At 59.7% G+C, this 114,580-nt stretch carries 104 protein-coding genes and 2 tRNA genes (2 of these 106 only partly in view); 56 read left to right on the top strand and 50 right to left on the bottom strand.

Annotation, left to right across the window (positions count from 1 at the left end):
* A protein-coding gene (locus ACP7B0_RS18735; protein ID WP_426143058.1) for a histidine kinase crosses the window boundary here: on the bottom strand, window positions 1–22 show its 5' portion. The gene continues 1,520 nt to the left of window position 1, outside the view; the window shows 22 of its 1,542 coding nt (coding positions 1–22); its start codon is at window positions 20–22; its stop codon lies off the left edge, out of view.
* Window positions 23–152: 130 nt separating this feature from the next.
* On the opposite strand from ACP7B0_RS18735, the gene serB reads away from it, so the two are divergent.
* Window positions 153–1,367: a phosphoserine phosphatase SerB gene (gene serB, locus ACP7B0_RS18730; protein ID WP_426143057.1), complete on the top strand. Its 1,215-nt coding sequence runs from the start codon at window positions 153–155 to the stop codon at window positions 1,365–1,367.
* A 147-nt stretch (window positions 1,368–1,514) separates the two neighbouring features.
* Here serB and ACP7B0_RS18725 read toward each other — a convergent pair whose 3' ends face one another.
* From ACP7B0_RS18725 to ACP7B0_RS18710, 4 genes are all read right to left on the bottom strand, one after another.
* Window positions 1,515–3,302, bottom strand: a complete 1,788-nt coding sequence (locus tag ACP7B0_RS18725) for a molecular chaperone (RefSeq protein WP_426143056.1) — start codon at window positions 3,300–3,302, stop codon at window positions 1,515–1,517.
* Window positions 3,303–3,541: 239 nt separating this feature from the next.
* Complete coding sequence (gene asd / locus ACP7B0_RS18720; RefSeq protein ID WP_426143101.1) at window positions 3,542–4,411, bottom strand: archaetidylserine decarboxylase; 870 nt, start codon at window positions 4,409–4,411, stop codon at window positions 3,542–3,544.
* Between the two features lie 51 nt (window positions 4,412–4,462).
* Complete coding sequence (gene rhdA / locus ACP7B0_RS18715; RefSeq protein ID WP_426143055.1) at window positions 4,463–5,278, bottom strand: thiosulfate sulfurtransferase; 816 nt, start codon at window positions 5,276–5,278, stop codon at window positions 4,463–4,465.
* A 45-nt stretch (window positions 5,279–5,323) separates the two neighbouring features.
* The gene (locus ACP7B0_RS18710; protein WP_426143054.1) at window positions 5,324–6,859 is read right to left on the bottom strand and encodes an HDOD domain-containing protein; all 1,536 of its coding nucleotides are present in this window, start codon (window positions 6,857–6,859) and stop codon (window positions 5,324–5,326) included.
* Window positions 6,860–7,070: 211 nt separating this feature from the next.
* On the opposite strand from ACP7B0_RS18710, the gene motA reads away from it, so the two are divergent.
* Window positions 7,071–7,922: a flagellar motor stator protein MotA gene (motA, locus tag ACP7B0_RS18705; RefSeq protein ID WP_426143053.1), complete on the top strand. Its 852-nt coding sequence runs from the start codon at window positions 7,071–7,073 to the stop codon at window positions 7,920–7,922.
* A 3-nt stretch (window positions 7,923–7,925) separates the two neighbouring features.
* The gene (motB, locus tag ACP7B0_RS18700) at window positions 7,926–9,026 is read left to right on the top strand and encodes a flagellar motor protein MotB (protein WP_426143052.1); all 1,101 of its coding nucleotides are present in this window, start codon (window positions 7,926–7,928) and stop codon (window positions 9,024–9,026) included.
* A gap of 66 nt (window positions 9,027–9,092) precedes the next feature.
* Here the strand turns inward: motB and rsgA are convergent, their stop codons facing one another.
* Window positions 9,093–10,124, bottom strand: coding sequence for a small ribosomal subunit biogenesis GTPase RsgA (gene rsgA, locus ACP7B0_RS18695; RefSeq protein ID WP_426143051.1), 1,032 nt, complete (start codon window positions 10,122–10,124; stop codon window positions 9,093–9,095).
* 98 nt (window positions 10,125–10,222) lie between these two features.
* On the opposite strand from rsgA, the gene orn reads away from it, so the two are divergent.
* Together orn and ACP7B0_RS18685 are read left to right on the top strand one after the other, a co-directional pair.
* Window positions 10,223–10,759, top strand: a complete 537-nt coding sequence (gene orn / locus ACP7B0_RS18690; protein ID WP_426143050.1) for an oligoribonuclease — start codon at window positions 10,223–10,225, stop codon at window positions 10,757–10,759.
* Between the two features lie 182 nt (window positions 10,760–10,941).
* Window positions 10,942–11,553: a trimeric intracellular cation channel family protein gene (locus ACP7B0_RS18685; protein ID WP_426143049.1), complete on the top strand. Its 612-nt coding sequence runs from the start codon at window positions 10,942–10,944 to the stop codon at window positions 11,551–11,553.
* 118 nt (window positions 11,554–11,671) lie between these two features.
* On the opposite strand, the gene queG is transcribed toward ACP7B0_RS18685, so the two are convergent.
* Window positions 11,672–12,751: a tRNA epoxyqueuosine(34) reductase QueG gene (gene queG / locus ACP7B0_RS18680; protein ID WP_426143048.1), complete on the bottom strand. Its 1,080-nt coding sequence runs from the start codon at window positions 12,749–12,751 to the stop codon at window positions 11,672–11,674.
* A 62-nt stretch (window positions 12,752–12,813) separates the two neighbouring features.
* On the opposite strand from queG, the gene ACP7B0_RS18675 reads away from it, so the two are divergent.
* From ACP7B0_RS18675 to ACP7B0_RS18620, 12 genes are all read left to right on the top strand, one after another.
* Window positions 12,814–14,310: an NAD(P)H-hydrate dehydratase gene (locus ACP7B0_RS18675; RefSeq protein ID WP_426143047.1), complete on the top strand. Its 1,497-nt coding sequence runs from the start codon at window positions 12,814–12,816 to the stop codon at window positions 14,308–14,310.
* Window positions 14,298–14,768: a tRNA (adenosine(37)-N6)-threonylcarbamoyltransferase complex ATPase subunit type 1 TsaE gene (gene tsaE / locus ACP7B0_RS18670; protein ID WP_426143046.1), complete on the top strand. Its 471-nt coding sequence runs from the start codon at window positions 14,298–14,300 to the stop codon at window positions 14,766–14,768. Before ACP7B0_RS18675 ends, tsaE begins: the two co-directional genes overlap by 13 nt.
* 12 nt (window positions 14,769–14,780) lie before the next feature.
* Window positions 14,781–16,199 carry an N-acetylmuramoyl-L-alanine amidase gene (locus tag ACP7B0_RS18665; protein ID WP_426143045.1) on the top strand — a complete coding sequence of 473 codons (1,419 nt, stop codon included), beginning with the start codon at window positions 14,781–14,783 and terminating at the stop codon, window positions 16,197–16,199.
* A gap of 56 nt (window positions 16,200–16,255) precedes the next feature.
* Window positions 16,256–18,151, top strand: coding sequence for a DNA mismatch repair endonuclease MutL (mutL, locus tag ACP7B0_RS18660; protein ID WP_426143100.1), 1,896 nt, complete (start codon window positions 16,256–16,258; stop codon window positions 18,149–18,151).
* Window positions 18,152–19,123, top strand: coding sequence for a tRNA (adenosine(37)-N6)-dimethylallyltransferase MiaA (gene miaA / locus ACP7B0_RS18655; RefSeq protein ID WP_426143044.1), 972 nt, complete (start codon window positions 18,152–18,154; stop codon window positions 19,121–19,123).
* 88 nt (window positions 19,124–19,211) lie between these two features.
* Window positions 19,212–19,472, top strand: a complete 261-nt coding sequence (hfq, locus tag ACP7B0_RS18650) for an RNA chaperone Hfq (protein ID WP_065833886.1) — start codon at window positions 19,212–19,214, stop codon at window positions 19,470–19,472.
* 12 nt (window positions 19,473–19,484) lie between these two features.
* A complete protein-coding gene (gene hflX, locus ACP7B0_RS18645; RefSeq protein ID WP_426143043.1) occupies window positions 19,485–20,786 on the top strand; it encodes a ribosome rescue GTPase HflX in 1,302 nt (433 codons plus the stop codon).
* A gap of 96 nt (window positions 20,787–20,882) precedes the next feature.
* Window positions 20,883–22,052: an FtsH protease activity modulator HflK gene (gene hflK, locus ACP7B0_RS18640; RefSeq protein ID WP_426143042.1), complete on the top strand. Its 1,170-nt coding sequence runs from the start codon at window positions 20,883–20,885 to the stop codon at window positions 22,050–22,052.
* The gene (gene hflC / locus ACP7B0_RS18635; protein WP_426143040.1) at window positions 22,052–22,921 is read left to right on the top strand and encodes a protease modulator HflC; all 870 of its coding nucleotides are present in this window, start codon (window positions 22,052–22,054) and stop codon (window positions 22,919–22,921) included. The genes hflK and hflC overlap by 1 nt, the downstream gene beginning before the upstream one ends.
* A 329-nt stretch (window positions 22,922–23,250) precedes the next feature.
* Entirely contained in the window at window positions 23,251–24,438 is a 1,188-nt protein-coding gene (locus tag ACP7B0_RS18630; protein ID WP_426143039.1) for an ATP phosphoribosyltransferase regulatory subunit, read from the top strand.
* 54 nt (window positions 24,439–24,492) lie between these two features.
* The gene (locus tag ACP7B0_RS18625; RefSeq protein ID WP_426143037.1) at window positions 24,493–25,785 is read left to right on the top strand and encodes an adenylosuccinate synthase; all 1,293 of its coding nucleotides are present in this window, start codon (window positions 24,493–24,495) and stop codon (window positions 25,783–25,785) included.
* 150 nt (window positions 25,786–25,935) lie between these two features.
* Window positions 25,936–27,870 (top strand): methyl-accepting chemotaxis protein, encoded by a 1,935-nt coding sequence (locus ACP7B0_RS18620; RefSeq protein WP_426143035.1) that lies wholly within the window; start codon window positions 25,936–25,938, stop codon window positions 27,868–27,870.
* A gap of 219 nt (window positions 27,871–28,089) precedes the next feature.
* On the opposite strand, the gene ACP7B0_RS18615 is transcribed toward ACP7B0_RS18620, so the two are convergent.
* A tRNA-Leu gene (locus tag ACP7B0_RS18615) sits at window positions 28,090–28,176 on the bottom strand.
* 201 nt (window positions 28,177–28,377) lie between these two features.
* Window positions 28,378–28,464, bottom strand: a tRNA-Leu gene (locus tag ACP7B0_RS18610).
* Between the two features lie 220 nt (window positions 28,465–28,684).
* Between ACP7B0_RS18610 and rnr the strand changes: the two genes are divergently transcribed.
* The 13 genes from rnr to ACP7B0_RS18545 all read left to right on the top strand — a co-directional run bounded on the left by rnr (window position 28,685) and on the right by ACP7B0_RS18545 (window position 48,101).
* Window positions 28,685–31,321 (top strand): ribonuclease R, encoded by a 2,637-nt coding sequence (gene rnr / locus ACP7B0_RS18605; protein ID WP_426143034.1) that lies wholly within the window; start codon window positions 28,685–28,687, stop codon window positions 31,319–31,321.
* Window positions 31,318–32,076, top strand: coding sequence for a 23S rRNA (guanosine(2251)-2'-O)-methyltransferase RlmB (gene rlmB / locus ACP7B0_RS18600; protein ID WP_426143033.1), 759 nt, complete (start codon window positions 31,318–31,320; stop codon window positions 32,074–32,076). The genes rnr and rlmB overlap by 4 nt, the downstream gene beginning before the upstream one ends.
* Window positions 32,077–32,363: 287 nt before the next feature.
* Window positions 32,364–32,789: a 30S ribosomal protein S6 gene (rpsF, locus tag ACP7B0_RS18595; protein WP_122851041.1), complete on the top strand. Its 426-nt coding sequence runs from the start codon at window positions 32,364–32,366 to the stop codon at window positions 32,787–32,789.
* A 28-nt stretch (window positions 32,790–32,817) separates the two neighbouring features.
* Window positions 32,818–33,048, top strand: coding sequence for a 30S ribosomal protein S18 (rpsR, locus tag ACP7B0_RS18590; RefSeq protein ID WP_002551829.1), 231 nt, complete (start codon window positions 32,818–32,820; stop codon window positions 33,046–33,048).
* A 37-nt stretch (window positions 33,049–33,085) separates the two neighbouring features.
* Window positions 33,086–33,982 (top strand): hypothetical protein, encoded by an 897-nt coding sequence (locus ACP7B0_RS18585; RefSeq protein ID WP_426143032.1) that lies wholly within the window; start codon window positions 33,086–33,088, stop codon window positions 33,980–33,982.
* Between the two features lie 19 nt (window positions 33,983–34,001).
* Complete coding sequence (gene rplI / locus ACP7B0_RS18580; protein ID WP_259110731.1) at window positions 34,002–34,448, top strand: 50S ribosomal protein L9; 447 nt, start codon at window positions 34,002–34,004, stop codon at window positions 34,446–34,448.
* Between the two features lie 123 nt (window positions 34,449–34,571).
* Complete coding sequence (dnaB, locus tag ACP7B0_RS18575) at window positions 34,572–35,966, top strand: replicative DNA helicase (RefSeq protein WP_426143031.1); 1,395 nt, start codon at window positions 34,572–34,574, stop codon at window positions 35,964–35,966.
* 259 nt (window positions 35,967–36,225) lie between these two features.
* Window positions 36,226–38,526 carry a YgiQ family radical SAM protein gene (locus ACP7B0_RS18570; RefSeq protein WP_426143030.1) on the top strand — a complete coding sequence of 767 codons (2,301 nt, stop codon included), beginning with the start codon at window positions 36,226–36,228 and terminating at the stop codon, window positions 38,524–38,526.
* A 262-nt stretch (window positions 38,527–38,788) separates the two neighbouring features.
* Window positions 38,789–40,321 carry a hypothetical protein gene (locus tag ACP7B0_RS18565; protein ID WP_426143029.1) on the top strand — a complete coding sequence of 511 codons (1,533 nt, stop codon included), beginning with the start codon at window positions 38,789–38,791 and terminating at the stop codon, window positions 40,319–40,321.
* 210 nt (window positions 40,322–40,531) lie between these two features.
* Window positions 40,532–40,975 carry a hypothetical protein gene (locus ACP7B0_RS18560; protein WP_426143028.1) on the top strand — a complete coding sequence of 148 codons (444 nt, stop codon included), beginning with the start codon at window positions 40,532–40,534 and terminating at the stop codon, window positions 40,973–40,975.
* 347 nt (window positions 40,976–41,322) lie between these two features.
* Window positions 41,323–44,613, top strand: a complete 3,291-nt coding sequence (locus ACP7B0_RS18555) for a DUF2126 domain-containing protein (RefSeq protein WP_426143027.1) — start codon at window positions 41,323–41,325, stop codon at window positions 44,611–44,613.
* A gap of 99 nt (window positions 44,614–44,712) precedes the next feature.
* The gene (locus ACP7B0_RS18550) at window positions 44,713–47,208 is read left to right on the top strand and encodes a circularly permuted type 2 ATP-grasp protein (RefSeq protein WP_426143025.1); all 2,496 of its coding nucleotides are present in this window, start codon (window positions 44,713–44,715) and stop codon (window positions 47,206–47,208) included.
* Window positions 47,208–48,101, top strand: a complete 894-nt coding sequence (locus ACP7B0_RS18545; protein ID WP_426143024.1) for a transglutaminase family protein — start codon at window positions 47,208–47,210, stop codon at window positions 48,099–48,101. Before ACP7B0_RS18550 ends, ACP7B0_RS18545 begins: the two co-directional genes overlap by 1 nt.
* 91 nt (window positions 48,102–48,192) lie before the next feature.
* On the opposite strand, the gene ACP7B0_RS18540 is transcribed toward ACP7B0_RS18545, so the two are convergent.
* A complete protein-coding gene (locus tag ACP7B0_RS18540) occupies window positions 48,193–48,387 on the bottom strand; it encodes a hypothetical protein (RefSeq protein ID WP_426143022.1) in 195 nt (64 codons plus the stop codon).
* 420 nt (window positions 48,388–48,807) lie between these two features.
* On the opposite strand from ACP7B0_RS18540, the gene azu reads away from it, so the two are divergent.
* Window positions 48,808–49,254, top strand: a complete 447-nt coding sequence (gene azu, locus ACP7B0_RS18535; RefSeq protein WP_426143021.1) for an azurin — start codon at window positions 48,808–48,810, stop codon at window positions 49,252–49,254.
* 379 nt (window positions 49,255–49,633) lie between these two features.
* On the opposite strand, the gene ACP7B0_RS18530 is transcribed toward azu, so the two are convergent.
* From ACP7B0_RS18530 to ACP7B0_RS18515, 4 genes are all read right to left on the bottom strand, one after another.
* Window positions 49,634–50,656 carry a DUF1338 domain-containing protein gene (locus ACP7B0_RS18530; RefSeq protein ID WP_426143020.1) on the bottom strand — a complete coding sequence of 341 codons (1,023 nt, stop codon included), beginning with the start codon at window positions 50,654–50,656 and terminating at the stop codon, window positions 49,634–49,636.
* Between the two features lie 185 nt (window positions 50,657–50,841).
* Window positions 50,842–51,669, bottom strand: a complete 828-nt coding sequence (gene nadE, locus ACP7B0_RS18525) for an ammonia-dependent NAD(+) synthetase (RefSeq protein ID WP_426143018.1) — start codon at window positions 51,667–51,669, stop codon at window positions 50,842–50,844.
* Window positions 51,670–51,711: 42 nt separating this feature from the next.
* Window positions 51,712–52,911 carry a nicotinate phosphoribosyltransferase gene (pncB, locus tag ACP7B0_RS18520; protein WP_426143017.1) on the bottom strand — a complete coding sequence of 400 codons (1,200 nt, stop codon included), beginning with the start codon at window positions 52,909–52,911 and terminating at the stop codon, window positions 51,712–51,714.
* Between the two features lie 203 nt (window positions 52,912–53,114).
* Complete coding sequence (locus tag ACP7B0_RS18515) at window positions 53,115–54,005, bottom strand: LysR family transcriptional regulator (RefSeq protein ID WP_426143015.1); 891 nt, start codon at window positions 54,003–54,005, stop codon at window positions 53,115–53,117.
* A 150-nt stretch (window positions 54,006–54,155) separates the two neighbouring features.
* On the opposite strand from ACP7B0_RS18515, the gene ACP7B0_RS18510 reads away from it, so the two are divergent.
* From ACP7B0_RS18510 to ACP7B0_RS18475, 8 genes are all read left to right on the top strand, one after another.
* Window positions 54,156–55,646: an aldehyde dehydrogenase family protein gene (locus ACP7B0_RS18510; RefSeq protein ID WP_426143014.1), complete on the top strand. Its 1,491-nt coding sequence runs from the start codon at window positions 54,156–54,158 to the stop codon at window positions 55,644–55,646.
* Window positions 55,647–55,799: 153 nt separating this feature from the next.
* Window positions 55,800–57,083, top strand: coding sequence for an NAD(P)/FAD-dependent oxidoreductase (locus ACP7B0_RS18505; RefSeq protein ID WP_426143013.1), 1,284 nt, complete (start codon window positions 55,800–55,802; stop codon window positions 57,081–57,083).
* A 357-nt stretch (window positions 57,084–57,440) separates the two neighbouring features.
* Entirely contained in the window at window positions 57,441–58,574 is a 1,134-nt protein-coding gene (locus ACP7B0_RS18500) for an ABC transporter substrate-binding protein (protein WP_426143011.1), read from the top strand.
* A gap of 173 nt (window positions 58,575–58,747) precedes the next feature.
* Complete coding sequence (locus ACP7B0_RS18495) at window positions 58,748–59,662, top strand: ABC transporter permease subunit (protein WP_426143010.1); 915 nt, start codon at window positions 58,748–58,750, stop codon at window positions 59,660–59,662.
* A 2-nt stretch (window positions 59,663–59,664) separates the two neighbouring features.
* Entirely contained in the window at window positions 59,665–60,981 is a 1,317-nt protein-coding gene (gene livM, locus ACP7B0_RS18490; protein ID WP_426143008.1) for a high-affinity branched-chain amino acid ABC transporter permease LivM, read from the top strand.
* Window positions 60,978–61,853, top strand: a complete 876-nt coding sequence (locus ACP7B0_RS18485; protein WP_426143006.1) for an ABC transporter ATP-binding protein — start codon at window positions 60,978–60,980, stop codon at window positions 61,851–61,853. The genes livM and ACP7B0_RS18485 overlap by 4 nt, the downstream gene beginning before the upstream one ends.
* The gene (locus tag ACP7B0_RS18480; RefSeq protein ID WP_426143005.1) at window positions 61,850–62,566 is read left to right on the top strand and encodes an ABC transporter ATP-binding protein; all 717 of its coding nucleotides are present in this window, start codon (window positions 61,850–61,852) and stop codon (window positions 62,564–62,566) included. Before ACP7B0_RS18485 ends, ACP7B0_RS18480 begins: the two co-directional genes overlap by 4 nt.
* 895 nt (window positions 62,567–63,461) lie before the next feature.
* Window positions 63,462–64,226 (top strand): SDR family oxidoreductase, encoded by a 765-nt coding sequence (locus ACP7B0_RS18475; protein ID WP_426143004.1) that lies wholly within the window; start codon window positions 63,462–63,464, stop codon window positions 64,224–64,226.
* 81 nt (window positions 64,227–64,307) lie between these two features.
* Here ACP7B0_RS18475 and ACP7B0_RS18470 read toward each other — a convergent pair whose 3' ends face one another.
* The 7 genes from ACP7B0_RS18470 to ACP7B0_RS18440 form a co-directional block, all read right to left on the bottom strand.
* Window positions 64,308–65,444 carry an AGE family epimerase/isomerase gene (locus tag ACP7B0_RS18470; protein ID WP_426143003.1) on the bottom strand — a complete coding sequence of 379 codons (1,137 nt, stop codon included), beginning with the start codon at window positions 65,442–65,444 and terminating at the stop codon, window positions 64,308–64,310.
* A 424-nt stretch (window positions 65,445–65,868) separates the two neighbouring features.
* Window positions 65,869–66,441: a HupE/UreJ family protein gene (locus tag ACP7B0_RS18465; protein WP_426143002.1), complete on the bottom strand. Its 573-nt coding sequence runs from the start codon at window positions 66,439–66,441 to the stop codon at window positions 65,869–65,871.
* Between the two features lie 26 nt (window positions 66,442–66,467).
* Window positions 66,468–67,085: an urease accessory protein UreG gene (ureG, locus tag ACP7B0_RS18460; protein WP_426143000.1), complete on the bottom strand. Its 618-nt coding sequence runs from the start codon at window positions 67,083–67,085 to the stop codon at window positions 66,468–66,470.
* A gap of 48 nt (window positions 67,086–67,133) precedes the next feature.
* Window positions 67,134–67,808 (bottom strand): urease accessory protein UreF, encoded by a 675-nt coding sequence (locus ACP7B0_RS18455; protein ID WP_426142999.1) that lies wholly within the window; start codon window positions 67,806–67,808, stop codon window positions 67,134–67,136.
* A complete protein-coding gene (ureE, locus tag ACP7B0_RS18450) occupies window positions 67,805–68,305 on the bottom strand; it encodes an urease accessory protein UreE (RefSeq protein ID WP_426142998.1) in 501 nt (166 codons plus the stop codon). The genes ACP7B0_RS18455 and ureE overlap by 4 nt, the downstream gene beginning before the upstream one ends.
* Before the next feature lie 198 nt (window positions 68,306–68,503).
* Window positions 68,504–69,136 carry a TetR family transcriptional regulator gene (locus tag ACP7B0_RS18445; protein ID WP_426143098.1) on the bottom strand — a complete coding sequence of 211 codons (633 nt, stop codon included), beginning with the start codon at window positions 69,134–69,136 and terminating at the stop codon, window positions 68,504–68,506.
* A gap of 101 nt (window positions 69,137–69,237) precedes the next feature.
* Complete coding sequence (locus ACP7B0_RS18440; RefSeq protein WP_426142997.1) at window positions 69,238–69,459, bottom strand: hypothetical protein; 222 nt, start codon at window positions 69,457–69,459, stop codon at window positions 69,238–69,240.
* A 229-nt stretch (window positions 69,460–69,688) separates the two neighbouring features.
* On the opposite strand from ACP7B0_RS18440, the gene ACP7B0_RS18435 reads away from it, so the two are divergent.
* Window positions 69,689–71,758 carry an AsmA family protein gene (locus ACP7B0_RS18435; protein ID WP_426142996.1) on the top strand — a complete coding sequence of 690 codons (2,070 nt, stop codon included), beginning with the start codon at window positions 69,689–69,691 and terminating at the stop codon, window positions 71,756–71,758.
* 133 nt (window positions 71,759–71,891) lie between these two features.
* On the top strand, window positions 71,892–72,029 hold the full coding sequence (locus ACP7B0_RS18430) for a hypothetical protein (RefSeq protein WP_426142995.1): 138 nt from the start codon (window positions 71,892–71,894) through the stop codon (window positions 72,027–72,029).
* A 76-nt stretch (window positions 72,030–72,105) separates the two neighbouring features.
* Here the strand turns inward: ACP7B0_RS18430 and osmE are convergent, their stop codons facing one another.
* Window positions 72,106–72,444, bottom strand: a complete 339-nt coding sequence (gene osmE / locus ACP7B0_RS18425) for an osmotically-inducible lipoprotein OsmE (RefSeq protein ID WP_426142994.1) — start codon at window positions 72,442–72,444, stop codon at window positions 72,106–72,108.
* Window positions 72,445–72,649: 205 nt separating this feature from the next.
* Here osmE and ACP7B0_RS18420 point away from each other — a divergent pair, with 205 nt between their 5' ends.
* From ACP7B0_RS18420 to ACP7B0_RS18405, 4 genes are all read left to right on the top strand, one after another.
* Window positions 72,650–73,540, top strand: coding sequence for an esterase/lipase family protein (locus ACP7B0_RS18420; protein WP_426142992.1), 891 nt, complete (start codon window positions 72,650–72,652; stop codon window positions 73,538–73,540).
* A gap of 61 nt (window positions 73,541–73,601) precedes the next feature.
* A complete protein-coding gene (locus tag ACP7B0_RS18415) occupies window positions 73,602–73,847 on the top strand; it encodes a hypothetical protein (protein ID WP_426142991.1) in 246 nt (81 codons plus the stop codon).
* 111 nt (window positions 73,848–73,958) lie between these two features.
* On the top strand, window positions 73,959–74,243 hold the full coding sequence (locus ACP7B0_RS18410) for a PsiF family protein (protein WP_426142989.1): 285 nt from the start codon (window positions 73,959–73,961) through the stop codon (window positions 74,241–74,243).
* A 176-nt stretch (window positions 74,244–74,419) separates the two neighbouring features.
* Window positions 74,420–75,430 (top strand): AI-2E family transporter, encoded by a 1,011-nt coding sequence (locus ACP7B0_RS18405; RefSeq protein ID WP_426142988.1) that lies wholly within the window; start codon window positions 74,420–74,422, stop codon window positions 75,428–75,430.
* 119 nt (window positions 75,431–75,549) lie between these two features.
* Here the strand turns inward: ACP7B0_RS18405 and ACP7B0_RS18400 are convergent, their stop codons facing one another.
* On the bottom strand, window positions 75,550–76,815 hold the full coding sequence (locus ACP7B0_RS18400; protein ID WP_426142987.1) for an Hsp70 family protein: 1,266 nt from the start codon (window positions 76,813–76,815) through the stop codon (window positions 75,550–75,552).
* A gap of 301 nt (window positions 76,816–77,116) precedes the next feature.
* On the opposite strand from ACP7B0_RS18400, the gene cbpA reads away from it, so the two are divergent.
* Together cbpA and ACP7B0_RS18390 are read left to right on the top strand one after the other, a co-directional pair.
* The gene (gene cbpA, locus ACP7B0_RS18395) at window positions 77,117–78,073 is read left to right on the top strand and encodes a curved DNA-binding protein (RefSeq protein ID WP_426142986.1); all 957 of its coding nucleotides are present in this window, start codon (window positions 77,117–77,119) and stop codon (window positions 78,071–78,073) included.
* A 2-nt stretch (window positions 78,074–78,075) separates the two neighbouring features.
* A complete protein-coding gene (locus ACP7B0_RS18390) occupies window positions 78,076–78,381 on the top strand; it encodes a chaperone modulator CbpM (RefSeq protein WP_426142985.1) in 306 nt (101 codons plus the stop codon).
* A gap of 30 nt (window positions 78,382–78,411) precedes the next feature.
* Here ACP7B0_RS18390 and ACP7B0_RS18385 read toward each other — a convergent pair whose 3' ends face one another.
* Window positions 78,412–79,545 carry a sensor histidine kinase gene (locus tag ACP7B0_RS18385; RefSeq protein ID WP_426142983.1) on the bottom strand — a complete coding sequence of 378 codons (1,134 nt, stop codon included), beginning with the start codon at window positions 79,543–79,545 and terminating at the stop codon, window positions 78,412–78,414.
* A 185-nt stretch (window positions 79,546–79,730) separates the two neighbouring features.
* On the opposite strand from ACP7B0_RS18385, the gene ACP7B0_RS18380 reads away from it, so the two are divergent.
* Complete coding sequence (locus ACP7B0_RS18380; RefSeq protein ID WP_426142981.1) at window positions 79,731–79,982, top strand: hypothetical protein; 252 nt, start codon at window positions 79,731–79,733, stop codon at window positions 79,980–79,982.
* 56 nt (window positions 79,983–80,038) lie between these two features.
* Here the strand turns inward: ACP7B0_RS18380 and ureC are convergent, their stop codons facing one another.
* The 18 genes from ureC to cbiE all read right to left on the bottom strand — a co-directional run bounded on the left by ureC (window position 80,039) and on the right by cbiE (window position 96,833).
* Window positions 80,039–81,739 carry an urease subunit alpha gene (gene ureC, locus ACP7B0_RS18375; protein WP_426142979.1) on the bottom strand — a complete coding sequence of 567 codons (1,701 nt, stop codon included), beginning with the start codon at window positions 81,737–81,739 and terminating at the stop codon, window positions 80,039–80,041.
* Between the two features lie 167 nt (window positions 81,740–81,906).
* Window positions 81,907–82,212 carry an urease subunit beta gene (locus ACP7B0_RS18370; protein ID WP_426142976.1) on the bottom strand — a complete coding sequence of 102 codons (306 nt, stop codon included), beginning with the start codon at window positions 82,210–82,212 and terminating at the stop codon, window positions 81,907–81,909.
* Window positions 82,209–82,742, bottom strand: a complete 534-nt coding sequence (locus ACP7B0_RS18365; RefSeq protein WP_426142974.1) for a GNAT family N-acetyltransferase — start codon at window positions 82,740–82,742, stop codon at window positions 82,209–82,211. The genes ACP7B0_RS18370 and ACP7B0_RS18365 overlap by 4 nt, the downstream gene beginning before the upstream one ends.
* Before the next feature lie 10 nt (window positions 82,743–82,752).
* Entirely contained in the window at window positions 82,753–83,298 is a 546-nt protein-coding gene (locus ACP7B0_RS18360; RefSeq protein WP_426142972.1) for a GNAT family N-acetyltransferase, read from the bottom strand.
* A gap of 26 nt (window positions 83,299–83,324) precedes the next feature.
* Window positions 83,325–83,627, bottom strand: a complete 303-nt coding sequence (locus ACP7B0_RS18355) for an urease subunit gamma (RefSeq protein ID WP_027902525.1) — start codon at window positions 83,625–83,627, stop codon at window positions 83,325–83,327.
* Between the two features lie 147 nt (window positions 83,628–83,774).
* Window positions 83,775–84,614 (bottom strand): urease accessory protein UreD, encoded by an 840-nt coding sequence (locus ACP7B0_RS18350; protein WP_426142969.1) that lies wholly within the window; start codon window positions 84,612–84,614, stop codon window positions 83,775–83,777.
* 48 nt (window positions 84,615–84,662) lie between these two features.
* A complete protein-coding gene (urtE, locus tag ACP7B0_RS18345; protein ID WP_426142967.1) occupies window positions 84,663–85,361 on the bottom strand; it encodes an urea ABC transporter ATP-binding subunit UrtE in 699 nt (232 codons plus the stop codon).
* A 142-nt stretch (window positions 85,362–85,503) separates the two neighbouring features.
* Entirely contained in the window at window positions 85,504–86,364 is an 861-nt protein-coding gene (urtD, locus tag ACP7B0_RS18340) for an urea ABC transporter ATP-binding protein UrtD (protein WP_426142965.1), read from the bottom strand.
* On the bottom strand, window positions 86,361–87,440 hold the full coding sequence (gene urtC, locus ACP7B0_RS18335; RefSeq protein ID WP_426142962.1) for an urea ABC transporter permease subunit UrtC: 1,080 nt from the start codon (window positions 87,438–87,440) through the stop codon (window positions 86,361–86,363). Before urtC ends, urtD begins: the two co-directional genes overlap by 4 nt.
* Window positions 87,440–89,029, bottom strand: a complete 1,590-nt coding sequence (gene urtB, locus ACP7B0_RS18330) for an urea ABC transporter permease subunit UrtB (RefSeq protein WP_426142960.1) — start codon at window positions 89,027–89,029, stop codon at window positions 87,440–87,442. Before urtB ends, urtC begins: the two co-directional genes overlap by 1 nt.
* A 192-nt stretch (window positions 89,030–89,221) precedes the next feature.
* Window positions 89,222–90,487 (bottom strand): urea ABC transporter substrate-binding protein, encoded by a 1,266-nt coding sequence (urtA, locus tag ACP7B0_RS18325; RefSeq protein WP_426142958.1) that lies wholly within the window; start codon window positions 90,485–90,487, stop codon window positions 89,222–89,224.
* A 359-nt stretch (window positions 90,488–90,846) separates the two neighbouring features.
* Entirely contained in the window at window positions 90,847–92,247 is a 1,401-nt protein-coding gene (locus ACP7B0_RS18320; protein WP_426142956.1) for a PepSY-associated TM helix domain-containing protein, read from the bottom strand.
* Between the two features lie 85 nt (window positions 92,248–92,332).
* Window positions 92,333–92,701 carry a DUF2946 domain-containing protein gene (locus ACP7B0_RS18315; RefSeq protein ID WP_426143097.1) on the bottom strand — a complete coding sequence of 123 codons (369 nt, stop codon included), beginning with the start codon at window positions 92,699–92,701 and terminating at the stop codon, window positions 92,333–92,335.
* A gap of 78 nt (window positions 92,702–92,779) precedes the next feature.
* Complete coding sequence (locus ACP7B0_RS18310) at window positions 92,780–93,250, bottom strand: copper chaperone PCu(A)C (protein ID WP_426143096.1); 471 nt, start codon at window positions 93,248–93,250, stop codon at window positions 92,780–92,782.
* 44 nt (window positions 93,251–93,294) lie between these two features.
* Window positions 93,295–93,681, bottom strand: a complete 387-nt coding sequence (locus ACP7B0_RS18305) for a DUF2946 domain-containing protein (protein WP_426142954.1) — start codon at window positions 93,679–93,681, stop codon at window positions 93,295–93,297.
* A gap of 127 nt (window positions 93,682–93,808) precedes the next feature.
* Window positions 93,809–94,537 carry a cobalt-precorrin-6A reductase gene (locus ACP7B0_RS18300; protein ID WP_426142952.1) on the bottom strand — a complete coding sequence of 243 codons (729 nt, stop codon included), beginning with the start codon at window positions 94,535–94,537 and terminating at the stop codon, window positions 93,809–93,811.
* Window positions 94,534–95,631, bottom strand: coding sequence for a cobalt-precorrin-5B (C(1))-methyltransferase (locus ACP7B0_RS18295; protein WP_426142950.1), 1,098 nt, complete (start codon window positions 95,629–95,631; stop codon window positions 94,534–94,536). Before ACP7B0_RS18295 ends, ACP7B0_RS18300 begins: the two co-directional genes overlap by 4 nt.
* Window positions 95,631–96,833 (bottom strand): precorrin-6y C5,15-methyltransferase (decarboxylating) subunit CbiE, encoded by a 1,203-nt coding sequence (gene cbiE / locus ACP7B0_RS18290; protein ID WP_426142948.1) that lies wholly within the window; start codon window positions 96,831–96,833, stop codon window positions 95,631–95,633. The genes ACP7B0_RS18295 and cbiE overlap by 1 nt, the downstream gene beginning before the upstream one ends.
* A gap of 129 nt (window positions 96,834–96,962) precedes the next feature.
* Between cbiE and cobG the strand changes: the two genes are divergently transcribed.
* The 8 genes from cobG (at window position 96,963) to ACP7B0_RS18250 (ending at window position 104,754) form a co-directional block, all read left to right on the top strand.
* A complete protein-coding gene (gene cobG, locus ACP7B0_RS18285) occupies window positions 96,963–98,315 on the top strand; it encodes a precorrin-3B synthase (RefSeq protein ID WP_426143095.1) in 1,353 nt (450 codons plus the stop codon).
* Window positions 98,308–98,934: a precorrin-8X methylmutase gene (locus ACP7B0_RS18280; RefSeq protein ID WP_426142946.1), complete on the top strand. Its 627-nt coding sequence runs from the start codon at window positions 98,308–98,310 to the stop codon at window positions 98,932–98,934. Before cobG ends, ACP7B0_RS18280 begins: the two co-directional genes overlap by 8 nt.
* Window positions 98,931–99,665: a precorrin-2 C(20)-methyltransferase gene (locus tag ACP7B0_RS18275; protein WP_426142944.1), complete on the top strand. Its 735-nt coding sequence runs from the start codon at window positions 98,931–98,933 to the stop codon at window positions 99,663–99,665. Before ACP7B0_RS18280 ends, ACP7B0_RS18275 begins: the two co-directional genes overlap by 4 nt.
* Window positions 99,665–101,368 carry a precorrin-3B C(17)-methyltransferase gene (gene cobJ / locus ACP7B0_RS18270; protein ID WP_426142942.1) on the top strand — a complete coding sequence of 568 codons (1,704 nt, stop codon included), beginning with the start codon at window positions 99,665–99,667 and terminating at the stop codon, window positions 101,366–101,368. Before ACP7B0_RS18275 ends, cobJ begins: the two co-directional genes overlap by 1 nt.
* 177 nt (window positions 101,369–101,545) lie before the next feature.
* A complete protein-coding gene (locus ACP7B0_RS18265; RefSeq protein ID WP_426142941.1) occupies window positions 101,546–102,208 on the top strand; it encodes a hypothetical protein in 663 nt (220 codons plus the stop codon).
* Window positions 102,209–102,565: 357 nt separating this feature from the next.
* Window positions 102,566–103,354, top strand: coding sequence for a hypothetical protein (locus ACP7B0_RS18260; protein WP_426142940.1), 789 nt, complete (start codon window positions 102,566–102,568; stop codon window positions 103,352–103,354).
* A gap of 75 nt (window positions 103,355–103,429) precedes the next feature.
* Window positions 103,430–104,092, top strand: coding sequence for a hypothetical protein (locus ACP7B0_RS18255; RefSeq protein WP_426142938.1), 663 nt, complete (start codon window positions 103,430–103,432; stop codon window positions 104,090–104,092).
* Window positions 104,089–104,754 carry a hypothetical protein gene (locus ACP7B0_RS18250; protein WP_426142937.1) on the top strand — a complete coding sequence of 222 codons (666 nt, stop codon included), beginning with the start codon at window positions 104,089–104,091 and terminating at the stop codon, window positions 104,752–104,754. Before ACP7B0_RS18255 ends, ACP7B0_RS18250 begins: the two co-directional genes overlap by 4 nt.
* A gap of 16 nt (window positions 104,755–104,770) precedes the next feature.
* Here ACP7B0_RS18250 and ACP7B0_RS18245 read toward each other — a convergent pair whose 3' ends face one another.
* The 8 genes from ACP7B0_RS18245 to prmA all read right to left on the bottom strand — a co-directional run.
* Window positions 104,771–105,367: a MarC family protein gene (locus ACP7B0_RS18245; protein ID WP_426142935.1), complete on the bottom strand. Its 597-nt coding sequence runs from the start codon at window positions 105,365–105,367 to the stop codon at window positions 104,771–104,773.
* Window positions 105,368–105,441: 74 nt separating this feature from the next.
* Window positions 105,442–108,231: a response regulator gene (locus tag ACP7B0_RS18240; RefSeq protein ID WP_426142933.1), complete on the bottom strand. Its 2,790-nt coding sequence runs from the start codon at window positions 108,229–108,231 to the stop codon at window positions 105,442–105,444.
* Window positions 108,232–108,376: 145 nt separating this feature from the next.
* Window positions 108,377–109,672: a phosphoribosylamine--glycine ligase gene (purD, locus tag ACP7B0_RS18235; RefSeq protein ID WP_426142931.1), complete on the bottom strand. Its 1,296-nt coding sequence runs from the start codon at window positions 109,670–109,672 to the stop codon at window positions 108,377–108,379.
* Window positions 109,673–109,835: 163 nt separating this feature from the next.
* Window positions 109,836–111,443: a bifunctional phosphoribosylaminoimidazolecarboxamide formyltransferase/IMP cyclohydrolase gene (gene purH / locus ACP7B0_RS18230; RefSeq protein ID WP_426142929.1), complete on the bottom strand. Its 1,608-nt coding sequence runs from the start codon at window positions 111,441–111,443 to the stop codon at window positions 109,836–109,838.
* Window positions 111,444–111,519: 76 nt separating this feature from the next.
* Window positions 111,520–111,840 (bottom strand): DNA-binding transcriptional regulator Fis, encoded by a 321-nt coding sequence (gene fis, locus ACP7B0_RS18225; protein ID WP_426142927.1) that lies wholly within the window; start codon window positions 111,838–111,840, stop codon window positions 111,520–111,522.
* Complete coding sequence (dusB, locus tag ACP7B0_RS18220; protein WP_426142925.1) at window positions 111,837–112,853, bottom strand: tRNA dihydrouridine synthase DusB; 1,017 nt, start codon at window positions 112,851–112,853, stop codon at window positions 111,837–111,839. The genes fis and dusB overlap by 4 nt, the downstream gene beginning before the upstream one ends.
* A gap of 318 nt (window positions 112,854–113,171) precedes the next feature.
* A complete protein-coding gene (locus tag ACP7B0_RS18215; RefSeq protein WP_426142924.1) occupies window positions 113,172–114,506 on the bottom strand; it encodes a DUF3426 domain-containing protein in 1,335 nt (444 codons plus the stop codon).
* A 24-nt stretch (window positions 114,507–114,530) separates the two neighbouring features.
* Window positions 114,531–114,580 carry the final stretch of a 50S ribosomal protein L11 methyltransferase gene (gene prmA / locus ACP7B0_RS18210; RefSeq protein ID WP_426142922.1) on the bottom strand. The gene runs 829 nt beyond the window's last position, so the window shows 50 of its 879 coding nt (coding positions 830–879); its start codon lies beyond the right edge, outside the window — the gene reads right to left on this strand; the stop codon is at window positions 114,531–114,533.

Raw genomic sequence — 114,580 nt, 5'->3', positions numbered from 1 at the left:
TAACAGGCGTGGGCCGGTTCACAGAGCACGGCTCTTTCGGTGAAGTTGCCGCGCAGTATAACGACCGACCCAACAGCGGCAAAGCGTTGCCTGTGCCCGATGGTCACTGAAAGTGGTTAGAATGCGGTTTTTTTCCACTGCTGGGGTGCGCCTTGCGCGAAATCGTCCTGATTAACATCACAGGTGAAGACCGTCCGGGTCTCACGGCTGCCATCACCGGCGTGCTCGCCCAAGGCGGGGTGAACATTCTCGATATCGGTCAGGCGGTGATCCACGACACGCTGTCGTTCGGCATCCTGGTCGAGATTCCCGGCACCGGGCAAGGTTCTTCGGTGCTCAAGGACATCCTGTTCACGGCTTACAAGCTTGATCAGCAGGTACGCTTCACGGCCGTGTCCGAAGAGGATTACCAGCACTGGGTCGACGGGCAGGGCAAGGCGCGGCATATCGTGACGCTGCTGACCCGTAAGGTCACCGCCGAGCAATTGCAGCGCGTCAGCGCCATCACCGCCAAATACGGATTGAACATCGACCAGATCGATCGCCTCTCCGGTCGCATGCCTCTGGACACCCCGGCCGACAAGGGCAAGGGCTGCATCGAGTTTTCGGTGCGTGGCGAGCCGGCCGATCCGAAGGCGATGCAGGCTGAGTTCCTCAGCGTTGCCCAGGATCTGAATGTTGATATCGCCTTCCAGCAGGATTCCCTGTTCCGACGCAATCGGCGTCTGGCGGTGTTCGATATGGATTCGACCCTGATCGAAGCCGAAGTCATCGACGAACTGGCCAAGGCCCACGGCGTGGGTGAGCAGGTGTCGGAAATCACTGAGCGCGCCATGCGTGGCGAACTGGATTTCCGCGCCAGCTTCAAGGAACGTCTGGCCCTGCTCAAAGGGCTGGATGTCAGTGTACTGGATGAGATCGGCGCGTCGTTGCGTCTGACCGAGGGGGCTGAAACCCTGTTCGCGGAACTCAAGCGCCTGGGCTACAAGACGGCCATTCTGTCCGGCGGCTTCACCTACTTCGCCCGGCAACTGCAAGCGAAGCTGGGCATCGACTACGTGTTCGCCAACGAGCTGGAAGTGGTTGACGGCAAATGCACCGGCAATGCCATAGAGCCCATTGTCGATGCGCAGCGCAAGGCCGACCTGCTGCGTGAGCTGGCGATCAAGGAAGGCTTGAGCCTGGAGCAGACGATTGCCGTGGGCGACGGTGCCAATGATTTGCCGATGCTGGCCATTGCTGGCCTCGGGGTGGCGTTCCGCGCCAAGCCGTTGGTCAAGCAGTCAGCCAAACAGGCGATTTCAACGCTGGGCCTGGACGGGATTCTGTACCTGCTGGGTTTCCGGGATCGGGATGGGCGTAACTGAAACCTTTTAGAGGCGAGCGCTAATCTCATTGGCGCGGGCGGGCAGCGTTCCGGCTTGCCCGCGAATCAGTCGCCTCGGTGGTTCAGTTCCACGGCGTTATCGTTTTTCGCGGGCAAGCCTCGCTCCTACAGGTTTTTGCTCGCGGGCCTACAGCGACGACCACAACGAATCGAATTCCTGGTCCGGTTTGGGCTTGTCGTCTTCGGTCTGCGTCGGTGCCTCGAAGGTCTCGTATTCGAACTGGTTGTAGCTGCCGCTGCTGGCGCGTCGGTTATTGAGGATGCCGCCACGTTCCTTGCCTGCAATATTGATCATGACGCTGTGCCCTTCCTGAAAAGGCAGGCGCGGCGCCAGGATCGTCGCGGGCTGTTCGACGGCGCGTACTTCCGGCAGCAGTAACGAACGCATATAAGGGCTGTTCTGGCCGGGTCGGGTCACCTGCAAGCCGCAGGGCTGCGCGAAGGGCGCGATCAGTTCTATCCCCATTTGCGTACCACCGCTGCGCACCTGCCTCACCCAGCGCACGACCGCGATGCTCCAGCCCTGGCAAGCGTCGTCCTGAATACCCACCAATTCGCCGGCCTGTAATTGCGGCGGGACCTCTTTGGGCCACGCCAGGCAGTAGCCGCCAGGGCTGTGATTGACGATTTGCAGGTCGTAGGTCGGGAACGTCTGCTGCGAATTGGACGCTGCTTCGCCGCCCTCGGCTTCGCTTTGCTGATATTGGATTTCTTCGAAAGGCAGCAGCACCGACGAGGTGTTGCCGCGCTGAGTGTCAAAAGCGCTGGCCCATGGATCGTCAGATTTATCGTTGGCCAGTTCCAGCTTGAATTCCGCCGCTTTGCTTACGACAGGCAGCTGCAACATTTCGCTGAACGAGCGCTGGCCGCCCAGGTAATAGTGCAGCGCACTCATGCCGATGCACAGATTGAGTGTTCCCTGGCCCGGCGTGCGCTGGAACGTGCGCTCAGCCACATCACCCCACGCAGCCGCCAGATGCTGCATCAGATCGGTGGTGAAGCCATGGGGAACCAGCAGGGGCAGCTTCGAGCGCTGTTCGGCAGGCGTTTCCAGGTAGCGGGTGATCATGGCCGCCAGCGCCTGGGTGTGTACGCCCACCAGTTGCGCAAGCTGTTGTTCGGTGAACAGCGAGGTGTAGAGCGGCGGCCGGTCCTGATCGGGAGCCAGTGCGAACAAGCTGTTCTCGTCAGACGGAACCTGCAGGCGGACCAGCGAGCTCCAGGCATCCAGGACCTCGGCGAGGCGTCCGATATTGAGCTGGCGCATCTGGTTGCAGCGCGAACAACCCATCAACAGGGCGACGATGTAGGTTTGCTCGACGCTTAACGTTTTAACGTTGATGCCCAGGTCATCGCTCACGGGGATCAGATGCAACTGATGCTCGCGGGCAATCTGATAGATCCTGTGCATCTCCAGCCACAGACCTTCCTGAACCGGGCAGTACAACTGGCTGGCGCGAATCAGTGGGCCATTAAGGCAATGCAGTGCCCGTTGCAGCGCAGTGCTCAGCAGCGGGATGCGATCCTTGGTCAGCCGCGTCGCCACGCGCTGGATGATCAGCTTGTAACCGACGGCGAGATGGTTTTGCAGGGCCTGGCAGAGGTTGGCGACCTTGCGCGGACGCTCGTCGAGGACAATCGCCTGATTGAGGAAGTGCCGCTCCAGGTGCTTGCAGACGAAAAACACCTCGGGCCGCAGCAATTCGAGCATCTGCAGGCGGTTTTCGCTGGGGGTCAGTAATTGATTGAGTTCGCTCAGCCCCTGATAAAGCTGGCGCGCCATCTCGCCCAGATTGGCTTTGGGGAGGGTGGCGATCCAGCGCTTCAGATCGCGAGGGGTTGCTTCACAGAACGTCAGGCTCGACTGCGTCGGCGTGGGAACACGCAACAACACCGGGAGGCTCGAAATACTCATGTGACAGGCAAACTCCAACTGCTTACTGGCCCGAACGGCGGCATTTGACTCACGCAGAAATAACACTTGCTGACGAACGTTGTGCTGTTTGCATCAATAAAGGCGAAGTTTTCTGCAGCGCCGCAACAACGACTTTACCCGCATCGGTCCCCTCCAGTCCCGGCCCGCGCCCTACGAATGTGAAAAAAAGCAGAGCCGCTTCCCTTCGCCACCGTTCAGTACGGGCCGCGCTTTCATGCTCAGGCCTGGACAGGTGATGCCAGCATTTCACCCATTTTGACGGGTGATCCCGCAGCGAGTTCCTCGGCCCATTTGACCTGGTGGGGACCAAACAGAACGATAGCCGTGGACCCCAGTTTGAAGCGGCCCATTTCTGCGCCTTTTTCCAGGTGGATCGGCGCGCGAGCGGCTTCATCGTAGCGCACCGTCTTCAGCTCGCGCTTGGGCGGTGTGACCAGCCCGGCCCATACGGTTTCGATCGACGCGACGATCATTGCGCCAACCAGCACCAGCGCCATCGGTCCGCGCTCGGTGTCGAACAGGCAGACAACGCGCTCATTGCGGGCAAACAGTTCAGGGACGTTCTCGGCGGTGGTCTGGTTGACCGAGAAGATCCTGCCCGGCACGTAAACCATTTCGCGCAATGTGCCAGCCAACGGCATGTGGACCCGGTGATAATCCTTGGGCGACAGGTAAACGGTCGCGAACTCGCCACCCATGAAGGGCGCGGACAGGCGGGCATCGCCACCCAGCAGTTCAAGCACGCTGAAGCTGTGGCCCTTGGCCTGGAAGATCCGGCCGTGATCAATCGGCCCCAGCTGGCTGATCGCACCGTCGGCCGGGCAAAGAATCGCGTCCGGTGTGGCGTCCAGCGGGCGGGCGTCGGGCTTCAATGCGCGAGTGAAGAACGCGTTGAAGTGCTCGTAAGCCGTGAGATCTTCCACCTGCGCCTGAGACATGTCGACCTGATAGCGGCGGGCAAACCACGCCGTAAACGCATTCTTGAACCAGCGCACGCGACATTCGGCGACGCAGCCAGCCAGGCGGGACAGCAAGTGGTGGGGCAATAAATACTGGCTGAAAATAAACAGACGCTTTTTCATTGAAATTCCTAAAACGATAAATGTGTGCTGAGCGTCATCGTGAAGACTGTCTCGCTGTCAGCGTTCCACCGGGGTGTCCGGGTGGTTGCCCCATTCGCCCCATGAGCCGGCATAGCCTTTGACTCGCGGATAACCCAGCGCCTTGGCCACCAGATAGGTGAAGCCGGAGCGGTGGTGGGTCTGGCAGTGGGTGATGACTTCTTTGTCGGCGGTGATACCCAGGCTGTCGAGGATGTCGGCAATGTCCTCGCGGATGCGCAGATTGCGTGCGGGGTCCATGCCTGCGGTCCACTCGAAATTGATGGCACCGGGGATATGGCCAGCCTTGGCTGCCAGGACTTTTTCACCCGAGTACTCCGTGGACCCGCGAGCATCCCAGATGGCCAGATCGGCCGCGCCGAGCCGGCTTTGCAGGTATTCGCGGGTAGCGGTCGGTTCGTCGTGCAGGGTCAGGGGAACGGGTTGGCCAGCAGAAGGCGGGACGTCGGTTGAAAGCCGCAAGCCATCAGCCTGCCAGGCGAGAAGGCCACCGTTGAGGTAGTGATAGCGAGTGTGGCCGATTACATCCAGTAACCAAATAAACCGGCCGGCCCAGCCACCGCCTTCGTCGTCATAGACCACGTAGACCGCATCCGGGTTATGGCCCAACTCGCCGAACAGCGCCTGGAGTTGCGCGTGTTCCGGCAACAGGCCCGGAGCCGGAGGCTGGCCCAGTTGCGTGCGCTTGGGGTCGACAAAGCGTGCGCCGGGGAGGTGTCCGGCGTCGTACCGGGCACTGCTGGTCAGGTCGACGAGGATCAGCTCGGGCGCGTCGAGGCGTGCCAGCAGGTCGCTGGGCTCGATGACCAGGGGCAGGCTAGAGAAGACAGACATGTGCAGCCTCCAGTGTCGAAAAAGAGGCGAATTGTAGCCCAGCTGTCAGGCTTTGCGACTACTAAAGCTGGTCATCGCCCGCTCGATGCATTGGCAGGTTTTTCCAAAGGCTTGGACGGATATCTCCGAAAGCGGCCCGCCGCCCTGATCCGCGAAGACCAGCATCACGACTTTGCCGTTACTGCTCAGGGAGCGAATCAGCCAGTGCTGGCCGTTGAACAGGCCTTTTATGCTGCCCGGCAGCAAGGCAGAAAACTGATCAATGTTGGCCGGAGTCATGCGCAATTGCGTCGGTTGCGCGAGCAGGCGTTGCAGCACCGTGCTTTCTTTTATATAGAGCACGGTCCCGGCGGCTTCCTTCTGGAGGCCGCCGATCTGATGAACCCGCAGCATGGTGGCGGTCTTGTCCGTCATCATCAGCATGACACGCTGCATCCCGCAGGACAGCAAGGCGTCACGGGCCGCCGTGGTCAGGTGCATGGCGTTATTGAACGGGCTGGGCTCGATCAGCAGCTCGGCACATTGTTTGCGCCACACCTGCAGGGCCTCGGTGGACGGTGGCGCGGCAGGCAGTGTGCCGCGATGGACGCGTCGGGCATCCCACGGCCAGAGTAACGCTTCGGCCGGATGCCATATTTCCGGTGCGGCGTGGTGGCGGGCGCTGGTGACGGCGTTCTGGTGTACCTGCTGTTGAACGCTGGACAGGGGTTGCTGCAAGTACAAGCTGGTCAGGAGTTCCCAGCGCAGGCAATGCGGGCTGTCCCAGGCGTGTTGAGCCGACAGCGCCAGGCCGTTGCCCAGCAGCACCGTATTGGCCGGTTGATTCAGCCAGCGATGCAAATGCACGTCTGCGTCCATGAGTTGCTGCTGAAGCAGCGGGTCATCGTTTTTACGCGCAATGCGCATGGCTTTGACCAACTGGCGTCGATCCTTGATCAACAGCCGATAACCCAGCGTGACCCACAACGGCAGATTCCACAGTTCAGCCAGGGCGGTGCACAACTCCAGCAAACTGACACCGAACAGCTGCTTTTCAACCTCGCGGGAAGACTCGCCCTGATGAATGACGCGCATTTCCCACTCATCGAGCAGCTTGGGATGAGCGAGCGCCATCGGCCATAACGGTGACAAAAACAGCAGGCTGCCCAAATGAATGTCATGCCATAGACGCGCCAGGCGCCCGGCGAATAGACCGTTGGCCTGTTGGGTGGCGTGCAGGCTGACCAACAGCAACTGGCGAAAGGCTGTCGGGATTTCAGCGGCTTCCAGCGTGGGCAGGCGGTTGAGCAGCACTTCCGTGCGCGCCAGGCCGAGACGGCTGATCGCCACTTCAAGACTTTCGGCGGGCTCGGTGAGTCGGGAGGTCGGGTGGTTGGCTTCGCGCATGACACTGAGTACCAGCGTCGGGCTGTCCTGAATCATATCGGCGATGTCGCGCAACGAGCGACGACTGTCGTTGAGCGCCGCCCGGACTTGCTTATGGTTGGCCGCAGGCACTGGCAGTACGACGCCATCAAGCTGCTTGACCCAGGCGTCGAGGGTCTTGGGAACGGGGAGCGGTGTCGAAATTTCTGGAGGCATGTATCAGGCCTGTACGACTGGATATTTTAGGCAGTATGGACTGCGATATTTAAGGATTGGACAATTGCGCTGTAGACCACCGTTCACGGCCCGACTGGCTTTTCGTCATGGTGGGCTATAGTCTGGCTCACATAGGCCGATAAGTAGAAGAAGAGTTTCAAGAACTTGCGCTCCATGCCCCTGAATCCGACTTGGTAAGTAGTTTCTACCTATGGCTAAAATTATCGGCATCATTGTCGTTTTCGCGAGCGTGCTCAGCGGATACGTGCTGTCCCACGGCCAGATTGCCGCACTGATCCAACCTTTCGAGGTCCTGATCATCGGCGGTGCTGCTTTTGGTGCATTCCTGCAGGCCAACCCTGGCTACATGACCATGCACGTGATCAAGAAGTCGCTGAAGATGTTCGGCACGCGCTTCACTCACGCCTACTACCTTGAAGTCCTGGGCCTGGTGTACGAGATCCTCAACAAGAGCCGTCGCGAAGGGATGATGGCGATTGAGGGGGATATCGAGGACGCCGCGGCCAGCCCGATCTTCGCCAAATACCCTGGCATACTCAAAGATGAACGCATGACGGCGTACATCTGTGATTATCTGCGCATCATGTCGTCCGGCAACATGGCTCCCCACGAGCTGGAAGGCTTGTTCGACATGGAACTGCAAAGCATCAAGGAAGAGCTGGGCCATCCTTCTCACGCCATTACGGGTATTGCCGACGGTATGCCCGGTTTCGGTATCGTCGCGGCGGTACTGGGCATCGTGGTCACCATGGCTTCGTTGGGCGACGGCGACAACGCTGCCATCGGCAAACACGTAGGTGCGGCACTGGTGGGTACATTCTTCGGTATTCTCGCCGCGTACGGTTTCTTCGGCCCTTTGGCGACGTCCCTGGCCCATGATGCCAAGGAAGAACTGAACGTCTACGAAGCCATCAAGGCGTCCCTCGTGGCTTCCGCCTCCGGCATGCCACCGTCGCTGGCCGTCGAGTTCGGGCGCAAGGTGCTGTACCCGGCGCACCGGCCCAGCTTCAGTGAGCTGGAGCAAGCGGTTCGCGGTCGCTAAGCCATGGAAAACAATCAGCCGATAATCATCAAGCGCGTCAAGCGCTATGAAGGCGGACACCACGGTGGGGCATGGAAAATCGCCTTCGCCGACTTCGCCACCGCGATGATGGCGTTCTTTCTGGTATTGTGGTTGATGACGACCGCGACGCCGGAGCAGCTTCTGGCCGTTGCGGGTTACTTCAAGGACCCGGTCGGGTTCTCTGAAAGTGGTTCGCCCTACGTGATTGATCTGGGCGGTTCGCCGGAGATGTCGCCGGACCGCACGCTTAACCCCGAGGTCAAATCCACGCCAACCCCTGACACAGTGCCGATTGAATCCGACACGGCTGAAGCCAAGGACGATGCGCTGGAGCAGGAGCGTCTGGAGTTGCTGCTGCAAGAGTTGCAGAACAAGGTCAACGAAAATCCGCAATTGCAGAAATTCAAGGATCAGATCCATTTCGAGATCACGCAGGACGGCTTGCGCATCCAGATCACGGATGCCGAGAATCGGCCCATGTTCGATCTGGGCAGTGCGCGCCTGAAGCCTTATTTCGAAGACATCCTGCTGGCCATGGCGGACACCATCAAGGCGGTACCCAACAGGATCAGCATCAGCGGTCACACCGACGCGAAGCCTTTTGCGGGCAGTGGCGACTTCGGCAACTGGGAGCTTTCGGCGAATCGGGCCAACGCGGCGCGTCGTGCGCTGACGGCGGGTGGGTACCCTGAGAACCAGGTTGCCCGGGTTGTCGGTTATGCGTCATCGGCCTTGTACGACCGCGATAATCCGCAAAACCCGATCAATCGCCGCATCGACATCATCGTGATGACTAAAAAGGCCCAACAGCGTCTTGAAGGCAGCGATGGTTCAGGAGGGGGGAATCCTCCAGCGGCTCCCGATAGCAAAGCTCGACCTGCTGCTGCGCCTGCTGCTCCAACTCCAACTCCAACTCCAACTCCAACTCCAACTCCAACTCCAACTCCAGCTGCGGTGCCGGGTGCGTCAGCCGTGCCACCGCCTACGCCCGCTCCCCAGACTTACGTCCAGCCTCGTGAGCTGCGGCAGAAGCTGAACATTTTTGAAAATGGCACGCTGAAGCTGGACGAGACGACTAACTAGCGAATGCAAGGGGCAAGCGGTGCGCCGCTTGCTCCTATTCCACGCATTGACGCGGGTATCACCGAATCAGTAGCTGCTTTCAGGCAGGCTGGCGATGATCGAGCGATAGCTGTTCATGCGCTGCTGCTGTACGCGGCCTTCTTCCAGGGCGATAAGCAGGGCGCAGCCCGGCTCGCGGTCGTGCTTGCAGTCGCGAAAGCGGCACGTGCCAATCAATTGATTGAACTCGATAAAGCCCGCTTCGACATCGGCGCGACTTACGTGGCCCAGGCCAAACTCGCGAATCCCCGGGGAGTCGATCAAGTCGCCGCCACGCGGGAAGTGGAACAGACGCGCGGTGGTGGTGGTGTGCGTGCCCTGGCCGGACAGCTCGGACAATGGCCCGACGCGGGTGTCGACTTCCGGCAGCAGGCTGTTGACCAGGGAAGACTTGCCCACGCCCGACTGGCCGACAAACACGCTGATGTGCCCGTCCAGTTGGGTTTGCAGCTGTTGCATGCCATCGCCTTGATGCGCCGACACTTCCAGCACCGGGTAACCCAGCGTGCGGTAAACCTCCAGCAGCGCATTCAGCGCGGGCGCGTTCTGCTCGTCGATGAGGTCGAATTTGTTCAGCAGCAACAGCGGACGAATACCCGCGTGCTCGGCTGCGACCAGATAACGGTCGATCAGGTTGGCATGGGGTTCGGGCATGGGCGCAAACACAATCACGATCAAATCGACGTTGGCCGCCACAGGCTTGAGCTGCCCGCGGCTGTCTGGACGGCACAGCTCGGTGGTGCGGGGGAGCTGGGCAACGATAACGCCAATGCCCTGATTGCCGGCACGCCAGACGACGCGGTCGCCGGTCACCAGTGCAGGCAGGTTGGCGCGCAAATGACAGCGGAAGACTTGTCCGCTCAGATCGCCTTCCTGCGCTTCGACTTCAACCTGAATGCCGAAGTGCGCGATCACCAGACCGGTCTGCTCGGGGCCTAAATCGCCGCCCTCAAGGGTTTCCAGGGTCAGTGACTCACGTTTGGCGACGCGTGCAGCGCGCTCGCCCTGAATTTTTTCGATGCGCCAGTTCTGACGACGATTGAGTTGGCGTTTGGCCATGGGTGTTCCGAGTAGATAAAGCAGCTGAAAGATAAAGGCGTTGGAGTCTAGCATGCCGCTGTGAGCTAAACTGCGCGCCTATGCTGAGGAGCCGACATATGCAGAACAAGCAAAACCTGATCTGGATCGATCTGGAAATGACCGGTCTGGACCCGGACACCGACGTCATCATTGAAATGGCCACCATCATCACGGACAGCCAGCTCAATACCCTGGCTGAAGGCCCGGTCATCGCTGTGCACCAGAGTGACGAAACCCTCGCCAGAATGGACGAATGGAACACCCGTCAGCATGGTGGTTCAGGCCTGACCCAGCGGGTCCGCGAGAGCGTCATCAGCATGGCTGAAGCCGAAGCCCAAACGCTGGAATTCATCAAGCTGTGGGTGCCGGAACGCAGCTCGCCCATCTGTGGCAACAGCATTTGCCAGGATCGCCGCTTCCTTTATCGCCACATGCCGACACTGGAAAGCTACTTCCACTACCGCAATCTCGACGTTTCAACGCTAAAGGAGCTGGCCGCGCGCTGGTCGCCTGAGTTGAAGTTCAGCAAAGGCAGCACGCACCTGGCCCTGGACGATATTCGTGAGTCCATCGCCGAGCTGCGTTTCTATCGTGAGCATTTCATCAAGGCTTGAGAGTCTACTCCTTGACTGGATCGTGGGGCCGGCGTTAGCCGGAAAGGGTCGGTACATCCGCTGCATCTTCGTCGGCAGAGATGCGCCTTCCCGGCCAAAGCCGGTCCCACAGAGCGCGGCGCTGAGCGCCGGCTTTGCCCTCTTTTGGTACACTGCGCGGCTTCTTCGCAGGGACCGCCGCCATGTTGCTGATGCTCTATCTGATTGCTATTACCGCCGAGGCCATGACCGGCGCCCTGTCGGCTGGCCGGCGTGGCATGGACTGGTTCGGTGTGGTGCTGATCGCTTGCGTGACGGCGCTGGGTGGCGGTTCAGTGCGTGACGTGTTGCTCGGTCACTACCCGTTGACGTGGGTCAAGCACCCTGAATACCTGGTCCTGACCAGTGTCGCAGCCCTGCTGACCATTTTTATCGCGCCCTTGATGCGACACCTGCGCTCACTGTTTCTGGTGCTCGATGCGCTGGGGCTGGTGGCCTTCACCCTGATCGGCTGCATGACGGCGCTGGAGGTCGGCACCGGTATGCTTGTGGCGTCGGTGTGCGGCGTGATTACAGGGGTGTTTGGCGGAATCCTGCGGGACATCTTCTGTAACGACATCCCCTTGGTATTCCGTCGTGAGCTCTACGCCAGCGTGTCCTTTCTGGCTGCCTGGTGCTTTCTGTTGTGCCAGCATTTTCAGCTTCCGTCCGAGCAAAGCGTGCTGATTACCTTGTTTGGCGGCTTGCTTTTGCGGCTACTGGCGATTCGCTTCAACTGGAACATGCCGAAGTTTGTCTATAAAGATGGGCACTAGCGCGTAAGTGCTCTGTTGTAAGGGGCGGAATCGCAGGTAAATCCCGCTGCTTACATCCAATCCGAAAGGCGCCGCCAGCAATAACGACGCCTTCGCGGGCATGCCTCGCTCCAACAGATCAGCAGCCGTGCTGCTTTAGCGCCCACTCCACATGTTCTTTCACCAGCTCCGACGGGTATTCCCGGCGGGCTTCGAGCGCCTGTACTACCGGAATCGTCGATGGCGCGTTACCCAAGCCTACGGCCAGGTTGCGCAGCCAGCGCTCATAGCCGGCCCGACGCAGGGGCGAGCCTTCGGTGTTGCGCAGAAAGGTCTCCTCATCCCACATGAACAGCTCGGCCAGCCCGGCATTGTCCAGGTTGTGGCGCGGCTGAAAGTCGCTCTGGTCCGTAGGCCGGGCAAAGCGGTTCCACGGACACACGATCTGGCAGTCATCGCAGCCAAACACCCGATTGCCAATCAGTGGCCTCAGCTCGTGTGGGATCGCCGTTTTCAGCTCGATGGTCAGGTACGAGATGCAGCGCCGCGCATCCAGTACGTAAGGCCCCACAAACGCGGCGGTGGGGCAAATGTCCAGGCACGCCGTGCAGCGCCCGCAGTGTTCGGTGGCGTGGGGCGGGTCAACCGGCAGCGGCAAGTCGACGAACAACTCGCTCAAAAAGAAAAAACTGCCGGCCTTGCGATTGAGGATCAGCGTGTTCTTGCCGATCCAGCCCAGTCCGGCCTGCTCGGCGATGGCTTTCTCCAGAACGGGGGCGCTGTCGACGAAGGCGCGATAACCGAATGGCCCGATGTCCTGCTGAATACGCTCGGCCAGTTGCTGCACGCGTTTGCGGATCAGCTTGTGATAGTCGCGGCCCAGGGCATAACGCGACACGTAGGCTTTTGCAGGTTCTGCCAGGCGCTGGGCCATTTCGCTGTCACCGGGTAGATAATCCATGCGCAACGAAACCACGCGCAATGTTCCCGGCACCAGTTCGTCCGGGTGCGAACGTTTGCTGCCATGAGCTGCCATATAGTCCATCTCGCCGTGGTATCCCGCGTCGAGCCAGCGTTGCAGGTGCTGCTCATGCTCGCCCAGGTCCAGTCCGGAGATGCCGACTTGCTGGAAACCCAGCTCGCGGCCCCACGCCTTGATCGACTGGGCGAGTGTGGCCAGGTTGGCAGTATTGAGTGGATCAACAGTAATAGCAGGCATGCGCAGAGAGAAACCGGGCGGAGGTGCGTATAATTCTGCCAGACATCGGAGCCCAGAGACGTATGGTCGACACTAAACCGCAAATACCCGACGCACTGTATGACGCTGCACAGGTCCGTGACCTTGATGCCCGGCTGATCAGCGCGGGCACGTCCGGCATGGAATTGATGCAGCGCGCCGCCCACGCCACCTGGCGTGCGGTGCGCCGTCGCTGGCCCGATGCGGGCGTGCTGACCGTCGTGGCCGGGCGCGGTAATAACGCCGGGGATGGCTATCTGGTTGCTGTCTTGGCGCTCAAGGCCGGTTGGCAGGTTCAGGTGTTGGCGGTAGGTGACACCGAGGCGCTGACGGGCGATGCGGCCAGCGCTCATGCTGAAGGTGTTTCGGTGGGTGTCGCCATCGAGCGCTGGTCAGGTCAGCCACTGACCGGTGTCGTGCTGGATGCGCTGCTCGGCACCGGGTTGAGTGGTGACGTGCGCCAACCCTATCTGGAAGCCATCGAGGCCATGAATGCCTGCAATGCCCCGGTGGCCGCCGTTGATATTCCGTCCGGGCTCAGCGCCGATACCGGGCGAATCCTTGGCATTGCCGTGCGTGCTGATCTGACCGTGACGTTTATCGGCCTGAAACTCGGGCTTTTCACGGGCGACGCTGCGGATGTGGTGGGCGCACTGGTGTTTGATGATCTGCAAGCCGACCCAGCCATCGTCGCGCAAACCAGCGTCAGCGCAATACGGCTAAACAGCTTTAACTTGCCGCACCTGTCGCCACGCCCGCGCATCGCGCACAAGGGGCAGTACGGCCGGGTACTGGTGATCGGCGGGGACCACGGTTTTGGCGGTGCTGCTCTGTTGTCAGCCGAAAGCGCCCTGCGCAGCGGCGCGGGCATGGTCACTCTGGCGACCCGCGCCGAGCATGTGCCCGCTGCCTTGAGCCGCTTCCCTGAAGTGATGAGTGCCGGCATAACGTCAGCCAATCAACTGCGTGCCCTGATCGAGCCCGCCAGCGTGCTGGTGGTCGGCCCCGGCCTGGGCAAAGCCAGTTGGGGGCGCAGTCTGCTTTCGGCCGCCGCGAGCGCCGAGCTGCCGCAAGTCTGGGATGCCGATGCCCTCAATCTGTTGGCTGATGGACTGGCAGTCTTGCCCCCAGACAGCGTAATCACGCCGCACCCCGGTGAAGCGGCGCGTTTGCTGGGTATCAAAACGAGCGATGTGCAGGCGGATCGTCCCGCGGCGGCTCGCGCGCTGGCGAAAAAATTCTCGGCTGTCTGCGTCCTCAAAGGCAGCGGCAGCCTCATTGCGGATGCCGATGGCAGGCTTTCCCTGTGCGATCACGGGCATCCGGCCATGGCCACGGGCGGGCTGGGTGACGTATTGGCTGGCCTGATCGGTGCCCTGATGGCGCAACACATGAAACCGTTCGACGCCGCCTGCCTGGGCGTATGGCTGCATGCCTGCGCTGGCGAACACGTCGGCAAAAGCGGCCGTGGGCTGGCGGCCAGTGATGTTATTCCAGCCATTCGTCTGTTATTGGAGGAGCAACAACCGTGTCTGCACTAACGCTCAATGTGGCAGGCGAAGCGGCCATGACCGAACTTGGCGGGGCCATTGCCAGGGTTACGCAAGGTGCGGGGCTGATCTTTCTGGAGGGTGATCTCGGGGCCGGGAAAACCACCCTGTCACGGGGCATCATCCGTGGGCTCGGGCATGTGGGCGCAGTAAAGAGTCCTACCTTTACTCTGGTGGAGCCCTACGAGATCGGTTCAATACGTGCTTTTCACTTCGACCTCTATCGACTGGTCGATCCTGAGGAGCTGGAGTACCTGGGAATCCGTGATTACTTCGAAGATGATGCCCTTTGTCTGATCGAATGGCCCCAACTCGGTGCAGGCTTTTTGCCAAAGCCTGACCTGACCATTACCATTACCTCGCATGCGGAAGGTCGATCGTTGACTTTGAGCCCTGGTGGCTCGCGTGGCGAGACCTGGTGTGCCGCTTTGGCTTTGGAATTCAAATAGATGGGGTTAGGTATGCGCATGCGCGCGCTGGTTACTGTAGTGGGTCTGCTGTTGACGGCCTTGGCTGTCAATGCACTGGCCGAGACACAAGTACGAAGTGTGCGCTTATGGCGTGCACCGGATAACACACGGCTGGTTTTTGATCTTTCCGGGCCTGTCCAGCACAGCGTTTTTACCCTGACATCCCCTGATCGTCTGGTGATCGACATCAATGGCGCGACCCTCGGCGGGCCGCTCAATGTGCCGATGGCGAACACGCCGATCACCAGCATGCGTTCTGCCCAGCGGACCCCTACGGATTTGCGGGTGGTCATTGATCTCAAGAAAGCAGTGACGCCCAAGAGCTTTACCCTTGCGCCCAACCAGCAATATGGCAATCGTCTGGTGGTCGATCTGTTTGATGAAGCGGTGGATGCCAATCCGACCCCATCGATTGCTACCACGGCGGCCAACACGGCGCCCGCTGTACCGGTCAGCCCTGCAAAGCCTGAAATCAAGCTGACTCCGGTGCCCAACGGCAAGCGTGACATCGTCATCGTCATCGACGCCGGTCATGGCGGTGAAGACCCCGGTGCATCGGGTGGCAGGGGGCAGCAGGAGAAAAACGTCGTTCTGTCCATCGCCAAAGAGCTGCAACGCCAGATCAATGGCGAAAAAGGCTACCGTGCGGAGCTGACCCGTACAGGTGACTACTTTATTCCGTTGCGCAAACGGACCGAGATTGCCCGCGCCAAAGGCGCTGACTTGTTCGTGTCGATTCACGCGGATGCCGCGCCGTCCAAGGCTGCGTTTGGTGCGTCGGTATTCGCGCTTTCCGAGCGAGGTGCAACCTCTGAAACCGCTCGCTGGCTGGCCGACAGTGAAAACCGCTCCGACTTGATCGGGGGCGCTGGTGCCGTGAGCCTGGACGACAAGGACCGTATGCTGGCGGGCGTGCTGCTCGACCTGTCCATGACCGCGTCGCTGTCATCGAGCCTGAACGTGGGGCAAAAAGTCCTGACGAATATCGGTCGGGTCACTTCCCTGCACAAGGCGCGGGTCGAACAAGCGGGCTTCATGGTGCTTAAATCACCGGATATTCCGTCGATTCTGGTGGAAACCGGCTTTATTTCCAACGACGCCGAAGCGGCCAAGCTTTCAGGCTCGCCGCATCAACAGGCACTGGCCCGTTCCATCAGTTCCGGGGTCAAGCAGTTCTTCCAGCAGAACCCGCCGCAAGGCACGTACATCGCCTGGCTGCGTGATAACGGCAAGTTGGCTCAAGGGCCGCGTAATCACGTCGTCCGTGCAGGCGAAACCATGGCAATGCTGGCGGCCCGCTATGACATGAGCCCGGCGGCGCTGCGCAGTGCCAATAACTTGAGTTCCGATGCGCTGCGGATCGGCCAGAATCTGAAAATTCCGAACGCAGAGGTCGCCACTCAGCCATGACCGACCTTCTCGTCGATAGCATTGACGCGCATGTCAGCACCGAAACCGGCAGCGCCTTGCCCAATGCGGCACGCATCGAGCTGCTCAGCCCGCGTCTGGCCAACCAGATCGCGGCGGGCGAGGTGGTCGAGCGACCGGCGTCGGTCATCAAGGAACTGCTGGAAAACAGCCTGGACTCCGGCGCCAAACGCATTGATGTTGACGTCGAGCAGGCCGGAATCAAGTTGCTGCGCGTGCGTGACGACGGTAGCGGCATTTCTTCCGATGATCTGCCGTTGGCCCTGGCGCGACACGCCACCAGCAAGATTCGGGACCTGGAAGACCTTGAGCGCGTCATGAGCCTTGGCTTTCGCGGCGAAGCGTTGGCGTCCATCAGTTCGGTCGCCCGTCTGACGCTGACCTCCCGGACGCGCGACGCCGATCAAGCCTGGCAGGTTGAAACCGAAGGCCGCGACATGGCGTCCCGGGTTCAGCCTGCGGCCCATCCAGTGGGCACCTCGGTTGAAGTCCGGGATTTATTTTTCAACACCCCGGCGCGCCGCAAGTTTCTCAAAGCCGAGAAAACCGAATTCGATCACCTGCAGGAAGTCATCAAGCGCATGGCGCTGGCCCGCTTTGACGTGGCTTTTCACCTGCGGCACAACGGCAAGACGATCCTCAGCCTGCATGAAGCCAATGACGACAACGCACGTGCCCGTCGCGTAGCCGCGATCTGCGGTCCGGGTTTTCTGGAGCAGGCGCTGCCCATCGAGATCGAGCGCAACGGTTTGCATCTGTGGGGCTGGGTCGGCTTGCCGACCTTCTCTCGCAGTCAGGCCGATTTGCAGTATTTCTACGTGAATGGCCGTGCAGTGCGCGACAAACTGGTCGCCCATGCGGTGCGTCAGGCCTATCGCGATGTGTTGTTCAATGGCCGTCATCCCACATTCGTGCTGTTTTTTGAAGTCGATCCGGCGGTCGTGGACGTCAACGTGCATCCGACCAAACATGAAGTCCGTTTCCGTGACGGGCGTATGGTTCACGACTTCCTGTATGGCACGTTGCACCGTGCGTTGGGCGATGTGCGGCCCGAGGATCAACTGGCCGGTTCCGTCCCGGTGACAGCGGTGGAGCGTCCGTCGGGGCCTGAGGCCGGCGAGTTCGGGCCGCAGGGCGAAATGCGCCTGGCCAGTAACCTGCTGGAACAGCCGCAAGCCGAGCCTTATGCGCGGCCTGCCGGCTCCGGCGCTGGCGCGGGTTATCAGTATCAATACACGCCAAGGCCAACCGCGACCCTGCCCGCAGCGGAAGCGCAAAGTGCCTATCGTGAGTTTTTCGCGCCGCTGCCGGGCGCTGCCACCGTGTCGTTGCCGGACACCCAGGGCGATATTCCGCCGCTGGGTTACGCCCTGGCGCAGCTCAAGGGGATTTATATCCTGGCCGAGAATGCCCTCGGGCTGGTGCTGGTGGACATGCATGCCGCTCACGAACGCATCATGTACGAACGCCTGAAAATCGCCATGGCCAGCGAAGGCCTGAGCGGGCAACCGTTGCTGGTCCCGGAATCCATCGCCGTCAGCCAGCGCGAAGCGGATTGTGCCGAAGAGCACATCGAGACCTTTCAGCGTCTGGGCTTTGAATTGCAGCGCCTTGGGCCGGAAACCCTGGCGATCCGGCAAATCCCGGCCCTGCTCAAGCAAGCTGAGGCCAATCGACTGGTCAGCGACGTATTGGCGGACTTGATGGAATACGGCACCAGTGACCGTGTTCAGGCCCACATGAATGAGCTGCTGGGCACCATGGCCTGTCATGGAGCCATTCGCGCCAATCGACGTCTGGCGATCCCCGAAATGAACGGCTTGCTGCGGGACATGGAAAACACCGAGCGCAGCGGCCAATGCAACCATGGCCGACCGACCTGGACCCAAATGGGGCTGGACGATCTGGACAAACTTTTCTTGCGCGGTCGTTGAATGAGCGCATTGCCTCCCGCCATCTTTCTGATGGGCCCCACTGCTGCGGGCAAGACCGATCTGGCGATCGAGCTCACCAAGGCCCTGCCTTGCGAGCTGATCAGCGTCGATTCGGCGCTGGTTTACCGCGGCATGGACATCGGCACGGCCAAGCCTTCCAAAGCGCTGCTGGCCGAATTTCCCCACCGTCTGGTGGATATTCTCGATCCGGCGCAAAGCTATTCAGCGGCGGACTTCCGCACGGATGCGCTGGCTGCCATGGCTGAAATCACTGCCCGAGGGAATATTCCCCTGCTGGTGGGTGGCACGATGTTGTATTTCAAGGCTCTATTGGACGGGCTGGCTGACATGCCGGCGGCCGATGCCGGGGTTCGTGCGCAACTTGAAGCCCAGGCGGCGGCCCATGGCTGGCAGGCATTGCATGATGAATTGGCCCTCGTGGACCCGGTGTCGGCAGCCCGTATCCATCCCAATGATCCTCAGCGATTGATACGTGCGCTGGAAGTTTATCGGGTCAGTGGTTCGAGCATGACCGCGCACCGTGAGCAACAAACTGCGCAAAGTACTGATGCTGCGGCTTCGGGGCGCCAGCAATTGCCCTATACTGTCGCAAATCTGGCCATTGCACCGACAGATCGCAAGGTGCTGCACGATCGGATTGCGTTACGTTTTTCACAGATGCTGGACCAGGGGTTTCTGGATGAAGTACTGGCATTACGCTCAAGAGGCGACCTGCATGCCGGGTTGCCGTCGATCAGAGCCGTTGGTTATCGCCAGGTCTGGGATCATCTGGATGGAAAGCTGACATGGTCTGAAATGCAGGAGCGGGGCATCATTGCCACGCGTCAACTGGCCAAGCGGCAGTTCACCTGGTTACGCAGTTGGGAAGATTTACACTGGTTGGACAGCCTGGCTTGCGACAATCTGCCGCGTGCCTTGAAATACCTGGGGTCGGTCTCCATATTGAGCTGAGTCCTTGCAATAGCCGTCTATCCTTGGGGGGTGGCGGTTCAAGCCCATTGAATTCGAATTATTATTGATCCTTAAAGGAGTGCGGCACATGTCAAAAGGGCATTCGCTACAAGACCCTTACCTGAACACTTTACGTAAAGAAAAGGTTGGGGTTTCGATCTATCTGGTAAACGGTATCAAGCTGCAAGGCACGATCGAGTCTTTCGACCAGTTCGTTATTTTGCTGAAAAACACTGTCAGCCAAATGGTTTACAAGCACGCCATCTCTACCGTCGTACCGGTTCGTCCAATTCGTTTGCCTAGCGCTGCCGAGTCCGAGCAGGGCGACGCTGAGCCAGGTAACGCCTGATAGGAGTCTGCTTTGTTCTTTGAGCGCCACAGTGGTGGTGAGCGGGCAATCCTCGTTCATTTGGATAATCAAGACCCTGAGGCGCGCGAAGACCCGCAGGAGTTTCAGGAGCTGGCCATATCGGCTGGCGCCGATACCGTCGCGTTCGTAAACGTGCCGCGTCATCGGCCATCGGCCAAATATCTGATTGGCAGCGGCAAGGTCGAGGAGCTTCGCGACCAGGTCAAAGCCGAAAAAATAGATATCGTCATCTTCAATCACATCCTTACGCCCAGTCAGGAGCGCAACCTCGAAAAAGTCTTCGAGTGTCGCGTGCTTGATCGCACGGGATTGATTCTGGACATCTTCGCCCAGCGCGCACGGACTCATGAAGGCAAATTGCAGGTCGAGCTGGCACAGCTCGAGCACATGAGTACGCGTCTGGTTCGAGGCTGGACTCACCTTGAGCGGCAGGGCGGCGGCATCGGTATGCGCGGCCCGGGTGAAACCCAGCTGGAAACCGACCGGCGATTGCTGCGGGTTCGTCTGCGGCAAATCAAAAGTCGTCTGGAAAAGGTTCGCAGCCAGCGTGAACAGGCTCGTCGCGGGCGTAAGCGCGCCGACATCCCTTCGGTGTCACTGGTGGGCTATACCAACGCCGGGAAGTCCACGCTGTTCAATGCGGTCACCGATTCCGACGTTTTCGCCGCTGATCAGCTGTTTGCGACCCTTGACCCAACCCTGCGTCGTCTGCAACTCGACGACCTGGGGCCCATCGTGCTGGCCGATACCGTGGGATTCATTCGCCACTTGCCACACAAGCTGGTCGAGGCGTTTCGTGCCACTCTTGAAGAATCAAGCAACTCTGACCTGCTGTTGCACGTCATCGATTCCCATGAGCCTGAGCGCATGGCGCAGATTGAGCAGGTGATGGCGGTGCTGGGCGAGATCGGGGCCGAGGACTTGCCGATACTCGAGGTGTATAACAAACTCGATCTGCTCGAAGGGGTAGAGCCCCAGATACAGCGCGATGCCGATGGCAAGCCGCAACGTGTCTGGTTATCCGCCCGTGATGGTCGAGGGCTGGACCTGCTCAAGCAGGCCGTAGCCGAACTGCTGGGTGACGATTTGTTTGTCGGTACCTTGCGCTTGCCTCAGCGTTTTGCTCGACTGCGGGCGCAATTCTTTGAATTGGGCGCGGTACAGAGTGAAGAGCATGACGATGAGGGCGGCAGTTTGTTAGCCGTACGTTTACCGCGAGTTGAATTCAATCGTCTGGTGAGTCGCGAAGGACTGCAGCCGCTGGAATTCATCGAGCAACACACTTTGCAATAAAAGCGTGGGAAAGCCGTTGTACGGGTTTCCCGGGCATTCTGTAGCATTGGTCGGCGCGCCGCGGGCGCGTCTTTGCTTTATCAGATGGAGAGCGCTATGGCTTGGAATGAGCCGGGTGGCAACTCGAATAATCAGGATCCTTGGGGTGGTAAACGCAAGAATGGCGACCGCAAGGGGCCACCGGATCTCGACGAGGCCTTCCGTAAGCTGCAGGAAAGCCTGAATGGGTTGTTCGGTGGTAAGAAACGTAGTGGTGGCGGTGGTGAGGGTGGCGGCAGTTCGGGCAAGGGCGGGGGCTGGGGCTTACTTGGCATCGGCCTGGTCGTGCTGGTCGCGGTCTGGCTCTACAGCGCGATCTATGTGGTGGATGAGCAGGAACAAGCCGTGGTGCTTCGTTTTGGCCAGTACTACGAAACCGTAGGGCCGGGTCTGAACATCTATTTCCCGCCGTTCGATCGCAAGTACATGGAAAACGTGACACGTGAACGTGCCTACTCCAAGCAAGGCCAGATGCTGACCGAAGACGAGAACATCGTCGAAGTGCCGCTGACGGTCCAATACAAGATCTCCAATCTGCGAGACTTTGTGTTGAACGTCGATCAGCCTGAGATCAGCCTGCAACACGCCACAGAAAGCGCCTTGCGTCATGTCGTGGGTTCCACGGCGATGGATCAGGTGCTCACTGAAGGTCGTGAGTTGATGGCCAGCGAAATCAAGGAACGCCTGCAACGCTTCCTCGACACGTATCGCACCGGCATCACGGTCACTCAGGTGAACGTGCAAAGTGCTGCTGCACCGCGTGAAGTTCAGGAAGCGTTCGATGACGTGATCCGCGCCCGTGAAGACGAGCAGCGTGCACGTAACCAGGCTGAGACGTATGCCAACGGTGTGATCCCGGAAGCGCGTGGTCAGGCCCAGCGTATTCTTGAAGAGGCCAACGGTTACCGCGATGAAGTGGTTTCTCGCGCCAAGGGTGAGGCCGATCGCTTTACCAAACTGGTTGCCGAATACCGTAAAGCGCCGGAGGTCACTCGTGAGCGTCTTTATCTGGACACCATGCAGGAAGTGTTCAGCAAAACCAGCAAGGTTCTCGTGACCGGCGACAAAGGGCAGAACAATCTGCTTTATCTGCCGCTGGACAAGATGATCGAAAGTGGGCGCAGCGGCACTGCCTCGACTGCCGGTGCCGCAACCGCGGTAACTGACGTTGGTACGCGTACTGCCGAGCCGCAGCAGCGCGAAGTGCGTACAAGGGAGAGTCGCTGATGAGCAACAAATCACTGATCGCCCTGGTTGTTGGTGTGGTGCTGGCGTTGGTTGCCTGGAACAGCTTCTACATCGTGTCCCAGACTGAACGTGCAGTCATGCTGCAATTCGGGCGTGTGGTCGAGCCGGATGTCCAGCCAGGCCTGCACGTGAAGATTCCTTACGTCAATCAGGTGCGCAAGTTCGATGGTCGCCTGTTGACGCTGGATGCTCCAACGCAGCGCTTCCTGACACTGGAAAAGAAAGCGGTCATGGTTGACGCGTATGCCAAATGGCGAGTCAAGAACGCGGAGGTCTACTACACGGCGACTTCCGGCTTGAAGCAGATCGCTGATGAGCGTCTGTCCCGTCGTCTGGAGTCCGGTCTGCGTGACCAGTTCGGTAAGCGTACCCTGCACGAAGCTGTGTCGGGTGAGCGTGACGCATTGATGGCGGACATCACTGCATCGCTGAACACCATGGCCACCAAAGAGCTGGGCATCGAAGTGGTTGATGTCCGGGTCAAGGCCATCGACCTGCCGAAGGAAGTCAACCGCAGCGTGTTCGAGCGGATGAGTACCGAGCGTGAACGTGAGGCCCGCGAGCACCGCGCCAAGGGTAACGAGCTGGCGGAAGGCATTCGTGCCGACGCTGATCGTCAGCGTCGTGTGTTGCTGGCAGAAGCCTATCGTGAGTCTGAAGAGGCTCGTGGTGATGGTGATGCCCAGGCTGCCGCGATCTACTCCAAGGCATACGGTCAGGATCAGGAGTTCTACGCGTTCTACCGTAGCCTGCGGGCCTATCGTGAAAGCTTCGCGAGCAAAAGTGACGTGATGGTTCTGGACCCAGGCAGCGAGTTCTTCCGCTACCTGGAAAAATCCAAGCCGTGATCCATTCACCCGCCGGGCGGTAAAACCGTCTGGCGGGGTGATCACTTGGTAAAACGTGTGTATGATGCGGCAGCCGGGAAATTCCCGGCTTTTTTGCGTCTGTATGGTTGATTGACAAGCCAGGTGCGCACGACAAGTGGGCATGACCGAGCGCAGCCACTTTTCGCTTGAAGCCTGGCGTGCGGCAAGATTTTTCGAGGGCAGTGGTCTCCAGGGCCATTCTCGGGCGCTCGTCGTGCCCGCAAGAATGAGCACAGGACCTGACCACTGTCTGCTTTACTCAAGGCTCGCCTTACGGCTTGCCGCCCGGATTATAGGGGAATGGCGTAATGGCAACGGTTGACCGCTGGCTGCTACCAGATGGCATCGAAGAAGTACTGCCACCGGAAGCGGCGCGTATAGAAGTAGCGCGCCGTCAGGTGTTGGATCTGTTCCAGAGCTGGGGCTACGAATTTGTAGTCACCCCTCATATCGAATACCTCGAATCCCTGCTCACCGGCGCGGGCTCGGACCTGGATTTGCGCACCTTCAAGGTGATCGATCCGCAGTCGGGGCGGCAGATGGGTTTCCGTGCTGACATCACGCCGCAAGTGGCGCGCATTGATGCGCACACCCTGCGCCGCGAAGGCCCGAGCCGTCTTTGCTACGCAGGCAGCGTGCTGCATGCGCAACCGCGCGCCCTGTCATCCTCCCGCAGCCCGATCCAGTTGGGGGCCGAGCTCTACGGCGACGCCAGCCCGAGCAGCGACGTTGAAGTCATCAGTCTGATGCTGGCCACGCTGCAACTGACCGATGTGCCGGACGTGCACATGGATCTGGGGCATGTGGGTATCTATCGTGGCCTGGCGCGCGCCGCTGGTTTGTCCGGCGAGGTCGAGCAGCAGTTGTTCGACGCGCTGCAGCGTAAAGCCATCGACGAAGTCATTGTTCTGACCGAAAACCTGCCGAGCGATCTGGCGACCATGCTGCGTGCGCTGGTGGATCTGTGTGGTGGTCGTGAAGTGCTGGCGGCAGCCCGCGATCGCCTGGCCAATGCACCGGCACCGGTGCTTGCTGCGCTTGATGATCTGCTGACGATTGCCGAGCGTCTCGCGGCCCGCTTCCCTGAGCTACCGTTGTATTTCGATCTGGGCGAGTTGCGCGGTTATCACTACCACACGGGCGTAGTCTTTGCGGTGTTCGTCCCGGGTGTCGGCCAATCTATCGCTCAAGGCGGTCGCTACGACGACATTGGTGCGGATTTCGGGCGGGCTCGTCCCGCGACGGGCTTCTCTACGGATTTGAAAACACTGGTGACGCTGGGTCGCACGGAAATCCAGTTGCCCACCGGCGGTATCTGGATGCCTGACAGCACCGATGCGGCGCTTTGGCAGCAAGTCTGTCAGTTGCGTGGTGAAGGTCAGCGTGTGGTTCAGGGTTTGCCTGGCCAGCAAGTGAGTGCAGCGCGTGAGGCCGATTGTGATCGGCAATTGATTCAGCATGGCGAGCGTTGGCAGGTAGTACCGCTGGCCTCTTGAGTTTCCCTGCCGGCCGCCGCCGGCACCAAGTTTGCGTGAATGAGGACAAGTGTTATGGGTAAGAATGTCGTAGTCCTGGGCACCCAGTGGGGTGATGAGGGCAAAGGCAAGATCGTTGATCTGCTGACCGAACATGCTACCGCCGTAGTTCGTTATCAGGGTGGCCACAACGCCGGTCACACCCTGGTGATCGATGGCGAAAAAACCGTATTGCACCTGATCCCGTCCGGTGTGTTGCGCGAAGGCGTGCAGTGCCTGATCGGTAACGGTGTCGTGGTTGCGCCTGACGCACTCATGCGCGAAATCATCAAGCTGGAAGAGAAAGGCATTCCGGTGCGTGAGCGTCTGCGCATCAGTCCGTCCTGCCCGCTGATCCTGTCGTATCACGTGGCGCTGGATCAGGCTCGTGAAAAGGCTCGCGGCGAGCTGAAGATCGGGACTACCGGTCGCGGCATCGGCCCGGCCTATGAAGACAAGGTTGCACGTCGCGGCCTGCGCATCGGTGATCTGTTTCATCGTGAGCGCTTTGCGGCCAAGCTGGGCGAGTTGCTCGACTATCACAACTTTGTGCTGGTCAACTACTACAAAGAGCCGGCAATCGACTTCCAGAAGACACTCGACGAGTGCATGGAATACGCCGAGCTGCTCAAGCCTTTGATGATGGACGTGACGGCCGCGCTGCACGACATGCGTCGCGCTGGCAAGGACATCATGTTCGAAGGCGCCCAGGGTTCGTTGCTGGATATCGACCACGGTACCTATCCGTACGTCACCAGCTCGAACACTACTGCGGGCGGCATCGCCACCGGTTCGGGTTTCGGTCCGATGTACCTGGACTACATTCTGGGCATCACCAAGGCCTACACCACTCGCGTCGGTTCGGGTCCTTTCCCGACTGAGCTGTTCGACGACATCGGTGCATTCCTGGCCAAGCGTGGTCATGAATTTGGCGCTACCACCGGTCGTGCTCGCCGTTGTGGCTGGTTCGATGCGGTCATCCTGCGTCGCGCTATCGAAATCAACAGCATTTCCGGTATCTGCCTGACCAAGCTTGACGTGCTCGACGGCCTCGAAACCATCAACATCTGCATCGGTTACGAGAACGAAAATGGTGCAGTGATCGATGCGCCGACCGACGCTGACAGCTATATCGGCCTCACGCCGGTGTACGAGCAAGTGCCGGGCTGGTCCGAATCGACGCTGGGGGCCAAGACCCTTGAAGAGCTTCCTGCCAATGCCCGCGCTTACATCAAGCGTCTGGAAGAGCTGGTAGGTGCGCCCATCGACATTATTTCGACGGGTCCTGATCGCAACGAGACCATCGTTTTGCGTCATCCGTTCGCCTGATAAGTCGTTGAAACAAAACAAAGGGTCGCTTCTGCGGCCCTTTGTTTTTTTTGATGTGACATCAGTCATAAAGACGGCATGGTGATTGCTGTAGAAACGTCAGAAAAGGTGCCATCATTTTAATGGCGCCCATGGTGGAGGGAATCCCCTGTGTCAGCTGTCCTTTCTTTATTGCGCAGTCGCCTGCTTCGGCCTGTATTCATTGCGCTTGGCGTTGCCCTTTTGGTGCAGGTGCTGGTTGCTGTTGCTCTGACCCGGAGCACAGTCACCGCGCTTGAAGCTGATCTCGCTGCTCGCCTGGGTGTAGATTCGCAACACTTGTCCGGCGAACTTGAGCAGGCAAGTCGCGAAGTGACCTCCAGTCTGGACGCTTTGGCCTCCAATACGCGTCAGCGCCTGAGTGCCGGATTGTCCGTGCGCTTGAAGGATGAGCAGGCGCAATTACGTGGCACGCTGGAAAAAAACCTCAAGGACTCTGCCAGCGACATGGCCGAGTTGCTCGCGGCGGTTGCGCCCCGTGCCATGTGGGACGGTGATACGCCCACGCTTTCCGAATTTGCCCGTCGGGCGCAGCGCAATCCCAATGTCCTGTTTGTTGTCTACGACGATGCGGCAGGCGAACACCTCACGCGTTATCTGAATCGCGAAAACCCGCTGATCAAAGCCCTGCTGGCAAAAGGCGAGGGCGAGCGGGCCATGGATAAAGTGCTGAATGCGGCGAAAAACGATTCAACGGTCTACTACGTTGAGGCGTCTATCAGCCCCAATGGCGTTGAAATCGGCAAAGTGCGCATGGGCGTGTCCACGGCCAGCGTCGAAGAAAATCTGGTGGCGCTGGATAAGCGCTTCGCAACCTTGATTACCAGTGGTGAGCAATTGGTCTCCGACAGTCTCGGGAGCGCGGCCAAGGAAAGCTCGGCCGCGTTGCGCAGTCGTCTGGGCTCAGCAGAGGCCGCGGCTACGGCCATGAGTAGCAACACCACTGCAGCGGTTCAGGAGGCGGCAGAGACATTGCGCTGGAGGATCGGCCTGGGCCTGGCTTTGGTGGGGTTGGCGGTGTTACTGCTGGTGGCGGTGGTGTTGGGTCGTCGGGTGGTCAGCAAATTGCTGTTGCTGATTGCTGCGCTGGATGATCTGGCGGCGGGCGAGGGCGACCTGACCAAGCGCGTCAAACTCGACAGTAACGATGAAATCGGCGACATGGCTTCGGCGGTCAATCGGTTTGTCGCCAAGTTGCAGCCGATCGTCCGTGAGGCGGGCGACGTTGCACAGCGCACCGGGGTCGAAATCAACGCCATGAGCGTGCGCAACGCCGGCGCCGATGCGGCCGCCGAATTGCAGCGTGATGAAGTTGCGGCCAGCCTTGTCGCGCTGGCGCAAATGGCGGACGAAGCGCAGGCCGAAAGCCATGCCATGCAGGCTGCCCTGAAGCAGGTGATGGATATTCGTCTGGCAACCGACGAAAACACCCGCACGTCCAATCAGGTAGGCGGTTTGATCGAGGCGTTGGCGGGTCAGGTCGATACCGGGGCGAAAGTCATTGAGCGGCTGGCTCAGCAGAGTCAGCAGATCGAGGTGGTGCTGACAGTGATCCACGGTATCGCCGAGCAAACCAACCTGTTGGCCTTGAACGCGGCCATCGAAGCGGCCCGTGCGGGTGAGACCGGGCGTGGTTTTGCGGTGGTTGCCGACGAAGTTCGCGCGCTGGCCAGCAAGACTCAAAGCTCCACTGGCGACATCCAGGAGCATATCGTGGCATTGCAACGGGGCGCCAAGGAGGCGGTAGAAGCTATTGGCGTGGCGGGGCGTCAGGCCAAGGAAGGGCTTGCGGTGCTGCGTGACAGCGCGAAGTCCCAGCAGATCGTTCAGGAGTCCGTCGAGCAGGTGCATGCGGCCATTGGTCTGGCGACCCAGGCGGCGGCCCATCAGGCCGAAGGCGCGCAAGCGGTGCGTGGGCGCGTGGAGGTCATTCACGCCCAGGCCCAGCGTGCGGCGCAGGTCGTGGTAGAGACCACCGCCAGCGGCAAGGTGCTCGACAAACTGGCAGCACAGTTGAAGGCCAGCCTGGGGCAGTTCAGGGCCTGACCGCCAAAAAGTTGGACACCTGCCTATACGTTGGGGTGTCTTTTACACCGTGGGACCGGCTTTAGCCGGGAAGGGGTATTTCAGGCGATGCAGGTGCAGGAGCGCCCTGGCCTCTTCCCGGCTGAAGCCGGTCCTACAGGCTTCAGCCGGCGATCCGCGATCGCAAATCCAAACCCCGGAAAGCACAAAACCGAGCACGAGGCTCGGTTTTGTTTGAATTGGTGCCCAGAAGAAGACTCGAACTTCCACGACCTTGCGGTCACCAGCACCTGAAGCTGGCGTGTCTACCAATTTCACCATCTGGGCAGTATCAGCAGCAATGTTCGCCGTTGATGGGGCGCACTATACGGAGCGCGTTTTAATCTGTAAACCCCTGTTTTGGTTTTGATAAATGCTTTTCGCGCTTCTGGAAATAAAAAAGCAGTAAACCAAAACCCGAAATGCAAAAACCCGCTTTCGCGGGTTTTTGTGAGGTTCAGAAGATTGTTGTAATCTCTGACTCGAAATTGGTGCCCAGAAGAAGACTCGAACTTCCACGACCTTGCGGTCACCAGCACCTGAAGCTGGCGTGTCTACCAATTTCACCATCTGGGCATACCGAGTACGTCGCCGTATCGATGGCGCGCACTATACGGAGGGTGTTTTGGGCTGTAAAGCCCCTGCGGTCGAAATTTTCGGAAAAACTTCGCAAGGGCCATTTTCTGGTTTTTTCAGGCCTCCCCCGGGGCTTTCTAGCGTTGTCTGAGTCTGAAATTTCCCGTTTCAATACGCGTATGCCAAACTAACCACATATAGACAAGGTGAAAACTCTCTAATGGCCGATTGGCAGTCCCTCGATCCCGAGGCCGCTCGTGAAGCGGAAAAATATGAAAACCCTATTCCCAGCCGTGAGCTGATTCTCAAGCATCTCGCCGATCGCGGTTCTCCCGCGAGTCGCGAGCAGCTCGTAGAAGAGTTTGCTCTCACTACTGAAGATCAATTCGAAGCCCTGCGCCGCCGCCTGCGTGCAATGGAACGCGATGCGCAATTGATCTACACCCGGCGTGGTACGTATGCACCGGTGGACAAGCTGGATCTGATCCTGGGTCGTATCAGTGGGCACCGTGATGGCTTCGGCTTCCTGGTCCCGGATGACGGCACCGATGACCTGTTCATGAGCCCGGCGCAGATGCGTCTGGTGTTCGACGGTGACCGCGCGCTGGCGCGAGTGTCGGGTCTTGATCGTCGCGGTCGCCGCGAAGGTGTGATCGTCGAGGTTATTTCCCGTGCTCACGAGACCGTGGTCGGCCGCTATTTCGAAGAAAGCGGCATCGGCTTCGTGATCCCGGATAACCCGAAGATCCAGCAGGAAGTGCTGGTCACGCCCGGGCGCAACAATAATGCGCAGATCGGTCAGTTCGTCGAAGTGAAAATCACTCACTGGCCGACGCCGCGCTTCCAGCCTCAAGGTGACATTGTTGAAGTGGTGGGCAACTACATGGCGCCCGGCATGGAGATCGATGTTGCGCTGCGCACCTACGATATTCCCCACGTCTGGCCTGAAGCTGTCCTCAAGGAAGCGGCGAAGCTCAAGCCGGAAGTCGAAGATAAAGACAAAGAGAATCGCGTCGATCTGCGCCATCTGCCGTTCGTCACCATTGACGGTGAAGATGCCCGCGACTTCGACGATGCGGTTTATTGCGAAGCCAAGCCGGGCAAACTGCGTTTGTTCTCCGGTGGCTGGAAGCTCTACGTGGCCATTGCCGACGTGTCGAGCTACGTGAAGATCGGTTCGGCCCTCGACGCAGAGTCGCAAGTACGCGGCAACTCGGTGTATTTCCCTGAGCGCGTGGTGCCGATGCTGCCTGAGCAGTTGTCCAACGGCCTGTGCTCGCTCAATCCTCATGTTGACCGTCTGGCCATGGTCTGCGAGATGACCATCTCCAAGACCGGCGAAATGACCGACTACGTGTTCTACGAAGCCGTCATTCACTCCCACGCACGCCTGACCTACAACAAGGTCAGTTCGATGCTGGAGCAGCCGAAAACCACCGAAGCCCGTCAGCTTCGTGGCGAATACCCTGACGTGTTGCCGCACCTCAAGCAGCTCTATGCGCTGTACAAGGTCTTGCTGGCGGCGCGTCATGTGCGGGGAGCGATTGATTTCGAAACCCAGGAAACCCGAATCATCTTCGGGACCGAACGCAAGATCGCGGAGATTCGTCCGACGACCCGCAATGATGCTCACAAACTGATCGAGGAATGCATGCTGGCGGCCAACGTGGCCACTGCCGAATTCCTCAAGAAGCATGAGATTCCTGCGTTGTATCGGGTGCACGACGGTCCACCGCCGGAGCGTCTGGAAAAACTTCGCGCTTTCCTGGGTGAGCTGGGTCTGTCGCTGCACAAGGGCAAGGACGGTCCTTCGCCGAAGGATTACCAGGCCTTGTTGGAAACCGTTCGCGGACGTCCGGACTATCACCTGATCCAGACGGTCATGCTGCGCTCCCTGAGTCAGGCGGTTTACAGCTCGGACAACCACGGTCACTTCGGTCTGAACTACGAGGCGTATACGCACTTCACCTCGCCGATCCGTCGTTACCCGGACCTGCTCACCCATCGTGCGATTCGCAGCGTGATCCGCTCCAAACAAGACACGCCGCACGTGCGTCGTGCCGGTGCGATGACCATTCCGAAAGCGCGTATCTATCCATACGACGAAGCCGCGCTGGAGCAGTTGGGCGAACAATGCTCCATGAGCGAACGTCGCGCCGACGAAGCGACTCGCGACGTTGTGAACTGGCTCAAGTGCGAGTTCATGAAGGATCGCGTGGGTGAGTCGTTCCCGGGCGTGATTACGGCGGTGACGGGTTTTGGCCTGTTCGTCGAGCTGACCGATATCTACGTCGAAGGGCTGGTACACGTCACGGCGTTGCCGGGCGATTACTACCACTTTGACCCTGTGCATCACCGCCTGGCGGGTGAGCGCACTGGCCGTAGCTTCCGTCTTGGCGATACCGTCGAAGTTCGCGTCATGCGCGTTGATCTTGACGAGCGCAAGATCGACTTCGAAATGGCCGAGAAAACCCTGACGGCACCGATCGGTCGCAAACGTCGTGGCACGGAAGCGACAGCGGCACCGGCCGAGAAGGCATCCGCTGCGCCGTCCAAGGCACCGAGCAAGCGTCCTGCCAAGGCTAAAGCCAAGGATGAGCCTGAAGCTTATCGCCCAAGCGACGCCGCCGCGAAAAACGCCGAGGTGCGCAAAAGCCGTGAACTGAAGCAGGCCCTGTTGGCAGAAGCGAAAGGCGGTAGCAAGGCATCGTCGGGAAAGTCGAGTAACTCGGGTACCGCCCCGAGTACTTCCGGCAAGCCCGCCAAACCGAGTAAACACCGTAAAGGCCCGCCCAAGGCGGGTTCTGCTCCGGCTGCCAAAAGCGGCGGAGTGCGTAAACCTAAGGCCAAGCCATGAGTCAGCTGGAAAAAATCTACGGCGTGCACGCGGTAGAAGCGCTGTTGCGTCATCACCCGAAGCGGGTCAAGCAAGTCTGGCTGGCCGAAGGTCGCAGCGATCCTCGCGTTCAGGTTCTGCTGGAGCTGGCGAATCAGAACCGTGTGTCTGTCGGTCAGGCAGAGCGTCGCGAGATGGACGTCTGGGTTGAGGGCGTGCATCAGGGCGTCGTGGCTGAAGTAAGTCCGAGCCAGGTCTGGGGCGAGGCGATGCTCGACGAACTGCTTGATCGTACCGAAGGCGCACCGCTGATTCTGGTGCTCGACGGCGTGACCGATCCGCACAACCTCGGCGCATGCCTGCGCACGGCTGATGCGGCAGGCGCGCTGGCGGTGCTGGTGCCCAAGGACAAGTCAGCAACCCTGACGCCGGTCGTGCGCAAGGTCGCATGCGGCGCCGCAGAGGTGATTCCTCTGGTCGCGGTTACCAACCTGGCGCGCACCCTGGAAAAACTCCAGCAGCGCGGGCTTTGGGTGGTCGGTACGGCGGGGGAGGCCGAGCAGGAGTTGTATCAGCAAGACCTGACGGGCCCGACCATCCTGATCATGGGTGCCGAAGGCAAAGGCATGCGCCGTCTGACGCGGGAGCATTGTGATTATCTGGTGCGATTGCCCATGGCAGGCAGCGTCAGCAGTCTGAATGTTTCAGTGGCTACTGGTGTTTGCCTGTTTGAAGCCCTGCGTCAGCGCAGCGTAAAGGCAGCCAGCAAGAAATAAGCGCCTGGCGCATGCAGGAGGGGCCGGAGTTGCGACGGCCGCGACGCGGTGTTTCAGGCGAGCCGCGATCGCAGGCCTGGTCACTCCGGGCAGCTCCTGCAGGTGCTTTGCGGCAATTGCTCAAATATTCACCAATTGCCTTGCACCCCTGCATCCCCTTCTCTACAATTGCGCCCCTTGCTGTCACGGCAGGCGCTCATGTGCCTGACCCTGAGCAAGACTAACAGTGTCATTCACTCCTTGTCTGACCGCTAATGGCGGCAGGCTACAACCCGTAAGGAGCATTCATGCGTCATTACGAAATCATCTTTTTGGTCCACCCGGATCAAAGCGAGCAAGTCGGCGGCATGGTTGAGCGTTATACCAAGCTGATCGAAGAAGACGGCGGCAAAATCCACCGTCTGGAAGATTGGGGCCGTCGTCAACTGGCCTATGCAATCAACAATGTTCACAAGGCTCACTACGTGATGCTGAACGTTGAATGCACCGGTAAGGCCTTGGCTGAACTGGAAGACAACTTCCGTTACAACGATGCCGTGATCCGTAACCTGGTCATCCGTCGCGACGAAGCCGTAACCGGTCAGTCCGAGATGCTCAAGGCAGAAGAAAACCGCAGCGAGCGCCGTGAGCGTCGTGACCGTCCTGAGCACTCCGACAGCGCCGATGGCGATGACGGCGACAACAGTGACAACAGCGATAACGCTGACGAGTAATCCACGGACCTTTTGAGGAGCCAATTACATGGCACGTTTCTTCCGTCGTCGTAAATTCTGCCGCTTCACCGCTGAAGACGTGAAAGAGATCGATTACAAAGATCTCAACACTTTGAAAGCATACGTATCCGAGACCGGCAAAATTGTTCCAAGCCGTATCACCGGTACCAAAGCACGTTATCAGCGTCAGCTGGCCACCGCTATCAAGCGCGCCCGCTTCCTGGCCCTGCTGGCCTACACCGACAGCCACGGCCGCTGAGACCGGGCAGTCGACAAAGAGCTAAAGGATAGAACGCATGCGCGCCATCGCTGAATTCATCATGCGTGGCCGCGTGCAGGCCACTCTTGTAGTGGTTGGTTGTGCGGCATTGCCGTTGTTGTTCTGGTTGAGTGCTGCCGCAGGTTGCTTTGTGCTTCTGCGGCGCGGGTTCAGAGACGCTTTTGGCGTCCTGGCCTGGGCTCTGCTGCCGGCCTTGGTCTGGTGGTATCTCGGGGAACCTCGCACCTTTATGGTGTTGGCAGGTTCTTTGGGGCTGGCGATGATTCTTCGCGCCAGCGAGTCCTGGGTCCGCGTGCTGCTGGTCAGCGTGGCACTGGGTCTGTTGTATGCAGTGATTCTGGGCGCGGCTTTCCGCGAACCCATTGAGGCCATGTCGCAGGAGTTGCAGAAACACCTGCCGGCGATGCTCTCGGGTCTCTACGAACAGATGTCCGTAGAAGAGCGAGCGCGCCTGGGATCATTGATTGCACCGGTCCTGAACGGCCTGATAGCGGCCTTGTTGCAAATCGTCAGTGTGTTGAGCCTGATTATCGGGCGTTACTGGCAAGCGTTGTTGTACAACCCAGGAGGTTTCGGGCGCGAGTTTCGCGCTGTGAGACTCCCGCTGGTACCCGCGTTGATGCTGTTGGTGTGCATGCTTGTAGGACCGAATTTCGGTACCCAGGCCGCGATGTTGACACCGCTGTGCAGCGTACCGCTGGTATTCGCCGGGCTGGCCCTGATGCACGGGTTGGTGGCTGAAAAGCGACTGGCCAGGTTCTGGCTGGTAGGGATGTACATAACGCTGCTGGTGTTCATGCAGCTGATCTATCCGTTGCTCGTGGTGTTAGCCATTGTCGACAGCCTGATTGATTTTCGCGGACGCCTGGCGTCGAAAGACGCCGGTAATGGCCCTGCGAACGGTGAAGGTTAAAAGTTAAGAGGATTTTCACATGCAACTGATCCTTCTGGAAAAAGTCGCCAACCTGGGCAACCTGGGCGACAAAGTGAATGTTAAGGCCGGTTACGGTCGTAACTTCCTGCTGCCATACGGTAAAGCTACCGCCGCGACCGCTGCCAACATTGCAGCGTTCGAAGAGCGTCGTGCCGAGCTGGAAAAACTGGCCGCAGACAAAAAAGCTTCTGCCGAAACTCGCGCTGCCCAACTGGCTGAGCTGGAAGTGACTATCACTGCCACTGCCGGTGACGAAGGCAAGCTGTTCGGTTCGATCGGCACCCACGACATCGCTGATGCACTGACCGCCTCTGGCGTTGAAGTTGCAAAAAGCGAAGTTCGTCTGCCGAACGGCACTATCCGCAACGTTGGCGAATTCGACGTGGCCGTGCACCTGCACAGCGACGTAGAAGCAACCGTACGCGTTGTTGTGGTGGCTGCTTAAGCAGTACGTGATCGTCTGGCGACTTGCTCGCCAGAGGATTAACATCGGGCACGACCTGTTTTCAGGTCGTGCCCTTTGTCTTTCTGTACCCTGGTTTTTCACAACCCCTGATTCTGAGTGGTCATGAACGATATCTCCGCCCCTGAGCAATACGATCTGCAAACCGCAGCCCTGAAGGTGCCACCGCACTCCATCGAGGCCGAACAGGCTGTGCTCGGTGGCTTGATGCTGGACAACAACGCCTGGGAGCGCGTGCTCGATCAAGTGTCGGATGGTGACTTCTATCGACATGACCACCGTTTGATTTTCCGGGCCATTGCGCGTCTGGCTGATCAGAACATGCCCATTGACGTGGTCACCCTGGCCGAGCAGCTGGACAAGGAAGGTCAGACCTCCCAGGTCGGTGGCCTGGGTTACCTCAGTGAGCTGGCAAAAAACATTCCGTCGGTCGCCAACATCAAGGCTTATGCCCAGATCGTTCGCGAGCGGGCGACCCTGCGGCAGTTGATCAGCATCAGCACGGAAATTGCTGACAGCGCCTTCAACCCGGAAGGTCGCAACGCGGCCGAGATTCTTGACGAGGCCGAGCGGCAGATCTTCCAGATTGCCGAAGCACGCCCCAAGACGGGTGGGCCGGTCAGCGTCACCGACCTGCTGACCAAGGCCATCGACCGCATCGACACCTTGTTCAACACCGATAACGCCATCACCGGGCTGTCCACCGGTTACACCGACCTGGATGGCATGACCAGTGGTTTGCAGCCGTCTGACCTGATCATCGTCGCCGGCCGTCCGTCCATGGGTAAGACCACGTTCGCCATGAACCTTGTGGAAAACGCGGTGCTACGCAGCGACAAGGCCGTGTTGGTCTACTCGCTGGAGATGCCAGGCGAATCACTCATCATGCGTATGTTGTCGTCCCTTGGCCGCATCGACCAGACCAAGGTCCGCGCCGGTCGCCTGGAAGACGACGACTGGCCGCGCCTGACCTCGGCGGTCAACCTGCTGAACGACCGCAAGCTGTTCATCGACGATACGGCCGGCATCAGCCCCTCGGAAATGCGCGCGCGGACGCGACGGCTGGTGCGTGAGCACGGCGATATCGCCCTGATCATGATCGACTACCTGCAATTGATGCAGATCCCCGGCTCCGGCGGCGACAACCGCACCAACGAGATTTCCGAAATCTCCCGCTCGTTGAAAGCACTGGCCAAGGAATTCAACTGCCCTGTGGTTGCCTTGTCCCAGCTCAACCGCTCCCTGGAGCAACGCCCGAACAAACGCCCGATCAACTCCGACTTGCGGGAATCCGGAGCGATCGAGCAGGATGCCGACGTCATCATGTTCGTCTATCGGGACGAGGTTTATCACCCGGAGACCGAGCACAAAGGCATCGCCGAAATCATCATCGGCAAGCAGCGTAACGGGCCTATCGGCACCACGCGCCTGGCCTTCATCGGCAAGTACACCCGCTTCGAGAACCTGGCGCCGGGTAGTTACAACTTCGACGACGAGTAGTCTCGTCCGTTGGGGCGAGGCTTGCCCGCGAAAGCTTTGTCCGGCGGCAGATAATAAGTAGTGGCGGTTCCGGCTCATTCGCGGGCAAGCCTCGCTCCAACAAAGCTTGATAACCGCCAGCCAGCTGTACTATTGGTGCAGGGTCAACACCCATTTCCGACCGCCATCGTCGGACTTGATCAAATTTTGTGCTATATTCCGCGACCGCGATTTTTGCGAATGCAGATCGCCTCCCTGAACACCAACACCGGTCATCGACATGCAAGCAGCCAAGCCATTATTTGACTATCCCAAGTACTGGGCCGAATGTTTCGGGCCAGCGCCTTTCCTGCCGATGAGCCGGGAAGAAATGGATCAACTTGGCTGGGATTCCTGCGACATCATCATCGTCACCGGTGACGCTTATGTGGATCACCCGTCGTTTGGCATGGCGATCATTGGCCGGCTGCTGGAGTCCCAGGGCTTCCGCGTCGGGATCATTGCCCAGCCGAACTGGCAGTCCAAAGACGATTTCATGAAGCTTGGCGAGCCGAACCTGTTTTTCGGTGTCGCTGCGGGCAATATGGACTCGATGATCAACCGCTACACCGCGGACAAGAAAATCCGCTCCGACGACGCCTACACGCCCGGCGGCATGGCCGGCAAGCGTCCGGACCGTGCGAGCCTGGTTTACAGCCAGCGTTGCAAGGAAGCCTACAAGCACGTACCGATTGTTCTTGGTGGCATCGAGGCATCCCTTCGTCGCATCGCGCATTACGATTACTGGCAGGACAAGGTCCGCAACTCGATCCTGATCGACGCCTGCGCCGACATCCTGCTCTACGGCAACGCCGAACGGGCGATTGTCGAAGTTGCCCAGCGATTGTCCTGGGGCCACAAGATCGAAGACATCACGGATGTGCGCGGCACCGCGTTCATTCGTCGTGACACGCCTGCGGGCTGGTATGAAGTGGATTCCACGCGAATCGACCGTCCGGGCAAGGTCGACAAGATCATCAACCCCTACGTCAACACTCAGGACACCGAAGCCTGCGCCATCGAGCAGGAAAAGGCACCGGTTGAAGATCCCAACGAGCCCAAGGTTGTGCAGATTCTTGCCAGCCCCCGGATGACACGCGACAAGACGGTGATTCGTCTGCCGTCCATGGAAAAAGTCCGTGGCGATGCCGTGCTCTATGCCCACGCCAACCGCGTATTGCACCTTGAAACCAATCCCGGCAACGCCCGGGCGTTGGTGCAGAAACATGGCGAAGTGGACGTCTGGTTCAACCCGCCACCGATTCCGATGACCACCGAAGAAATGGACTATGTGTTTGGCATGCCTTACGCCCGTGTCCCGCATCCTGCGTATGGCAAGGAAAAGATCCCGGCCTACGACATGATCCGCTTCTCGGTGAACATCATGCGCGGCTGCTTCGGCGGCTGTACCTTCTGCTCGATCACCGAGCACGAAGGTCGCATTATCCAGAACCGTTCCGAAGAGTCGATCATTCGGGAAATCGAAGAAATCCGCGACAAGGTGCCAGGTTTTACCGGTGTCATCTCCGACCTGGGTGGTCCGACCGCGAACATGTATCGCATCGCCTGCAAAAGCCCGGAAATCGAATCCGCGTGCCGCAAGCCGTCCTGCGTGTTTCCCGGCATTTGCCCGAACCTGAATACCGACCATTCGTCGCTGATCCAGTTGTACCGCAGCGCACGTGCCTTGCCGGGCGTGAAGAAAATCCTGATTGCGTCCGGTCTGCGCTATGACCTTGCGGTCGAGTCGCCGGAATACGTCAAGGAACTGGTCACTCACCACGTGGGTGGCTACCTGAAGATCGCCCCGGAACACACCGAGGAAGGTCCGCTCAACCAGATGATGAAACCGGGCATCGGCAGCTATGACAAGTTCAAGCGCATGTTCGAGAAGTACACCAAGGAAGCGGGCAAGGAGCAGTACCTGATTCCGTACTTCATCGCGGCCCATCCGGGCACCACCGATGAAGACATGATGAATCTGGCCTTGTGGCTCAAGGGCAATGGTTTCCGCGCTGATCAGGTGCAGGCGTTCTATCCGTCGCCCATGGCGACGGCAACCGCCATGTATCACTCGGGCAAGAACCCGCTGCGCAAAGTGACCTACAAGAGCGATTCGGTCACCATCGTCAAGAGCGAGGAACAGCGCCGGTTGCACAAGGCGTTCCTGCGTTATCACGATCCGAAAGGCTGGCCGATGTTGCGCGAAGCGTTGATCCGCATGGGGCGTGCCGACCTGATCGGCTCGGGCAAGGACCAGTTGATTCCGGCGCACCAGCCTGCCACCGAGGGTTATCAGAGCGCACGCCGCAAGAACTCGACCCCGGCCGGCAGTCACAAGGTCGCCAAGACCACGCTGATCCAGACCCAGCACACCGGGCTTCCGCCCCGTGGCAGCGACGGCAGCAAGCCGTGGGACAAGCGCGAAGAAGCCAAGGCGGCGGCCATGGCCCGTAACAAGCAGGCGACCAAGGATCGGATGGATGCCGCGAAGGGCAAAGGCCCTAAGCCGCCGAAGCGCAAGCCAGCCGTTCCGCGCTGACAGTGTTTACTTGAGTGCATGACGCCAACCTCCGGGTTGGCGTTATGCGTTTCAGCGCACGGGTTTTACGTTCTGACGAATGTCCCTGATTCTTTGTTCGATCAGCGCTTTTTGCTGTTGTCGAGGCCGTTCATGGCGCGCCTTGTCAGCCAGACGCCAAGAGCAAAAGAGAAATTTCACACGCGATGACGGCGCGCTTCCGGCTTCCACCAGGGCGATGAATCCCTAGGCTCGTTTTCTCATTGAAAGCGGGAGAGTCGCCGTGGTCATCATTAACACTCATTACAATCCAGTAAGCGCTCAGCCTGTTGCCACCCCTGCCGGTGGTAAACCTCAGGCCTCAGCACTCGCGAATGCTGAAGAAAACCATACGAGCCAAACGCCTTCCCACGGCTCTGTTTCAGTGTTGGCCCGGCAGCTCGGCGCCGCTGCGGCCCAGGCGCAGATCAGGGATGCAGCGCTTGACCCGCAATCCCTTGGCCAGAAAGCGTCACAAGTGTTAACCGAGCTGTCGGGTGGTGTGGGCGGCGTGGACAGTCGCTCGTTTGAAGGTATGCCTCGCGATCAACTTGCGCTGATGACTTATGCTGAGCACGGCGAGTTCACTGTTGAAGAGCGTGTGTCAGCCTGGCAGGAAACCGCCAGACAGGAGCAGCTCTGGCGGCAAGGTGCGGCTTCGCGGGCGCTGGACGAGTACGACTCGACGGGCAAAATGACTGGATTCCTCGGCGAAGCGCTTGCTCACTTCAAGTCGCTCCCCGTTATCGAGCAAGCTCAGTATCCGACTGGTTACGCAGATGATCTCTTGCGCAGAATCGCTCTCGATTCAAGCGATGCGCCAATCACAGAGGTACAGGCGGCGAGTCCTATGGAGAGGGTTCGAGGATTGCTGCCTGAAACGGCTTTTACCGGGTTATCCACATCGCATGATTCGACGACCGTTGCGCGTTCGTCCCAGGCTGACTTGTCCGTCGTTAACAACAGCACCGATGACCGTGGCCGCCAGATAATGCTGGATCGTTTGTTCGGTGGGCGTGAGCCGCCAATCATGGACGGTGCGGAAGGTATGTTGTTCAAGAACGTCGGTCGTAGCAGCTTGGAGTACCTCACGAAACAGGATAGGCAACTGCTTTCTGATATCTATGCCTATGTTCAGGATAAAAATGTTGATATGACTTACGTTGATACCCTCGCTGGGGATCTTGGCGACTACAGGCAGTGTGATAATGGCCGTATTGTGGGGAGCTTCAATAATGGCCATCAATATAACAGTCAAGGTTGGCAGCTGAGCGTCGATTTTACTGAAAAAGACTCTGCCACCGCATCACGAATGCTGCAAGGCTCAGCAATAGCCAGTACTCGACTCGATCAAGGGTTCTTGAGATATACGCTGGATCCGGGGCACGCACTGGGTAATTGGGTAGATTTCGATTTTCTGGAGCATGTCGTGACGAGGTTTTCTGCTGAGGCCCATACGGCTACTTCTCCGGACAATCAGTTCTCTACTTATGTATGGAAAAATAATAATTACGTGATGACAACGTCAAGTACGGTAAGACTCCAACGACCCGATCCGGATTTCATTACTGAAAACGGAGTGACTCGCCTCACTGAAAAGGGGCGAGCCCTGGGTTATATGTTGGAGGAAATTACCGGAGAGGCGGTTCGCCCTCACCTTGAGCTGATGCGAGCAAAAAACGGTCTGGAAATATTACGACAATGGCACGGTAATGAGCGTCATCCCGAGGTGCCGGGCTGGCTTGGCAGCCTTTGGGAACGTCTAGAGAAAATGTAAGACCTGCATCGCCAGGCCAGAGCGCGATTCTGGTGTCGCGCCTGCACAGCAATAACAGCATTCTGGATTGTGCTATGCAGCGATTGGGGGGCGTGCAGTGAAAATTGCTAAGGGCTCAAGAATTTTTATCATACGTATATATGTATGTTGTACTGCTCAAACGGTTGATTAAGCTGCGGGTCATCAACCACAAAAATTAAGGAATGACCCATGAAAAAAACGCTAGTCATTACGTTTGCTCTTTTATCCGCTAATAGCTTTGCTGCAGATAACATCATTAGTAAGTCTGCAGTGCCGACTCGAATTGTAGTTGCCAAAGATGGTGTTGGTCTGGGGCAGTTTCCAATGATGAGTTTTGACTTTCCACGCTCACATCGTTTTGCTCCGAAGAAGCTAAAGAGCATCAGTTGGAGAACGACCTATTATCCTGAAAACATGAATGAAACGGTTCAGATTTGCTACACCAAACCGAGTGGGTCTGGTTATGATGATTGTCGTGATATTTTGCCGAACTCTTCGGGTGATACGGACCATTTCAATCAATATAGTTTTGATAAATATGCGAGCTTCACCTTTCGACATCAGGTCAAAGGCGGAAAAAATCAGGGAGCTCCCGCAGGTGAAGACTCAATTGTCGTTCACTACAGCTATTGAACAGGCGGTGTGATCTGATCGGGCACCCCATGCATGGGGGATTCCAGGTTTGCCTGCCAATGGGTAACGGCTGTGTCCCTCTTTAGACGCGAACGTGTTCGCGAGATGTTGTGCCTGGCACTGCCTCGCCCACACGTTGGCTCCTCCCGACCCACGCTGACCTGCTCCCTCTCCTGAAAATTTTCCCTCCCCCGCGCCTTATTTCTGTGCAACGCTTGCACCGCGGGGCAGGGCAAGCGCTTTAATGGTGCTTCGGTCTGCCATTTTTTTGCGCAACCACCGTATTTGCCCGGATGGCATAAGTCTTGCGCGGTTGCAGTACCGTTCAGGCTCGCAGGAGGCACGCCGTGTCGATTCATATTGCCTTGCATCACGTCACGCACTACCGCTATGACAGAGCGGTCGAGCTGGGGCCGCAGATTGTTCGTCTGCGTCCGGCAGCCCACAGCCGCACCCGGGTTTTGTCCTATTCCCTGAAAGTCTTGCCTGAAAACCATTTCATCAACTGGCAGCAAGACCCCCAGGGCAATTATCTGGCGCGTCTGGTTTTCCCGGAGAAGACCCAGGAATTGCGGGTTGAAGTGGATCTGGTCGCCGAAATGGCGGTGTTCAACCCGTTCGACTTTTTCCTTGAGCCTTACGCAGAGAAGATTCCGTTTCTCTACGCCAGTGATGAGCAGCGCGAACTTGCGCCTTATCTCGAAACATTGCCGCTGACGCCCCGGTTTGCCGCTTATCTGGCGAGCATCGACCGCACGCCGCTGCCGGCCATCGACTTTCTGGTGGGCCTGAACCAGCGCCTGAGCCAGGACATCGATTACCTGATCCGGATGGAGCCGGGTGTGCAGACCCCGGAATTCACCCTTGAGAACGCCTCCGGCTCCTGCCGAGACTCGGCCTGGTTGCTGGTGCAACTGCTGCGTCATCTGGGCATGGCGGCACGGTTTGTGTCGGGCTATCTCATTCAACTCAAGGCCGACGTCGAAGCCCTCGACGGTCCGTCCGGCACCGACGTCGACTTCACTGACCTGCACGCCTGGTGCGAGGTGTATTTGCCCGGCGCAGGCTGGGTAGGGCTTGATGCAACGTCCGGACTGTTCGCGGGCGAAGGCCATATTCCATTGGCGTGCAGCCCGGAGCCTTCTTCCGCCGCGCCGATCAGCGGCATGGTGGAGCCGTGCGAAACCGAGTTCATGCACGAGATGTCGGTGGAGCGCATCTGGGAAGCGCCACGGGTCACCAAGCCCTACAGCGAAGACCAATGGCTGGCGATTCAGGCCTTGGGTCGCCAGATCGACAATGATCTGATTCGCGACGACGTGCGCCTGACCATGGGCGGCGAACCGACGTTTGTGTCCATCGACGACCGTGATGGGGATGAATGGAACACCGCGGCGCTGGGTCCGAAAAAGCGTGAGCTGTCGGCCGAATTGTTCCAGCGCATGCGCAAGCATTACGCACCGCTGGGCATCGTGCATTTTGGCCAGGGCAAATGGTATCCGGGCGAGCAACTGCCGCGCTGGTCGCTCAACTGTTTCTGGCGCAAGGACGGTCAGCCGGTGTGGCATAACAACGCCTTGATCGCCGATGAAACCGAAGATTACGGCGCGACCGGTGAACTGGCTGGCCGGTTTCTCGCCAGCGTCGCCGAGCGCCTGAAGCTGCCTGCGCGCTTTGTGTTCCCGGCTTACGAAGACAATTTCTATTACCTGTGGCGCGAAGGTGCGCTGCCGGTGAACGTCAGCGCCGAAGATTCGCGGCTGGGTGACGAGCTGGAGCGTGCGCGACTGCGCAAAGTTTTCGCCCAGGGCCTGGACAAGATCATCGGTCAGGTACTGCCATTGGCGCGCAACGCCGCCGGGGATCGCTGGCAGAGCGGGCGCTGGTACTTGCGCGACAACCACTGCCGTCTGGTGCCGGGCGATTCTGCCTTGGGCTATCGCCTGCCTTTGGCCTCCCAGCCGTGGGTCAAGGCGGCGGAGTATCCGTTTATCCACCCCACTGATCACAACCAGGATTTTCCTGAGTTGCCGGGCAGCGCTCAGGTTCAGTCGCAACTCGGCGGCCTGACGGAGCAACCGGACGCCAACGCCGAACGCATGCCGAAGATCGACGAGTCCGCCGATTGGCTGACCCGCACGGCGCTCTGCGCCGAAGCGCGGGACGGGCGGCTGTATGTGTTCATGCCGCCGCTTGAGAAGCTTGAGGATTATCTGGAACTGGTGGCCGCTGTCGAGGCCAGCGCTGAAGAACTGCGCTGTCCGGTGCTGCTGGAAGGTTACGAGCCGCCCAGCGATCCGCGTCTGGCCAACTTCCGTATCACGCCCGATCCGGGCGTCATTGAAGTCAACGTGCAGCCGTCTGCGACCTGGGATGAGTTGGTCGAGCGCACCGAGTTTCTTTATGAACAGGCCCGTCTTACGCGCCTGACCACTGAAAAATTCATGATCGATGGGCGTCACACCGGCACCGGCGGCGGCAACCACTTCGTGATGGGCGGCGCGACGCCAGCGGATTCGCCGTTCCTGCGGCGACCGGATGTATTGCGCAGCCTGCTCAGCTACTGGCACAACCATCCCTCGCTGTCATACCTGTTTTCCGGGCTGTTCATCGGCCCGACGTCTCAGGCACCACGGGTCGACGAAGCGCGCAACGACTCACTGTACGAGATGGAAATTGCCTTCGCGCAAATGCCCAAGCCGGGTGAGGAAGTGGCGCCGTGGCTGGTGGATCGGCTGCTGCGTAACCTGCTGATCGACGTTACGGGCAACACGCACCGCGCCGAGTTCTGCGTCGACAAGCTGTATTCGCCCGATGGCGCCACTGGCCGGCTGGGCTTGCTGGAACTGCGCGCCTTCGAAATGCCACCCCATGCGCGCATGAGTCTGGCCCAGCAACTGCTGTTGCGCGCCCTGGTGGCGCGCTTCTGGCGCGAGCCTTATGCACCGGCCAAGCTGGCGCGCTGGGGCACGCAGTTGCATGACCGCTTCATGCTGCCGCATTTTATCGAACAGGATTTCGCTGACGTCATTGTCGAACTGAATGCCGCCGGTTACCCGTTGCGCTCCGAATGGTTTGCGGCGCATCTGGAGTTCCGTTTCCCGAAAGTCGGCGATTACGCGGTGAGCGGCATTGAGCTGGAACTGCGTCAGGCCCTTGAGCCCTGGCACGTACTGGGTGAAGAGGGCGCTGCGGGTGGTGCGGTGCGTTATGTGGATTCGTCCCTTGAGCGCTTGCAGGTCAAACTCAATGGCCTGCCGCCGCAGCGTTACATGCTGACCTGCAACGGCATCCCTGTGCCATTGCAGCCCACCGGTCGGGTCGGCGAGTTCGTCGCGGGCGTGCGTTATCGCGCCTGGCAGCCCGCCAACTGCCTGCAGCCCACCATTCCCGTGCACGCACCACTGGTATTTGACCTGGTGGATACATGGATGCAGCGCTCACTGGGCGGCTGCGAGTATCATGTCGCCCATCCTGGGGGACGCAACTACGAAACACTGCCGGTAAACGCCAACGAAGCGGAAAGCCGACGTCTGGCGCGATTCTTCAGGATCGGCCATACCCCAGGCAAGCTGGACGTGCCACTGTTGACCATCAACGACGAATTACCCATGACGCTGGATATGCGTTTGCACTAAAAGTGTTATTGCCAGCGCGGCGGCCTCCGGATGGCGGTGTTCATCCGGATGTCGCCTGCCTGCGCTAATCTGAATTCTTTAGTCTCTGCCGAGCCTTCCATGCCTGATTTGCTTGACCGCTATCCGCTTTCTGCGGGTACTTATCATGAAATGCTCGAGGCCGACGGGGCCGTGCGCCCTCATTGGCAACGTTTGTATGAGCATCTGCAACGCAGCACCCCCGCGCAACTGATCCAGCGCCAGGCAATGCTGGCTCGGCAGATTCAGGAAAACGGCGTGACCTACAACGTCTACGCCGACCCCAAGGGTGCAGACCGGCCGTGGGAGCTGGACCTGCTGCCGCATCTGATTCCCGCCGAAGAATGGCAGCACGTCGCCGCCGGTATCGCCCAGCGCGCGCGACTGCTCAACGCGGTGCTGGCTGATCTGTACGGCCCGCAAACGCTGATCGCCAATGGTCTGTTGCCCGCCGAACTGGTGTTCGGGCACAACAATTTTCTTTGGGCGTGCCAGGGCGTACTGCCGCCCGAAGGCACCTTCCTGCATATGTATGCCGTGGATCTGGCGCGCACGCCGGATGGCCGTTGGTGGGTGACGGCCGATCGGACCCAGGCGCCATCAGGTGCCGGTTATGCACTGGAGAACCGGCAGATCGTTTCCCGGGCTTTTCCGGAAATCTACCGCGACTTGCAGGTGCAGCACCTTTCAGGCTTCTTCCGCGCCCTGCAGGACACCCTTGTGCGGCAGGCACCGTCCAGCAACGAAGCGCCCCTGGTCGTGGTATTGACCCCCGGCCGGTTCAACGAAAGTTATTTCGAACACTTGTACCTTGCGCGCCAGTTGGGCTACCCGTTGGTGGAAGGCGGCGACCTCACGGTGCGCGATGCCACGGTTTACCTGAAAACCCTCAGTGGCCTGCGCCGGGTTCACGCGATCATGCGCCGCCTGGACGATGACTTCTGCGATCCACTGGAGCTGCGAACCGATTCGGCGCTGGGCGTGCCGGGCTTGCTGGAAGCGGTTCGCCAGGGGCGAGTGGTGGTGGCCAATGCGCTGGGCAGTGGCGTGCTCGAATCGCCGGGTTTGCTGGGCTTTCTACCGAAAATTTGTGAACACTTGTTTGGCGAAGAACTGATCCTGCCGTCGGTGGCGACCTGGTGGTGCGGCGAGCCGCCCGTCCTGGCCCAGGCCTTGGAGAAAATACCCGAGCTGTTGATCAAGCCCGCGTTCCCTTCTCAAAGTTTCTCGTCAGTCTTCGGCCGCGACCTGACCCCCGAACAGCGCCAGACTTTGGCGCTGCGCATGCAGGCGCGGCCCTATGCTTACGTGGCTCAGGAGCTGGCGCAGTTGTCTCAGGCGCCCGTCTGGCAGCCTGATGGCGAACAACTGCAACCCCGGGCCATCGGCATGCGGGTTTACGCCGTGGCCACTGCGCAGGGGTATCGCGTCCTGCCCGGCGGTCTGACCCGTGTGGCGGCCGAGGCTGACGCCGATGTGGTGTCAATGCAGCGCGGCGGCGCAAGTAAGGACACCTGGGTGTTGGGCGACCGGTCCAGCGGTGGCGAGCCCTGGAAAAGCCAGCGCACCCTGGGCGTGCATGACCTGATCCGGCGCGATCCTTACCTGCCGTCGCGGGTGGTGGAAAACCTGTTCTGGTTCGGGCGCTATTGCGAACGTTGCGACGACAGTGCACGACTTCTGCGCATCATCCTGGCGCGGTATGTGGACGGCGACGACCCTGTGGCCCTTGAGGCTGCCGTGGCGCTGGGCGAGAGCCTTGGCCTGGTGCCTACGGAGGAAGACGGCGGCGAGCTGCACGAACGCCTGCTGGCGGCCTTGGTGGGTGACGACTGGCCCTTCAGCCTGCGTTCCAATCTGCAACGTTTGCAATGGGCTGCTTCGCAAGTGCGCGGCAAGCTGTCCCGAGAGAACTGGCAAGCACTGGTGGAGTTGCAACGTGAGGCCATGAGCCTGGAAAGCGAAGAGCCGGATTTTGGCGAACTGCTGGATTTCCTCAACCGCCTGGTGATGTCGCTGGCGGCGCTGTCCGGTTTTGCGCTGGACGACATGACCCGCGACGAAGGCTGGCGCTTTTTGATGATGGGGCGGCGGATCGAACGGTTGAAGTTTCTCAGCAATAGCCTGGCCGGCTTTCTGCGCGGTGTCGCGGTGTCCGATCAGGAGGGCCTTGAGTGGTTGCTGGAGCTGGGTAACAGCAGCATCACCTACCGGTCGCGCTACCTCGCCGTGCCGCAATTGATCCCTGTGCTTGACCTGTTGTTGCTCGACGAACAGAACCCCCATGCGGTGCTGTTCCAGCTCAAGCTGGTGTCACGCTCGTTGAATCGCTTGAATGAAGACTTCGGCGCGGCACGGGATGCCAGCCTGGGAACTCTGGTGCGGCGTCTGTCGAGTATCGATCTGGGCTGTCTGGAGAATCCATTGTTCGGTGAAAGCAGTGTGCAGGCGGTGCTCGAAGGGCTGGCGGATCTGCTGCAAAGCATTGGCGAGGCGAGCGGGCAAGTGTCTGATCGGCTGGCGTTGCGCCATTTCGCCCATGTCGATGATGTCAGCCAACGCACGGTGTCCGTCTGATGAGCGCTCATTACCAGATCCTTCACGATACCCATTACAAATACGACAGCCCGGTTTCCCTGGCTCAGCAGCTTGCGCACCTGTGGCCGCGCCGCAGTCCGTGGCAGCGCTGCACCGAGCAACAATTGCTGATCAGTCCGATCCCAACGATACGTCGCGACGAACTCGATGTGTTCGGCAACCCGCTGACACGTCTGGCCTTCGAGCGGCCTCATGACGAGTTGCAGGTCAATGCGCGTCTGCGGGTGGAAGTGTTGCAGCGTCCGCATCTGGACTTTTATCAGTCTCCCGCCTGGGAATCGACCCGCAGCGCGATGACCTACAGCGCCAAGCCGATGTCGCCGGACATCCTCGAAGCTTGCCGCTATCGCTTCGAATCGCCTTACGTGCACCTCAAGCAATCGTTCGCGGACTTCTCTGCCGTGTGTTTCCCGCTGGGCGCGCCGTTGATGCTTTGCGTGCAGGCCTTGATGGAAAAGATCTTCCGGGAATTCACCTTCGACGACGAAGCGACCCAGGTTGCGACGCCTTTGGTGGAAGTCCTGGAAAGCCGTCGGGGTGTCTGCCAGGACTTCGCACACCTGATGCTGGCGTGCCTGCGTTCCCGAGGATTATCGGCGCGCTATGTCAGCGGGTATCTGCTGACCCAGCCGCCACCGGGCCAGCCACGCCTGATTGGGGCTGATGCGTCCCATGCGTGGGTGTCGGTGTTTTGTCCGGTGTTGGGCTGGGTCGATTTTGATCCCACCAACAACGTCCAGCCCGCGCTGGAACATATCAGTCTGGCGTGGGGGCGGGACTTTTCGGATGTGTCACCGTTGCGCGGGGTTATTCTCGGCGGCGGCACCCATGACCCGGAAGTGCGGGTGACGGTGATGCCCATCAGCGGTTGAGGGAGATAGCGAACAGCGAGGAGGGCGCCTGGGTCTGCCGCATAGGCGGCAGACTTGGGCCTGGCTTGTCAGATAACCAAGCCTGTGACGATCAGTTGGCGGGTTTGTCTTCAGCGGTGGTTTCGGACACCGGCGCTTCTTCACCAGGCTCCTGGCCTTCAACGACTTCGCCTTCAGCGGCGGTTTCGGCCAGCGCAGCATTTTTCTTCTGCAGCTTTTCCTCTTTCTTCTGCTCTTTGGCCAGATCTCTCTGACGTTTGGCGAAGGAGTAATTAGGTTTAGCCATGGGCGATCCTCTGTTTCAGGCGGGAAATGCCGCCATTCTGCCTGAGAACGGCAGCCGGCACACGGCGTTGTGCACTCAGCGGTCCAAAGATCGCTGCCGGTCGGGCTCCCGTCCGCTATTTTTTCCGGCGCTCAAAGGTGCTCGGCGGGAGAGTGAGCGGTGCAACTGCCCGTGGCACCACAGGCGTATGCGGCGAAGACACTACGAAACAGACTCGAAAGTAGCATGGTGATGGGCTCCTGCATCAGTAACGATGCGCCATCCTCGCTCGTTTCACTTACCGTGACTGTTAGATTGTTTCGATGGATCCGATAGGTGGCCTATGGATATGAGTGCCCTTGATCCAGATCATTTGAACCCTTTGCTATATAGGGCAATCTTTACAGAAATAACCAGAACACCCTGCCTTGGAGATTCACCATGATTCGCAAACTTGTTGCTGCATCGTTGTTGACCCTGATAAGTGGTCATGTGTTGGCGGCTGAATGCAAGGTCACTGTCGACTCCACCGATCAGATGTCTTACGACACCAAAGCCATCGAGATCGACAAATCCTGCAAGACATTCACCGTCGAGCTCAAGCACTCCGGCAGCTTGCCGAAAAACGTCATGGGCCATAACTGGGTGTTGAGCAAAGAAGCCGACGCACAGCCGATTGCCACCGACGGTCTGGCTGCCGGTATCGACAAGAACTACCTGAAAGAAGGCGACGCGCGCGTGATTGCTCACACCAAAGTGATCGGCGCGGGTGAAACAGACTCGGTAACGTTCGACGTGTCCAAGCTCGATCCGGCTGAAAAGTATCAGTTCTTCTGCTCGTTCCCAGGCCACATCAGCATGATGAAAGGTGCTGTGACGCTGAAGTAAGGGCGTTGCGTTATGAAAAACCCGGCACTTGCCGGGTTTTTTGCGTCTGGATGGCGAGCTGCTGCGGCTGGCCCACGAAGAACGATGACGCGGTATGTCTGGTCCACCGAATCGACTGATTCGCGGGCAAGCCTCGCTCCAACAGCGTGTACACGCGGGTGTGGTGTGTTCCGGGCGGATAACTGACGGCCGGATGATGAACCCTGGCTGATGATAGTCCGTTGGAGCGAGCGGGCGCCGTTCATTGAATTGAAATGCGAGTCGTTGGAGCGAGGCTTGCCCGCGAATTGCACTTCTGTTCAACACATTTCTCGCCTGAAATTACGCCTTCGCGGGCAAGTCGGAACGCCGCCCGCTCGCTCCTACGGACTGTCTGCGCTCAGCCTTTGGACTCGGTCATCTTGAAAATGCCCTGAGCGTTGCTGCTGTCGAAATTCAAATCCATCCGGCCTGTTTCGGGGTCTATCTTGCGCTGAATGAACTCCACAAACGAACCCGGCACCTGATGCGCCTGCAATCGGCCTTCACGGTCGATCAGGCTGCGTTGAACGGTGCAGGCCCGATAAGCCGTCTGCATGACGCGCCCTGACGTCGAGACTTCGATGGTGGCTTTCATGGGCCTGTCGATGCGGTTCTGCTCGGCGACCACCGCCTCCAGATCCACGACTCGATCAGTCAGGTGATTGAAGCTGTTGCCCTCGGTGGCGATCCAGGCCATTTCCGCGCTTTCGTTCAGCAGTTGCTGATAGTCGGCCTGCTGCACCACGCCGTGCTGGCGGTCGAACGCCCGGTACAGTGCGGGCAACAATTCGGCGGCTTCCTGCAGGCTGCAATGCCGTGTCAGGCGCAGGCGCTTGAGGATGCTCAGGTGTTGGGCTTGCAGCGGATCGCGGCTGGAGCTGACGACGCGCGTTACGGCATTCTGAAAGTGTTCGCTGAAGCGACCGGGGTGTAGCTCGGACACGAAGAATTGTGCGATGTCTTCCGGCAAGTCTTGCTGGCGGTAAGCCCAGCCGGTCATGTTCAGCCTGGTCAGCGGATAGGTGCGCACATCGGTGAAGCCCAGGGGTTCCAGCACGCGCGCGAATGCCTGACGCCCCCGAGGCAGTTCGCCGTTCTCCGGCCAGTCCACCGTGCGGATGGCGCCGTGATCGAACACGACTTTACGACCTTGCACGACCTGCTCATCCACGTACTGACGACCGGCGGGCACCGCTTCGGCCAGCTTGTACAGCAGGCACAGGTTCAACGCTTCTGCCAGCCAGGCGCGATGCAGGGCTGTTTCGCTCCACGCAAAGGCGTGCAAACCTTCTGGGACTTCAACATGGCGTTCAAGCCAGTCGGCAGCAGGCTGGCCAACGGTACCAGCGACGAGAGAGAAGAGACCTTCGAACGAGGACATGGGCGGCGGCTCTGGCGGTGAAAGTGAGGACGCTATAAAAGCGCCAATGCCAAAGCCGGACAAGCGAAAAAAAACGACGGGGTCATTCCGTTTTCTATTGTGGGGAGCTTGTCGCACTGCTCTCCCCAGGACCGGCGGCCCCGGCCGGTCCTGTCTGTCGGAGGACGTTGCTTCCCGTCATCGCCTCAAGGTGCGTACGGCAGTTCCCGTTTGTGCTGGGTTTTCCTGTACGTGTCGCAGATGATCTTGAACGCTTCCTCACGCACCGGCTCGCCATGCAGGAAGGCGTCGATCTCGGCGTAGGTCACGCCGTGGGACGCTTCATCCGGTTTGCCGGGCACCAGGTCTTCCAGGTCGGCCGTCGGGACTTTATCGACCAGCGATTGCGGCGCGCCGAAGTGACGGGCAATGGCTCGAACCTGATTTTTTACCAGGCCACTGAGCGGCGCCAGGTCGCAGGCACCGTCACCGAACTTGGTGAAGAACCCCATGACAGCCTCGGCGGCATGATCGGTCCCGATCACCAGCCCCTGATGGGCACCGGCGATGGTGTACTGCGCGACCATGCGCATGCGGGCCTTGGTGTTTCCCACCACGAAGTCCACGGCGCTGGCATGTTGGCCTTCAAACGCTTTGATCTCTGCCGACAGCGCCTTGACGGCCGACCCGATATTCACGGTATGCCGCTCATCCGGGTTGATGAAATCAAGCGCCGCCTGGGCTTCGTGCTCATCGTGCTGCACCTGATACGGCAAACGCACCGCGATGAACCGATAGTTGTCATCGCCCGTGGTGGTGCGCAACTCCGCGACGGCGCGTTGGGCGAGCAAACCCGCCGTGAGGGAGTCCACGCCGCCACTGATGCCCAGCACCAGGGTCTTGAGCCCCGCACTCTGCAGGCAATCCTGAATGAAGACGATGCGCCGAGCGACCTCTGCCTGAAGCGCGTTTTCGTCGGCGAAAGGGGGTTGGACCTTGAGTTGTTCAGCGATCTGGAGCTGTACGCCTTGCATGATTCACTCCTGAATAGGTGGAGAACGGTGATTGGAGCGTGACTAAGCGGGCACTTTGAACACATGTCGCAGGTAAGCGACGAAGTTCGGGTCCTTGCACTGCGTCTTGCCTGGCTCATCGGAAATCTTGGCGACCGGCTGACCTGCGCAGGCGGTCATTTTAAGCACAATGCTCAGGGGCTCGACGCCCGGGATATCAGCGGTCAGGTTTGTGCCAATGCCAAAGCTGACATTGATGCGACCGCGCAAAGCGCGAAATATTTCCAGCGCCTTGGGTAAAGTCAGTCCATCGGAGAACACCAGCGTCTTGGTCATGGGGTCGATGCCCAGGTTTCGGTAATGAGTGATGCATTTTTCGGCCCACTTTACCGGGTCGCCGGAGTCATGGCGCAAGCCATCGAACAACTTGGCGAAGTACAGATCAAAGTCCTCCAGAAAAGCGTCGGTGGTGATGCAGTCGGTCAGGGCGATTCCCAGCAAGCCCCGGTATTCGTGAACCCAGCAATCGAGGGCCGCAATCTGGCTGTCGATCAGTCGCGGGCCGAGTTGCTGGTGCGCCATGATCCATTCGTGAGCCATGGTACCCAACGGCTTGAGGTCCATCCTGCGCGCCAGCTCGACATTGCTGGTGCCCACGAACTGGCCGGGGAAATCACGCTTGAGCACGCTGACCACTTCTTCCTGGACGCGGTATGAGAAGCGGCGGCGTGTGCCGAAGTCGGCCACTTTCAATTCGGCCAACTCATCGGCCTGGGCATTGGCCGTCAGCCAGTCGAACTTGCGATGTAGCTGGTCCGTGGCCTGGCTGAGAAGAATCTGCGGGTGGCGGTGACGGTTTCGCACTTCGCTGACAATCGCCAGGATCGGCACTTCAAACAGAATCACATGCAGCCACGGCCCTTGCAGTCGAATGCACAACTGATCGTCTTCGATGCTGCATTTGATGTAGCGGGTATTGAAGCGGAACAGGCCGAGAAACCTCAGGAAGTCCGGTTTCATGAAGTTGATGCGCTCCAGGAAACCCAGCTCCTCGGCACCCAGTGACAACTCGCACAGGCGCTCGACCTGATGCTGGATCTCGCCCAGATAAGGCCGCAAATCCTCGCCATTGCGGCAGCGAAACTCCCACTCGACATCGACGTTGGGGTAGTTATGCAGAACGGCCTGCATCATGGACAGCTTGTAGAGATCGGTGTCGAGCAAGTTTTGCACGATGCGATTGGAGAATGCGCTCTCGCTCATGGGGTCGCTCCAGCAGGACCGGCCGCCAGACGCGGCCTAAACGAATCTGAATCAATGTTGTTTTGACAGTGGCGGACATAATGCCAGTGGCGGCGATAGAGGGGGGAATGAATTAGCTGGCTTTATCTGTTGGAGCGAGGCTTGCCCGCGAAGGCTCTGGTACATTCACCCGATTTTCCGCGCCTGTAACAACCCCTTCGCTATCACCCCGACTGCTCCACCATCCACTTCACAAAGTCCCGAATCTTTGGCACGTCGGCGGCGTGTTCGGGGTAGGCCATGTAGTAAGCATCGGTGCTGGGCAGGGCATATTGCCAGGGGATGACCAGTTTGCCGTCCGCCAGTTCTTCTTCCACCAGAAAGCGCGGCAGCAGCGCGACGCCGCAGCCCACCTGTGCGGCGCGGATGCACATGTAAAAGGTTTCAAAGCGCGGGCCGTGGTAGCTGTGTTCGGTGTGGTAGCCCTGGCTTTCGAACCAGTCATGCCAGCCTTGGGGGCGCGAAGCGCTTTGCAGCAGTACCAGATCAGTCAGTTGGGTTGGATCGGTGAAGGGCTGTTCCGGCAGGCAGCCCGGGGCGCACACCGGAATCAGTTCCTCGCCGAACAATTTCATGCTTTCCGCGCCGGGCCGCGAACCCTGGCCGAAGTAGAACGCCAGGTCGCAGCGGCTTTGCGCCAGATCGTCGGTTTCCTGTTCGTTGACCAGGTCCAGATGGATATGCGGATGCCGCAACCGCCAGCCCTTGAGGCGCGGCACCAGCCAGCGGGCGCCGAAGGTGGGCGGCGTCGAGACCCGCAGTACCTCGGTTTCACCGCCATAGGAGCGCAGGAACAGCGTCGACATTTCCACCTGGCTGAGAATCTTGCGCACTTCACCCAGGTAAAGCGCGCCAGCCGGAGTGAGTTGCAGGCGGCGACGCACCCGGCGAAACAGCAAGTGCTGCACCAGTTCTTCGAGCTGCGCCACTTGCTTGCTCACGGCGCTTTGGGTCAGGTTCATCTCCTCGGCGGCGCGGGTAAAGCTCAGGTGCCGGGTGACGGCTTCAAAGCATTGCAAGGCGGTGATCGACGGTAGATGGCGTTTGTTCAGCATGTTCGGGCCTTTTTGCCTGTTCCGGTGCGCAGCATGAATAAACGGAATGATATCTCGCCTAATGGTCGTTTGTTGAGGCGCGTTTACCCAGCTATTACTAGAGGCTGACGATTTACCGCACTTTCAGCATTCCCGAAATCAGGAGAGAACATGCTTACCGACTTGCTAACCCGTCTCGGTGTCGACCCCGCGCTGTATCAGAAGGGCGATCAGCCTGTTCACACCCCTATCGACGGCAGCCGCATCGGCGCTGTGCACTGGGAAGGCGCTGCTGAAGTCGAGCAGCAAGTCAGCCGTGCCGACGTGGCATTCGATGCCTGGCGCAAGGTTCCGGCGCCGCGCCGTGGCGAGCTGATCCGCTTGTTCGGCGAGGCCCTGCGTAAGCACAAGGCTGATCTGGGCGAGCTGGTGTCCTGGGAAGCGGGCAAGATCACTCAGGAAGGTCTGGGCGAAGTGCAGGAAATGATCGACATCTGCGATTTCGCCGTTGGGCTGTCCCGCCAGTTGTATGGCTTGACCATCGCCTCCGAGCGTCCAGGCCACCACATGCGCGAAACCTGGCATCCGCTGGGCGTCGTGGGTGTGATCAGTGCGTTCAACTTCCCGGTGGCGGTCTGGGCCTGGAATACCACGCTGGCGCTGGTGTGTGGTAATTCGGTGCTGTGGAAACCCTCGGAAAAAACCCCGTTGACCGGTCTGGCGTGTCAGGCGCTGTTCGACAACGTCGCCAAGGACTTCGCCGATGCGCCGAAGTACCTGGCTCAGGTGATTATTGGCGGCCGTGATGCCGGTGAAGCGTTGGTTGATGATCCTCGCGTGGCGTTGATCAGTGCCACGGGCAGCACCCGCATGGGCCGTGAAGTCGCGCCGAAAGTCGCGGCACGTTTCGCCCGCAGCATACTGGAACTGGGCGGCAACAACGCCATGATCCTCAGCCCGAGCGCTGATCTGGATCTGGCCGTGCGCGCCATTCTGTTCAGCGCCGTCGGCACCGCCGGGCAGCGCTGCACCAGCCTGCGTCGACTGATTGCCCATGAATCGGTGAAGGCCGAGATCGTTTCGCGCCTGAAAACCGCCTACGAGAAAATCCGCATCGGCCACCCGCTGGAAGGCAACCTGATCGGTCCGCTGATCGACAAACACAGCTTCGAAAATATGCAGGACGCGCTGGAACAGGCGCTGAGCGAAGGCGGCAAGGTCTTCGGCGGCAAGCGTCAACTGGCAGATAAATTCCCCAATGCTTACTACGTTTCGCCCGCCATCGTGGAAATGCCTGAGCAGAGCGATGTGGTTTGCACCGAAACCTTCGCGCCTATCCTGTATGTGGTCGGTTATGAAGACTTCAACGAGGCGCTGCGCCTGAACAACGCGGTTCCGCAAGGCCTGTCGTCATGCATTTTCACCACTGATGTGCGTGAGGCCGAGCAGTTCATGTCGGCGCTGGGCAGCGACTGCGGCATCGCCAACGTCAATATCGGCCCGAGCGGCGCAGAGATCGGCGGCGCGTTCGGTGGCGAGAAAGAAACCGGTGGCGGCCGTGAGTCCGGTTCCGATTCGTGGCGCGCTTACATGCGTCGCCAGACCGCGACCGTGAACTACTCGCTGGAGCTGCCGTTGGCGCAGGGGATTACGTTCGATTGAAGTGATGCGATATGCCTGACATACCGCGTCGACTGATTCGCGGGCAAGCCTCGCTCCTACAGTTTCCATCCGTTGGAGCGAGGCTTGCCCGCGAAGGTGTCGGATCGGGCGACGTATTTTCGAGGTCTGAATCATAGTTTCCGGGGTGTTGCGATGCCGCTACGCGAAGAATGTCTGTGGGAAACGCTGACACCTCAACGCCCTGACGCTCAGGCGTTGCGGGCCGAATTGACGGTTGATGTGTGCGTCATTGGTGCAGGCATCACCGGCTTGTCGGCGGCGATTCACGTGCTCGAACAAGGCAAGCGGGTTGCCGTGCTGGAAGCCCATCGCACCGGGCATGGAGGTTCGGGGCGCAATGTGGGGCTGGTCAATGCGGGCCTGTGGATCCCGCCGGATGAAATCGAAGCCGGATTTGGCAGGGCCATTGGCAGCCAGTTGAACCGGATGCTCGGCGCTGCGCCAGCGTTGGTGTTCAGCCTGATCGACAAGTACGGGATCGACTGTCAATTGCGCCGCGAAGGGACGCTGCACATGGCCCACAACGCCAAGGGTGTCGCGGACCTGCGCAGTCGCGAGCAACAGTGGCAACGTCGCGACGCCCCTGTCGAACTGTTGACCGGCAAGGCGTGCGAGCAAGCGACCGGTACGACGAAGATCACCGCCGCCCTGCTGGATCGTCGCGCCGGTACGATCAATCCGATGGCGTATACCTGCGGGCTGGCGAGTGCGGTGGGGCGTCTGGGTGGTCAGTTGTTTGATCACTCACCAGTGACGCGGCTTGAGCGTCAGGGTGATAAATGGTGTGTGATCACCGAAAACGGAGCCGTGCTGGCCGAGAAGGTGGTGATTGCCTCCAATGCTTACACCGAAGGCCAATGGACTGAATTGCGCCGCACGTTCTTCCCCGGTTACTACTATCAGGTTGCGTCAGCGCCCATGAATGATGAGGCCGCTCAGCAGGTGCTGCCGTTCGGCCAGGGTTCCTGGGACACGCGTCAGGTATTGAGCAGCATTCGGCGCGATGCCGACGGTCGCTTGTTGTTGGGCAGCCTGGGCAATGGCAATCAGAAACCGGGCTGGTTTCTTAAAGCCTGGGCCGATCGTGTTCAACAGCACTATTACCCCTACCTGAAAAATGTCGAGTGGGAGTTCACCTGGACCGGCTGCATCTCGTTTACGCCCGATCACCTGTTACGCCTGTTCGAACCTGCCCCAGGTCTGGTCGCGGTAACGGGTTACAACGGTCGCGGGAATACCACGGGCACGGTAGTGGGCAAGGCTTTCGCGGATTACGTGTGCACGGGCGATGTCAGCGTGCTGCCGATCCCTTTTGCGCCCATGAAGCCGCTGCCCGGCGCCGGTTTGCGCAGTGCGTGCTACGAAGCAGGCTTTTCCCTTTATCACGCCGGCCAGTGTCTGCGGGTGGTGATCTGACTAAAACCGCAGCTTTATCAGGCGCTTTGCGCCATATCCACTAACCTCAAATGGTGCGTCTCGTAGCGCAAGCGCACCGGCGGTGTGCACTTCGGTGACGCATGCTGTTACAGCAAGGTTGTACGTGGGTTGCCGGGTGGGTTGCGATAGTTGCCCGGTCAGGTTGCGCTTTTTTAAAGTAGGGTTGCACTGCCTGCATTCCAGACGGTTGCACGCCCTGCGGGGAAGGCTCTAAACAAACCTGCATCAACAAATCCGCGAGTTTTTACAGAATAAAAAACGAATGGCACGCCACTTGCTCAGAGCAATCTCCGTAGTTGCAGTGCTAATCAAAAAAAAACCTCAGGAGCACCACTCATGTCGCAGACGTTTTACAGGAAAGGCTTTCTGGCAATTGCAGTCGCTACTGCATTGGGCGTGTCTTCGTTTGCTCAGGCTGATATCAAGATCGGCGTTGCTGGCCCGATGACCGGCGCCAACGCGTCGTTTGGCGAGCAATACATGAAAGGCGCTCAAGCGGCTGCGGACGCCATCAACGCTGCAGGCGGGGTCAACGGCGAGAAAATCGCGTTGACGGCGTATGACGACGCTTGCGAACCCAAACAAGCCGTTGCCGTCGCCAACAAGGCGGCTTCGGACAAAGTGGCGGGTGTTGTCGGTCACTTCTGTTCGTCTTCGACAATTCCCGCATCGGAAGTGTATGACGAGGCGGGCATCATCGCGATTACTCCTGGGTCTACCAACCCGACCGTTACCGAGCGTGGCTTGAGCGCGATGTTCCGCATGTGCGGTCGTGATGACCAGCAAGGCATCGTTGCAGGCAACTACATCGTCGATGTGCTCAAGAGCAAGAAAGTCGCAGTCATCAATGACAAGGACACTTACGGCAAAGGCCTGGCTGACGCTACCGCCAAGCAGTTGACCAGTCGTGGCGTCAAGCCAGTGCTGGAAGAAGGCCTGACCCGTGGTGAGAAAGACTTCAGCGCCCTGGTGACCAAGATCCGTTCTGTGGGCGCGGACGTTGTTTACTTCGGCGGCCTGCACCCGGAAGCCGGTCCTCTGGTTCGTCAGATGCGTGAGCAGGGCTTGAAAGATGTCCAGTTCATGTCTGATGACGGCATTGTGACCGACGAACTGGTGACCACCGCGGGTGGGGCGCAGTACGTTGATGGCGTCTACATGACCTTCGGTGCCGACCCGCGCATGCTGCCTGATAGCAAGGCCGTAGTTGATCAGTTCCGCAAATCCGGTTACGAGCCTGAAGGATACACCCTGTATGCCTACGCTTCGGTTCAGGCCTTGGCCGCTGGCTTCAACGGGGCGAAGTCAAACAAGGGTGAAGATGCAGCCAAGTTCTTGAAAGCGCACGCTGTAAAAACCGTCATGGGCGAGAAAACCTGGGACGCCAAAGGCGACTTGAAGGTTTCCGACTACGTGGTTTATCAGTGGGATAAAGACGGTAAATACCATCAGCTCGAAAAGCAGAAGTGAGATAGACGCATAGCCGCACTGGTGTTCAAGGACATCGGTTCGTCTTCGTAATGGGGCGAGCGCTTCGCCTGCCCTGAGTTCTTCTGTTGCCGCATGATGTCGGCCCGGTGCACCTCACGAGGGGGTATTCGGGCCGCATCAGGATGGCCTTTCAAGATTCGTGAGCGTGCGTGATGGACGGTATTTTCCTGCAGCAAATGGTCAACGGTCTGACCCTTGGGTCGGTTTACGGCTTGATCGCCATCGGTTACACGATGGTCTACGGCATCATTGGCATGATCAACTTCGCCCACGGCGACGTTTATATGATCTCCGCTTACCTGGCCGCCATCGGCCTGGCTGTCCTGTCTTTCTTCGGGGTTCAGTCCTTCCCGTTCCTTATTCTCGGCACACTGGTGTTCACCATCGTGGTGACGGGCGTGTACGGCTTTGTCATTGAGCGTGTGGCGTATAAACCGCTGCGCAACTCGACCCGGCTGGCACCGCTGATCAGTGCCATTGGTATTTCCCTGATCCTGCAGAACTATGCGCAAATCGCCCAGGGGCCCCGCCAGCAAGGCGTGCCGACGCTGCTCGAAGGCGCGTGGCGCTTTGAAATTGGCACAGGCTTTGTACAGATCACCTACACGAAGATTTTCATCCTGATCGCCGCTTTCGTCGGCATGGGCGTACTGACCTACATCATCCAGTACACCAAGCTGGGCCGGATGTGCCGCGCGACCCAACAGGATCGCAAGATGGCGTCCATCCTCGGCATCAATACCGACCGGGTCATTTCCTACGTGTTTATCATCGGTGCGGCCATGGCGGCGCTGGCCGGTGTACTGATCACCATGAACTACGGCACGTTTGACTTCTATGCCGGCTTTATTATCGGGATCAAAGCGTTTACCGCTGCGGTATTGGGTGGCATTGGCTCGCTGCCGGGGGCGATGCTCGGCGGGTTGATCCTGGGGGTTGCCGAGTCGCAGTTCTCCGGTCTGATCAATTCCGACTACAAAGACGTGTTCAGTTTCGGCCTGCTGGTGGTGATTCTGATTTTCCGTCCTCAAGGCCTGTTGGGTCGCCCACTCGTGGCGAAGGTATAACTATGTCTGCCCCTACAAAACCCATCGATATCAAACAAAGCCTGATCGACGCAGTCATTGCCGGACTGTTGGCGCTCATCGTCTTCGGCCCGATTGTGGGCGTGGTGCTCGACGGTTACGGCTTCAATCTGGAACCAACGCGAGTGGCTGTCCTGGTCGGCGTCGTGATGGTTGGCCGTCTGCTGTTGAGCCTGTTCATGCAGACCCCGAAAGGCGTCACCATCGCGCAGAGTTTCGAAAGCTCAAGCTCCGGCGTGCATGTGTTGGCACCGGACTACAAGTCGCGTCTGCGCTACATCATTCCGGCGATGGTTGTCATTGCCATCGTCTTCCCGGTGTTTGCGGACAAGTACGTGCTGACTGTGGTGATTCTCGGTCTGATCTATGTACTGCTTGGCCTTGGCCTTAACATCGTGGTTGGTCTGGCGGGTCTGCTCGATCTGGGTTACGTGGCGTTCTATGCGATTGGCGCTTACGGTCTGGCATTGGGTTATCAATACCTCGGCCTGGGCTTCTGGTCGGCACTGCCTTTGGCGGCGATTGCAGCCGCGTTGGCCGGCTGCATACTGGGCTTCCCGGTGTTGCGCATGCACGGTGACTATCTGGCCATCGTGACGCTGGGCTTTGGCGAGATCATTCGTCTGGTGCTGAACAACTGGCTGTCGTTCACCGGTGGACCCAACGGCGTACCGGTGCCATCGCCGACGTTTTTCGGCCTGGAGTTCGGTCGTCGTGCCAAAGAGGGCGGTGTCCCGATCCACGAGTTCTTCGGCTTCGATTACAACCCGAACCTGAAATTCATCTTCATCTATGCGGTGCTATTCCTTGTCGTGCTGGCGGTGCTGTATATCAAACATCGCCTGACTCGCATGCCGGTCGGTCGCGCCTGGGAAGCCCTGCGCGAAGATGAAATCGCTTGCCGAGCCATGGGGCTGAATCACGTATTGGTCAAACTGTCTGCCTTCACCATCGGCGCGTCTACCGCGGGGCTGGCGGGTGTGTTTTTTGCCAGTTATCAGGGCTTCATTAACCCGACCTCGTTTACCTTCTTCGAATCAGCGTTGATCCTCGCCATCGTAGTATTAGGTGGCATGGGCTCAACGGTGGGCGTGGTCATCGCAGCCTTTGTGTTGACTGTGGCTCCTGAGCTACTGCGCGGCTTTGCTGAATACCGCGTCCTGCTGTTCGGCATCCTGATGGTGTTGATGATGATCTGGCGTCCACGTGGCCTGATCCGCATCAGCCGCACCGGCGTTCGCCCACGCAAGGGGGTGCTGGTTGATGGTACTGCCGCTGCGAAACAGGGAGTTACGCCATGAGCAGCGAAATCATTCTCTCCGTCGAACACCTGATGATGCACTTCGGCGGCATCAAGGCGCTCAGCGACGTCAGCATCAACGTCCGTAAAAACTCGATCTTCGCCCTGATCGGACCGAATGGCGCAGGCAAGACCACGGTGTTCAACTGCCTCACCGGCTTCTACAAGGCCACTGGCGGGCGTATCGAACTGCACACACGCGGCGCCACCACCAACGTGATCAAGCTGCTGGGCGAGCCATTCAAGGCGACGGACTTCGTTTCGCCCAAAAGCTTTCTCAGCCGCCTGTACTACAAGATGTTCGGCGGCACGCATCTGGTCAACCGGGCGGGGCTGGCGCGTACGTTCCAGAACATTCGTCTGTTCAAGGAAATGTCCGTGCTGGAAAACCTGCTGGTGGCCCAGCACATGTGGGTCAACCGCAGCATGATCGCGGGCATCCTCAACACCAAGGGCTACCGCAAGGCCGAAGAGGACGCGATCAACACCGCGTTCTACTGGCTGGAAGTGGTGGATCTGGTGGACTGCGCCAACCGTCTGGCGGGAGAGCTCTCCTACGGCCAACAGCGCCGCCTGGAAATCGCCCGGGCCATGTGCACGCGGCCCCAGGTGATCTGCCTCGACGAACCGGCGGCGGGCCTGAACCCCCAGGAAACCGAAGCGTTGAGCGGCATGATTCGCCTGTTGCGCGACGAACACGACATGACCGTCGTACTGATCGAACACGACATGGGCATGGTCATGGGAATTTCCGACGACATTGTGGTGCTCGACCACGGCAACGTGATTGCCGCCGGTGGGCCCGAACAGATCCGTAACGATCCGAAAGTGATCGCCGCGTACCTGGGCGCTGATGAAGAGGAGTTGGTATGAGTAAGCCGATCCTCGAATTGAAAGAGATCGATGTGTTCTACGGGCCGATCCAGGCCCTGAAAAAAGTCTCGCTGCACATCAATGAAGGCGAAACCGTGAGCCTGATCGGCTCCAACGGCGCGGGCAAGTCCACGCTGCTGATGTCGATTTTCGGTCAGCCGCGTGCGGCAAGCGGCCAAATCATCTATCAGGGCACCGACATCACCCAGAAGTCGTCCCACTACATCGCGTCTCATGGCATTGCGCAGTCCCCGGAAGGGCGGCGGGTATTTCCCGACATGTCCGTAGAAGAAAACCTGATGATGGGCACCATCCCCATTGGCGACAAACACTCGGCTGAAGACATGCAGCGCATGTTCGAGCTGTTTCCGCGCCTCAAGGAGCGCCGTAACCAGCGCGCCATGACCATGTCCGGCGGCGAGCAGCAAATGCTCGCCATCGCTCGCGCCCTGATGAGCCGGCCCAAGCTGCTATTGCTCGACGAACCGAGCCTGGGGCTGGCACCCATCATCGTCAAACAGATCTTCTCGACCCTGCGCGAGCTGGCAGCCACCGGCATGACGATTTTCCTTGTCGAGCAGAACGCCAACCACGCGCTGAAGCTTTCTGACCGGGCCTACGTCATGGTCAACGGCGAAATCCGCCTGACCGGCACCGGCAAGGAACTGCTGGTCAATGAAGAGGTGAGGAATGCTTATCTGGGTGGGCATTGATGTGCTGAAACTGCGGTGAACGAAAGAGGCTTCGGCCTCTTTTTTTATGCGCAAAGAACCGACGCTGACACATAGCCATTGGACTGAAATGCGATTCGTTGGAGCGAGGCTTGCCCGCGAATCGTTATTCCAGTCGACCCGATTTTATCGTCTGAATTGACGCCTTCGCGGGCAAGCCTCGCTCCAACGGATTCAGGAGGCTGATTGTGGGTTTCGCCAATTGTGGAAAACATTTTCGATAACCCCCCAAACCGCGACATAAAGCCGCTGCAAATAGTTGTTTTGTCACGGTTTTGACTTGTTCAGGTTTACTGTGGAGGTGCCTGTGAATAACGTGGGAGTAGCTGGCTGAAGGCCTTTGATTACAAGGGCTGCAGCTGGTTGGTTGATTTTTGATCAGTGGATTTTCAGGTCGCTTTGCAAGGTTTTGTCAACGATTTAAAGACTGTTTTTTCATACAGGTCTCAAGGGGCCTCAAGCTGTGGATAAGTCTGTGGGCAAGCGTTGGAAAGACTCGGCAAATGGCCGGTTGGTCTGGCTTGCAGAGTGGTCGGGTAATTTTCGAGTCCAAACCTGTTTCATCGCGTTTACAGATGCCATGTCCCGCGTCAAGGGAAAAACTTCAAGGACGGGCCTGCAGGCCGCGAATTCCCACGCTTTTACCGTTTTGCAGTTGCCCCCAGAGATTGTGGGTGTGGCTGTGGATAAGGTGGGTAAAACTGCGTGCAGCCCATGTAACGACTGGCGCGGGCAATGTTGGTTGTTTTTTGTACAGAGTGATGAATGTTTTATCCACAGACTTGCCCGAAACCTGGCTGGGCGGGCATTCTGCTGGCCTTGTTCGGTTTATTGCTTCCAGGGGCAGCACTGCCTCGTGCCACTTCAGGAGAACGAAATGACGTCCACTGTATTCATTACCGGCGCTACGTCCGGATTTGGCGAAGCCTGCGCCCGCCGTTTCGCTGAGGCCGGATGGTCGCTGGTGCTGACCGGTCGCCGCGAAGAGCGCCTCAACGCCCTGAGCGCCGAATTATCGGAGCAGACCAACGTCCACACGCTGGTGCTGGACGTGCGTGATCGCGCTGCCATGGAGGCCGCTATCGAGGGCCTGCCTGCCGAATTCGCCACGATCACCGGCCTGATCAACAACGCCGGTCTGGCGTTGGGCATTGATCCCGCGCCCAAGTGCGATCTGGATGATTGGGACACCATGATCGACACCAACATCAAGGGCCTGGTCTACAGCACGCGCTTGCTGCTGCCGCGCCTGATCGCCCATGGTCGCGGGGCGAGCATCGTCAACCTGGGGTCTGTGGCGGGCAACTATCCGTATCCCGGCGGCAATGTGTATGGCGGCACCAAAGCCTTTGTGGGCCAGTTCTCGCTGAACCTGCGCAACGACCTGATCGGCACGGGCGTACGCGTGACCAACCTGGAACCGGGCCTGTGCGAAAGCGAGTTCTCGCTGGTGCGTTTCGGTGGGGATCAGAGCAAATACGACGCCACGTATGCGGGCGCCGAGCCGATTCAGCCTCAGGACATTGCCGAGACGATCTTCTGGATCATGAACACTCCGGCGCACGTGAACATCAACAGTCTGGAACTGATGCCCGTAAGCCAGACCTGGGCCGGGTTTGCGATTGATCGTAATCGCGGCTGAGGGGCTACGCCGCGATCACCGCAGGATGGGCTTTGGCCGGGAGAACACGTTCGCCGCCAAGGCCGTTCCTGTTGGGTGACATCAACCGCGGAAATACGCCGCCAGCCCGATATAGCAGGTCGCCAGATGGTAAGGGGTGGTCGACGGCATGTCGTCACGGCTGACGTTGCCGGCGCTGTCCAGGCATTCGTTCCAGCCCGTGACGTGCAGAAAACGCGTTTTGAGCGCATTCAACTGACGGCCCAATGCCGCGTCGCTGTTTGGCCGTAGCGCCAGTGCCCGCAGGTATTCGGCCTGGGCCCAGATGCGCTGTGTGCCATCGCGGACCGTGCCATCCACTTCCAGCATCGCCACCACCGCACCGGTCTGCGGATCGACGCCGTGGACTTCGGCATGCCCGAACGCTTGCGTCAGCGAGGCATGCAATGGGCTGCCCTGCAGGCGTGCAGACGAATCCAGCAGGAAAAACCATTCGAACTGATGGCCGGGTTCGTACCAGTTATCCACAGCGCCCAGCGGTTTCTCCAGCATCACACCGTGAGCAATATCCACGAAGTGCTCCTGCATGCCGCGGACCAGGTCGTCCAGGGCGCCAACCGTGGCAGCGTCTTCCCGTACCGCGAGGGTCGCCAGAAAGGCCTCGGCCAAGTGCATGAGCGGGTTTTGCAGCGCCCCGGTGTTTAGCGAGGACCAGTCTTCGTCGAGCATCGCTTCGTACAGGCCCGTACCGTCCGCGAAGCGCTCAGCCACGACCGTGAGCGCGGCATTGAAAACCGACTCCACCAGCGGCTCGCGGACTTTGGCCCAATAGTGGGCGCAGGCAAAAATAATGAACGCGTGCGTGTAGAGGTCCTTGCGGCGATCCAGCGGCGCGCCTTGCGCATCAATGCTGTAGAACCAGCCGCCGTGTTCGGCATCGTGAAAGTGGCTTTGCAGCGAACGAAACAACGCCGCAGCGCGGCTCGCGGCGTCAGGCACCGATGGATGGTCGATCAGGCTGGAAAAGACAAACAACTGCCGGGCACAGGCCATGGCCCGATAACGCTGGGGGGGCAACGGACGATGACTGGCATCCACGGCTTCGTAGGGTAACGCCAGATCAGCATTCCAGCCCGGCCCTAGCCAGAGCGGCACGATCACCCGCAGGAAATGTTCCTCAAGGGTGGCGAACACAGCGTTCGAGTCGGAAGTGGCGGCGGAGCTGAAAACATCGGGCATCGGCGGGCGTCACGGCAAGGGCGAATTGCGCGACATGGTAGCAGGGAGCGGTATGGCAGGGGAGGCGGAATATAGGCGCGTACTCGCAGGCAGACCGCGAGCACTATCGAGTGTAGGCGCTCACGCGCAACGCGAGGCAGCGATGGCGGTCTGCCTGACACACCGCCATCGCGGCCGTCGTAACCTCCGAGCGCTCCTACGGAGGTCGGCCAGCATGCGTGTAGGCGCTCACGCGCAACGCGAGGCAGCGATGGCGGTCTGCCTGACACATCGCCATCGCGGCCGTCGTAACCTCCGAGCGCTCCTACGGAGGTCGGCCAGCATGCGTGCAGGCGCTCACAAGCGACGCGCGGCAGCGATAGCGGTCTGCCTGACACACCGCCATCGCGGCCGTCGTAACCTCCGAGCGCTCCTACAGGTCAGGTCAGGCCGCCAACAGCCAAACCCCCGCAGCCGCAGAGGCTGCCCCGGCGATGCGCACCAGGGGCGCAGCGGCCGTCGGCAGGAAGCGCACCACGGCATAACCGACCGCGTGCAGCGCGGCCGTGGCGACGACGAAGCCGGCCGCATAGGCCCAAGGGCTGGACATCTCTGGCAGCTCAAGACCGTGAGCGACGCCGTGGAACAGCGCGAACAACGCAGTGGCGGCAGCGGCCATGAACAATGGCGGGCGCACGGCCAACGCTACGGCCAGGCCAAGGGCGAATACCGATGCGGCAATCCCGCTTTCCAGTGCGGGCAGGCTGAGGCCTTCAAAGCCCAGCAAACCGCCAATCAGCAGGGTGCCGACGAAGGTGCACGGCAGTGCCCAGCGGGCGGCCCCTTTTTGCTGCGCGGCCCACAAGCCCACTGCGACCATCGCCAGCAGGTGATCCAGACCGCCGATGGGGTGACTGATCCCTGCCATCAGGCCATTTTCGCCGTGTCCAGGGTGAGCGAAGGCGATGGCCGGTGCCAGCAACAGGGCGAGCGCACCGAAGGCTTTTGTGTAATTCATTGACAGGCTTCCTTGATGAGGTGGATTCAGGCGGCTTCGGTCAGCAGACCCTGGCGTTCGATAAAGGCGATGATCTCTTCCAGACCCTGGCCGGTTTTCTGATTGCTGAATACGAACGGCTTGTCGCCGCGCATCTTTTTGGTGTCGCGATCCATCATTTCCAGCGATGCGCCTACCAGCGGGGCCAGGTCGATCTTGTTGATCACCAGCAGATCGGACTTGCAGATGCCGGGGCCGCCTTTGCGCGGCAGCTTGTCGCCCGCCGAAACATCGATCACGTAGAGGGTCAGGTCCGACAGCTCCGGGCTGAATGTCGCCGAAAGGTTGTCACCACCGGACTCGACAATAATTAGGTCCAGACCGGGAAAGCGGCGGTTCAACTGGTCCACCGCTTCCAGGTTGATCGAGGCATCTTCGCGGATGGCCGTGTGCGGGCAGCCGCCGGTCTCCACACCAATGATCCGCTCGGGTGCCAGGGCTTCATTGCGCACCAGAAAATCAGCGTCTTCGCGGGTGTAAATATCGTTGGTGACCACGGCCAGGTTGTAGCGCTCGCGCAAGGCCAGGCACAACGCCAGAGTCAGTGCCGTCTTGCCGGACCCGACCGGGCCACCGATGCCGACGCGCAGAGGTTGGCTGTTCATTGAGTTCTCCGTTGGGCTCTATTGCGTGAGCTCTGTCAGGTAAAAAAATCAGGACCGAAACAGTCGGCTGTATTGCCGTTCATGGGCCATGCTGGCCAGCGCCACGCCAAACGGCGCGCTGCCGATGTGCTGTAAATCAACCTGACTGGCGTGTTGCTGCGCCTGTTGCAGCAATGGCAGCAGCTCGCTGGTCAGGCGCTGGGCCGCCTGCTGACCCAATGGCAGCGTCTTCATCAGTACGGCCAGCTGGTTTTCCAGCCAGCTCCAGAGCCAGGCGGCCAAGGCATCTTGCGGGGTGATCCGCCAGGCGCGGGCGGCCAGCGCCCAACCCAGGGCCAGGTGCGGCTCGTCTGTTTGTGCCAGAAAATTTCGTGCGCAGGGGTCCAGTTCGGGCAAGCCGTTCAGCAATTGCTGCAAGGAATAGCCCATTTGCCGACTTTCCTGATGCAGCTCCCGGGTTTCCCGGCTGGCGCGATGTTCGTGACTCAATTGCAGCAGTTGGCCCCAGTCGCTCTCGGCGGCAGCGGTGCAATGTGCCAACAGCAGCGGCGCTTCAAAGCGGGCAAGGTTGAGCAGCAACTGGTCGCTGATCCAGCGGCGAGCGTCGGGGGCGTCACTGACGATCCCTTGCTCCACCGCCATTTCCAGGCCTTGGGAATAGCTGTAGCCGCCAATCGGCAATTGCGGACTGGCCAGACGCAGCAGCGCCCAGGCGCTGTTCACGTGCGCACGCCAAACTGGTGCAGGCGCGGTGGATAGTTGAAGTCTTCTTCGCCCGCGCGGGAATGGTGATGACCACCGCCATACGCCCCATGTTCGGGCGAGAACGGTGCTTCAATGGATTGCGTGGTGGCGCCCAGTTGATCGAGCATGGCCTTGAGCACGTAGTCATCAAGCAGGCGCAGCCAGCCGTCACCCACTTGCAGCGCCACGTGGCGGTTACCCAGATGGTAGGCGGCGCGGGTCAACTCGAAGGCGCTGCTGCACGTCACGTGCATCAGTTGCTCCGGGCGTGCGCAGACGCGAACAATGCGGCCGTCCTCTGCCTGTAGGTATTCACCATCACGCAGGGGCGGCTGCCCGCGCTCAAGGAACAAACCGACATCTTCGCCTTCGGCGCTGTAGCAGCGCAGGCGACTCTTGCTGCGCGCCTCGAAATTCAAATGCAGCTCGGCGGCCCATTCGGCTTGAGGTTCGATTCTGCGATGGATGACCAGCATGTTGAGGCTTCCCGCCTATTACGATGCTTCAAAGCAGAGCAAGGGGCTTGCCAACAGTGCATGGCGTGGGAAATTGCCTACAGATAGGGAGCAGTGTTCGCCCTGAGAAAGTATTCGTGATTCGTTTTGGTGCGCGAGAGGAATTGTGCGTCAGGGTGGTGCGCTGCTATAGGGGTAAGCGGTGTACCCGGAAATTCGTCACTCCATACTCCCCAGACCTTTCCAATGCCGAGCCCCGATAAAAATGAAGCGCAGTTGCTGGGTAATCTTGGCTTGTGGCGTCAGGTGGGGTGCCAGGGTAGCGGCTGGAGGGTCGATGAGTTCCGGGAGCATGGCGAACACGCTCTTGACGACCAGATCGGAAATCACCGACAACGAGGCAGGGTCCAGGTGCTGCCATTTGCGCATGGTGCCCAGGTCCGCCGCGAGATCGGCGCTGATGCCTTCGCGCAGTGCGCCCAAGGCCTGGCGAACCCGTTGCGAGCCGCCGTATTGCTCCCGTGCCAGGAATAGAAACTGCGAACGCTTGGCGGCCACGACTTCCAGAAAGATTCGCACCGAGGCATCAATGATGCCGCCCATGACCATTTCGTTGTGCCGCACCAGGCGGATGGTTTCCCGGAAGGTCTGGCCGACTTCGCTGACCAACGCCAGACCCAGTTGATCCATATCGTCAAAGTGTCGATAGAACCCGGTGGGTACAATCCCGGCGGTGCGCGCCACTTCTCTGAGGCTCAGGCTGCCGAAGCCGCGCCCGCTTTCCATCAGGCTGCGCGCGGCGTCCAGCAAGGCGTGTCGGGTTTGTTGTTTCTGTTCGGCGCGGGGCAACATGGTGCGGGCTGAATTCTGCAAAAGAGACGGTCCGGCACTTTACCAAATGCGTTGACGACGTGTGGAGCCGAATGCAGCCAGGATCGCTTCTTTTTTAGCCTTCAAACGCGCTGATATTGCTGGATCAGGCGCTCTGGGCCGTGCTCGGCAACCTGCAGATATTGCCGGTTCAGACGCGATCGAGCGTCTTGTGCCAGCGTTTTGTGCACAGCCTCGGACCCCATTTTCACTTCGCCGCTCGGTTGTTGCTCGGCCACGGGCATGGCCCAGGCATTGGCCGTCAGGAGCGAAAAGGTCAGGGTGAGCAGCAGTGGGCGTTTCATGATGTGTGTCTCGGGTCGGGTACGGCGCTAATATGCCGCTCCCTCTGTCCAGAAAGAACTTCATACGGCTAATGGTGGTAATCAGCAAAAATGATGGTGGCGCAATCCTGCCGCTCATAATGGGCAGTAATTTCGAGCGCCAACCAAACCCTCACGACTTTTATCAGTCGAAACGCAAAGTCGTACGCAATGCGCCCGCAAGGGTGGTTGTCATCTGGAGAGTCGTGCAATGACGCGCAGTCGTAAAGTTTTTGCCTGGACCGGTGCTGTCCTGTTACTGGTCCTGGCCGTATTGGTCATTGTGATCGCCACCTTCGACTGGAACCGGATCAAGCCGACCCTCAACGAAAAAGTCAGCGAAGCGCTGCACCGACCGTTCGCGATCAACGGCAATCTGGCGGTGTCGTGGCAGCGTGAGCCGGAACTGGGTGGCTGGCGCGCCTGGGTGCCCGGGCCGCATTTCGTCGCAGAAGAGTTGAGCCTGGGTAATCCCGAGTGGTCGAAAACCGCGCAAATGGTCACCCTCAAGCGCGTCGAGTTTCGCCTGTCGCCCTTGCCGTTGATCCTGCAGCACGTGGTGATTTCACGCATCGACCTGACCGGCCCAGAGGCGAAGCTCGAACGTCTGGCCGATGGCCGCGCCAACTGGACGTTTGACCTGCCCAAATCCGACCCTGATGCCGAGCCGTCGAACTGGGTACTGGATATTGGCGCGATCAAGTTCGACAAGGGGTTGGTCAGCTTGAACGATCAGACCTTGAAAACTCAGCTGGATGTGGTCATCGATCCCCTGGGCAAGCCCATTCCATTCAGCGACATTGTCGGCAGCGGTGAGGCGAAAAAAGCCCGGGACAAGGGTATCAACCCGCAGGATTATGCGTTCGACCTCACCTACAAAGGCCAGTATCACGGGCAGAAACTCAATGGCACCGGCAAAATGGGCGGTCTGCTGGCGCTCAAGGATGCTGCGCAGCCTTTCCCGGTGCAGGCCGACGTCACGATAGGCGACACGCACGTCGCCGTGGCCGGCACGCTGACGGACCCGCAGAATCTGGGCGCGCTGGACCTGCGGCTGAAACTGTCCGGCAGTAGCCTGGGCAACCTGTATCCGCTGACGGGCGTGACCTTGCCCGATTCGCCTGCCTACTCCACGGACGGACATCTGATTGCCCGCTTGCATGATCCGGCGGGTGCAACCTTTCGCTATGAAGGCTTCAACGGCAAGATTGGCAACAGCGATATCCATGGCGATCTGGGCTTCGTCAACGGTCAGCCGCGTCCGAAACTGACCGGCGCGCTGGTCTCCAATCAGCTCTTGTTCAGCGACCTTGCGCCATTGATTGGTGCTGATTCCAACGCCGCGCAGAAAAAGCGTGGGGGCGACAGCAAGCAGCCTGCGGGCAAGGTGCTGCCTGTTGAAGGGTTTCAGACCGATCGCTGGCGCGCCATGGACGCCGACGTGGAGCTGACCGGCAAGAAAATCGTACAGAGCCCGGATTTGCCCTTCTCCGATCTGTACACCCATGTGGTGCTGGACGATGGCAAGCTCAGCCTGCAACCCCTGCGTTTCGGTGTGGCGGGCGGCAAACTCGATGCTGATGTGCGTCTGGATGGCAGCGGCCAACCCTTGCAAGGGCGGGCCAAAATCTCGGCGCGCCACCTCAAGCTCAAGCAGCTGTTCCCGACCTTTGAACCCATGAAAACCAGTTTCGGCGAGCTCAATGGGGATGCGGACATCAGCGGGCGGGGCAATTCCGTCGCGGCATTGTTGGGAAGTGCCAACGGTGACCTGAAGATGCTGGTCAACGACGGTGCCATCAGCCGCAGCCTGATGGAAATCGCCGGGCTTAACATGGGTAATTACGTGATCGGCAAGTTGTTTGGTGACCAGGACGTGAAGATCAACTGTGCAGCGTCGGACATGGGCATCAAGGACGGCCTGCTGAGTACGCGGCTGTTCGTGTTCGATACCGTGAACTCCACGGTCTATGTCGATGGCACCGCGAACTTCAAGACTGAGCAACTGGACCTGACGATCAAGCCGGAATCCAAAGGTTTTCGCGTGCTGTCGCTGCGCTCTCCACTCTATGTACGCGGGTCATTCGCCAATCCGCGTGCTGGCGTGGAGACCGGGCCATTGTTGCTGCGCGGCGCCGGGATGGTGCTGCTGGGTGCTGCGATAGGGCCTGCGGCGGGTCTGTTGGCGCTGATTGCGCCCAGCAGCGGCGACGAACCTAACCAATGCGCGGGGCTGCTTCAGCAGATGCGTGAAGGCAAGGCGCCGAAGACGGTGCAGTAAAGGGTGGGACCGGGTTGCGTACCGACGTTGGCTTACAAGTCTTTCAGGATGTCCGCCATGTGAGTCGCGGGCCATGCAAAAAGCCTTATGCCCAAAAACAATTCGGGAGATTAGTCATCTCAACGAAACGAGCATGACGCACTGCGGTCCCAACCTTGAGACGAAAAATCACCGGAGATACACAATGCTCAAGTTTCTAGGCAGCACCATCGGCATCATCTTCTTGATCGGCCTGGTCGTGGTCATCGCCCTGTTCAAGCTGGTTTTCTAAGCGCCCACTCAAACGCGACGCAAGAAAAAGCCCGAGGCCAATGGCCTCGGGCTTTTTCGTTTCAGGCTGACCGGGCTTACAGAGCGCGCTCGTTGGCTTCTCGCTGTTCGCAGGTCATGAAACCTTTGTTATCCACACGGCCGTTCGCATCGAAGCTCACGTGGAACACCTGCTCGTGTCCGTCTTTGCTCAGCACGTAGTTGTTGCAGGTGCCTGGTTTAACCTTGCGCTGCACGCGACTCGATGGCGTGCCGCCAATGGTCAGAACCTGGGTTTGAGTCATGCCGTTTTCGACTTGCTTGACCAGAGGTTGGTCACGATAGGTCATGAAATCCACGGGATTCTGCACCGTCGTGTTAGCACAACCGGTCACTGCTGCCAGTACGAACATTGCTGCCAGGCTCTTCTTGAACATGAAAGTCACTCCAGATGACAGAGCCATTGTTGGCCCGATGCAGGTTGGAGCCGTCAAGGTGCTCCAGAGTTCGATTATTTGATGGCCTTCAGGCATTACTCACTGCAATCGCCTGGTTATCATGCCGGGGCGACAGTCTGAAGCGGCTCTTTGGTCAATTGCCGCTATGGTTCAAGCATTCAACAGTTACACAGGGAGCTTAATCATGACGCAAGAACAGGCGACGCGTTATCCGCTGGTGCTGGTCCCCGGTATGCTGGGTTTCGTGCGATTGGTGTTCTATCCCTATTGGTACGGAATCGTGAAGGCGTTGCGTCGTGATGGATCAACGGTGATTCCGGTCATGGTCTCGGCGGTCAACTCGTCTGAGGTTCGAGGCGAGCAGTTGATCGACCGCATCAAGGAGATTCTGGCGGAGACCGGGGCCGAGAAGGTTAATCTGTTCGGCCACAGTCAGGGCTCGTTGACGATTCGCTATGTCGCCGCCAAACACCCGGAATGGGTCGCCTCGGTGACGTCCGTCGCAGGCCCGAACCACGGCTCTGAACTGGCTGACGCTCTGGAAAAGAACTTTCCGGCCGGTACCCTGCGCGGTCTGCTGCTCAACGTTGCGATACGGCTGATGGTGTGGATCATGGCGGTGCTGGACACCGGGTATCGCGGCACCCGTTTCCCCACGGATGTCGATGCCGCGCATCACTCGCTGACGTCCGACGGTGTCGCGCTGTTCAACCGCCAGTATCCCCAGGGCCTGCCTGAAACCTGGGGCGGGCAGGGCCCGGAGCAGGTCAACGGCGTGCGCTATTACTCGTGGTCCGGGACCTTGCAAGCCGGGTTCAGTGACAAGGGCGGTAATCGATTCGATGGCACCAACGTCACGTGCCGAATATTCGCTCGCACGTTCACAAAAGAGCGAGGTCAATGTGATGGCATGGTCGGGCGTTTCAGTTCCCACCTAGGGACTGTCATCGGGGATAACTATCCTCTCGACCATTTCGACATCGTCAACCAGACCTTCGGGCTGGTTGGCAAGGGTGTTGATCCCGTTGGGTTGTTTGTTGAACATGCCGCGCGCCTCAAAGCCGCCGGTCTTTAGCTCGTTTTGAGCCGTGGTTCGTAGTCTGCCGACTCTAAGTGGTCGGCAATGGAGTGATGCGATGAGCGACAAAGAACACTATGAAATCGAATACACCCTGGCAGGTGAGCACCATGTGGATGTGATCGAGAATCTGGATGTCCCGATCATTGAAGTCGTTCAGGAACTGGCGCTGAAACACCACGTTTCCCTGGACGAGGATCTGAATGAGATCAGTGAAACCTATACCGGAATGCCCCATGCCATGGGCATCACCGACGTATCGATTCACAGTGTCGAGAACGACGAAGCGGCCAGCCCTTCCTAGTTGATTCACGTCGGTGTCTTGTCTTGCGCAAGACACCGCTGCAATCACCTTCGTTTGACTACACTTCCAGGCAGGTCGTACTCATCAGTGCGCCGGTCCGGGAGAAGATCAATGAAATATCTGCGTGTCCCCTTACTGCTTGCAAGTTTATTGATGTGTGCCCAAGGGTTTGCCGCCACGGCGCAGCAAAACAAAATGACCACTTGCAACGCCGAAGCCTCGTCGCAGTCGCTCAAGGGCGATGAGCGCAAAGCGTTCATGAGTTCATGCCTCAAGGCATCCCCGCCTGCTACCCAGCAAGAAAAAATGAAAACCTGTAACGCCACGGCCAGCGCTCAGGCGCTTAAAGGCGACGCGCGCAAAGCCTTCATGAGCGACTGTCTCAAGAAGAAATGATTTTCCTGTGCCCCCTCGCACTGAAAATCGCCATCAAATGCGATAAATCCTGAGGTTGCGGCTTATGCTGTCGGCCGCAATCACAGCGTCACTCTGTTCGGCCCCAGGATCACTGGTTCTGGACTCGGAACGCTGGCAGACTGCCCCCCTCTTTGCGCTGCTCGTTTTGAGGCTATATGCCAACGTTTTCTGCACGACAAGTTTTGTTGGCCAGCTGGGTTCTGGTATTCGGCGGCCTGCTGATGGTGCTGCCGTTCAAACTCTTACCGAGTCTGTTGGCCGGGTTATTGGTTTACGAGCTGGTCAACATGCTCACCCCTCAACTGCAACGGCTCATTGCCGGCGAGCGCGCGCGCTGGGTCGCGGTGGCGTTGCTGGGCACACTGGTGGTCAGCGTACTGGCATTGATTTTTGCCGGTGCGATCAGCTTCCTGCTGCACGAGGCCGAAAATCCCGGGGCGTCCCTGGACAAGTTCATGGTGCTGGTGGAGCGGGCGCGTGGCCAGCTGCCGCCCTTTATCGACAGCTACCTGCCTGCCAGTGCGGCGGAATTTCGGATTTCTTTGGGGGAGTGGATACACAAGCACCTGGGCGAATTGCAGATGGTCGGCAAAGGCGCTGCGCACATGTTTGTGACCTTGCTGATCGGCATGGTGCTGGGCGCGATCATCGCCTTGCAGCAGATCACCGATGTGCACAAGCGCAAGCCGTTGGCGGCAGCGCTGTTTGACCGCTTGAGCCAACTGAGCCGCGCGTTTCGTAATATCGTCTTCGCCCAGATCAAGATTTCCCTGCTCAATACAGCGTTCACTTCGATCTTTCTGGTGGTGGTCCTGCCACTGTGCGGCATTCACCTGCCGCTGACCAAAACCCTGATCATCCTGACCTTCCTGCTCGGCCTGTTGCCGGTGGTGGGCAATCTGATATCCAACACGCTGATCTTCATCGTCGGCATGTCGCTGTCGATTTGGGTGGCGCTGACCGCGCTGGGATATCTGATCGTCATCCACAAGGTCGAGTATTTCCTCAACGCCCGCATCGTCGGTGGCCAGATCAATGCCAAGTCGTGGGAATTGCTCATGGCGATGCTGATTTTCGAAGCAGCGTTCGGCTTGCCGGGCGTGGTGGCCGGACCGATTTATTACGCGTATTTGAAGAGCGAGCTGCAGAAGGAAGGGTTGGTTTGACGATCAACTAACATCGTTGGAGCGAGGCTTGCCCGCGAAGAGGCCGGTACATTCACCGGCTTTTTCGAACCTGAAACATTGCCTTCGAGGGCAAGCCTCGCTCCAACGGAGTTCAGCTTCTAGCCGTACCGCTTCTTCGCTTCAATCGCCAAGCCACTGCCGATGCTGCCAAAGATGTTGCCTTCTACATGGCGCGCATTGGGCAGCATGGCCGAGATGCTGTTGCGCAGCGCTGGTATGCCGCTGGAGCCGCCGGTGAAGAACACCGTATCCACCTGATCAACGCGCGCTCCGGCCTTGGTCAGCAGTTCGGAAACGCTGTTGCGCACGCGTTCCAGTTGCGAGTCGATGGCCGCTTCGAACATGACCCGGCTCAGGTCCACGCTCAAGCCCGGCTCAATGCGGTCCATCGCCAGATGGCGGTTGTCGGTGTGGGTCAGCTGGATCTTGGTTTCTTCCACTTCCATGGCCAGCCAGTGGCCTGCGCGCTGTTCGATGAGCTTGAACAGACGATCGATGCCCTGGGTGTCTTCGATGTCATAGCGCATGCTGCCCAGCGCCAACTGAGACTTCTGGGAGTAGACCGAGTTGATGGTGTGCCAGGTCGCCAGGTTCATGTGATGGCTGGTGGGCATGTAGGCCTGGCTTTTCATCCGGCTGCCATAGCCAAACAGCGGCATGACGCCCTGAATGCTCAGTTGCTTGTCGAAATCGGTCCCGCCGATATGCACGCCGCCGGTGGCCAGGATGTCTTCGTGGCGATCATCGTAGAAACGGCGGTCCGGTGACAGGCGCACCAGCGAGAAGTCGGATGTACCACCGCCAATATCGACGATCAGCACCAGCTCTTCGCGGGTAATGGTGGACTCGTAGTCAAACGCGGCGGCAATCGGTTCGTACTGGAACGAGACTTCCTTGAAGCCAATCTTGCGGGCGACTTCGGCCAGCGTGTCTTCGGCTTCCTGGTCGGCACCTATGTCGTCATCGACGAAATGCACCGGGCGACCCAGCACGACTTCCTCGAATTCACGGCCAGCGGTGGTTTCGGCGCGTTTTTTCAGCTCGCCAATGAACAGCGCCAGAAGGTCCTTGAACGGCATGGCTGTGCCCAGCACGCTGGTGTCGTGCTTGATCAGCTTGGAACCCAGCAGGCTCTTGAGCGAGCGCATCAGGCGGCCTTCGTAGCCTTCCAGGTACTCGTGCAGCGCGAGGCGGCCATACACCGGGCGGCGCTCCTCCATGTTGAAGAACACCACCGACGGCAGGGTGATCTTGTCGTCCTCCAGCGCAATCAGCGATTCCATGCCCGGTCGCAGCCAGCCGACCGTGGAATTGGACGTGCCAAAGTCGATACCACAGGCACGGGCTGGGGATTGGTCATTCATGTCTTTTACGTTCCAGTCAAAAAACGGCCGCGCAGTGTATGTCAGTGTACGGCGGATGCGTAGCGCGAAACGTCGGTTATGCTCAGTTATCTGCGGGCACCGACTTGAACTGTGACCGCTTGCCCCCAATCTTCAGGGAATTGTTATCAACACGGGCCCTCGAACGTTTCAGGTTTCAAGTCATCCTGTTCGGCGGCCGATATATCAAGACGTTAATTGATCCAGATGCCTCGAATGAGAGGATGCTGTGCGCAAAATAAGGTGCACCTGGCAGCGCTGGATAACAGGGGACGACCATTAGATGGACTTCAAAGACTATTACAAGATTCTTGGCGTGGAGCCGACGGCGGATGACAAGGCGATCAAAGCCTCCTACCGCAAGTTGGCGCGCAAGTATCACCCGGACGTCAGCAAAGAAGCGGGCGCCGAAGAGAAATTCAAAGAGGCCAACGAAGCTTACGAGGTGCTGAAAAGCCCGGAGAAGCGCGCTGAATATGACGAGCTGCGCAAATACGGGCAGCAAGGCCGGCCGTTTCAGCCGCCGCCTGGCTGGCAGAGCCGTGCAGGCGCGGGTGCGGGCGCCGGTGGGTTCGGCGGCGAGGACATGGGCGATTTTTCCGATTTTTTCAGTTCGATCTTTGGTGGTCGTGCGCAGCAGGGTGGTCGTGCGCGCAGCACTGGCCGCCGAGGACAGGATGTGGAGATGGAACTCGCGATTTTCCTGGAAGAAACACTGGCCACCGAATCCAAGCAGGTCAGCTTCAAGGTGCCGCAGTACAACCCCGCTGGTCAGCGGATGGCGGACATCACCAAAACCCTGAACGTGAAGATTCCGGCCGGTGTCGTCGATGGCGAGCGTATTCGTCTCAAAGGGCAGGGCGCACCCGGGGTTGCAGGCGGTGAGAATGGTGATCTATACCTGATTATCAGGCTGGCACCGCATCCCCAATTCGATGTGGAAGGCCATGACCTGATTATCACCGTGCCGCTGGCCCCTTGGGAAGCCGCGCTGGGTGCCAAGGTTGCCGTGCCGACGTTGACGGGCAAGATCAACCTGACCATCCGTCCTGACAGCCAGACCGGTCAGCGGTTGCGTGTCAAAGGCAACGGTCTGTTGGACAAGAAAGGGCAGCGCGGTGATTTGTACGCCCAGATCAAGGTCGTCATGCCGTCGTCCACCGACGAGGCCACCAAGGCACTCTGGCAGGCGCTGGCCGATAAGGCGGCGTTCGATCCTCGGGCCCAATGGAGTAAGTGATCATGAGCCACACCCTGATCGTAGAACTGGATATGAAGCAATTCTGTCAGGTGGCCAATATGCCGGCCGCCTACGTGATCGAAATCGTCGAACACGGCATTCTCGAACCTCAGGGTCGAAAGCCTGATGAATGGGTGTTTGATGATCAGGCTCTTTTCGTTGCCAGGCGCGCGGTCAAGCTGCGGCGGGAGCTGGAACTGGAGTGGGAAGGTGTTGCGCTGGCGCTGAATCTGCTTGATGAACTGGAGCATGTACGTGCGGAAAACCGCATGCTCCGGCAGCAGTTAGGGCGGTTTTTGCAGGACTAGGCGGGCCGCTCTCAAGCAGCCCGCGATCCATCACACGCTTTTAGGCAACACCACCGTAAACGTCGTCCCGTCATTCACATTGGAGGTGACGGTGATGCTGCCGCCATGGGCGTTGACCACTTCCTTGACGATGAACAACCCGAGGCCGAGGCTGGTCGTGGGGCCTTTTGAGGGGTGTTCGGCGGTGTTGCTGCGCACCAGCGGGTCAAAAATACTGCCGATGGCATCTTCTGCGATCGGGTTGCCCAGGTTGTGCACAACCAGTTCGACGTTGTTTTCCTCGCCGGTGATGCGGATGGTGATTTCCCGGCTGGCCGCACCGTGCTGCAAGGCGTTGCCAATCAGGTTTTGCAGCAACTGGTTGATGCGACCCCGATCCCACATACCGGTGGTATCACCTTGCACGCTCAACACCGGATAGGTGCCGGGATGACCGGCGGAGGCTTCGTCGATGGCCTCGCGACAGGCCTCCCCGAAATCCATGCGCTTGCGCTCCACAGGCAGACTGGCGCCGAGCCGGCTGCGCACGAATTCCAGCAGGTCGCTGACCATCGAGCCCATATGCTGCGTTCCCATCCTGATCCGTGCCAGGTGAGCGCGGCAAGGCTCGTCCAGTTTGGCCTTGAGCGCCAACAGATCGGTGGACATGCTCACGGCCTGCAGCGGGGCGCGCAGATCGTGGCCCAGGATCGCCAGGAAAATGTCTCGCGAGCGGGTAACCTGATCGGCATAGGCCGCGGTAGATTCGGCCAGGGCTTCGTCGATGGCTTCGTTGAAGCGAATCATGTCGGTGAAATACGCCAGGTCCGGGGTCTTCAGGTTGTCCACCCAGAGCCGGATCACGCTGGCGCGTAAATGCCGAAACTCAGACGTCATCTGCACCAGATCAAAACCGACAATGTGCCGCAATTCGCCGTGACTGGCGGCGGCTTCATCAAGGCTGGGGGTTTTCTTCAGATCCTCGCCCTTGGCCTTCGCCGCCTGCTCACTCTTGGTCTGAGCGGTATTCATGTCGCGCGCGGCACCCAGCAGAATCGCTTTGGCGTGGTCACGCAGCTCCGTGCTGCTCATTGAGTCCGCGGCCGGTTTGATGGTTTTGGCGAAGCTCTCCCACTCATCGACGATGCGGTCCACATGAGCAACGATGAATTCCGAAAGGCGCATGGCCGGGTACCTTGCTGCGGGAGCGGTGAGAAGAGATGACGCGCATCTTACCGCCTTTGACGGGGCCGACAAACAGCCGTTTCTCGTTCCGACCACAAGGCACTGTCATTTATGACAGGTAGACGCAGTCTTTGGGCAGTTGTAGGTTTATTGAGGGCGTTTGATCGCAGACAGGGAGGTTCATCATGTTGGAAACCGAATTCAAGGCGCTCATCGAAGAGCGGATAAACCATGCAGCGCAAAGAATAACCAGCAGCAAAAACGCGAAATTCGACGACGTCGCCTTCGGCAAACTCGGGTTTTACCTGTCGCTGCGTCGCGTCATCAACGGTACCAGTTCGGCCCAAGACATCGGCTTGTTCGATGCCATCAATGACACGCTGCAGGCTTTGAAGCTGCTCGACAGCGATGAGACCTTTCTCGCGGGCGTTTTGTAGCTCAGCCCCCTTGACCAAGGGGGCAAGCGCCCTGTGCCATGAAGCCCCTGTTCGCTCTAAAACAGAAAATAGCGTTGCGCCATTGGCAGAACGTCCGCCGGTTCGCACCAGAGTAAAACGCCATCGGCCTTGACCTGATACGTCTGCGGGTCGACGTCGATGTTCGGCAAGTAATCGTTGTGAATCAGGTCTTTCTTCTGCACGTTGCGGCAGCCCTTGACCACGCTGATGGTCTTTTTCAAACCCAGTGATTCGGGAATGCCGGCGTCGAATGCGGCCTGGCTGATGAAGGTCAGGCTGGTGGCGTGCAACGAGCTGCCGTAGCTGGCGAACATCGGACGGTAATGCACCGGTTGCGGCGTCGGGATCGAGGCGTTGGCATCGCCCATCAGGCTGGCGGCAATGGCGCCACCCTTGAGGATCAGGCTCGGCTTTACGCCGAAGAAGGCCGGACGCCACAGCACCAGGTCCGCCCATTTACCCACTTCAATGGAGCCCACTTCATGGCTGATGCCATGGGTGATCGCCGGGTTGATGGTGTATTTGGCGATGTAACGCTTGGCGCGGAAATTGTCGTTGCCTTCGCCATCTCCTGGCAGCGGCCCGCGTTGTTTCTTCATTTTGTCGGCGGTTTGCCAGGTGCGCATGATCACTTCGCCGACGCGGCCCATGGCCTGGCTGTCGGAGCTGAGCATCGAGAACGCGCCCAGGTCGTGAAGGATGTCCTCGGCTGCAATGGTTTCCCGGCGGATGCGGCTTTCGGCGAAGGCCACGTCTTCGGCAATGCTGGGGTCCAGGTGATGGCAGACCATCAGCATGTCCAGGTGCTCGTCGATGGTATTGCGGGTAAACGGCCGGGTCGGGTTGGTGGAGCTGGGCAGCACGTTGGGGAAGCCGCACGCCTTGATGATGTCCGGCGCGTGGCCGCCGCCCGCGCCTTCGGTGTGGTACGTGTGGATCGTGCGATTCTTGAACGCCGCCAGTGTGGTTTCGACGAAGCCGGACTCATTCAGCGTGTCGGTGTGAATGGCCACCTGCACGTCGTAATCATCGGCAACACTCAGGCAGTTGTCGATGGCCGCAGGCGTGGTGCCCCAGTCTTCATGCAGCTTCAGGCCGATGGCTCCGGCCTTGACCTGCTCGATCAATGGACCTGGCAGGCTGACGTTGCCCTTGCCGGTGAAACCGATGTTCATCGGGAACGAATCGGCGGCCTGAAGCATGCGCGCCAGGTGCCATGGGCCAGGGGTGACCGTGGTCGCATTGGTGCCCGTCGCCGGGCCGGTGCCGCCGCCGATCATGGTGGTGACGCCGCTCATCAGGGCTTCTTCGATTTGCTGCGGACAGATGAAGTGAATGTGGGTATCGACCCCGCCAGCGGTAAGAATCATGCCTTCGCCAGCGATGATTTCGGTGGCAGCGCCGATGGCAATGGTCACATCGGGTTGAATGTCCGGGTTGCCGGCTTTGCCGATGGCGGCGATCCGGCCATTCTTGATGCCGACGTCGGCCTTGACGATGCCCCAGTGATCGACGATCAGCGCGTTGGTGATCAGCGTGTCGACCACGTCTTCAGCCATCAGTTGGCCCTGACCCATGCCGTCTCGAATGACCTTGCCGCCGCCGAACTTCACTTCTTCACCATAGGTGGTGAAGTCTTTTTCCACCTCGATCCACAGTTCGGTATCGGCTAACCGAACGCGGTCGCCAACGGTCGGGCCGAACATGTCGGCGTAGGCTTCACGGCTGATCTTCATAGCGGTTCCTGGAATTCAAAAATAGGTCTGAGCGCGATCTGTTCAGGCGTGTGCTGGCGCGCGATAAGGTCGCAACGATTTCGCTGCGATGCTGTGTTCATTGCTGTTGCGGCTGCTTCGCACCCGATCGCGAGCAAGCTCACTCCTACAGAGGGCATTATCTGGAATCAAAGATCCCCCATCACGCGCCCGGCAAAGCCGAACACCCGGCGATGGCCTGCCAGATCCACAAGTTCCACGTCTCGCGACTGACCCGGTTCGAAGCGCACGGCAGTGCCCGCCGGGATGTTCAGGCGCATGCCTCGGCTGGCGGCACGGTCGAAAGTCAGGGCGTCGTTGGTTTCGAAAAAGTGAAAGTGCGAGCCCACCTGAATCGGTCGGTCGCCGCTGTTGGCGACGTTCAGGCTGAGGGTGCGGCGCCCGGCGTTGATTTCGATCTCACCGGGTTGAATCTGATATTGGCCAGGAATCATGCAGGTTGTCCCAGAGTCTTGAAATAGATGGCGGTCGGCGTGTAACGACCGTCCGGGCTTTGGCAGTAATTGGGTAATTCACCGACCCGGACGTAGCCCAGGGAACGATAAAACGCTTCGGCGGCCGAGCCGGCTTCCGTGTCCAGATGCAGCAGGCCGCGCTGATACTGCACGGCTGCTTTCTCCACCGCCTGCATCAATTGCTGTCCCAACCCGCGCCGTCGCGCACCATTGAGCACCAGCAGTTTCTGCACTTCGGCGCGGTTCAGCCCGTTGGGCTTCTGACACAACGACAACTGCGCACTGGCCAGGACTCTTTCGTCCTGAACCACCACCCAGAGCAACAGGCTGTTGCGTTCCAGATCGGTTTTCAGACCGTCGCACCAGGCATAGGCCTGCTCGACGTCCAGGTCCGCCATGAAGCCCACCGACGCGCCGTTTTTCACCGCGTCCAATAGCAACTCGACCAAACCATGGCGGTAGTGTGCAAAGCTTTCGGCGTTGACGCGTCGTAACTGGGCCGGATTCATGAGCGCCTCTCTAGTTCTGCATTGTCGGGGCTTGGGAAGGGGGCGCCGAAGCACCCGGTGTGATATCCAGTTGCATGAAGGTCAGGTCGAGCCAACGGCCGAACTTGGTGCCTACTTGCGGCATATGGCCAGATACGATGAAGCCTAGTCGCTGATGCAGGCGCACGGAGGCGGCATTGCCACTTTCGATGGCGGCCACCATTACGTGTTTGTTGCAGGCTTGCGCGCGCTCGATCAAGGCTTTCATCAGCAGCGGGCCGAGCCCGTTGCCGCGTTGGTCGGCCCGGACGTACACCGAATGTTCCACCGTATGGCGAAAGCCTTCAAACGGGCGCCAGTCTCCAAAGGCCGCGTAGCCCAACACTTCGCGGTTGGCGTCGGCGGCGATCAGGATCGGATAACCCTGGGCCCGGCGCGCATCGAACCATGCCTGGCGGTTGGCCAGGTCCACGGGTTGTTCATTCCAGATCGCCGTGGTGTTGAGCACCGCGTCGTTGTAGATGGCCAGGATGCCGGGAAGATCGGTTGCCAGTGCGTCTCGAATCAAATCAGTCATGTTCGCTTCCACAAAGCCTTGAAGGATCAGGCAATCGGTTGATGGACAGTCACCAGTTTTGTGCCGTCAGGAAACGTCGCTTCAACCTGGATTTCCGGGATCATTTCGGGAATGCCTTCCATCACTTGCTCGCGGGTCAGCAGCGTCGTGCCGTAGTGCATCAGGTCCGCCACGGTCTGGCCGTCGCGCGCGCCTTCGAGCAGCGCGGCGGAGATATATGCCATGGCTTCCGGATAGTTGAGCTTTACGCCACGGGCCAGGCGCCGTTCAGCAACCAGGCCGGCGGTGAAAATCAGCATTTTGTCTTTTTCGCGGGGTGTCAGGTCCATTTTTTTTCCGTTTGAAAGTGGTGGGTTCGTTCGAGGCCCGTTGGAGCGAGGCTTGCCCGCGAATGCCGTCGTTGGGTCGTGCAAGCGTTATCGGATGTACTGGCCTCTTCGCGAGCAAGCTCGCTCCTACAGAAGAACGAAAAGGTGTCAGGTACTCCATATCCTCGGTGCCAACGCCTCGCGGCCTAACAGTGCCGGGCGCAGCCGTTTCCACAGTTCGATCATCCAGGCCCGGGCATGCAGGGCTTCATCGGCCAGGCAACGCGCCACCAAAAGGCCGGGCAATTGGGTCAGGTCGCCCCGCACCGGGTGATCAAGTGAGCGGCAGGCCTCCAGCAACTCACTGTCCACTTCGCCGGTGATCAGCAGCGTGGCGAACACGGTTTTGCCATCCAGGCCAATCGGTGAATCCAGCAAACCGTCGCCACCGATGATGCGTTGCCGCTCATGCCAGAGCAATCGGCCATCGCGGCGGATGTCCAGATGTGATTGAAAATGCCCGCGAGTAAAGCGCTCGCCGCTCGCCGGTCGACCCAGCGCCACGACGTCCCAATACAGCAGTTTCGCGTCGCCTTTCAGCTCGATGCGTGTGGTGAGTTCCGCCTGGGCGGCGCTGAAGACGATGGTTTCCTGGGGCAACCATTCAAGCGTCGCGCCGGCCTCAACCGTCAGCTCCAGTTGCTGATAGGCCGGTCCGGCGGCGCGATACCATTTGGCCGCGCCAGGGCTGGTCAGTTGCGCCCAGGCATCAGGCCCGACATGGGCGCTGATATCCAGTCGGTCGCCCCCGGCAATCCCGCCGGGGGGATGCACAATGATGTGCTGACAGACGTGCGGGCCTTCGGGATACAGATGTTTCTGTACCCGCAGCGGACCTTTGTGCCGACGCTGGACCGGGCGCGTGCTGTCGCCAAAACGCCCATAGCCCAACTCCAGCTCGGCATGCCAGCTGGGGGTGAACAACGCGGTGTGGGCGGGAAGATTCATGGGGTCTTTATCGCAAAGTCGTGGGCCTGCACCTTAACGGAATGCAGGTCAGATGGTCACCAGGCCGCGTACACCTTCGGCCTCCATGTTTTCGCCGCGCCCCTGCTGGACGATCTCGCCACGGGACATCACCAGATACTGATCGGCCAACTCTGCCGCAAAGTCATAAAACTGTTCCACCAACAGAATTGCCATGTCACCCCGCGCGGAAAGCTTCTTGATCACCGCGCCGATTTCCTTGATCACCGACGGCTGAATGCCTTCGGTGGGTTCGTCGAGGATCAGCAAGCGGGGCCGACTGGCCAGGGCGCGGCCAATGGCCAACTGCTGTTGCTGACCCCCGGACAAATCCCCGCCGCGTCGATGCTTCATCTGCAACAGCACCGGGAACAGTTCGTAGATGAAGGCCGGAACCTCCTTGGCCTCCGAACCGGGAAAGCGTGACAAGCCCATGAGCAGGTTTTCTTCCACCGTCAGGCGCCCGAAAATTTCCCGCCCCTGGGGCACGTAGGCAATGCCCGCGTGAACCCGCTGATGGGGCTTGAACCCGGTGATGGCTTTGCCTTCCCACTGCACTGCGCCTTCTTTGGCCGGCAGCAGGCCCATGAGCACTTTCAGCAGCGTGGTCTTGCCCACGCCGTTGCGCCCCAGCAGGCAGGTGACTTCACCGACTTTTACGTCGAAGGACAGGCCACGCAGAATATGACTGCCGCCGTAGTATTGGTGAAGCTTTTCGACCTGGAGCATGGCTGGTTTCTCACGTGTTGTTGGAGCGAGTGGGCGGCGTTCCGACTTGCCCGCGAAGAACGATAACGCGGTTTGTCTGACCCGCCGATGTGCCTGGTTCGCGGGCAAGCCTCGCTCCAACAGATATCATTTCAGGGGCGCTTTAGCGCCCGAGGTAAACCTCAATCACCCTTTCATCGGCCTGCACATCAACCAGTGAGCCCTCGGCCAGAACACTGCCCTGATGCAGAACGGTGACGTGATCGGCAATCGAGCCGACAAAACCCATGTCGTGTTCCACCACCATCAACGAGTGCTTGCCCGCCAGGCTCTTGAACAGCTCGGCGGTGAATTCGGTTTCGGCGTCGGTCATGCCCGCGACCGGTTCGTCCAGCAGCAGCAATTGCGGGTCCTGGACCAGCAGCATGCCGATTTCCAGAAACTGCTTTTGCCCGTGTGACAGCAGACCCGCCGGCCGCTGCATGGACGAGGTCAGGCGAATGGTTTCCAGCACTTCATCGATACGGTCGCGCTGTTCGCCGTTGAGTCTGGCCCGCAGGCTGGCCCACACCGATTTGTCGGTCTTCTGCGCCAGCTCCAGGTTTTCGAACACGCTCAAGGCTTCGAACACCGTGGGTTTCTGGAACTTACGGCCAATCCCCGCCTGGGCAATCTGCACTTCGCTCATCTGCGTCAGGTCCAGGGTTTCACCGAACCACGCTTTGCCATGGCTGGGCCGGGTCTTGCCGGTGATGACGTCCATCAGCGTGGTCTTGCCCGCACCGTTGGGGCCGATGATGCAGCGCAGTTCGCCCACGCTGATGTACAGATTCAGGTCGTTGAGCGCCTTGAAACCATCGAAGCTGACGCTGATGTCTTCCAGCGTCAGGATCGTACCGTGCCGGGTATTCAGCCCGGTTCCGGCCGCCTGCCCAACACCCAGGGCATCGCGGCTGGTGCCGATATCGGAGTTGGGGTTGAGGATCGGTTCAAGCATGAACGCGGGCGTCGGGGTGGTTTTCATTGCTCGCTCCTTTTCTTGAGCAGGCCGATCACGCCTTTGGGCAGATACAGCGTGACAATGATGAACAGCGCGCCAAGGAAAAACAGCCAGTATTCAGGGAAGGCCACGGTAAACCAGCTCTTCATGCCATTGACCAGACCCGCGCCCAGCAAGGGGCCGATCAACGTGCCGCGCCCACCCAGCGCGACCCAGACGGCGGCTTCGATAGAGTTGGTCGGCGACATTTCGCTGGGGTTGATAATCCCCACTTGCGGCACATACAGCGCACCGGCCAGACCGCACAACACGGCGCTCAACACCCAGACGAACAGCTTGAAGCCACGCGGATCGTAGCCACAGAACATCAAACGGTTTTCCGCATCACGCACGGCGGTCAGCACCCGGCCAAACTTGCTCTGCGCCAGACGCCAGCCCACATACAGGCTCGCCACCAGCAACACCACCGTGGCCAGAAACAGCGTGGCCCTCGTGCCTTGAGAGCTGATGCTGAACCCCAGAATGCTGCGAAAGTTGGTAAAGCCGTTGTTGCCGCCGAAGCCGGTCTCGTTGCGGAAAAACAACAGCATCCCGGCGAAAGTCAGGGCCTGGGTCATGATCGAGAAATACACGCCCTTGATCCGCGAGCGGAAGGCGAAAAAGCCGAACACCAATGCCAGTAAACCGGGCGCAAGCACCACCAGGCACATGGCCCAGAGGAAGTTGTCCGTCCCGGTCCAGTACCACGGCAGCTCAGTCCACGACAGGAAGGTCATGAACGCAGGCAACCCGTCGCCCGCCGCTTCGCGCATCAGGTACATGCCCATGGCGTAGCCACCGAGGGCGAAGAACAGGCCGTGGCCCAGCGACAGAAGCCCGGCGTAACCCCAGACCAGATCCAGCGCCAGTGCGACGATGGCGTAGCACAGAATCTTGCCCACCAGCGTCAGCGTATAAGCCGACACCTGAAAGCCGTTATCGGCAGGCAACAGCGAAAGCAGCGGCAGCGCCAACAGCACCGCCAGTACCAGCACGCCCACGGCAACGGTGCCCTTGGGGCCGATTTTTTGTGCGGCAGTGACCATCAATGGTTGGTTCATCAGTCGATCACCCGTCCTTTGAGCGCGAAGAGGCCTTGCGGACGTTTCTGGATAAACAGAATGATCAGCGCCAGGATCAGAATCTTGCCCAGTACGGCGCCGATTTGCGGTTCGAGAATCTTGTTGGCGATGCCCAGCCCGAAGGCCGCCATCACGCTGCCGGCCAGTTGCCCGACGCCGCCCAGCACCACCACCAGGAACGAGTCGATGATGTAGCTCTGGCCCAGATCCGGGCCGACGTTGCCGATCTGGCTCAGCGCCACGCCGCCCAGCCCGGCAATGCCGGAGCCGAGCCCGAAGGCCATCATGTCGATGCGCCCGGTGGGCACGCCGCAGCAGGCGGCCATGTTGCGGTTCTGGGTCACGGCTCGTACGTTCAGGCCCAGGCGTGTCTTGTTCAGCAGCAGCCAGGTCAGCACCACCACGAACAGCGCGAAGGCGATGATGGCGATGCGGTTGTAAGGCAGCACCAGATTGGGCAACACCTGAATCCCGCCGGACAGCCATTGCGGGTTGGCGACTTCGACATTCTGCGCACCGAATGCCAGGCGCACGGCCTGGATCAGCATCAGGCTGATACCCCAGGTGGCAAGCAGGGTTTCCAGCGGACGGCCATAGAGGTGGCGAATCACAGTGCGTTCCAGAACCATGCCGATCACGGCGGTGACAAAAAAGGCCACCGGCAGGGCAATCAGCGGGTAGTACTCGATGGCGCCGGGCGCATAGCGCTGGAACATCAGTTGCACGACGTACGTGGAGTAAGCCCCGAGCATCAACATTTCGCCGTGGGCCATGTTGATCACGCCCAGCAGCCCGAAGGTAATCGCCAGCCCCAGCGCCGCCAGCAGCAGAATCGAACCCAAAGACATGCCGCTGAAGGCCTGGCCGAGCATCTCGCCAACCATCAGCTTGCGCTTCACCTGCGCCAGACTGGTTTGCGCTGCCATGCGCACGCTGGCATCGGTCTCGACGCCGGGGGTTAACAAGGTTTCAAGGCGAGTTCGGGCCAACGGATCGCCGGTTTCCCCCAGCAGACGCACGGCCGCAAGGCGCACGGTCGGGCTGGAGTCCACCAGTTGCAGATTGGCCAGCGCCAGCGTCAGCGCAATGTGTACGGCGTCGTCCTGTTCGGCGGCGACTTGCTCGGTGAGAAAGGCCAGTTGCGCGGGACGTGCGCTTTTCTGCAGTTGCAATGCGGCGGTCAGACGCAGTTTTTCGTCAACCGTCAGCAGTTGGTGACTGGCCAGCGCGGTATCGACCAACCCGCGCAGGCGATTGTTCAGGCGCAATTTGCGCGGTTCATCAGGGGCTGTCGCATCCGGTGCGGCGGGGGCGTCGGCATCCACCGCCACGTACTTGTCGCCGGTTTCGATGTAAGCACGCTTGCTGCTGTCCACCGCCACGCGGCCATCTTGCAAAGCGTTGATCAACGCAAGGCGTTCGGGCACCGGTTTGGCAGCCCAGGCTTCCAGCAGCTCGGCTTGCTGGCTGGAACTGGCCGCCACGAAATCACCCGCATCGCTGGCGTGTGCCGCCATGGGCAGCAGCAGGGCGAGGGTGACGATGAAACGGTGCAGAAAATGGGGCATATCGTGGGTCCTGAAAAACGACCAGCCGTGGGGCGTGGTGCCCTTGTGGGGAGCCCCGGGTTTGCGTGGGACCGGCTTTAGCCGGGAAAACGGTATGCCAGACGACGCAGATGCGGCGAATATACCGATGTCTTCCCGGCTAAAGCCGGTCCCACGGACTTTCACAGAAGCTCCCCAGGGGAGGCGTCGGACTTAGTTACTCTTCACCGCATGATCCGGCTTCTTGTCGTTGCCAGGGATGTACGGGCTCCAAGGCTGGGCGCGGATCGGTTCCTTGGTTTGCCAGACGACGTTGAACTGACCGTCATCCTGGATCTCGCCGATCATCACCGGCTTGTGCAGGTGGTGGTTGGTCTTGTCCATGGTCAGGGTGTAGCCCGACGGCGCAGCGAAGGTCTGGCCAGCCATGGCTTCGCGGACTTTATCCACATCCGTGGACTTGGCTTTCTCCACGGCCTGCGCCCACATGTGGATGCCCACGTAGGTGGCTTCCATCGGGTCGTTGGTTACGGCCTTGTCTGCGCCCGGCAGGTTTTTCTTCTTGGCGTAGGCTTTCCAGTCTGCTACGAATTTCTTGTTGACCGGGTTTTCCAGCGACTGGAAGTAGTTCCAGGCGGCCAGGTTGCCGACCAAGGGTTTGGTGTCGATGCCACGCAGTTCTTCTTCGCCCACCGAGAAGGCCACGACCGGCACATCGGTGGCTTTCAGGCCCTGGTTGGCCAGCTCTTTATAGAACGGCACGTTGGAGTCGCCGTTGACGGTGGAGATCACGGCGGTCTTGCCACCGGCCGAGAACTTCTTGATGTTGGCGACGATGGTTTGATAGTCCGCATGACCGAACGGGGTGTAGACCTCTTCGATGTCCTTGTCCGCTACGCCTTTGGAATGCAGGAAGGAACGCAGAATCTTGTTGGTGGTGCGCGGGTAGACGTAGTCGGTGCCCAGCAGGAAGAAACGCTTGGCGGCGCCGCCGTCTTCACTCATCAAATACTCGACCGCCGGAATCGCCTGCTGGTTAGGCGCTGCACCGGTGTAGAACACGTTCGGCGACATCTCTTCGCCTTCGTACTGAACCGGGTAGAACAACAGGCCATTGAGCTCTTCGAACACCGGCAAGACCGACTTACGCGACACCGAAGTCCAGCAGCCGAACACCACGGCGACTTTATCCTGGGTCAACAACTGACGGCCCTTTTCCGCAAACAGCGGCCAGTTCGACGCCGGGTCAACCACCACCGGCTCCAGCATCTTGCCGTTGACGCCGCCCTTGGCGTTGATTTCGTCGATGGTCATCAACGCCATGTCTTTGAGTGAGGTTTCGGAGATCGCCATCGTCCCGGACAACGAGTGCAGGATGCCGACCTTGATCGTCTCGGCTGCCTGAACGGTCCATGTCAGGCCCATGGCGGCGATTGATGCGGACAGGGTGAAAGCTTTGATCAAACTGCGACGCTTCATTGGGCTAGCTCCATTCACTTGGTTTTTTTAGAAGGGCGGGTCATTGCCTGAAAGCTTCTAAGCAAAGGCTATGCCCAGCCGGCCAAGTGGAGCTAAAGCGCGATCCAGAGCGGCTACTGCCTGGACATTTGCACTGCAATGGCGCTTTTAAAAAGCGGTGGTGCGGTGGGTGGTCGTAATTGGTGCGCGGGAGTCGGGCGTGAGCTTGCTTGAGCAACGGCCGAAGCGATTTTCCAGATGGGCCTCGGCTTGTTGGAGCGAGCGGGCGGCACTCCAACGGAACCGAAGAGACTGGCAGGTGAATTAGCACCGCAAATGCCGAATATTCACACCAAACCCACTACCAAAAAGCGGGAGGATCAAGCCGGCACGGTCTGTTTCCCGATCCGCGACAACACCAGCCAATCCACCAGATAAACCCCCACCAGCGAAGCCCCCACCAGCGGAAACGCCACGGCCAGTACAAACATGATCACCATGGCCGATTTCCAGCGGGGCAGGTCGTGGCGCAGTGGCGGGACGCCCAATTTGCCTTGAGGACGGCGTTTCCACCAGATCACCAGCCCGCTGATCGACCCCAGCAGGATCATCAGGCAGACCATCAGGATCAGCAGTTGATTGACCCAGCCAAAAAACTTGCCCTCATGCAGCATCACACTCAGCTCGGTGGCTTTGGACACCGGGCTGTAATCCTTCCAGCGCACATCGGCCAGCACCTTGCCGCTGTATTGATCGATATGCAGGGTCGCGTCGTTGCGCGGGTCGTCGGCGAAGACCGACACGGTGAACACGCCATCGGCGGTTTTCGGTTGAGTGATGCTGTAACCCGGTTCGATGCCGCGTTCGGTGGCGATGTCCACCACCTGTTGCAGCGACACGTTCGGTGCGGCAGGCGCGCTCGACATACCCGCGTGGTTCATGTGTTCGGCATGTTCGCCGGAGGGCATGGGCATCGATTTGGGCATCGGCGTGTTTTCCAGTGCCCAGGGCACGGTCTGCACGGTGGCGGTATTGAGCTCGCCAGCTTGCTTGTCAGACTTGGGCACTTCGTTCCACATGGCCGCCGGAAAGGTGTTCCACAGGTCAGCGTACTGCTTGCCCCACAGGCCGGTCCAGGCCATGCCGCTGATCAGCATGAACAGCAAAAACGCCGATCCCCAGAAACCCGTGACCGCGTGCAGGTCGCGCCACATCACCCGACCCCGCTTGCTCAGTCGCGGCCAGAGCACGCCCGCACCGGAACTGCCCCGTGGCCACCACAGGTAAAGCCCCGACACCACCAGCATGATCCCCCACCCGGCCGCCAGTTCGACGAGTCGGTCGCCCAGCGTGCCGATCATCAATTCGCCGTGCAGGGCGCGGGCGATGGCTTGCAGGTTTTGCTTGGCATCCTGAGTGCCGAGAATCTCGCCGCCATAGGGATTGATGAACACATTCACGTCACGACCGGCTTCCTGCACAACGAATTGCGCGCTGCCTTGCGCACTGGTCGGCGGGAAGTATTTGCCGATTTTCGCTTGGGGGAAGCTGCTCAGGACGCGCTGCTGCAACTGGTCGGCGCTGAGTTGATGGTGGGTCGGTGTAACGGTCAGCAAGTCCCGGTACATCAGGTTGTCCAGCTGCGGCTTGAACAGGTAGATGATGCCGGTCAGCGACAGCAGAATCATGAACGGCGCGACAAACAATCCGGCATAAAAATGCCAGCGCCAGGCGAGGTTATAAAAGGACACGGTCGGTTTGGAGCCAGTCTGTAGGGACATTTTTGCAGCGCTCTTGTCAGGCACAACACACGACGCAGCCCGCTCAAGCCGGCGTGGGCTTGAGCGGGTACGTAATCAAAGGGATTTATCGCGTGGCGAGCAGAGGCGGGGCGCGGCTTCGGGCGTTGGGGAAGGTGCTGCTTTGCGCGTGTCCGTGTTGGGTGGCCGCGCTGAAAAAATCAGCCGGGCGGGGCGGTGCCAAGGCCGTGACGGCAAGGGTCTGGGTGATCGCCGGGCAACTGAACAGCAACGTGCAGTAGCCGCATTTGGCCCACAGCACATGATCGACGCTGGCTTTCTCGGTGGTTGCATCCGCTTGATGGTGAGCCCCGTGCCCGGCGGACATATCCATGGACGCCGGCATCGACATGCTCATGCCCGCGTGCTGATCCATCGGCACCGCCTGGGAAACCAGCGGGCCGATGAAAATCATCAGCATGGCAAACAGGCTCAGCCAGGCGCCCCGGGATTTCCGAGGCTGCCTGGTGGCGCGATTGCGTGACGGGCGCGGGAGGTTCAACTCAGAGGTTCATCAATGATTGTGCATGCCTTGCATGGGTGCCTGTTTGAGCACCACAACCTGGACGGTGATATTGCCTGACTTTTCGAAGTGCAGCGTCAGCGGAAACTGCGCGCCTTCGATCAACGAGGATTTGTCCTTCAAATCAAGCATCATCACGTGATAGCCCATGGGCGCGAACGTCGCATCCGCCCCGGGCGGAATGTCCACGGCCGGCACTTGCTGCATTTTCATCAGGCCGTTGGCGTGCACATGCTCGTGCAGTTCGGCGGTGGCGGCAATGGGGGTGTCGACGCTGACCAGACGATCAGGCTGCTGGCCACTGTTGTGGATGACAAAATAGGCCGCCGCAGCGGGCGCATTTGGGGGTAATTCCATGGACCATGGCTGAGCGATGGTCAGCTCCCCGACCTTGTATTGATCGGCTTGGGCGAAACTGACTGGCAGCAGCAAAGCGGCCAGAATAAGCAGGTTTTTTAACATCATGATGTCTCCTGTACGTTGATCCAGCGTTTGGCGAACGAAGATCAGACCTGCGGAGACGCTCGGGGGTTGGCGCTTGGCCATTGCACGCGTGGCGAGGCATGAATCAGCACAATGGCCGGGCTGAACCGCTGGGGTTTCAGATGAGCAAAAAAGCCGTGACTGAAACCGGAAGGGATCACCACCACCATCGAACCCGAACAGCACCCGCAATGCTGCATGGCGCTGTGTTCATCGTGTCGTGAAGCGTCTTGATCGACCGACCCCAGAGACATTGCCACCAATCGGCTGCCGCTGCCCGAGCAGAAACTGCCCCACAGCACTTGCTCGCTCTGCGCGGGTGGCGCATTGGGCGAGAGCGGCATGACGAGCAGGCTGAAGAGCACTGCGAAGCAGGCGATCCAGACCGATGTCGTCCGTCGTTGGGACATGGCAGGTTCCATTCTTATTGGAGTCAATGCCGCTATTTAGCCTGAATGGTCGGCAGATGTAAAAAATCCGGGCCGCGGCGGGATGTCGCGGTCAAGTTGGAGCGACGGCTGCTCGCACCAGCGCAACTCAACGGTCAAGAGCGTTGAGCAGTTGCTCCACCGACTCAAATTCCCGGCCCACACTGGGCAATACCGGTCTCTTCAAAATCAGTACCGGTACCCGCAGCTCCCGCGCCACCTCAAGCTTGGCCTCGGTCGCGCTGCCGCCGCTGTTCTTGCTGATCAGCACGTCAATCTTGCGTTGTACAAAAAGTGAGCGTTCGTCTTCCAGCAGGAAGGGCCCCCGTGCGCCGATGACTTCGCAGCGTTCGTGGCGGGGCAGGTCGCGCAGGGTGTTTTCCAGGGCGCGCAAGGTCCAGAACTGATGAGCGGGGATTTCGTCCAGATGTTGCAACGGTTCGCGGCCCAGGGTGAACAGCGGTCGCTGAAACGGGGCGAGGGCCTGAATCAATTCGGCCCAGCCGCTGACCTCCCGCCAGTCGTCCTCCGGCCCGGCCTGCCACGCGGGTCGGCGCAAGGCCCAGCACGGGGTGCCGCTCAGTTGTGCGGCGAGGGCGGCGTTATGACTGATCTGCGCGGCGTAAGGGTGGGTTGCGTCCAGCAGCAGGTCGATGCCTTGTTCGACAATGAATTGCGCCAGACCTTCAGCGCCACCGTAGCCACCGACGCGTACCTGGCAGGTCAAATCAGTCGGCACACGCCCCACACCCGCCAGGCTGTAGATATGCTGCGGGCCCAAGGTACGGGCAATCGCCAACGCGTCGGTGACACCGCCGAGGAGCAAGATGCGTTTCATGGTTGAACGCCCGCCGTACCCACGATGCCGCCCTGACGATCAATCGCGAACACTTCAACCTGTACCTGCTCCGGCACCACGCTGCGGGCAAAATCCAGCGCGTGCTGACACACCACATCGCCCAAAGGAATGCCAAGGGCGGCGCTCATGGCCAGCGCTTGTTGACTGGTGTTGGCCTCGCGGATCGCCTGTTGCAGCGCGTCATCGGCCCCCACGTCGGCGGCCCAGCGCGCCAGCTGCGGCAGGTCGATGCTGGAGTGGCGGCTGTGCAGGTCCATATGGCGTGCGGCAAGTTTGCTGATCTTGCCAAAGCCGCCGCAGATGCTGAGTTTGCTGACGGGAGCCTTGCGCAGGTGCTTGAGCACGGCGCCGACGAAGTCGCCCATCTCGATCAGGGCAATGTCGGGCATTTGATAAACGCGGCGCATGGTGTCTTCGCTGGCGTTGCCGGTGCAGGCGGCAATGTGCGAATAGCCGTTGGTTTTGGCGACGTCGATGCCCTGATGAATCGACGCGATGTAGGCCGCGCAGGAAAAAGGCCGCACGATGCCGCTGGTGCCCAGAATCGACAGGCCACCGATAATGCCTAGACGCGGGTTCATGGTTTTCAGCGCGAGCGCTTCGCCGCCTTCGACACCCACGGTGACTTCGAAACCACCGACGTAACCGGTTTCGTTCGCCAGCACTTGCAGGTGCTCGATCATCATGCGGCGGGGCACCGGATTGATCGCCGGTTCGCCGACATTCAGCACGAGGCCGGGGCGCGTCACCGTGCCGACGCCTGGGCCGGCGACGAACCTGACCGTGGGGATGTCCAGCAATCGCACCCTGGCATAGACCAGTGCGCCGTGGGTCACGTCCGGGTCATCGCCTGCGTCCTTGAGGGTTCCAGCCTCGGCACCCTCAGGGCACAGGCGACAGAACTCCAGGCGCATCTGCACCTGCTTGCCCTTGGGCAGGACGATATGCACCGCATCACTGACCGCGCCACCCAGCAGCAGCCGTGCCGCCGCGAGGCTGGTGGCGGTGGCGCAACTGCCGGTGGTCAAGCCACTGCGCAGCGGCGCGGGTTGCTCGGCGGTTTCGTCACGCATTAGGGTTTGACCACGTCCAGAAGGGTGATCGGCAGCGCTTGCCGCCAGGTATCGAAGTCACCCAGGGGCTTGGCGTGGGCGAGGTGAATGCGGGTCAGCTCACCGCCGTGCTGCCCACGCCAGGCCATCAGTGTTGCTTCGCTTTGCAGGGTGACGGCATTGGCGACCAGCCGTCCGCCGGATCGTAACTGTTGCCAGCAGGTGTCGAGTACGCCGGGCCGTGTGACGCCGCCACCGATAAAAATCGCGTCAGGGCGCTCAAGACCCGCCAAGGCCGTGGGCGCAGTGCCGCGCACTAACTGCAAGCCCGGCACGCCCAGCGCATCGCGGTTGAACTCGATCAATTGCTGACGGCCTTCATCGACCTCAATCGCCAGGGCGCGGCAGCTCGGGTGGGCGCGCATCCACTCGATGCCGATAGAGCCGCAGCCTGCGCCGACGTCCCACAGCAATGCACCGGGCACGGGTGCCAGACGCGCCAACGTCATCGCCCGCACATCGCGCTTGGTCAGTTGACCATCGTGCTCGAAGGCTTCGTCCGGCAGACCGGCCACGGGCGAAAGGCGCAACGCATCGGGGGCGATGCGGCAGTCGATGGCGACCAGATTCAGCGCGGCGATTTCGGGGTTCGCCCATTCGCTGGCGAGCCCTTCAATGCGCCGCTCGGCGGTACCGCCCAAATGTTCCAGCACCGTCATGCGACTGGGGCCAAAGCCACGTTCGCGCAGCAGGCCGGCAATGGCGGCGGGGCTGCTGCCGTCATTGCTGAGGATCAACAGTCGCACGCCGTGATGGAAGTGAGCGTTGAGGGCCGCCAACGGACGCGCCACCACCGACAGCAGAACGACTTCCTGCAGAGGCCAGCCCAGCCGTGCCGCTGCCAGGGAATAAGACGAGGGCGCGGGCAGGATCAGCATTTCACGGATATCGACCACCCGAGCCAGGCTCGCACCGACGCCGAACAGCATCGGGTCGCCGCTGGCCAGCACGCACACCTCAGCGCCGCGTTGCTCCAGCACCGGGTTCAGGGAGAAGGGGCTGGGCCAGGCGCGGCGTTCGGCCTGGATGCACGCAGGCAGCAATTCCAGCTGGCGAGGGCCGCCGAACACCTGATGGGCACGCAGCAAGGCGTGCCGAGCGTTCTTGCCCAGCCCTTTATAGCCGTCTTCACCGATTCCCACGACAGTCAGCCAAGGCGACATTTAATTCCCTCAATCCAGTCTTCCGACAGAGCGGCTTTTCATGCTTGCGGACAAAGCAGGCATAATACCGCGCCCAAGCGGCACAAGTGGCCTATTCACGTGCAGTCCAGTTCCAGCCATGGTGATCCATTGACCGAGCCGACGCCCGCTCGCCCGCCTTCGATACCTCTACGCCCCTCGGCCTGTCCGGGGTTGCTGCGTATCGTCCCGGCGCTGGATGGCGGTATCTGCCGCATCAAGCTGGCCGGCGGCTCGATCACTTCTTGTCAGGCGCTGGCCATTGCCGAGGCTGCGCAACGGTACGCCCATGGCGTGATCGAGGCGACCAATCGCGGCAATCTGCAAATTCGCGGCATTGGCGATCAGCAGGACGCGTTGATCCAGACGCTGCTGGCGGCGGGCCTGGGGCCGAAGAATCTTCACAGCGACGACGTGCGCAATCTGATGCTCAGCCCCAGCGCCGGGCTTGATCCCGACATGCTCCTGGACACGCGCCCGCTGGCGGCACAGATCCTCGCCGCACTGGAAAACAACCCGCGCTTTCACGACCTGTCGCCCAAGTTCGCCCTGTCGCTGGATGGTGGCGAAAGCCTGGCGATGCTTGAACATCCCCACGACCTGTGGCTTTCGGCATTGCAGATGGACGGCGAAACGCTCCTGGGCTTTGGCTTTGCCGGTTGTCCCGCGCAGGATTCGCCCGTGGCTGCCGTTCCCGTCGCCAAGGGTCTGGAACTGGTGCTGGCCGTGCTCGAGCTGTTTCTGGAGACGGCGCGGCCCGATCAGGTGCGCATGCGTCAGTTGTTGGCTGAAAGGCCTGTTGAACAGCTGCTTGAGCAGTTGGCGACCCGCTTGGGATCGATCCTGCGTCGGGGCCCGCACATCACGAGTTGGCGACGTCCGTCTGTTCAAGCTGATCGGCACATCGGCATTTATCCACAGCATCAAGCGGGCAGCGTGTGCGTGGGGGGCGTGGCGCCACTGGGACGACTCGACCCCCAGATGCTCACCGCCATTGCGCAATTGGCCGCTGAAGCCGGAGACGGCAGCCTGCGCCTGACGCCCTGGCAAAGTGTGCTGTTGCCCAACATCCCGGTCGAGCGTGGGCAAGCTGTATTGTCGAGCCTTCAGGCAGCGGGACTGCTGTGTAACGCCGAGCACGCGTTGGCCCGGATGATCGCCTGCACAGGTTCGACCGACTGCGCCAAAGGCCTGGCCGACACCAAGGGCGATGCCCGAATCCTGGCCGCCCGATTGCAACGTAATGGCATCAGCCGCGCCGTGCATCTGTCGGCGTGCAAGCGTTCCTGTGCGGCGGCCCATCGCGCGCCGGTGACCTTGCTGGCGGTCTCCGCTGGCCATTACGACCTTTATTTTCGCGATGCAGCACAACCGGGTTTCGGTGTGCTGCAAGCGCGTGACCTCACTATTGAAGCAGCCGGCGCGTTGTTGATCGCCGACTCACGGAGCAGCACCCATGATTAATTACATCCGCGATGGTCAGGAGATATATCGCAACTCCTTCGCCATTATCCGTGCGGAGGCGCGCCTGGACACGATCCCGGCGGATCTGGAAAAACTCGCCGTGCGCGTGATTCATGCCTGCGGCATGGTCGAGGTCATCGAAGACCTGCGCTTCTCGCCCGGTGCGGGCAAGGCCGGGCGCGATGCGCTGTTGGCCGGTGCGCCAATCCTGTGCGATGCGCGCATGGTGTCTGAAGGCATCACCCGCACCCGCCTGCCCGCCAACAATCAGATCATCTGCACGCTCCACGATGAAGGCGTGCGGGAAATGGCCCTGGAGCGGGGCAATACACGCTCCGCGGTGGCGCTGGAGCTGTGGCGTCCGTATCTGGAAGGCAGCGTCGTGGTCATCGGCAACGCGCCGACCGCGCTGTTCTATTTGCTGGAAATGCTCGACGCGGGCGCCCCCAAACCGGCATTGATCCTCGGTTTTCCGGTCGGCTTCGTGGGCGCTGCCGAATCCAAGGCGATGCTGGCCGCCGACAGCCGTGGCGTGCCGTTCGTCATCATGCAAGGGCGACGGGGCGGCAGCGCCATGGCGGTTGCCGCCGTCAACGCACTGGCCACGGAGATCGAATGATGCAGGCTCGCGGTCGATTGATTGGTCTGGGCGTCGGCCCCGGCGACCCGGAGCTGATTACCGTCAAGGCGCTGCGCCTGCTGCGTGAGTCGCCGGTGGTTGCCTACTTCGTCGCCAAGGGCAAGAAAGGCAACGCCTTCGGCATCATCGAAGGCCATTTGCAGGCTGCCCAGACGCTGATGCCACTGGTTTATCCAGTCACCACCGAAGCGCTGCCCGCGCCGATGTCCTACGAACAAGTGATCAGCGATTTCTACGATGCCTCCAGCGCCGACGTGGCCGCGCACCTGGATGCGGGGCGTGATGTCGCCGTTATCTGCGAAGGCGATCCGTTCTTCTATGGCTCCTACATGTACCTGCACGACCGTCTGGCCGACCGTTACGAAGCCGAGGTCATACCGGGCGTGTGCTCGATGCTGGGCGGCGCTTCGGTGCTGGGTGCGCCGCTGGTGTACCGCAATCAAAGCCTGTCGGTGCTGTCCGGCGTGCTGTCCCATGAAGAGCTCAAGCGCAAGCTGGCCGACACCGACGCGGCAGTGATCATGAAACTGGGGCGCAATTTCCCGAAAGTCCGCCTGGTGCTGGAAGAACTTGGTCTGGCCGAGCGTGCGCTGTATGTCGAACGCGCCACCATGGCTAACCAAAAGATTGTGCCGCTGGATCAGGTCGAACCCATGTCCTCGCCGTACTTCTCGCTGATTATCGTGCCCGGCGAAAGGTGGCAAGGCTGATGGCCCATAACACGCCCGCCATTGTCATTCTGGGCAAAGGCAGCCTCGCCACGGCGCGGCGCATTCAGCAGCTTTACCCCGAGGCATTGATTTACGGCCTTGTGGGGCGGGTCGACGGTGCGGACCGAACCTACAGCGAATTCGGCGCCACGTTGCGTAAGCTCTATCAGCAGGACACGCCGATCATTGCCTTGTGCGCCGCGGGCATCGTCATTCGTACGCTTGCGCCGTTGTTGCTTGAAAAAGGTGCCGAACCTGCCGTTCTGGCCGTGGCTGAAGACGGCAGCGCAGTTGTGCCGCTACTGGGCGGCCTGGGCGGCGTGAACGTCATGGCGCGAAAAATGGCTGCCGGGCTGGGCATCTCGCCAGCGATCACCACCAGCGGCGAACTGCGCTTTGGCACCTGCCTGCTCGACCCGCCCGCCGGTTATTCTCTGGGCGATCTGGAACTGGGCAAGCGCTTCGTCTCTGACCTGCTGTGCGGTGAAAGCGTGCGCATCGAAGGTTCCGCGCCGTGGCTGGTCAAGGCCAGACTGCCGGAAGACGAACAGGCGCGGCTGGCGATTCATGTGGGGTGCGCCGAGCGAGTACCGTCGGAGCATGAACTGCTGATTTATCCCCGTAGCGTCGCCGTGGCCGTGAGCGCGGTTCATCCCGAACTGGCAACCCGTGTCCGTGCAGCGCTGCATGAGGCCGGGATCGCCGTGCAATCCCTGGCGTGCCTGTTGGCACCCGACTCGCAGATGGCCGAACCACTGCTGCATCAGGCTGCCGCAGAACTGGCGGTGCCGGTGCGTTTCGTTCCCGCTGCGAGCGCAAGCGAAATGGCGACACACGCCGTGCCGCAACGGCTGCCGCCGATCAACGTCAACGACGACCTGGCCATCGTGGTTGCCCCGCAGCCGCTGGAGGTTCCGCTCATTGGCCGCACTCGGGGCCGGCTCGCCGTCATCGGGCTTGGCCCCGGCGCAGCGGAGTTGAGGGTGCCAGCGGTCACGTCTGAACTGGCCCACGCCAACGACGTGCTGGGCTACGAAACCTATGTGCGCATGGCCGGGCCGTTCCGCCCTGATCAAGTGCTGCACTGCACCGACAACCGAGAAGAAATGCAGCGCGCCCGTCATGCCTTCGAACTGGCTGCATCAGGGCGTCGCGTGGTGGTGGTGTCTTCGGGGGATCCGGGCGTGTTCGCCATGGCCTCGGCGGTGCTGGAGGCTTTACACGAATCCACTAACACCGATTGGCATACGGTCGATCTGGAAATCCTGCCGGGGGTCTCAGCCTCGCTTGCGACGGCCGCTCAGGCGGGCGCACCGTTGGGTCATGATTTCTGCGTGATGTCCCTGTCGGACAACCTCAAGCCCTGGGACGTGATCGAACAGCGTCTCGATCTGGCCTCCCGGGCCGATCTGGCGCTGGCCTTCTACAACCCCATCTCCCGCTCGCGGCCCTGGCAATTGGGTCGCGCACTGGAGATCGTCCGTCAGCATCGCGCGCCTGAAACGCCCGTGACTCTGGGGCGGGACATCGGCCGGCCGGGGCAGACGTTGCGCATCATCACCTTGGGCGAACTGACGCCGGAGCAGGTGGACATGCGCACGATGGTGTTGATCGGGTCTTCGACAACCTGCACCTTCCCGCGGCCGGATGGCAGGCAGTGGGTCTACACACCGCGTTGGTACGGGGAAAAGCCCCGCAGTTGATAACGGCCTGATCAATGCGGTCTTACACGCACACGTTGGCAGAGTCATTGACTGCCAACGTGTGGGCGATTCTTCATTGGCGCAAGTAAGAAGCGTCTTTATTATCGGTGATGCCATGGTCGGAAGTGCTTTGATTAGTTAGCTTGACTGCTCACTTGATCTACAAGGAGAGTAGATATGAATAACCTGAAATCTGATTCAACTCATTTCAATGCTGTTATTTCCGGTAATCACCTGATTTCTTTTCCAGAGCTGTCAGAGACTCAAAGGCAGGACGTTATCGACCTGATGATGTATGCCGACTTTTATGCCAGCCAAACCTGGCGCCGGGAAGAACAGTGGACGAGCTGGATGCAGTATTACCAGAAACAACTGCTCGCCTCGGGTTGTCAGTTGGTCAGCAACATTGTCAAAGAGCCCATATACATCACCGATGCCAGCGAACTGGATCATATCGGTTTTGGTGTGACCGGCACGGCGCGGGTTGGGAAACTGCTGGAACTTGCTCAGCGGTCCTTCAAGGCCGCTCGGGTCAGTCACTATGCCCGGCATTTTTTTGAGTTCGGTTCGGCGGCAGGATCCCTCAGCGCTTTCCAGGTGGTGCCCTGCGAACCTGTGGATGGGGATACCGTAAGGATTCTGATCTGCGGTTTAAATGCCAGTGCAACGGTTGTCTCGGACGATCGGGGCGGGGACTGGCGGGTCAATCGGGAAATGGTGATCCGTCTCTCGGGCGGCATTTACTCATTGAGCCAGAAGGACTACACGGCTCACAGGGATCGAATTCGCACGCGCCTGCTTCAAGTGTCTCGTTACAATCTTCGGGGAGTCAACATCTGAACGTGGCAGCCTGCTGGTGCGTAATGTGATTTGGAAGTTGTAGGAATAATCATCTAATCGCCAGGGTTTTGTTTGTTGTCCTTGTGCTGAAAGCCGGTTTTGGCGAGAGGTAATGTTCAAGCTGTTGTCGGAGGGTTGATTTTCTAATAGCAGCGTTTTGCCTGTTTCAATAGCCTCGCCTAGCGTTTGTTGGGTTTAGTGAGTTTTTTACATGAGTTGCCCTCTCTAGGAATAAGAGTTCTAATGTTTTATCGAGGCGGCAGTTTTCAATATCGCAGGTGTTGCAGTAGTCGGCAGGCTGCGCTAGTTTGAAAGCGTCCATGAGGGACGCTATTAATCAAAAAGGAATTGAAGCCCGTGAATATTATTGAGTTTGATAAAGCCGTTAATGAAAGTCGTGCAGCCCTGGAAAACTGCGAGCTCGGCAGCTGTGTACCTCCAGCACAGTTGAATGGCGCACTTGCGGCACTCACCGTGGATCAAAAGAAGCCTGAAGCCGCTGTTGCCAACGATGTGGTTCTTTCCATCGTCGCTGGCATGAGCAAGGAAAAAAAAGAAATCATCAAGGACTGTGTCCTGTTTGCCTCGCTGGCGGCTACCAAAGCGTCTCCAACGGAGGGTGTTGCCTGGTACAACACGTTCAAACAGGTCATGGCCTATTGTGGCTGGCCTTCCCAAACCGCCGGGTTGAGTGACTACACGGCGAGCAACAGCAAGTTCACCATGGAGCAGGAAGGTCTCAAGATTCTGTCTTCCGCCATCGCCACCATCGGAACCGGTGGCGCTGCGGGTGCGATCATGTTGAAACTTGCCAAGGACACCTTTGCTGTTCTGCAGGCAAGTGACAAGCCGCTGAGGCTGTTCGAAAACTCCAGCCGCAAACACAATGGCGGACGCTTCGCCATTGCGTCCGGCGTCGAGTCTGAAGACGGCGAAGTGATCATGGCGATGGGGGCGGTGGATTTTTCCACCTCCCTGAATGTAACAAACGTGTTGTTCTGGGAATGGAACAGCTCGGAAGTAAAAATCAAACGCGCCGAAAATCACATGATCCTGAATCAGCGCCATTTCCAGAGTGTCAGCGACGTCATTCGCGAAAAGCTCACCGGTAATGCCCGGGAAGCCCTTGAGTCGTTTGATATTTGACCCATCCGGAGTCGCGGTTCGCCGCGACTCTTTCTTCTTAAACAGTGAGCAAACGATATGTGCAAAGGATTGCCATTGCGTTATGTAAATGCCAATAGCCTGTTCTTTTTCTCCGGCCAGTCCAGTGCTGCATTTCAGGCTGATGTACTGACCTGCAGCCTGTATTCCCACCTCGCCGCCTCAAAGAAGTATTCCGCGTTCGATCAGGTCATCGACTGGCGCCGCCAGTATTTTGATGTCCTGACGGGCTTCCGATGCCTGATCCCCCACAGAGAAAACCACACGTTATCCCTCGAAGCGGGTGAGACCCCCTGGCGCTGTTTGGTCAGGGAATTGGGCGCTCGGGTTTCTCCAGCATTGCGGGAGACGGCTGAAAACACCTTCATCCAGCTGTCGAGCGATACCCAGAGTCCCGCGCTGAAGCTGCTTGAAGCACAAAGCATACGGACGCTATCCGATGAGCCCGGGACGTATGACGTGTCCCTGCAGATAGGCTTTTGCGATGACGCACCTGCGGTGACATTGGGATTTCTTTCATTCAAAACCACCTCGCCGGTTGCCGGACTGCCACTGGCGGCCTTGCTCACTGAAGGTCACATTTCGGAAGCACTGGAGCTGTCGATCATTTCGTTCGAAGTGGACGAACACGATTTCGGCTACTTCCGCCAGGCGCTGATTGAACGACTGGGCTCAAGGCGTGACGAACTGATTGTGAAGATTCCGGAGGTCCAGGTATGAACACCCATTCGTCCAGATCGCTCCTGTTGCGATCAAACCTGGTGTCGTTTATTCCTGGCGTACCGAGCGAGAGCAGGGCAGATATTCTGGATGTCCTGTTGCTTGCTGAGCTAAGCGCGTCTGAACTTCACAAGCGCGAAGCCAAGTGGGAGCCATGGCTCGAGGCTTACACAAGGGTGCTGCTTGATTCAGGCATCGTGCGCCGCAGCTCGTTGACCCCAAAACCGGTAAAAGTGAGCAATGAAAGCGGTTTCCGCCGCGAAACCGCCAAATTGATCAGAACCATACGCCCTGCGCAGCTTGCGAATGTCGCGCAGGCAGGGTTGGCCGACATGTTCAGTAGTGAGCATGCTCGTCATTTCTTCAGCAGTTGGTTCAGCTTCAACTCGGGTCGGTCAGACAGCTTTCAGATAGTGCCCTGTGAGCGCGCAGTGTCAGGGGAGATCCATATTGCCTTGTGTGGATTACAGATGCGTACCCGCACGAGGGTAAAGCCCCCAAATTTCTTTTTCCCCCATTGGCCGCTCGATTACGAAATGACCCTGACGCTCAGAGGGGGCGGGCTTGTTTTTGACAGCTCGGCCTATGAGCAACACCGGGAACGCGTGCAACGGGAATTGTTCGACAGGGGCGGCGAAGGTATCAAGCCTATCGAGTTTTAATATCCGGCAATGCGGGTTATGGCAGCAGATAGCCTCGCACTCCAGTAAAAATAATCTGCGCGGCCAGCGCGCACACGAACAACCCCATCAAGCGGCTGACGATCTGCAGGCCCTGATCACCCAGGACCCGTTCGATGTGATTGGACAGATAAAGCACCACACCAACGGTCAGGCTGGCCAGGGCAATGCTGAGGATGGCGGTGAGTTTGTCGTCCCAATGTGGCTGGCTGACCCCCATGACCAACAGCGCGCCGATAGTGCCGGGGCCGACGGTGAGCGGAATGGTCAGCGGGACGATGGTCATGTCCTGCTGCACATTGTCGGTCTGCACGACTGATTTGCCCTGGGCCATGCCCAGCGCCGAAATGAACAACACGCTGCCGGCACCAATGCGGAAGGCGTCGACGGTAATGCCGAACACCGTGAAAATCATCCGGCCGAACAAGTAGAGCAACACGCTGGAAATGAGCGTCGCCAAGGCCACTTTCCAGGCCAGGCGCCGTTGTTCCTTGCGTGAATGGCCTCGGGTCAGGCTGATGAAACAGGACAGGACGAAGAAGGGGCTATAGAGCACCAGCATCTTCAGATAAACGCTGAACAACACGTGGAGCATGGTTTGGGCTCGCGGCAGCAGAACAAGAACGAAGGGAGTCTATCAGGCGGCAGGCGCCACCTTTATATGGATTGTCAATTTTGCTGATAAACGTCTTCAGTTGGTGTCAGCGCGTGAGCCGTGGTGCGATGTTCGACCCAGAACTCGACCAGTTCGCGCAGTTGAGACAACTCGACGGGTTTGGCCATGTGGCCGTCCATGCCCGCCTGACGTGCGCGATCCTTATGCTCGGTCAGGATGTGCGCGGTCAGCGCCACGACCGGAGTCCGGACTCGCTGATTGCCGACTTCCCAGGCGCGCAATTGCTCAGTGGCAGAGAAACCGTCGAGAATCGGCATTTCGCAGTCCATCAGAACCAGGTCATAACGCTGAGCCTTCATCGCCCGTAGCGCTTCCTCGCCGTTGCTGGCGGTATCAGGGTGCAGGTTGAGCTTGCCGAGCATGCCGCGAATCACCTTGGTCGAGATGCTGTTGTCTTCTGCCACCAATATGCGGAAGTCGCTGGGTACGCTGATCGGCGTGTTAAGCGCGGCTGCAACATTCAGCGGGGGCGCGCCTTTGTTGCGCTGGGTGAGTTCGTCGGCCAGGGTCGTCTTGAGGGTGTAGCCGGCCACGGGTTTGGCGAGGATGCGCTTGATCCCGGCGTTGCGTGCGATGATTTTGCTCGGTGCGTTGCTGATACCGGTCAGCATGATGAGCAGAATATCGTTGTTGAGGCTGGGGTCTTCCTTGATCTTGGCCGCCAGTTGCATGCCTGTCATGCCGGGCATGTTCTGGTCGAGCAGGACCACATCGAAATAATCGCGCAAGTGCGCTTTGGTGCGCAGCAGCGCCAACGCTTCCTTGCCGGATGTCACGGCGCTGACGTTCAGGCTCCATGCCGTGCATTGCTGCACCAGGACCTTGCGGCAGGTGTCGTTGTCGTCGACCACCAGCACGCGCGCGCCTTTGAGCGGGCTGTCCAGGTCCAATGGCGGTTGCTCCAGGCGATCAGCGTCCAGCGGCAGGCTCAGCCACAGGGTGCTGCCCTGGCTGCTGCCGGTCTGTATGCCGAATTCACCGTCCATCAGCAGGATCAGCTGGCGCGCAATGACCAGCCCCAGGTGACCGCCCAGCTTGCTCGTGGCCAGGAAGTTCTTGCTGTGCAGCTCTGCATGGAGGAGGGCGTCACGTTCGCTCGGCGCCAGCGGCTCGCCGCTGTCCTGCACGGCGATGCGCAGGCGCGGCTTGCCCGCGCGGGAGTCGAGTGCGACCACCACCAGGATCTCGCCCTCGTCGGTCTTTTTCAGGGCGTTTTCCAGCAGGCTCAAAACGGTTTGACGCAGGCGGGTCGGATCACCGCTGATAACCCTGGGCACTTGAGGCTGGATCAGGCTGATCAGTTCGACGTTCTGCTGTTCGGCCTTGGCCCTGAAAATGTTCATGCAGTCTTCGATCAGCGCGCTGAGATCGAACTGCACGTCATCCAGCTCGATCTGGCCGGACTCCAGCTTGGTGATGTCGAGAATCTCGTTGATCAGCGTCAGCAGCTCATTGCCGGCACTGTGGACCGTCTGCACGTAATCGCGTTGCTTGACCGACAGGGGCGTGCCGAGCAGCAGTTCAGTCATGCCCAGGACGCCGTTCATGGGCGTGCGGATTTCGTGGCTGATCTTGGCCAGGAACTCGGCTTTTGCATTGATTTCCGCTGCGCTGGCGGCTTGATCCCGACTGATGCTGAACTTGTCTTCGGCGATGCTGCGATGGCGTTCGCTGAGGGCGATGCTCATGAGCAAGCCACTGAAGCAGAACACGCCGAGCAGGGTGAGGATCAGCCATTGCGGAGAAATCAGGGTCAGCCACAGCAACGCGGGCAGGATGATCAGGCAGCCAATGTTAAACGTGATCATCGAGACGACGAATAACCGTGCTGGCCAATACCCTTTCTGCCAGTGATACGCCGATACAAAAAGGATGCTCAGGGTCGTCAGGCTCACCAGCCCGAACGTCAGCAAGTTCACGGGCAAGGTGTCGACAAACAGAATCATCAGGGCGCCAAGGGTGACCACCAGCATGCTGCCCATCAACCAGCGGTCGAGCTTTACGACCTTGCGGTGAGAGAAGAAACAGTAGGTGTACATCAGCCCTGTTGCGGCCGCGAGCAGCAGCGTCAGGTGGGCGCTGGGTGTTTGAGCAATGTGCCAGGTGTTGAGCCAGGGCGAGGGGAGGTTGAGCAGTAACACCACACTCAACGCCAGGAAAGCTTCGCACGCCGCCAGCCACAGGTTACTGCGTGAGCGAGTATGGGCGTAACGGGTGAAGTTCTGCAGGATCAGCATGGCCAGGGACCCGAGCAATAACCCGAACAGAAAGGGTTCGCGTTCGTCGGCGGCGCTGTCGATGGCAGGTTGCAGCGTGATGTCGGGGCGCAACTGCTGGGTTGAGACCAGGCGCAGGTAGATATCGAGGGCAGCGTCGCTCTGCGGCAGCGGCAGCATGAAGTCTCTGGAACGAGGCGCCTGGCCTTGCGGCGGGACATTATTGCCGGTACGCGAATGGGTAATCAGTTGATCGCCCTTTAGAACGTACATGTCCAAGCTCGCCAGATCCGGCGCGAAGATACGCAGCAATTGTTCGTGTTCACGGGGCTGCAGGCGGTAATGCAACCACAGCGCGCTGTCGCGATCGGCGGCAGTGACCTTGGCCAGCTCGACAGGGCTGAAAGCGTTGTCGAAGCGTGCCGAGCGGATATCGCTCAGTTGCAGGTCGGCTTTGCTGTCGAGCAAGGTTGACCAGCCTGCACTTTGCTCGGCTTGCGCGGTGAGCATGAAGAGCAGGGTCAGCACCCCAATGGTTAGTCTTTTGGCAATCCTGAGCCAGCGCACGGCGAAATCCCTTCGTAGATGTATGCCTGATAACCCTGCGCGGTGCTGAAATAACCAGAAAACCCCGGACAGCTGGATGAATGACGGGGGCGAGTCATCTGTCTCACCCCCTGGAATTCAGGCTGGCTCTGGTTGCCCGACACCTTTATTCCAACTCTTGACCGCACTCGCGTGCAATGGCGCGATAGCCAATGTCACTGCGATAGAAACAACCTTCCCAATCAATCTTTGCAGCCAGAGCGTAGGCGTTTTTTTGCGCATCGCCAACGCTGTCGCCCATCGCTGTCGCGCACAATACGCGACCGCCACTGGTGACCACCTGGCCTTCCTGCAAGGCCGTTCCCGCATGAAACACTTTGCCTGGCAGTTGCGCGGCCTCTTCAAGGCCCTTGATCGCCGCACCCTTGGCGTAGTCGCCAGGATAGCCGCCAGCGGCCAGGACGATGCCCAGGCTGGGGCGCGGGTCCCATTGTGCTTCAACTTTGTCCAGTGCCTGCGCCAGTGCTGCTTCGACCAGCAACACGAGGCTGGACTGCAGGCGCAGCATTACAGGTTGGGTTTCCGGATCGCCAAAGCGGCAATTGAACTCAATCACCTTCGGGTTGCCCGCCTTGTCGATCATCAAACCAGCATAGAGGAAGCCGGTGTAAACATTACCTTCGTCGGCCATGCCTCGGACGGTCGGCCATATGACCAGGTCCATCACGCGCTGGTGAACGTCTGCCGTAACCACTGGAGCCGGAGAGTACGCGCCCATGCCGCCGGTGTTCGGACCGCTGTCGCCGTCGCCGACGCGCTTGTGGTCCTGGCTGGTGGCCATTGGCAATACATTCTTGCCGTCAACCATGACAATAAAGCTGGCTTCTTCGCCATCAAGGAACTCTTCGATGACGACACGCGAGCCTGCTTCACCAAAGGCATTGCCGGCCAGCATGTCACGTACGGCGTCTTCCGCTTCGGCCAGGGTCATGGCCACGATGACGCCCTTGCCTGCAGCTAGACCGTCGGCCTTGATCACAATCGGTGCGCCCTTCTCGCGAAGATAGGCCAGAGCCGGCTCGATTTCAGTGAAGTTCTGATAATCGGCGGTAGGAATCTTGTGGCGGGCCAGGAAATCCTTGGTGAACGCCTTGGAGCCTTCCAGCTGGGCGGCGCCCGCGGTCGGTCCGAAGCAATCCAGGCCACGGCTGCGGAACAGGTCGACAACGCCCGCAACCAGTGGCACTTCCGGACCAACGATGGTCAATGAAACGTTCTTTTGCGCGAAGTCCGCCAGTTGCTCAAGGGCGAGGACGTCGATGGCGACGTTTTCGCACTTGGCTTCAATGGCCGTCCCGGCATTGCCTGGAGCGACGAAAACCTTGACGACGCGGGGGTCCTGGGCAACTTTCCAGGCCAGGGCGTGTTCACGTCCGCCGCTGCCAATGATCAGTACTTTCATTTCAAAAAACCTCTATCTCGACAACGCGTAGCATCCGAAGGCAACCACCGTGGGACCGGCTTTAGCCGGGAAGAGGGAGGTACATTCGACACACTTGTTGTGTCAGTCATGCAGCCTTCCCGGCTAAAGCCGGTCCCACAGGTGTCATGCGGTGCGTTATTTATCAGTGACGGAAATGTCGCATCCCGGTGAACACCATCGCAATGCCCGCTTCATCAGCCGCCGCGATCACTTCATTGTCGCGCATGGAGCCGCCTGGCTGGATCACGGCAGTGATGCCCACCTTGGCGGCATTGTCGATGCCGTCGCGGAACGGGAAGAATGCATCGGAGGCCATCACGGCACCCTGCACCTGCAAACCGGCATGCTCAGCCTTGATCGCTGCGATACGGGCCGAGTTCACGCGGCTCATCTGGCCTGCGCCGACGCCGATGGTCTGGCGATTGCGGGCATAGACAATCGCGTTGGACTTGACGTATTTGGCCACTTTCCAGGCGAAGATCAGGTCGTGAACTTCCTGTTCGGTCGGTGCGCGTTTGGTCACAATCTTCAGGTCGTCGGCACCGATCATGCCAATATCGCGACTCTGCACCAGCAGACCGCCGTTGACACGCTTGTAGTCCCAGGCGGCTGCGCGTTCCGCAGCCCATTGGCCCGTGCTCAGCAGTCTCACGTTGGCTTTGGCGGCCACGACGGCCTTGGCTTCGGCACTCACGCTTGGGGCAATGATGACTTCGACGAACTGACGCTCGACGATGGCCTTGGCGGTTTCGGCGTCCAGCTCGCGGTTGAAGGCGATGATGCCGCCGAACGCGGATTCGGTGTCGGTGGCGTAGGCGAGTTCGTAAGCCTGACGGATGCCGCCTTCAGCGTCCGGGCACACCGCAACACCGCACGGGTTGGCGTGCTTGACGATGACACAGGCTGGCTTGACGAAGCCTTTCACGCATTCCAGTGCCGCATCGGTGTCGGCCACGTTGTTGAACGACAGCTCCTTGCCTTGCAGTTGGGTCGCGGTGGCGATGCCCACTTCGGCCGGGTTGGCTTCGACGTAGAACGCCGCACTTTGGTGCGGGTTCTCGCCATAGCGCATTTCCTGCGCCTTGATGAACTGGCTGTTGAACGTGCGCGGAAACTCGCTGCGGCCAGAGGTCGACAGGGTTTCAGCGGTCTGGTCGATGCTGCCCAGGTAGTTGGCGATCATGCCGTCGTAGGCGGCAGTGTGCTCGAAAGCCTTGAGCATCAGGTCAAAGCGCTGTGCGTAAGTCAGGCCGCCAGCCTTGAGGCTTTCCAGTACCTGGCTGTAATCGCTGGCGTTGACCACGATGGCAACGTCTTTGTGGTTCTTGGCAGCCGAACGCACCATGGTCGGGCCGCCGATATCGATATTCTCGATGGCGGTCGGCAGGTCGCAGCCCGGCTTGGCAACCGTGGCCTGGAAGGGATAGAGATTGACCGCGACCAGATCGATCGGCTTGATGCCGTGCTCGCTCATGATGGCGTCGTCGATGCCGCGACGACCCAGAATGCCGCCGTGGATTTTCGGGTGCAGGGTCTTGACCCGACCGTCCATCATTTCCGCAAAGCCGGTGTAGTCGGCCACTTCTACCGCTGCGACGCCGTTGTCCTTCAACAGCTTGAAGGTGCCGCCAGTGGACAGGATTTCGACGCCAAGGGCTTCCAGCTCACGGGCGAATTCGAGGATTCCCGTCTTGTCGGAAACACTGATCAAGGCGCGGCGGATCGGCAGGCGGGTGGTCTGGTCGGTCATCTCAATTTCCATCAAAAGCGAAAGGATTCACCAAAAAAGGCGACGCCATGAGCGTCGCCTTTTTTGTCTGGAATGCTTAAAGCAGGTCGTACTGCTTGAGTTTCTTGCGAAGGGTGCCACGGTTCAGGCCCAGCAGCTCGGATGCCTTCGTCTGGTTGCCCTTGACGTAATTCATCACGCTTTCGAGCAGCGGTGCCTCGACTTCCGACAACACCAGGTTGTAGACGTCAGTGACGGGAGCGCCTTCGAGGTGGGCGAAATAATTGTGCAGCGCCTTTTCTACACTGCCGCGCAGGGTCTGGCCCGCTTCGCTCGGCGTGTTCAGGTGCTGTTTCAAATTGACGTTGTCGCTCACGGGTGTCGTTCCACTCACTAAAGTCTCAGTCATCATCGTCATGCGGCCACCTCTTCTTCTTCTTTCCCAGCAACCGGGCTTTCATAGCGTTCGCTGAAGAACTCGCGGACGTTGGCGCACTGTGCTTCTGTATCTTGCAAACGATTGAAATGGGCGCGGAACTCCCTGGCGCCCGGCAAGGTTGCGAGATACCAGCCAACATGCTTGCGTGCAATTCGCACACCCAGCACATCGCCGTAGAAAACGTGAAGCGCCGCCAGATGTTCAAGCAGAATGCGTTCCACTTCACTCAACTGCAGCGCCGGCAATGTTTCCCCGGTCCGCAGAAAGTGTTCTATTTCGCGAAAAATCCATGGGCGCCCTTGAGCGGCCCGGCCAATCAACAACCCGTCGGCACCGGTGGCGTCAAGGACGTACCGTGCTTTTCGGGGTGAATCGATGTCGCCATTGGCAAACACCGGAATCGACACGGCCTGCTTGATTTCAGCAATGGTGTCGTATTCGGCTTCACCGGTATAAAGGTCGGCACGGGTGCGTCCATGGACGGCCAATGCCTGGATTCCGGCCTGTTCGGCGATTTTCGCGATCGTCAGGCCATTCTTGTTCGCCCGGTCCCAGCCCGTGCGTATTTTCAAGGTGACCGGCACATCGACTGCGGCCACCACGGCCTGCAGGATCTCGTTCACCAGGTGTTCGTCTTTCAGCAGCGCAGAACCTGCGGCCTTGTTACAGACCTTTTTCGCCGGACATCCCATGTTGATGTCGATGATCTGCGCGCCCAGTTCAACGTTGGCCCGCGCGGCATCCGCCAGCATGTGCGGATCACCACCGGCGATCTGTACCGAGCGAGGCTCGGGATCACCTTCGTGGATCATGCGCAGACGCGATTTGCGACTGTTCCACAGGCTCATGTCACTGGTGACCATCTCTGAGACCACCAGCCCCGCACCGAGTTGGCGGCAGAGCTGACGAAAGGGCTGGTCGGTGACGCCCGCCATGGGGGCGAGAATCAAGCCATTTTGTAATGTATACGGACCGATGCGTACCGCCGACATAGGTGTGCCTGTTGTGGGGCCGAATCATCGCAGGCCGTGATGACTGCTCGATGTTCACGGTCTGCCCGGTCCAGTCATCAAAGAGCTCAAGCGCTTTTCAGACCGAATCCAGAGTAAGAAAAAGGGTGGGCATGATACCCGCTCTCGATGACTGGATAAAGGCTGAATTGGATAAAATCTGAACAGTTATTTTTTATCGCGAAACGTTCGCTGTCGTTGTCTTGGGTCATGAAATGCGGTCATCGACTGCTGCCAACGGGAGCTTCATCGCCGATGTGGCTGGCCCGGGAAGTCAGCAGGCCAGACAGCGAGCGGCTTTCATTCCGGAGAGCGGAAACTCAGGCTGTAATTCACGGCCTTGGCGCCGGGGTCGAGAATGTCCAGTGCGATATGAATCGGCGTCTGAGGCGGCATTTCCTCCTTGCCGGCCATCTCCCCGCTCAAGTATTCGCCGGGTTTGAAGCGACGACTGGCAATCAACTGACCACCGGTATCGGCAAAGCGCAGCTCCAGCAAAGGAAACGGCTGGGAGAACGACGCACGGTTATAGATGATGGCGTCCACCACCAGCGCACCTTTGAATTCAGGGTGACTGCGAACCACCAGATTGCTGCTTTTCAGCAGTTTGATATCAACCTTGGAGGGCACTTTGCAGCCGACTTGCGGGCAGATCAACTGAAACCAGGGGCGGTACTGATCCTGGCGGGCCAGCTCATCGAAGTGATACCAGATGTATTGACCTGCGAGGCCCGCCAAGGCCAGGGTCGCGAGCAGCCCCCAGATAAAGCGCCGTCCCCAGCTGGACTTTGGCCGCTGCCATTCCAGTTGCAGCGGTTCGTCGGTCAGGTCAAGCAATGTCTGTTCGTGTACCGCAGGCTCGTTGCGATTGCGCCGTCCGCGAACGCCCGCCTCGTGCAGGGGCTCAGGGTCTTGCTCAAGGTCCTCGTCGTCCAGTGCCGACCAACGTTGGGTCTCCTCGTCCCTGGGCGCCTTGCGCTGGCTCTGGAGAGGCGCCATGGGTTCGTCGTCACCTGTTTCATCCGGTGTCAGGGACAGTGACGGTTCGGTCCTGCCGGTGCGCGATGTAGGCTCCGGCCCGGATTCCGGTTCGAGTGCCAGCGATTGTTGAGGCTCGGATACGACCTGGGCTTGCAGCTCCGGCAGTTGACTGACGTCGTCATTGCGCAGGCTGGGGACCCATTCGTCGTCCTCCGAGGGTGCGTTGTCGCGACGTGCGGACAGGTGGGTATCGCCCGGGCTGTGGCTTGTCTCGCCGCCAAATGTTTCCGGCAGCTGGATTTCCCGTTGCTCCAGGCGAGCCAGTTCTTCGTCCAGATCCAGGTCGTCCAGGTCCAGTGCGTTGGCTGTCCAGTCTCTGGGTGTCGGGACGATGTCTGGGGCTTGCACTTCTGGCGCGGCTGCGACGGGCACAAGTGCGGGTGAAGGTTGCTCCACCGGTGGCGCAGGCTCGCTCGGTTGGGCAGGCGCGGCAACGGCCTCGCTGTCGCGCTGCTCCAGCAGTTGCTTGGCCGCATTGAAGACCTGCAGGCAGGCGCCGCAACGAACCACGCCCCGTGCCACGCTCAACTGGGCGTGGCTTACACGGAAACTGGTCTGGCAGTGCGGGCACTGGGTGACGAAACTGTCGGTCATGCGGCTGTCCGGTTCAAGCGGCGGTTAACGGCGACGGCCGGTGATGCGTACCCAGCCATCACGGTTGGCAATCG

This window comes from Pseudomonas sp. DWP3-1-2 (assembly GCF_049896285.1).
Lineage (GTDB): Bacteria > Pseudomonadota > Gammaproteobacteria > Pseudomonadales > Pseudomonadaceae > Aquipseudomonas.
This window is presented reverse-complemented; position numbering and strand designations above follow the sequence as displayed.

What these genes read in the sequence shown, in the direction of transcription:
- ACP7B0_RS18485 (WP_426143006.1), top strand. Translation starts at nt 60,978, where the DNA reads ATGAGCAGCGAAATCATTCTCTCCGTCGAACACCTGATGATGCACTTC.
- ACP7B0_RS18350 (WP_426142969.1), bottom strand. Translation starts at nt 84,614, where the DNA reads ATGAATCTTCCCGCCCACACCGCGTTGTTCACCCCCAGCTGGCATGCC.
- rlmB (WP_426143033.1), top strand. Translation starts at nt 31,318, where the DNA reads ATGAGTCAGCTGGAAAAAATCTACGGCGTGCACGCGGTAGAAGCGCTG.
- ACP7B0_RS18405 (WP_426142988.1), top strand. Translation starts at nt 74,420, where the DNA reads ATGCCAACGTTTTCTGCACGACAAGTTTTGTTGGCCAGCTGGGTTCTG.
- ACP7B0_RS18505 (WP_426143013.1), top strand. Translation starts at nt 55,800, where the DNA reads ATGCCGCTACGCGAAGAATGTCTGTGGGAAACGCTGACACCTCAACGC.
- ACP7B0_RS18550 (WP_426143025.1), top strand. Translation starts at nt 44,713, where the DNA reads ATGCCTGATTTGCTTGACCGCTATCCGCTTTCTGCGGGTACTTATCAT.
- ACP7B0_RS18465 (WP_426143002.1), bottom strand. Translation starts at nt 66,441, where the DNA reads ATGAATTACACAAAAGCCTTCGGTGCGCTCGCCCTGTTGCTGGCACCG.
- ACP7B0_RS18320 (WP_426142956.1), bottom strand. Translation starts at nt 92,247, where the DNA reads ATGTCCCTACAGACTGGCTCCAAACCGACCGTGTCCTTTTATAACCTC.
- ACP7B0_RS18560 (WP_426143028.1), top strand. Translation starts at nt 40,532, where the DNA reads ATGAAAAAAACGCTAGTCATTACGTTTGCTCTTTTATCCGCTAATAGC.
- livM (WP_426143008.1), top strand. Translation starts at nt 59,665, where the DNA reads ATGTCTGCCCCTACAAAACCCATCGATATCAAACAAAGCCTGATCGAC.
- ACP7B0_RS18415 (WP_426142991.1), top strand. Translation starts at nt 73,602, where the DNA reads ATGAGCGACAAAGAACACTATGAAATCGAATACACCCTGGCAGGTGAG.
- orn (WP_426143050.1), top strand. Translation starts at nt 10,223, where the DNA reads ATGCAGAACAAGCAAAACCTGATCTGGATCGATCTGGAAATGACCGGT.
- ACP7B0_RS18675 (WP_426143047.1), top strand. Translation starts at nt 12,814, where the DNA reads ATGGTCGACACTAAACCGCAAATACCCGACGCACTGTATGACGCTGCA.
- nadE (WP_426143018.1), bottom strand. Translation starts at nt 51,669, where the DNA reads ATGCAAGGCGTACAGCTCCAGATCGCTGAACAACTCAAGGTCCAACCC.
- ACP7B0_RS18365 (WP_426142974.1), bottom strand. Translation starts at nt 82,742, where the DNA reads ATGAATCCGGCCCAGTTACGACGCGTCAACGCCGAAAGCTTTGCACAC.
- cbpA (WP_426142986.1), top strand. Translation starts at nt 77,117, where the DNA reads ATGGACTTCAAAGACTATTACAAGATTCTTGGCGTGGAGCCGACGGCG.
- ACP7B0_RS18360 (WP_426142972.1), bottom strand. Translation starts at nt 83,298, where the DNA reads ATGACTGATTTGATTCGAGACGCACTGGCAACCGATCTTCCCGGCATC.
- urtA (WP_426142958.1), bottom strand. Translation starts at nt 90,487, where the DNA reads ATGAAGCGTCGCAGTTTGATCAAAGCTTTCACCCTGTCCGCATCAATC.
- urtE (WP_426142967.1), bottom strand. Translation starts at nt 85,361, where the DNA reads ATGCTCCAGGTCGAAAAGCTTCACCAATACTACGGCGGCAGTCATATT.
- rpsF (WP_122851041.1), top strand. Translation starts at nt 32,364, where the DNA reads ATGCGTCATTACGAAATCATCTTTTTGGTCCACCCGGATCAAAGCGAG.
- ACP7B0_RS18280 (WP_426142946.1), top strand. Translation starts at nt 98,308, where the DNA reads ATGATTAATTACATCCGCGATGGTCAGGAGATATATCGCAACTCCTTC.
- urtB (WP_426142960.1), bottom strand. Translation starts at nt 89,029, where the DNA reads ATGCCCCATTTTCTGCACCGTTTCATCGTCACCCTCGCCCTGCTGCTG.
- ACP7B0_RS18665 (WP_426143045.1), top strand. Translation starts at nt 14,781, where the DNA reads ATGCGCATGCGCGCGCTGGTTACTGTAGTGGGTCTGCTGTTGACGGCC.
- ACP7B0_RS18570 (WP_426143030.1), top strand. Translation starts at nt 36,226, where the DNA reads ATGCAAGCAGCCAAGCCATTATTTGACTATCCCAAGTACTGGGCCGAA.
- dnaB (WP_426143031.1), top strand. Translation starts at nt 34,572, where the DNA reads ATGAACGATATCTCCGCCCCTGAGCAATACGATCTGCAAACCGCAGCC.
- motA (WP_426143053.1), top strand. Translation starts at nt 7,071, where the DNA reads ATGGCTAAAATTATCGGCATCATTGTCGTTTTCGCGAGCGTGCTCAGC.
- rnr (WP_426143034.1), top strand. Translation starts at nt 28,685, where the DNA reads ATGGCCGATTGGCAGTCCCTCGATCCCGAGGCCGCTCGTGAAGCGGAA.
- ACP7B0_RS18725 (WP_426143056.1), bottom strand. Translation starts at nt 3,302, where the DNA reads ATGAGTATTTCGAGCCTCCCGGTGTTGTTGCGTGTTCCCACGCCGACG.
- ACP7B0_RS18355 (WP_027902525.1), bottom strand. Translation starts at nt 83,627, where the DNA reads ATGGACCTGACACCCCGCGAAAAAGACAAAATGCTGATTTTCACCGCC.
- purD (WP_426142931.1), bottom strand. Translation starts at nt 109,672, where the DNA reads ATGAAAGTACTGATCATTGGCAGCGGCGGACGTGAACACGCCCTGGCC.
- ACP7B0_RS18685 (WP_426143049.1), top strand. Translation starts at nt 10,942, where the DNA reads ATGTTGCTGATGCTCTATCTGATTGCTATTACCGCCGAGGCCATGACC.
- rplI (WP_259110731.1), top strand. Translation starts at nt 34,002, where the DNA reads ATGCAACTGATCCTTCTGGAAAAAGTCGCCAACCTGGGCAACCTGGGC.
- ACP7B0_RS18275 (WP_426142944.1), top strand. Translation starts at nt 98,931, where the DNA reads ATGATGCAGGCTCGCGGTCGATTGATTGGTCTGGGCGTCGGCCCCGGC.
- ACP7B0_RS18305 (WP_426142954.1), bottom strand. Translation starts at nt 93,681, where the DNA reads ATGTCCCAACGACGGACGACATCGGTCTGGATCGCCTGCTTCGCAGTG.
- ACP7B0_RS18470 (WP_426143003.1), bottom strand. Translation starts at nt 65,444, where the DNA reads ATGCCCGATGTTTTCAGCTCCGCCGCCACTTCCGACTCGAACGCTGTG.
- motB (WP_426143052.1), top strand. Translation starts at nt 7,926, where the DNA reads ATGGAAAACAATCAGCCGATAATCATCAAGCGCGTCAAGCGCTATGAA.
- ACP7B0_RS18380 (WP_426142981.1), top strand. Translation starts at nt 79,731, where the DNA reads ATGTTGGAAACCGAATTCAAGGCGCTCATCGAAGAGCGGATAAACCAT.
- ACP7B0_RS18625 (WP_426143037.1), top strand. Translation starts at nt 24,493, where the DNA reads ATGGGTAAGAATGTCGTAGTCCTGGGCACCCAGTGGGGTGATGAGGGC.
- ACP7B0_RS18495 (WP_426143010.1), top strand. Translation starts at nt 58,748, where the DNA reads ATGGACGGTATTTTCCTGCAGCAAATGGTCAACGGTCTGACCCTTGGG.
- ACP7B0_RS18510 (WP_426143014.1), top strand. Translation starts at nt 54,156, where the DNA reads ATGCTTACCGACTTGCTAACCCGTCTCGGTGTCGACCCCGCGCTGTAT.
- ACP7B0_RS18385 (WP_426142983.1), bottom strand. Translation starts at nt 79,545, where the DNA reads ATGCGCCTTTCGGAATTCATCGTTGCTCATGTGGACCGCATCGTCGAT.
- ACP7B0_RS18310 (WP_426143096.1), bottom strand. Translation starts at nt 93,250, where the DNA reads ATGTTAAAAAACCTGCTTATTCTGGCCGCTTTGCTGCTGCCAGTCAGT.
- ACP7B0_RS18585 (WP_426143032.1), top strand. Translation starts at nt 33,086, where the DNA reads ATGCGCGCCATCGCTGAATTCATCATGCGTGGCCGCGTGCAGGCCACT.
- rsgA (WP_426143051.1), bottom strand. Translation starts at nt 10,124, where the DNA reads ATGGCCAAACGCCAACTCAATCGTCGTCAGAACTGGCGCATCGAAAAA.
- cbiE (WP_426142948.1), bottom strand. Translation starts at nt 96,833, where the DNA reads ATGTCGCCTTGGCTGACTGTCGTGGGAATCGGTGAAGACGGCTATAAA.
- ACP7B0_RS18390 (WP_426142985.1), top strand. Translation starts at nt 78,076, where the DNA reads ATGAGCCACACCCTGATCGTAGAACTGGATATGAAGCAATTCTGTCAG.
- ACP7B0_RS18445 (WP_426143098.1), bottom strand. Translation starts at nt 69,136, where the DNA reads ATGTTGCCCCGCGCCGAACAGAAACAACAAACCCGACACGCCTTGCTG.
- ACP7B0_RS18440 (WP_426142997.1), bottom strand. Translation starts at nt 69,459, where the DNA reads ATGAAACGCCCACTGCTGCTCACCCTGACCTTTTCGCTCCTGACGGCC.
- dusB (WP_426142925.1), bottom strand. Translation starts at nt 112,853, where the DNA reads ATGTCGGCGGTACGCATCGGTCCGTATACATTACAAAATGGCTTGATT.
- osmE (WP_426142994.1), bottom strand. Translation starts at nt 72,444, where the DNA reads ATGTTCAAGAAGAGCCTGGCAGCAATGTTCGTACTGGCAGCAGTGACC.
- ACP7B0_RS18250 (WP_426142937.1), top strand. Translation starts at nt 104,089, where the DNA reads ATGAACACCCATTCGTCCAGATCGCTCCTGTTGCGATCAAACCTGGTG.
- ACP7B0_RS18480 (WP_426143005.1), top strand. Translation starts at nt 61,850, where the DNA reads ATGAGTAAGCCGATCCTCGAATTGAAAGAGATCGATGTGTTCTACGGG.
- ureG (WP_426143000.1), bottom strand. Translation starts at nt 67,085, where the DNA reads ATGAACAGCCAACCTCTGCGCGTCGGCATCGGTGGCCCGGTCGGGTCC.
- ACP7B0_RS18300 (WP_426142952.1), bottom strand. Translation starts at nt 94,537, where the DNA reads ATGAAACGCATCTTGCTCCTCGGCGGTGTCACCGACGCGTTGGCGATT.
- urtD (WP_426142965.1), bottom strand. Translation starts at nt 86,364, where the DNA reads ATGAAAACCACCCCGACGCCCGCGTTCATGCTTGAACCGATCCTCAAC.
- ACP7B0_RS18530 (WP_426143020.1), bottom strand. Translation starts at nt 50,656, where the DNA reads ATGTCCTCGTTCGAAGGTCTCTTCTCTCTCGTCGCTGGTACCGTTGGC.
- ACP7B0_RS18545 (WP_426143024.1), top strand. Translation starts at nt 47,208, where the DNA reads ATGAGCGCTCATTACCAGATCCTTCACGATACCCATTACAAATACGAC.
- hfq (WP_065833886.1), top strand. Translation starts at nt 19,212, where the DNA reads ATGTCAAAAGGGCATTCGCTACAAGACCCTTACCTGAACACTTTACGT.
- ACP7B0_RS18295 (WP_426142950.1), bottom strand. Translation starts at nt 95,631, where the DNA reads ATGCGTGACGAAACCGCCGAGCAACCCGCGCCGCTGCGCAGTGGCTTG.
- miaA (WP_426143044.1), top strand. Translation starts at nt 18,152, where the DNA reads ATGAGCGCATTGCCTCCCGCCATCTTTCTGATGGGCCCCACTGCTGCG.
- hflK (WP_426143042.1), top strand. Translation starts at nt 20,883, where the DNA reads ATGGCTTGGAATGAGCCGGGTGGCAACTCGAATAATCAGGATCCTTGG.
- rhdA (WP_426143055.1), bottom strand. Translation starts at nt 5,278, where the DNA reads ATGTCTGTCTTCTCTAGCCTGCCCCTGGTCATCGAGCCCAGCGACCTG.
- queG (WP_426143048.1), bottom strand. Translation starts at nt 12,751, where the DNA reads ATGCCTGCTATTACTGTTGATCCACTCAATACTGCCAACCTGGCCACA.
- ACP7B0_RS18245 (WP_426142935.1), bottom strand. Translation starts at nt 105,367, where the DNA reads ATGCTCCACGTGTTGTTCAGCGTTTATCTGAAGATGCTGGTGCTCTAT.
- ACP7B0_RS18540 (WP_426143022.1), bottom strand. Translation starts at nt 48,387, where the DNA reads ATGGCTAAACCTAATTACTCCTTCGCCAAACGTCAGAGAGATCTGGCC.
- fis (WP_426142927.1), bottom strand. Translation starts at nt 111,840, where the DNA reads ATGACGATGATGACTGAGACTTTAGTGAGTGGAACGACACCCGTGAGC.
- rpsR (WP_002551829.1), top strand. Translation starts at nt 32,818, where the DNA reads ATGGCACGTTTCTTCCGTCGTCGTAAATTCTGCCGCTTCACCGCTGAA.
- ACP7B0_RS18710 (WP_426143054.1), bottom strand. Translation starts at nt 6,859, where the DNA reads ATGCCTCCAGAAATTTCGACACCGCTCCCCGTTCCCAAGACCCTCGAC.
- hflC (WP_426143040.1), top strand. Translation starts at nt 22,052, where the DNA reads ATGAGCAACAAATCACTGATCGCCCTGGTTGTTGGTGTGGTGCTGGCG.
- ureE (WP_426142998.1), bottom strand. Translation starts at nt 68,305, where the DNA reads ATGCTGGTCATCCATCGCAGAATCGAACCTCAAGCCGAATGGGCCGCC.
- ACP7B0_RS18215 (WP_426142924.1), bottom strand. Translation starts at nt 114,506, where the DNA reads ATGACCGACAGTTTCGTCACCCAGTGCCCGCACTGCCAGACCAGTTTC.
- ACP7B0_RS18265 (WP_426142941.1), top strand. Translation starts at nt 101,546, where the DNA reads ATGAATAACCTGAAATCTGATTCAACTCATTTCAATGCTGTTATTTCC.
- cobJ (WP_426142942.1), top strand. Translation starts at nt 99,665, where the DNA reads ATGGCCCATAACACGCCCGCCATTGTCATTCTGGGCAAAGGCAGCCTC.
- ACP7B0_RS18630 (WP_426143039.1), top strand. Translation starts at nt 23,251, where the DNA reads ATGGCAACGGTTGACCGCTGGCTGCTACCAGATGGCATCGAAGAAGTA.
- ACP7B0_RS18515 (WP_426143015.1), bottom strand. Translation starts at nt 54,005, where the DNA reads ATGCTGAACAAACGCCATCTACCGTCGATCACCGCCTTGCAATGCTTT.
- ACP7B0_RS18410 (WP_426142989.1), top strand. Translation starts at nt 73,959, where the DNA reads ATGAAATATCTGCGTGTCCCCTTACTGCTTGCAAGTTTATTGATGTGT.
- ACP7B0_RS18500 (WP_426143011.1), top strand. Translation starts at nt 57,441, where the DNA reads ATGTCGCAGACGTTTTACAGGAAAGGCTTTCTGGCAATTGCAGTCGCT.
- ACP7B0_RS18370 (WP_426142976.1), bottom strand. Translation starts at nt 82,212, where the DNA reads ATGATTCCTGGCCAATATCAGATTCAACCCGGTGAGATCGAAATCAAC.
- ACP7B0_RS18400 (WP_426142987.1), bottom strand. Translation starts at nt 76,815, where the DNA reads ATGAATGACCAATCCCCAGCCCGTGCCTGTGGTATCGACTTTGGCACG.
- pncB (WP_426143017.1), bottom strand. Translation starts at nt 52,911, where the DNA reads ATGAGCGAGAGCGCATTCTCCAATCGCATCGTGCAAAACTTGCTCGAC.
- purH (WP_426142929.1), bottom strand. Translation starts at nt 111,443, where the DNA reads ATGACCGACCAGACCACCCGCCTGCCGATCCGCCGCGCCTTGATCAGT.
- azu (WP_426143021.1), top strand. Translation starts at nt 48,808, where the DNA reads ATGATTCGCAAACTTGTTGCTGCATCGTTGTTGACCCTGATAAGTGGT.
- ACP7B0_RS18420 (WP_426142992.1), top strand. Translation starts at nt 72,650, where the DNA reads ATGACGCAAGAACAGGCGACGCGTTATCCGCTGGTGCTGGTCCCCGGT.
- ACP7B0_RS18475 (WP_426143004.1), top strand. Translation starts at nt 63,462, where the DNA reads ATGACGTCCACTGTATTCATTACCGGCGCTACGTCCGGATTTGGCGAA.
- ACP7B0_RS18430 (WP_426142995.1), top strand. Translation starts at nt 71,892, where the DNA reads ATGACGCACTGCGGTCCCAACCTTGAGACGAAAAATCACCGGAGATAC.
- urtC (WP_426142962.1), bottom strand. Translation starts at nt 87,440, where the DNA reads ATGAACCAACCATTGATGGTCACTGCCGCACAAAAAATCGGCCCCAAG.
- ACP7B0_RS18435 (WP_426142996.1), top strand. Translation starts at nt 69,689, where the DNA reads ATGACGCGCAGTCGTAAAGTTTTTGCCTGGACCGGTGCTGTCCTGTTA.
- ureC (WP_426142979.1), bottom strand. Translation starts at nt 81,739, where the DNA reads ATGAAGATCAGCCGTGAAGCCTACGCCGACATGTTCGGCCCGACCGTT.